Source organism: Enterobacter cloacae complex sp. S2 (genome assembly GCF_015159675.1).
Lineage (GTDB): Bacteria > Pseudomonadota > Gammaproteobacteria > Enterobacterales > Enterobacteriaceae > Enterobacter > Enterobacter intestinihominis.
In genome coordinates this window covers 1-84,160 of record NZ_JADDTS010000044.1, presented here as the reverse complement: position 1 = coordinate 84,160, position 84,160 = coordinate 1, and the positions used below count along the sequence as shown (strand labels likewise).

Here is an 84,160-nt window from a genome sequence, read left to right as displayed (position 1 = left end):
GGATTGAAGATGAAGTTTATAAAGATGGAATTAAATTTCCGACGTCAAGTATTGATGTTAAATATCAATGTAATAAAAATATTAAAGCTAAAGCCATCACATATACTAATGAGTCAAATGGGAAAAAGGAGGTGGTGAAAAATGAACAATAATTATGAACCTGTTCGGGTACTTGAATGTAAGTTTGATGATAATGGGCATCCTTCCTGGCGTTCATTTCCCTCTCATAAAAATTGCCAAATCAGAGGTGGGTGTGATTTACCTCCACATTTGCCTGGAATTATTATTCTTGTACATGGTGTTAACTCGACAGGAGAATGGTTTTCAATTGCTGAGGACAAAATTTGTGATGGCCTGAATAAGAGACTTGGATTAAAAGGGACTGATTATAAACTGGTGGCTAATAAATATTTTTCTGATGAAAAAATAGAGATTGAACCTCTTATAGAAAGAGATTTGCCTGCGCCTAAGAAGGAAACCTCTCCAGTCATTCGCTTTTACTGGGGGTATGCTTCACCTAAAGGTAATGAAGATAAATATGTTATACCGTTAGCCAATAGGAAAGACGTTGATTACCATCACTTAAAAAGGCAAGGCATGCCTCATGAAAATATTATTGCTCAGGGGCCATTTTTCTGGGGCGGCGGGCCATTCCAGAACGGTACAAATAATCTGCACTCTTTATGGAGTGAGACAGGGTTTAAAGAGAGAGTAGCAGGTATCAAAGTCCAGTGGTTTAATGAAGACAAAGATCGCCTGTTAACCAATGCGCCACCGCGAAAATACTACGCGCATGCTGCAAAACGCCTTGCAGACCTGGTTGACAGTATTCGTAATAAATATCCCAAAGATACAGTAACCATTATTTCTCACAGCCAGGGAACCATGGTTGCAATGGCTGCGGTAGCGATAGCCAGGAATGTACCTGATGCATTATTTGTACTTAATTCTCCTTATGCACTGGATCATAACGATCTTAATGGGGCGTCACTTCCGGCAGATGAGTGCATTTCGCCAGAAGGGCGGCAGAATACGTTATCTGCCATCATTGATAAGGTGGCTTCCAGAAAAAATCATTTATCATCACTGGGCTATGAAGGGCTTTGTGTCGGACAGACGGTAGATAAAAAGAACTGGCGACCAGATGTCGCTCTTGCCAGTGAAAGTGGCAGCAGTCTTGCCGAACGAGATAACCACGGACGCACTTATATTTACTTCTGTCCTCATGATCGAGTTATGGGGTCACGTCCGCTACGCTCAATTGGCTGGCAGGGATTACCCAATAATTCTCAGGGGCAGCCTCATCCTCTGCTGAAAAAGCATCAGGGAAATTTATTTCAGCGCATGCTGGCTCGCAGTACTCCATGTGGCGAAGCGCCAAATCCCGCAACACCTTTTGCAAAATTGCCGGATGGTAAACCGTTCTGGGATGATAAAGGCGACAAGTATCAAAGCAGTAGTTTCACCTATCCAGATCCTCCGGAATGGCAAACGGTTTTTATTAATGCCGAAAAGGTACCTGAACCTATAGATGCTGCAAAATTAGCTAATTTTGATGTATCACGTGTTGGAGCTGAACACGATGACAGACAGATAGATGGCTGGGGGGAAATTAATCCGGATAAAAATCTAAAAAACGACAATACCTATGACAATTACATCAATTTATACCCCAATCAGGATATTGTGATTGGATTTAAAAATGTGGGAACTGAATCTGAGCCCCGAATGGTGCCTGTGACCCGTAAGGAGACATTTGAAGAAAAGGATCTTCGTATAAGAACCTATGTTTCTCAGCCCACGGATCATAGTACTCTTCCTATGCGTGCTGATTTCATGTCTCAGGTGGTGGCATATGATTTACCGATTGGGTATTGCGATGCAACCTGGGATAAAGAATTTATGGCAGATTTACGGCGAAAAGCGGACTGGACGCAGGGAGAGGATCCTTATCTCTCCAGTGGAGAGCCAGACAAAGTACCTGAACCTGATTTAATTAGTCAGGACACTGTTGTTGATGAATTTTATAAAGAGCAAAGTAAGCTGCCAGCATATAGAGCTGTAAATAAAGCATAAACACACTTCGGTAGGTTGTTGTTCAGTGGGTTTGCTAAAATTCAACGCTATATAGTCAGTTGTTTTCTTCGAATTAAAGGATTAGCAAATGGGGAAATTTGTCGTCGTTTTAGGGGATGCCACTACGCATGGTGGCAAAGTCACATCAGCCTCATCCAGTTTCGATATATCCGGTAAAAATGCCGCACTTTTGAATGATACCGTCAGTTGCCCGGAACACGGTATGAATAAAATTATTGAATGCGATGTTTCTGCGTATGAAGAAAACGGGCGTGGAATTGTATTGCATGGCTGCAAGACGCAGTGTGGTTCGAGTGTCATCGCAAGTATGCCGGATATGGAGGTTGGCTGATGGGATGGTCTCTTCCGGAAGTGCCTGAAAAAGAGCAGGCACCATCCTGGTCACCGTGGAACTGTCTGTTGATTATTATTCTCGGACTTTTCACCGGGCTGCTTGTTGCTGTACTGAAATCTCCGGCGACAGGGTTACTTTCATTGAGCAGTGGGGCCTGGTTGCCACTGACGGCCTGGACATTTGCGGGCATTTCGGCAGCCATCGCGGTTTACACTTTCAGGCAGGAAATGCTGGCAGTTCGTGTCTGGAACTGGAATGAGTGGTGCCGGAACATGCGTCTGAAGTGGCGCTTACGTGCACAACAGCATCTTGTCATTCTCAGCCATGTTTTCATTACTGCCGATACGGGACTGTTAGATCGTCTCGCACATACGCAGGAAGAGGAAAGTGCAGACACATCGCCTCTCACGATGTTGCCAGACGAACCGCTTACACCCGGTATTTCACGTTTTGAGCAGCTGCTTCGTCATCTCATTGCTCAGATAATGCCCTCGATTCGGCGGCGATATTCTTCCGGCCCACTCCAGATTATTGTTCAGACCAACGGTAGCGACAAAGACCGTGAATCTCAGTCTTTCTATCGTATCTGGTCAGCAGGTTCCCCTCCCTGGAAAGCTGAGATTCATTTTCAGGACGTAGACTCATCCTTTGATGACTGGAATCAGTTTGTGGCGTCAACAAAGCGGCCCGTACTGGTATTGGCAATGCACTATCGTTTGCCCAATGATGTTCTGCCGGAATTTGCCAGCGCGTTATTTTTGATGCCACCATCGATGCTGAATCCGGGTGAGCAAAAAAATGCATTACGGCTTTTCCGGGCGATGCCGCTCAACACCCGTATGCTTGCAACGGAACTCACTGAATTACGGGATATGGCCCTCACGTCTGCCAGCAAGAAACACCTTGTCTGGCACAGTGGGCTCACAGATGCGCCAAGACAGTCAGTGAGCATGGTGCTGAATGATCTGTCGGTTCCTTTGTACGATAGCATTGGCACTGGCGGTGTCATTGACTATGACACCGCCAGTGTCCGGTATGGCGGTCTTGCTGGCTGGGCAATGACTGGCGCTGCGGCTGAGATGGCTGCTTATGGCCCCACCAGCCAGTGGCTTCTTCTCGAAGGTGAAGACGATGCCTGGGCTGTGTCGCTCGGAAACGCCGCTCCTGCAGTCGGGCATGATCATTTCGTGATTCAGCCTCCCTTTCCCGGGGGATCTGTTCTTATGGCATTACTGCTTAATGCTGGGCTGTACAGTCTGATGATCCGCTATTTCCCTTCAACTGCATTCTCCTGGGCAGGGATCTCTCTTCTTCTGCTGTCAATGATTGTGACATTGCCTGGGCTGGCCATTTTGCTGAGACGAATTACAGCCCGTCTTCAGCGCCCGGAATTTATCAGGGTTGCACGACACTCCGGAAAGGAATAACCGGCATGAAAAAGGTTTCAAAGCCACTGGGAGCAGGACTACTTATCGTGGCAGTTCTGCTGATGATACTCTTTATTTTTGCACAGACAGCGCAGTTACCGTCCGGTAGCGGTGACGATAATTTCTGGTATGTGCTGGCAGGTTGCATCATTCTGACCGCCACATTATGCACCCTGGTGTTCTTTACGTTGTCCAGGCAACAAAATCCCTCTCCCGTTACGCCTGATGGTGAAAACAATCCCAACGAAGAAAGCGCGTCGGATCAATATGATTTTTCAGCACTGAGCAGGAATCTCAGAAGGCGGCACTCGTTCTTCTGGCGGCGTAAAGTCCGCCTGCTGCTGATCACCGGCGATGAAGGCGCGATTGAGCAACTGGTACCCGGCCTGCAACAGCAGCAGTGGCTTGAAGGCAACCGCACCGTGCTGATTTACGGCGGCAGCCTGGCATCGGAGCCTGACCGCGAAAAATACACCGCGCTGCGTAAACTACGCCGTGGACGCCCGCTGGACGGGATTATCCGTGTACTGCCCGAGTCGCTTAATCTTACCCCACATATCAGCGATAGCGATTTACGCGGCCTGGAAAAAATCAGCGAACTGCTGCGTTATTCCGCTCCGGTCTGGCTGTGGCAACTGTGCAGCAGTCACTGGTCGCAGGGTACGCGTCCTGAGCAGGCGGTAGGCGCAAGCTTTCCACCACGCGCAAAAGAAGACGATGTGATCCGCCAGCTGGAACTGATGCTGCCGGCCCTGCGGACGCAGGGGATGAGTCAGGTCGCGGAAAACAGCAGCCACGACTTCCTGCTGCGCCTGAGCCAGCACCTGAACGACGGTGCTATTGCCCGCTGGGCTCAGCAGTTGCAGCCATGGCTCTTTGTTTCTCAGCAGCGCGTCCCGCTGCGTTGTCTGATGTTCAGCCTGTCGGAGAAGAAACCTGCCGGAATGTCAGCGGAAACAGCCGACGCTGAGAATTATGGATCACAGCGTCATGCCCTGACTCTGCCAGCAACCTGGCAGGGTATTGTTGACGACTGCACCCGCATACGTGGCCGTCGTGTCGGTATGCCGTGGGAACGAGCGCTGGCCTGGGCACTGATGGCCATCATCAGTGTCTGGGGGGTAGGGACGCTGCTGTCGTTTGCGGTCAACCGGTCACAAATCGTTTCTGTTGCACAGCAGGCTCATGCTCTGGTGGACCACCCTTCTGTATCGGATTACCAACTGACTGCCCTGCATGCTTTGCGTAATGATGCCGGTCGCCTGCTGCACCATATTCAGGACGGCACGCCATGGTATCAGCGCTTTGGTCTGAACCATGATCAGCAGTTGCTTGACGCAATGCTGCCCTGGTACGGGGTGGCGAACAACCGTCTGATACGTGACCCGGCAAATGAAGCGCTTAAGCAGAAGCTCATTGCGCTGGTCAATTCGGCACCCAACAGCGACCAGCGGACACAGATGGCGAAACCGGGTTATGACCAGCTGAAAGCCTGGCTGATGATGACCCGGCCGGATAAAGCTGATGGTGCATTCTACGCGCAAACCATGAAAACCGTGCAGCCGACGCGTTTAGGCATCTCAGCTGGCCTGTGGCAAAGCCTGTCACCGGATTTGTGGGCTTTCTACATCAACGAACTGCCAGCGCAGTCACAGTGGAAAACCACACCGGATGAGCAACTGGTCAGCCAGAGCCGCCAGGTGCTGTTGCAGCAAATTGGACGGCGCAACGCGGAAAGTACGCTGTACGAGAACATGCTCAAATCCGTGCGTCGTAACTTCGCCGATGTGTCTCTGGAGGACATGACCGGCGGTACCGATGCCCGTCGCCTGTTTACCACTGATGAGGTGGTGCCGGGCATGTTCACCCGTCAGGCCTGGGAGGGAGGTATCCAGCAGGCCATTGAGAAAGCGGCAAACTCCCGCCGCGATGAAATTGACTGGGTGCTGAGCGACAGCCGGAAAGCCGTCTCCTCAGACCTGTCGCCGGAAGCACTGAAAGCACGTCTGACGGAACGCTACTTCACCGACTTTGCCGGTAGCTGGCTGAGCTTCCTCAACAGCCTGCAACTTAATCCGGCAAACAATATTGCAGACGTCACCGACCAGCTGACGCTGATGAGTGATGTTCGCCAGTCACCGCTGATTGCCCTGATGAACACCCTCGCCTGGCAGGGGCAGACCGGCCAGAAGAGTGAAGACCTGTCGGATTCCATCATCAAATCGGCTAAAGACCTGGTAGGCGGGAAGGACAAACCGGTAATTGACCAGTCAGCCTCAGGCCCGCAGGGCCCACTGGATGAAACCTTTGGACCGTTGCTGGCACTTATGGGTAAAAACAAAGGCAGCAACGTTATGTCGGCTGACAACTCACTGAGCCTGCAAACGTATCTTACCCGTATCACCCGTGTGCGTCTGCGTCTGCAACAGGTCGCCAGCGCCTCTGACCCTCAGGAAATGATGCAGAGCCTGGCGCAGACCGTGTTCCAGGGTAAAAGCGTGGATCTGACCGACACCCAGCAGTACGGCAGCCTGATTGCTGCAAGCCTGGGCGAAGAGTGGAGTGGTTTTGGCAGCACCATGTTTGTGCAGCCACTGACCCAGGCCTGGGAAACTGTGCTTCAGCCATCGGCAGCGAGCCTGAATGACAAATGGAGTCGCTCCGTGGTGGCGAACTGGCATACGGCATTTGACGGACGTTTCCCATTCGCGATCAGCAAGAGTGATTCCTCTCTGCCAATGCTGGCTGAGTTTGTGCGTAAGGACAGCGGACGCATTGAGCGCTTCCTGACCGCGGAACTCGGCGGTGTGCTGCATAAGGAGGGCAGCCAGTGGGTGCCAGATAAGGTTAATAGCCAGGGGCTGAGCTTTAATCCAGCCTTCCTGCGGGCGATTAATCAGCTCAGCCAGCTATCGGATATCTTATTTACCGACGGCAGTCAGGGCATCAGCTTTGAGCTACAGGCGCGTCCGGTACCGCAGGTGGTAGAAACGCAACTGACTATTGATGGACAAAAGCTGCACTACTTCAACCAGATGGCAGACTGGCAGAGCTTCCGCTGGCCTGGTGACACCTACAAGCCCGGAACCATGCTGACATGGACCACCGTCAATGCGGGTGCACGTCTGTTTGGTGATTACAGCGGAACCTGGGGCTTTATTCGCTGGCTGGATGAAAGTAAGAGAGAGCAGCTTGACCGCAGTCAGTGGATGATGAGTTTTACCACCCCGGATGGTCGTACCCTACAGTGGGTACTGCGTTCACAACTGGGCAGTGGGCCGCTGGCGTTACTGGCACTCCGGGGTTTTACGCTGCCAGATCAAATATTCAGCGTCGACAGCGCGGCTATGGCGCAGGCGCTGATGACCAACACAGAAAACAGTGACATGGACGGAGTCGAATAATGGACGCTTTGCAGAATCTGGTTGTTGCCTGCCAGGCGGATGAAACCTTGCTGCGACAGCAGGCGCAGTCACGTATGGAAAGCTGGCAGAGCTGGCTTACCCCTATCAGTGAGATCAATCCTACAGGAGAAGACCCGGGTTATGACGATGATTTCCAGCGTATCCGGGAGGAGGTCAATAAACTTTCCGGCATTGATACCGGGCTGATTTGCCAGCTGGCTGAAAAGGTGCTGACCACAGAGGCCAAAGATGTCCGGGTTGCTGCTTACTATTGTTGGGCGCGCTTGCACCAGGACGGTGAAACCGGGTTTGCTGAAGGGCTTGAGTTACTGGCGGGATTACTAACCCAGTATGGAACACAGCTCCATCCTCAGCGCGAGCGAAGCCGTAAACCGGCGCTGGAGTGGCTCGCAGGCTCTCGTCTACTTGACAGCCTGTTACTCTGGCCAGAAGTGGTACGCGACGATGCCCAGCGTACGACCGGTGCGTTGCTGCTCATCCGAGACAGTCTTGAAACTGAGTCGGAAGCGTCACGTCCAGATCTGAGTGCCCTGTACAGCGCGCTGGGAGCCCGCCTGATGAAAGCCGGTGGCGTGGATGCGGTAATGCCCCAGAACGCCAGCAGTCAGACACGCCCGCAGTCGGCATCTCATACGTCAGAACAGGATGCGCCAGTGCTGAGCCGCATCACATCCGGTCAGGATTTGCTGGCTCAGGCCCGAACCCTGACGGGATATTTGCGTGAGCAACCTGATGGCTGGCTTGCCGCACACCGGCTGATGAAAAGTCTGCGTCACGACACGCTAAGAGCAATCCCGGCACCGGATGCCGAAGGGAAAACGCGCATCGAACCGCCGCGGGCTGACCAGCGTGCAATGCTTAAACGGCTGTATTTGCAACAGAGCTGGCTGGAGATACTGGAACAAGCGGACAGCACTTTCTCGCGTGGCGCCAATCATCTCTGGCTGGATTTGCAGTGGTATATCCATCAGGCCCTGATTAAATCAGGCCAGGATGTGCTGGCCGATATCATTACCGCTGACCTGAAAGGGCTGCTGCGGCGCCTTCCTGGACTTGAAACGCTGGCCTTCAATGACGGCACACCCTTTGCTGATGAGGTCACGCTGAACTGGATAAACCAGAGCGTGCTCGACGAGATGTCCAACTGGCGGGATGAGTCTGTCAGTGCCTTGAGTGAAACTGGCAACGATATTCTGGCCCTTGAACCGGAAGCACTGGAGAAAGCTGACACGGATGGTCTGGATGCCACACTCCACTGGCTGCAAACGCGCCCGGGCACCGACACCACAAAAGACAAATGGTTGGTGCGTCTGCTGATGGCACGTGTGGCTGAGCAGAAGGGTAAGAATGAACTGGCGCTGCATCTGCTGGGTGAGCTTGACGCTGCAGCACAGGCCATCACCCTCACTCAGTGGACGCCAGCGCTGTTGTTTGAAGTGAAATCGCGCCGCCTCAGGCTGCTGCGTATGAAAGCCGCCCGCAGTGAAACCGATAAGTCACGGCTTCAGCCAGAGATGGACCAGCTTCTGGCGGGCCTGATTGCCCTTGACCCGGCAGGCTGTGCGGTACTTTGCGGGTAAAGCGACTGACATACCTTTAAAACACACATATTCAGGTTCTTATGGACGACTTAACCCTGCGTTATTACGACGCTGAAATGCGCTACCTGCTGGAAGCCGGCGAAGAATTTGCCCGCGCTCACCCTGAACAGGCGGCAATGCTCAATCTCGATAAAGCGGGCGCGCGCGACCCGTACGTGGAGCGACTGTTCGAGGGCTTTGCCTTTCTGATGGGCCGCCTGCGTGAGAAGCTTGATGACGACCTGCCTGAACTAACTGAAGGGCTGGTCAGTCTGCTATGGCCGCATTACCTGCGCACTATTCCCTCGATGTCGGTGGTGGAGTTCACTCCTGTCTGGCGTGAGATGAAAGAACCGATGCGTATTGCCAGAGGTTTCGAGGTCAATTCGCGGCCGATCGGTGAAAAAGGCACGCGTTGTCGCTACACCACAACTAAAGAGATAACCCTTCAGCCACTGGCGTTGGAGCATGCCCGCCTGTCGACTGATCCTGACGGGCGCTCTGTCATCAGCCTGCGCTTCAGTTGTAGCCATCTTGCTGACTGGAGCCGTGTCGATCTCAGCCAGATCCCGTTCTATTTCAATGCTGACGCACCGCTGGCCTGCGCTATGCATGAAGCTTTTACCATGAATACTGCGCGTCTGTGGCTGCGCATGCCGGGCGACATGGACAGAAGGCCGATGGACGGGTATTTCACCGCACTGGGGTTTGGTGATGATGACAGGCTGTGGCCGAAGGGGGACAGCAGTTTCAGCGGTTACCAGTTGCTGCTGGAGTACTTCACCTTTCGCGAGAAATTCATGTTTACGGGGCTGCGCGGGCTGGAGAGCGTGGTCTTTCCGGCTGAGATCCCGTGGTTTGAAATCGACGTGGTGCTGGCGGAACGCTGGGAGCATGACTTCAGCTTTACCGAAAAGCACCTGCGCCTGAATTGTGTGCCGGTCATTAACCTGTTCCCGCTGGAATCCGATCCGCTGACGCTCAATTCTCTGCAAACCGAATACATGCTGCGCCCGATGCGCGTGCAGGATGGCCATACCGAGATCTATACCGTGGATTCGGTGATGTCATCGAGCCAGCATACCTACGTGCCGTTTTCGAGCTTCCGTCATAAGGGAGGAATGATGCGTCATGAAGCACCGGAATATTACTACCACACCCGCGTGCGCCGCGGTCCGTCCGGCCTGCATAACACCTGGCTCATCCTTGGCGGCGAAGCATTTGATAATCATACCGTCCCGGAAGACGAAAGCCTGTCGCTGACGCTAACTGGCACCAATGGTCAACTTCCACGACGTGCGCTGCAAAGCACCGTGCTTGATACGGTGATGAAAACCACTTCGGTCAGCATTGCCGTGCGCAACCTGTGTGCGCCGACGCTGCCTTGTTACCCACCTGCGCAGGACCGTTTTCACTGGCGCGTACTGAGTCACCTTGGCAGCGGATTTCTGTCGATGATGGATAATGCCGACGTGCTGCGCGGTACCCTGGCGCTGTATGAATGGACCGACAGCGAGATGAACCGTCGCCGCCTGGAAGCCATCCTCGAGGTGAAGCACAGTGAAACGGAGCGCTTTGAACAGGGCTACCTGGTCCGTGGCGTGCAGATTGAAGTCACGCTGGACAGCAATGGCTTTGCCGGACGCGGCGACATCTGCTTATTTGGCGAGATGATGAGCCGATTCTTTGCGCTATACACTGACATCTACTTGTTTAACCGCCTGATTATCATTCTGCAACCGACCGGAGAACGCCTGGAATGGGAAGAGAAGCACAACCGCCGCATTCCCGGCTGAGCCCACGGCTGGAAGCCGACCTGCATCGTATTAACTTTTACCGTTTATGCCAGTTGCTGGAGAAGCGTAACCCGGGCAGGCCGCTGATGGGCTCGACCAGTCACCCGGGCGATGACCCGGTACGCTTTGCCCCGCATCCGGGCATGGGATTTCCGGCCAGTGAGCTGAAAGCCGTGGAGTATGATGAGGATGATGACAGCCGGCCACCACGTATCCGCACGACCTTTATGGGAATGTACGGTGTCGACTCACCCCTGCCGATGGCGTATCTCGATGACATCGCTCAGCGTCGGGAAGGGCATGACGCACTACAGGGTTTTCTGGATATTTTCAGCCATCGCATTCTGACGCAGTTTTACCGTATCTGGCGTAAATACTCTTATCCGGCCACCTTTGAACCCGGTGGTACGGACAGCATCTCGCAGTCACTGCTGAGCCTGGTGGGATTGGGTATTCCCGGCACAGCAGACCACATCGCCACACCGGTATCTCGTTTTCTGGCTCTGCTGGGTGTTCTACAGCAACCGGGCAAAACTCAGGAGGGAATGCAGGCGCTGGTGACGTTGCTGGCCCCGGATACCACCGTGAAGGTTAGTCCATACTGCCTGCGGCCGGTGGAAATGGGTCAGCCGCTGGGCTTTTACGGTGATGACGATTTTCTGCTGGACGGCAACACGCCACTGGGTGACGAAGCGATGGATGCGGGTAGCCAACTGCTGGTTGCGCTTACAACGGATAATGAACAGGAGGCACAGGGCTGGAAGCCGGACGGTCTGCTGTATCAGGACTTTCTGGTGATGCTTCGTGTCTGGCTCGGCTGGCGTTTTAAAGCAAAGATCACCCTGACCACACGGACCCGACTGCTGGCCGTTCCGCCGCTTGGCGAAGGCCCTTTCTGGCTCGGGATGAACGGCGTGCTGGGTGCTGATGAGGGGGAACTTAAAGACGATATCCCACCGACCTTTACGACGGAACTGGGCTATTACACTGGCCTGAAGCCGGCAATACCACAACAAGGAAACCGACGTGTTACGTACAAGTTTGATTAAATCCGCAGGCTGGTTGCCTGCACTGCTGGCGTTCAGCCTGACGGGGTGCGGGATGACGCAGGGTATCACCGATGGCACCAAATCGGCATTTAACGCCGTGTTCTACAAAAAAATTAAGATGCTGCACCTGGATTTCACGGCGCGTGAAGCGCTAAACACCGATTCCCGCGAAAGTAACTCACTCTCCGAGCCGGTGGTAGTCCGTGTCTATCAACTGAAAGACCGTAAAATCTTCGATAAAACGGTTTACCAGCAACTATTGAACGATGGCGAAACTATTCTGAAAACCGACCTGATGGCGACCCGCGATGTGGTCGTAAAACCGGGCGGTGATACAAATCTTGATATGCCAATGGAAGAAGAAACGCAGTTTGTCGCGGTAATCGGCCTGTTTCGTCACCCGGACCTGGTAAACAATACCTGGAAGCAGGTTCTAAAACGTGAAGATCTCGATCCGGATAAGCCGCGCATTCTGGAGGCCGGGAATAACCACCTGACGTTACAGCCATTGAAGGATGACTGATGCCTAAGGGACATAATACGCCATCGCTGTATGAAATGCTGAGCGGCAATTTCTCAGGTGGCCTGAGCCTCAACCAGGTCAGCGAACAGAATCAGGTGATTTTATCAGTACTCGATAACATGCAGCGCATCCTCAACTGCCGCGCCGGTACGCTGGCTCACTTGCCGGACTACGGCCTGCCGGATATGACAAAAATCCTCCAGGGAATGCCCGGTACCGCCCATCAGCTGATTACCACACTGTCGGCCATATTGCTGAAATATGAGCCGCGCCTGAGCCGGATTTACGTGGTGATGCAGGAACAGATTCAGCCCGGTGAACTCCGCTACGCCATTGATGCGGAGCTGAAGGGGGTCGGGCTGGTGCGCTACGGCACGGAATTTATGCCCGAGGGCAGGGTATTAATCCGTCATCTGAAACAACAGCAATACCTCGATGCACGAGCCGCCATCTAGTTATTACTCAGGTTAAAACAGTTATGACAATAAATTCTGAACGCCAACTTAAAACCGGCGGGGATCCGCGCACACTTGCGGATTACGCTGCCTTGCGCGACGAAATGAACAAGCTCACCCATCCGGCACGCCCGGATGTTAACTGGCAACACGCGGAAACGCTCTGTCTGTCACTGTTCGAGCATAACGGTGTGGAGCTACAAACGGCTGCCTGGTATACGCTCGCCCGCACGCATCTCGCCGGCCTCTACGGCATGAATGAAGGGCTGGCGGTACTGGCTGCCCTGGTCGTCCGCCAGTGGGGAAGCCTCTGGCCACAGCCTGTTCATGCGCGAGTTGAAATCCTCAGCGCACTGAGCAAACGCCTGCAACAGGTGGTGAGAACGCTGACGTTGACGTATGCCGATTTAGGGCAGCTTTATCAGGCTGAGGAGGATCTGAACGCTCTGAGTGACATGTTGCAGCGCCTCGAACTTAAGCATGCTGCTCAGCTTGATGCTCTGCGCACGATGATGCAGAACGCAGCAGTGCGTCTGGAAAACAGTGAAAATTCGGGCGTAAGTCTGCCGGGTAACGCGGTAGGGGCCGCGGAACTCCACCTCACAGAACCGACAGAGCGTTGCAAATGGGTTTATGTGGTTCAGCCCGAGTCGTTGCCGAATAAAGAGCCTCCTGTACCCGTGAAGCAGTGGAAGCCATTTGCTGCGGGTATGTTGTTCATGCTGGTGGCAGCCAGCATTGTCGCAGTGGGATGGCAGACGATGCATGCGCCAGATTCAGTACAAACTCAGCTGGCCGCGTCCCTGACTCCTTTACCTGAAGGACTCTCTACAGCACAGTTGCAGGCGCTGCAACAAACGTCACCGCCACCTGAACCGGGGATCAGCAAGACACAGCAGCTGTTAGCGCAGCTTTTACGCCTGAAACCAGACTGGGCAGTAAGCTACGGCGACCGTCTGGTGCAGCAGGCGCTGACGCTGTGGCCTAAAGAGGCCAAACCCCTGGTGCAACAGTGGCACAAGCAGATTAGCGTTGCCGGACTTGCAGAATCAGATCTGAATGGCTGGCATCAGGGAATGACGCAGTTACAGCAGTTGACGAACAGGCTAAACGCGCTGGATGAACAGAAGGGGAAGTACATGACGGTCAGCGAACTGAAATCAGCCGTGTTTGCCATGTCGCAGTCCTTCAGCCATACCGTTCCGCTTGAGGAGCGGCTTCGTCTGCTTTCCATTTTACCTGCCGGGCAACCCCTGTCAGCAGCGCAGCTAAACCAGACCGAACAGCATCTTCAGCAGTTGATTGCCAGCTATGCCCTGCTGAAGCACCAAAAAGAATAATGAGACTGGCGAAAAACACGGAGTTGACATGTCAGCAAGAGAGCGTTTTTTTAAGAAAGTGCAACAGAATATCGGGGACAAACCAATCTATGTTAATACGGCTGAGGCCGAAGTCAGGGCGTTTTGTGAGCGGATGGAGGATCTTGCGCAGCAAATCATTACATGGTTTGAAGGTTCTGGTATTGAAATATTTTTATCTAAAAAACATATCACCGATTTAAGTACGGTTGGCTACAGCCTCAGTAGCGGTATATGTCGTTATGCCATTACGACGATCATTTTGCAAAATGGGGATCGCAGCGTCACCATTATGCCAGAACAGGTGATCAGGGGGCCGGAGAAGGGGTGTGTGACGATGAGTATTAATGTCCCCGATAGTCTGTCGGGGGCGAGGATATTCCATTTAAGCATGGCGCCTGATACAGGCTGGTATATTCGTCGCGGGCATCAAAGTGCAAAAGAGAATATTCTCATGAATGAGGACTGTTTTTTCCAGACTATCGACTATCTGGCCTGAACGTAAGCCACTCTAACGGGAGGGGCGCGTATTAACTACGTTAACTTATTAAGCACCACTAAACAACGGCGCCCTACAGTACCCCTCCTTAAATATATAATTGCCATTTTTGAAGGGGTATCAGCAACCAAACGACAAGCCAGACATTTAGCGTAAAACATGCTTTTTATCCGCCTTAAGTAAAACTGCGCAAATCAAACTGCAAAACAACAAACCAGCGACGAACGTGAGGACAAATTTGTATGGCAATGCTATAACCCTTAATGCCAACCAAAATATAATGTCCCAGGAAAACGTATGCTAAGAAATATTAGTGTCAGAACGTTCATTGTCTATTTCCTTTTATGTGTATTTTTGGTAAGTGATGGAGTTATAGCGCTATTTTCACGAAATTCTTCGCTTTTTATTGCAGTCATAATTGTACAATTCATCGCCTTATTTTTGCTTTGGGCGTACATGACAAAATATCTTGTGACGCCCATCAATACTGTGAAAAAAAGTATTGAAGAAGTGACGTCAGGCAAACTTGGCGTGTCGATACCTGAATTTGGTAACAACTGTGCGGGACGACTGATCCCGGGGATTAATAGTCTCTCCAGCAACATTGCAACGCTGGTCCGTGAGATTCGCGCCTCCTCGCAAACCGCGATGACCCTTTCAGATCAACTCTCTTCACGCAGCGCGCAGCTTTCCGTCAAAACAGAACAGCAGTCAGCTTCGCTGGTGCAAACGGCAGCCAGCATGGAAGAGATGGCTGCAAGTACAAAAAATAATGCCGACAATACCCGTTTAGCCAGCGAACAGGCGAATCTCGCGACGTTGCAGGCGCGTAAAGGCGGAGAATTAATGGGGCAGGTCGCGAACAATATGCAGTCGATTACCGACTGCGCCCAGCAAATGACAGAGATTATCTCGCTGATTGACGGTATCGCTTTTCAGACCAATATTCTGGCGCTTAACGCCGCCGTTGAAGCGGCAAGAGCGGGCGACCATGGTAAAGGGTTTTCTGTGGTCGCGGGTGAGGTGAGAAGCCTGGCGCATCGTAGCGCCGAAGCGGCAAAAAATATTAAGTCACTGATTGAAGTTACCAGCCATAACGTGACGCAGGGCGTTAACGTGGTCTCTGAAGCCGAAAAAAACATGCATGACATTGTTACCGGTTCGGGCAATGTCAGCAGACTGATGGATGAAATATCCGCCTCAACATCAGAACAGGAAAAAGGTATTTCACAAATTACGCAGGCATTGTCAGAGCTTGAACGCGTAACGCAGAGCAACGTGTCAATGGTTGAAGAACTCAATGGATCGTCAGATGTGCTGCGCAATCAGGTGATTGAGCTCCAGACACGAACACGTAATTTCCGTCTGGAAAATGAGTTCCAGACTGATAATGCATTAAAAAGCCGCGAATGGGCGGTGAATTCCTGAACGTATTCAGGACGATGCCTCACATAATTATTGCTTAACCCTCGGCGAAAGCTAGACTGACACCGAAAGAGATAAAACGGTGGAGGCGCTGTGGAGAGCATTAAAGGGTCTGAGGTTAACGTACCTGACGCAGTTTTTGCATGGGTGTTTGATGGACAAGGCGGCGCAAGGCCGCTTGAAGATCAGGATCACATCGACAGCGAACATCCATGCTGGCTGCACCTCAACTACACGCACCCGGACAGCGCCGAGTGGCTCGCGTCCACGCCGCTATTGCCCAACAACGTTCGGGATGCGCTGGCGGGAGAAAGTCTCAGACCCCGCGTCAGCCGGATGGGTGAGGGGACGTTAATTACGCTGCGTTGTATAAACGGCAGTACGGATGAGCGTCCGGATCAGCTGGTGGCAATGCGTGTTTATATGGATGAACGGCTGATTGTTTCCACCCGCCAGCGAAAAGTGCTGGCGCTGGATGACGTCATTAACGATCTGAAAGAGGGCACGGGGCCTACGGATTGCGGCAGCTGGCTGGTGGATGTGTGTGATGCGCTGACCGATCATGCCAGCGAGTTTATAGAAGAACTTCACGATAAAATCATCGATCTGGAAGATAACCTGCTCGATCAGCAAATCCCCCCACGTGGTTTTCTGGCGCTGCTGCGTAAGCAGCTCATCGTGATGCGCCGCTATATGACCCCTCAGCGCGACGTTTATGCGCGGCTGGCCAGCGAACGCATGAGCTGGATGAACGACGATCAGCGCCGCAGAATGCAGGATATCGCTGACCGGCTCGGACGTGGACTGGACGAGATTGACTCATGTATTGCCAGAACGGCAGTCATGGCGGATGAGATAGCCCAGGTGATGCAGGAGTCGTTAGCCAGGAGAACGTACACCATGTCGCTGATGGCGATGGTCTTTTTACCGAGTACCTTCCTGACGGGGTTGTTTGGCGTAAACCTCGGAGGGATCCCCGGCGGTGAATATCACTATGGCTTCACCACGTTTTGCGTCATGTTAGTGGTTTTGATTGGGGGTGTTGCATGGTGGTTGCATCGTAGTAAATGGCTGTAAATTTACGCTTTTCTGAGGCAGAGTCGGCTTCAAAACGACATTTTAATTGAGCGAAGTCAATAAACTCCGACCATGTTAGGTGCAATATTACTCCCGCAGGTGAATGCAACGTCAAGCGATGGGCGTTGCGCTCCATATTGTCTTACTTCCTTTTTTTGAATTACTGCATAGCACAATTGATTCGTACGACGCCGACTTCATAGTCGGCTTTTTTTTTGCCTCCTGTTTATCTGCGTCTACCCTTTAGGGGTCAGCACCCTAATCTGGAGGAAAAGATGAGTATGCTACTTGCCCTGCAACGCCTCAACACCTGGCAGTCCGATCCGGTGCCCACCGATCCGACGCCGATACCCGATCCTGTCCCACGTCCGCAGCCGATGCCGGATCCGCCGCCGGATGAAGAACCGATTAAATTGTCGCATCGTTAGCGCAGATCTGCGAGGATACGCGCCATCTGACTGCAATCATTACCACGAGAGTATATTGTGACCGCTTTTTCCACGCTGAACGTTCTGCCTGAAGCCCAACTGACTAACCTGAATGAGTTGGGCTACCTCACTATGACCCCTGTCCAGGCCGCCGCGCTGCCGGCTATCCTTGAAGGCCGTGACGTGCGCGTGCAGGCGAAAACCGGCAGTGGTAAAACGGCTGCATTTGGGCTAGGCCTGTTACAATACATTGATGCAACCCTGTTTCAGACTCAGTCCCTGATACTCTGCCCGACGCGCGAGCTGGCCGACCAGGTCGCGGGTGAGCTGCGTCGTCTGGCGCGTTTTTTGCCTAACACTAAAATTTTAACGCTCTGCGGCGGGCAACCGTTCGGTGCGCAGCGCGATTCCCTTCAGCACGCGCCGCATATCATTGTGGCAACGCCGGGCCGTCTGCTCGATCACCTGCAAAAAGGCACTGTTTCACTCGATGCACTGCAAACGCTGGTGATGGATGAAGCTGACCGCATGCTGGATATGGGCTTCAGCGATGCGATTGACGAAGTGATCCGCTTTGCCCCAGCCACACGCCAGACGCTGCTCTTTTCTGCCACCTGGCCCGAGGCGATTGCAGCGATCAGCGGGCGCGTGCAGAAGAACCCGCTGACCATTGAAATCGATACTGTCGATGCGTTACCGGCGATTGAGCAGCAGTTCTTCGAGACATCGCAGCAGGGCAAAATTCCACTGCTACAAAAATTGCTGAGCCAACACCAGCCAGCGTCCTGCGTGGTGTTCTGTAATACCAAAAAAGATTGTCAGGCGGTGTGCGATGCCCTGAATGATGCCGGACAGAGCGCATTATCGCTGCATGGCGATCTGGAACAGCGCGATCGCGATCAGACGCTGGTGCGTTTCGCTAACGGCAGCGCTCGCGTGCTGGTTGCAACGGATGTGGCGGCCCGTGGCCTGGATATTAAATCGCTTGAGCTGGTGGTGAATTTCGAACTGGCATGGGATCCGGAAGTGCATGTCCACCGCATCGGGCGTACCGCGCGTGCAGGTAACAGTGGTCTCGCCATCAGCTTCTGCGCACCTGAAGAGGCGCAGCGCGCCAATATTCTTGCGGAAATGCTGCAACTGAAACTCAACTGGGTGAATACCCCTGGTAATATCAGCATCGCTCCGCTGGCGGCGGAGATGGCCACCCTGTGCATCGACGGCGGTAAAAAGGCCAAAATGCGTCCCGGTGACGTTCTGGGGGCGTTAACTGGGGATATCGGTCTCGACGGGGCAGATATTGGCAAGATCACGGTCCATCCTGCGCATGTCTACGTAGCGGTTCGCCAGTCGGTTGCGCATAAGGCCTGGAAGCAGTTGCAGGGCGGGAAGATTAAAGGGAAGACCTGCCGCGTTCGACTGCTGAAATAAGCTTAAAACGCGTCTCAGAAACGATATCTGAGACGCTGCCAGGTTACTTGACTTCTACCACGTTCAGGCGCAGTTCATCGAATTGCGCATCCTCTTCCTCTGGCTGCCAGCCAGCAGGCTGCATCGGGATCTCTTCGCGGTCAAACGCCAGATCCCCGCCATTCACCACCTCTGAACCGTGGTTAATCCCTTTGAAATCGAACAGTTCAACGTCGGCCAGGTGCGAAGGCACCACGTTCTGCATGGCGCTGAACATGGTTTCGATGCGGCCCGGATAGCGTTTATCCCAGTCACGCAGCATGTCGCCAATGACCTGACGTTGCAGGTTCGGCTGTGAGCCGCACAGATTGCACGGAATGATAGGGAAGGCTTTGGCCTGGGAGAAACGCTCAATGTCTTTCTCGCGGCAGTAGGCGAGTGGGCGGATCACGATGTGTTTGCCGTCGTCGCTTATCAGCTTCGGTGGCATTCCCTTCATTTTGCCGCCATAGAACATATTCAGAAACAGCGTTTGCAGAATGTCGTCCCGGTGATGACCAAGCGCAATCTTGGTGGCGCCCAGTTCGGTTGCGGTGCGGTACAGAATGCCGCGACGCAAACGTGAGCAGAGCGAGCAGGTCGTTTTGCCCTCTGGGATCTTCTCTTTAACAATGCCGTAGGTATTCTCTTCTACGATTTTGTACTCAACGCCCAGGTTCTCAAGGTACTCCGGCAGGATATGCTCCGGGAAGCCCGGCTGTTTCTGATCGAGGTTAACCGCGACCAGGGAAAAGTTCACCGGTGCGCTTTGCTGTAGATTGCGCAGGATCTCCAGCATGGTGTAGCTGTCTTTACCGCCCGACAGGCAGACCATGATGCGATCGCCTTCTTCAATCATGTTGAAGTCTGCAATGGCTTCGCCCACGTTACGGCGCAGTCGCTTTTGCAGTTTATTCAGGTTGTACTGTTCTTTCTTGTTAATTTCTTGATTTTGTTGCATCTATTCGTTACTCAGATCTCAAATGGGGCACAGGGTGAGGAAAACGATTTCAAAGCGTCAGCTTCGTGTTCATCTCTTCTATCCATGTAGCATAGATTTCATACACCATCTGCGCATTTACGTGCCCCATCTGGTTAGCGATAAAAGACGGGTTTGCGGCTACCGGTAAAAACCAGCATGCGAAAGTGTGTCGTGTATGGTACGGATTGCAGCGCCGAATGCCAGCACGATTTACAAATGAGCTCCACAGGAGAAGTTTGGTTAAGACTGAAGGGTTGTCTACACTTACAGCTTACGCAGTAAAAACGGAGGTGAAAATGACTGACCGTCCCGTTAATGGTGACCATCCTGATTATAATCCCAGCCCGGATAACCCGGATAAGGATGGAAAAAAACCGAAAGATGATCCTGGCTCAGCGCCTGAATCAGGCGATAAAGATCCAGAGTAATGACCTGCCGCCTTTTCGAAGGCGGTTTTAACACCCATTCGGCCTCTCTATGCGCACCGCTATTCATGTTGTCCTCTTCAACGTTGTCTGATAACCGCTCAGAACCCCTACTGTTTTGCCTGGCGAACAGCTGAGATAAAGCACGGATCTCATTCCCGCGTACCAGCGCGTTTTACATTTCTCCTGCTACGCTTTTGAGGGGGACAAGGGAGCGCTTCTATGAAAAATAAAGACGAGCAGACAGGATTAGTTGGGCTGGCGATTGGTGCCGCCGTTATCGGGCTGGTTTCATCCCAGAAGATCATCAACCGTGAAAGTATTGTCGCTGAGCTGGTAAGGCTCGGCAGGCAGAAGGGGGATGGTGTCGAAGATGAGGTCTTTTTAAAAGCGGCTGAGTTAGTGAGAAAAGGAGTATAACAATGGCTGATATTCGTCATGCACAGTGTCATTGTGGGGCGGTGAAATTTACGGTTGAGCTGACGGACGGCCTGAATACCGCACGTCGATGTAGCTGCTCGTTTTGCAGGATGCGTGGGGCGGTAGTGGTTTCAGCGCCTTTGACGGGCATTAAGGTGACGCAGGGCGCGGACACGCTCACAGAGTACCGTTTCAACACCGGCACGGCGCGCCATTTCTTCTGTTCGATTTGCGGTATTTACACGTTCCATCAACGACGTTCCAATCCCAATGAATATGGTGTGAATGTCGCCTGTCTGGAAAATGTCACGCCATTCGACTTCCCGGAAGTGGCGGTAATGGATGGAGTAAATCACCCTATGGATGGCGACAGCGGGGTAATTGGTTATCTCTCTTTTCGCAAAGAACAGGCGAAACAGCGATAAAATTAGCCCGCAGATCGCTGCGGGCTAACGGGATTAGAACTGGTAAACCAGACCTAACGCTACAATGTCATCCGTACCGATGCCATTGTTTTTGTAGAACGAATCATCTTCATCCAGCAGGTTGATTTTATAATCAACATAGGTGGACATGTTTTTGTTGAAATAGTAGGTAGCACCGACGTCAGCGTATTTCACCAGATCTTTATCGTCCTGGCCATTGCCCAGGTCTTTACCTTTGGACTGTAAATAGGAAATAGCCGGACGCAGACCGAAATCGAACTGATATTGTGCGGTGACTTCGAAGTTCTGGGTTTTGTTTGCCACCGCATCTGCATTGTCGCCGTACGGCGTCATATTGCGGGTTTCGGAATACATTGCTGCCAGATAAATGTTGTTGGCATCGTATTTCAGACCTGCGGTCCATGCATCCGCAGTATCGCCGCCCGCAGTAGTGTAATTTACCTGATCGTTGGTACGGTCAGATGAAGTATATGCCGCACCTGCGCTGAAGCCCATGCCGAAATCGTAGGTTGCGGATATACCGTAACCGTCACCATTTTCATGACGTGTATCACGACCGTTGTTGGTCCCTTCATTGGTAGAGCAGAAATTCTCGTCGCAGTTATTACCTTCATTATTACCCTGATACTGCACCGCGAAGTTCAGACCCTGCACCAGACCAAAGAAGTCGGTATTACGGTAGGTCGCCACGCCGTTTGCACGACCGGTCATAAAGTTATCGGCATAAGTATAAGAGTCGCCACCAAATTCTGGCAGCATATCGGTCCAGCCTTCAACGTCGTACAGGACGCCATAGTTACGGCCGTAATCGAAGGAGCCGTAATCGCCCACCTTCACACCCGCGAAGGCCAGACGCGTCCAGGACTGATTGTCAGAACCTTCGGTGTTGTTTGCCTGAATGTTGTATTCCCATTGTGCGAAGCCGGTCATCATGTCGTTGATTTGGGTTTCACCTTTGAAGCCCAGTCGCATATAGGTTTGATCGCCATCTTTAGACGCGTCGTCAGAGAAATAATGCAGACCATCTACTTTGCCATACAGATCCAGTTTATTGCCGTCTTTATTATAAATTTCAGCTGCGTGAGCGGCGCCAGCCATTAACAAAGCGGGGATCATCAGTGCCAGTACTTTTCTTTGCATTTTGATTATTCCTTTGCAGTTATTTTTTTATTACTTCGTGAACTTTCCGGGCTGGAAAGCTGTCCCATGCTAAATCACTCTGACGGCGGATGAATAAAATATAATTGTTACGGGTTAAGTAAAATCTAAACTAAATGATGCGGTTGAAATAACGATAGATGTCATGAATGAATTATGATAATCAATACAAAATAAAAATTATTAATTACGTGGAAAACAAGGTAACCTCCACGCCGTTATATGCCTTTAAGATTTTTTCATCCATAATTCACGTGAATATTGTTCAGAACATTGAGGCAATTTTCACCGATCTTCTGGATTCGCCCGGTGCACGTGCATCGGGCTTTTTTTGGCAAAAAAATGCCCGGACAAGCCGGGCATAAAGTTATTCACTGGTCGATTTTTCGGCTTTCCCCGCCAGTTGCGCCAGGAAGTCATAACGCTTCTGTAGATCCGCTGCCGCATCCTTCCATAGCTGCTCTGCCACTTCTGGCTGTTGAGCGTTCAGCCTGCGGAAACGCTGCTCCTGAAGTAAGGTTTCGGCAAGGGCGTCTGACGGCGGACGCGAATCCAGCGCCAGCGGCAATTTCCCTTCATCGGCACGGCGCGGGTCGAAGCGGTACAGTGGCCAGAAGCCGGTTGCGGTGAGCTGACGCATCTGGTCGTGGCTGAGCGCCAGATCGTAGCCATGCTCCTCACACGGACTGTAGGCGATAATCAGCGACGGCCCTGGATACGCTTCCGCTTCCTGAATGGCTTTCACCGTCTGGTTGAGCTGCGCCCCCAGCGAAATCTGCGCGACGTAGACGTGTCCATACATCATCATGCTGACGCCCAAATCTTTACGCGCCTTGCGCTTGCCGTGCTCACCAAATTTCGTGACCGCCCCCAATGGCGTTGCTTTCGAGGCCTGTCCGCCGGTGTTGGAATAGCACTGAGTATCGAGCACCAAAATATTGACGTTTTCGGTCAGGCTCAGGACATGGTCAAGACCACCGAAACCAATATCGTAGGCCCACCCGTCGCCGCCGATCAGCCAGACAGATTTTTCAACCAGCGCGTCAGCATCAGTGAGGAGTTGTTCAGCCCCTTCAACACCCTGAAGCGCGTTGCGCAGTTCAGCAACCTGCGCGCGACGAACGTCAGGTGTGGCCTCCGCATGCAGGGCATCATTCAGTTCTGCCGGGATCTTATCGGCAAACTGTGCCAGCAGACGCATTACGCGGGCGCGGTGCTGATCGACCGTCAGACGGAATCCCAGACCAAATTCTGCGTTGTCCTCGAAAAGCGAGTTTGCCCACGCCGGGCCGCGACCGTTCGCGTCGGTGGTGTATGGCGTGGACGGCAGGTTACCCCCGTAGATCGACGAGCAGCCCGTCGCGTTGGCAATCAGCATTCGGTCACCGTAAAGCTGAGTGAGCAGTTTGATATACGGTGTTTCGCCGCAGCCGGAGCACGCCCCGGAGTACTCGAAGAGCGGGGTGATGAGCTGCGAGGTACGAATGTCAATGCGTTCCAGCTTGTTGCGATCGATTTCGGGCAGGTCGAGGAAGAAATCATAATTCACTTTCTCTTCTTCAACATGTTCAAGACGCGACATCATATTGATGGCTTTGATTGACGGGTCCTGACGATCTTTCGCCGGGCACACCTCGACGCACAGGTTACAGCCGGTACAGTCTTCCGGCGCCACCTGTAGGACATATTTCTGACCACGCATATCGCGGGATTTTACATCCAGCGAGTGCAAACTTTCCGGCGCGCCATCTAACGCTTCTGGCGACACCACTTTGGCGCGAATGGCCGAGTGCGGGCAGGCCGCCACGCAGTGGTTGCACTGGGTGCACAGCTCTTCTTTCCAGATGGGAATCGCTTCGGCAATGTTGCGTTTTTCCCAGCGGGTCGTGCCCATCGGCCAGGTTCCGTCAGGCGGAAGCGCAGAGACGGGAAGGGTGTCGCCCAGTCCGGCAAGCATCGCCGCCGTGACGGTTTTGACGAAATCCGGGGCGGCGTCAGACACCACTGGCGGCCGGTTCGGACTGCTGGCATTGACCGGCTGCAACGGCACCGCGAACAGCGATTCGCGGGCCAGCGCCAGCGCCTGCCAGTTGCGCTCAACCAGTTCCTGACCTTTGCTGCTGTAGCTTTTGGCGATTGCACCCTGAAGCTCCATCAGCGCGCTGTCGCCCGGCAGAATATTGGTCAGGTGGAAGAACGCCATCTGCATAACCGTATTGATGCGCGCCGCCAGGCCGCATTCGCGGGCGATCTTCGCGGCGTTAATGACATACAGGCGCGCCTGTTTCTGGTTAAGCACCGCCTGCACTTCCTGGGGCAGGCGTGCCCAGACCTCGTCGGCGCTGTAAGGGGTGTTGATCAGGAAAATACCGCCGGGCTTCAGGCGCTCGGCCATCTGATATTTATCAATGAACTGGAGCTGGTGACAGCCAACAAAATCCGCCTGAGAAATCAGGTATGCCGAGCGGATCGGGTGTTCGCTGACGCGCAGATGGGAGACGGTCAGTCCGCCCGCTTTTTTGGAGTCGTAGACGAAATATCCTTGCGCATACCACGGCGTAGAGTTGCCGATAATTTTGATGTTGTTCTTGGTCGCCGAGACGCTGCCGTCGCTACCCAGACCGTAGAACAGCGCTTCCAGTTTCGCATTCGAGGGCAGGGTGTTTTCCGGCAAGGGGAGAGAAAGGTTAGTCACGTCATCATAAATGCCGACCGTAAAGCGCGGCTTCGGTTTTGCCTCGCGGAGTTCAGCAAATACCGCCAGGACGCACTCCGGCCCGAACTCTTTGGAAGACAATCCATAACGCCCGCCAATGACGCGCGGCAGCGTTTCGCGCTCACCGCGGTTAAACGCCTCAGCCAGAGCGGTCATCACATCCAGATAAAGTGGCTCAGCCTGTGCGCCAGGCTCTTTGGTGCGGTCCAGTACCGCCACTGCACGCGCGCTGTCCGGCAGGGCTGCGAGCAGGTGTTTCGCTGAGAAGGGACGGTAGAGGCGAACTTTGAGCACGCCAACTTTTTCACCACGCGTCAATAGCTCATCAACCACCTCTTCACAGGTGCCAATGGCGGAGCCCATCAGGACGATCACGCGCTCGGCCTGCGGATGACCGTAATATTCAAACGGCTTATATTCGCGGCCCGTCGCAGCGGCAAAATCGTCCATCGCCTGTTCAACGTGTTCATAGACCGCGTTGTACCACGGGTTTGTCGCCTCGCGGGACTGGAAATAGGTATCCGGGTTCGCAGAGGTACCCCGGATCACCGGATGTTCCGGATTGAGGGCGCGAGCGCGATGCGCATCGATGTCAGCCTGCGGCAGCAGATTAAGAATAGTGTCGTCCGGTAGCGGAACGATTTTATTGATCTCGTGGGACGTACGGAAACCATCGAAGAAATGAATAAATGGCACTCGGCTTTTCAGCGTGGCGATATGCGAAATCAGCGCGAAGTCCTGCGCTTCCTGCACGCTGCTGGCGCAGAGCATAGCGCAGCCGGTCTGACGCACGGCCATCACATCTGAGTGGTCGCCAAAAATAGAGAGAGCGTGAGTGGCTACGGTGCGTGCGGCAACGTGCAACACAAACGGCGTTAATTGCCCTGCCAGCTTGTAAAGCGTGGGGATCATCAACAGCAGCCCCTGAGACGACGTGAACGAGGTCGACAGGGCACCGGTCTGCAACGCACCATGCACGGTGGCAATGGCACCGGCTTCGGACTGCATCTCTACAACTCGCGGGACATCGCCCCAGACGTTTTTTATCCCATTACCAGCCCAGGCGTCAGCCTGTTCAGCCATCGTGGAGCTGGGAGTGATGGGGTAGATGGCGATCACTTCGCTGGTACGAAACGCAACAGACGCGACTGCACCATTGCCGTCAATAGTTTGCATAGGACAACACCCTTACATTGCGCAAAAAGAGGGGCCTGAAAAACGACGACAGACCCTGAATATTATCTGTGTATTTTAGCAAAGCTCAGGTTTTACGATTTTCGCTTTTGTGTCCTTGGTATGCGCTGTATCAATGACTCGATGGCTACTCGCGTTAAAAAATTGCGAGAAATTGTTACCAGGGCGCATAAATACGCACATCCGCTCTCGACGATGCGGCGCGTGATGCCTATTATGCATAGGTTTCGCGTTAATTATGGGGAGGAAGGTATGCGTTCAGCATTTTGGGTCGGATGTGCCGCGTTACTGTTGTCGGCATGCAGCAATGAACCTGTACAGCAGGCGACAGCGGCACACGTTACGCCAGGTATGCGGGCGGCGATGTCCAGTTCAGGTCAGGCCAACTGCGCAATGATCGGCGGTTCACTCTCCGTTGCCCGTCAGCTCGATGGCTCCGCCATCGGCATGTGCGCATTGCCAAATGGCAAACGCTGTAGTGAGCAGTCGCTTGCCGTAGGTTCGTGCGGAAGCTACTGAGTTATTCAACTCGCTTAAACATCAATGTTTTATTGGCTGTCGCCAGGGTTAACTGGTCTTCGGTCAGGTCTACCTGTGCGCCTGTGCGTAGCATATCGGCGATGGTCTGATCCAGTTCATTTAGCTGCGGCTCGGTGCAGAGTTTCCGCGTCATTGCCAGCGTTTTGACCGTCAACTCTCCTTCGGACAGTTTCCCCTGGCCGTTGAAGCCGTTGCACATTGTGCCGGAGACGACAATGTTGTTAATCAGGCTGATATTGGGTTGCGCACTGAAGCGAATTTCAGGCTGGGTTTTCCCGCCTTTAACCGCTTTGCCATCCACATTTTCCAGAACGAAACGATGATTCTCTAGCTGTTCGGTCTGAACGGAGGCTTTACCAGGATTAACGCATCCAGCCAGTGCGAGGCTGATTAAACTTACTGCCGCGAGCTTTTTCATTTTTTTTCTCAAACTATCAATACCGTAAATATTTTTTCAGTGTAACCATACCCTCCTGGGTGTTAATGGGGTTTATCTGAAAGTGCGGGAAGGGACCGGGCGGCGGCGCACCCGGTCAGTGAGTTAGTGCGATTTAAATCCGGCTGCGGCCATCAGCATTTTAAAGAGCATACTTACGCAGGCCAGCGCCAGAACGCTGCCGCCCCAGATGATGGCAAGCCACATCAAACGTTTCCATACAGGTTGTTGCATCAGTGATAACCCTCCCCATGCTGTACTTTTCCGCGAAAAACGTAATAACTCCAGAAGGTGTAGACCAGAATCACGGGAATGATCAACAGTGCACCCACTAACATAAAGCCCTGGCTTTGGACTGGCGCAGCGGCCTGCCACAGGGTAATGTCCGGCGGGATAATATGCGGCCAGATGCTGATCCCAAGCCCGCTAAAGCCAAGAAAAACCAGCCCTAATGTCATAATAAACGGCAGAGTATGGCTCGCAGGATCGTTCAGGCAGCGCCACTGGCACAGACTCAGGATCGCAACCAGCGCAGGAACGGGCAGCAGATAAAACAGATTCGGCAGCGTAAACCAGCGCGCAGCAATAGCTGGTTGGGCGAGAGGGGTCCAGATACTGATTACTGCAATGAATACCAGAAGCAGGAGCAGAAGCACTTTCGATACCTGACGCATCCGCTGTTGCAGGGCATTTTCGCTTTTCATTACCAGCCACGTTGAACCTAGCAGCGCGTAAGCCACTACAAGACCCGCACCGCAGAAAAAATTGAACGCGGTAAACCAGTCAAACGGACCACCGCTGTAAGCGCGACCAGTGACGCTGAACCCATGGATGACCGCGCCGACGGTGATGCCCTGGCTAAAGGTCGCCACAATTGATCCACCAATAAAGGCCTTATCCCAGAACGGGCGGTGCGCCGGAGTGGCCTTGAAGCGAAATTCGAAGGCGACGCCACGAAATATAAGCCCGATCAGCATTATTGTCAGTGGAATGGTTAGCGCGTCGATGATAACCGCATAGGCGAGAGGAAAGGCGCCAAACAGGGCCGCACCGCCAAGCACCAGCCAGGTTTCATTGCCATCCCAGACGGGAGCCACGCTATTGACCATCACGTCGCGGTCGTCCGCATTCGGCGTTGCCGGAAACAGGATGCCTATCCCCAAATCAAAACCGTCCATCACGATATACATCAACGTGGCGAAAACGATAATCACGAACCAGATAATGGAAAGATCGATACCCATTACGGTTACTCCTTAAATTCAGTGGTGACGGCAGAAAGCGGACGAGCAGGGCGGCCATCGGATTCAGTCGCGAAGGATTCATGGGGCTGCGGCCCTTTTTTAATCAGACGCACCATATAGCTGTAACCCACGCCGAATACCGCGGTATAAACCACGAAGAAGGCCAGCAAACTGACGCTCATGTGCAGATCGCCATGCGCGGAAACCGCATCCTTTGTACGCTGTAGACCATAGACGACCCAGGGCTGGCGGCCGACCTCCGTTGTTACCCATCCGGCGAGGATCGCGATCAGCCCGGACGGCCCCATCAGCAGGGCAAACCACAGGAAGGAACGTGAGGTATAAAGTCGCTGTTTATAACGCAGCCAGATTGCCGTCACGCCCAGGAGCAGCATCAACATTCCCAGGCCGGCCATGATGCGGAAAGACCAGAAGACAATGGTGGCGTTCGGACGATCTTCTTTTTGGAACTCCTTCAATGCCGGAACCTGTTTATCGAGACTGTGGGTCAGGATCAGGCTGCCGAGAGCGGGAATTTCCAGGCCAAAACGGGTCCGTTCCTGCTCCATATCCGGCCAGCCAAATAGCAGCAGTGGGGTAGGCTCACCCGGCGGATTCTCCCAGTGGCCTTCTATGGCGGCTATTTTCGCTGGCTGGTATTTTAAGGTGTTAAGCCCGTGCATATCCCCCACCAGCGCCTGGACTGGGGCCACGATCAACGTCATCCACAACGCCATGGAAAACATGGTGCGAATAGCGGGCGTATTGTTTCCGCGCAGCAAATGCCAGGCCGCGGAAGCACCGACAAACAGCGCGCTGCTGAGAAATGCCGCTATTGACATGTGCAGCAGGCGGTAAGGGAAGGAGGGGTTAAACACCACGGCAAACCAGTCCACCGGAACGACCTGACCGTTGATGATTTCATACCCTTGCGGTGTCTGCATCCAGCTGTTTGACGAGAGGATCCAGAACGTAGACATGAGGGTCCCCAGTGCGACCATGCAGGTCGAAAAGAAGTGCAGCCCCGGCCCGACCTTATTCCAGCCAAACAACATTACCCCGAGGAACCCCGCCTCAAGGAAGAACGCGGTAAGCACTTCATAGGTCAGCAGGGGGCCGGTAATACTGCCCGCGAACTGGGAAAACCCACTCCAGTTAGTGCCAAACTGATAAGCCATCACCAGGCCGGAGACCACGCCCATCCCAAAGTTGACGGCGAAGATCTTCGACCAGAAATGGTACAGCGAGCGCCAGACGGGATTTTTTGTTTTCAACCACAGCCCTTCCAGCACGGCGAGATAGCTCGCCAGGCCAATGGTTATCGCCGGAAAAATAATATGAAAGGATACGGTAAAGGCGAACTGTATTCGCGCAAGATGAAACGCATCTAAACCAAACATGCACTGCCTCAATGTTAAACGGTGTACTGTTATGATAGAGAGGCGGCAAATGAGATATCAGAAGCAGAAATCGATAATTTATCTATAACAGTTGTGGGAAAAGCTGAACTTTATCTGGCTGATATAGGTAACAAGGAAGAATAAAAAATTTCTTTTTATGATTTTTACGCATTAAACAGCTTGCTATGTCGCCAGCAACATGCGTTAATGGATTTCTGGTTTTGAATCCAAATAAATATCTGACGTAGTTTTATAAAGCAGTTCTCATCACGTTGTGCCTCTCCGCAGCCTCTCTTGGGTCTTTATCTACATTCCGATTAGTTTTGTATCGAACCATTTATTGCCTGATCGGCTCATGAGTAATTTACGTTTTTACGTTTACAGGAGAATCCTATGACTTCTTATATCCATTTCCGCTGCCCATGCTGTCATGGCTCGCAGTACCGCACCTCAGCTTTTGATGTGTCTGACAAAAATCCGTTCGGCGCGAAATGCATTTTCTGCAAATCGTCGATGATCACGCTCGACCACCTGGCCGCAGCGCGTTCTGCTCAGAATCACATTACAGAGTACCGCAAGTAATCTGCCGCGTTTCCTATAACAGTTAGCAAAATCTTCTCTTTTTCTCCTGCTGATATACACTGTCAGCAATAAGGAGAATCTGATGAAAAAATACCAGCGTCTGGCGCAACAAATTATCTCGCAGATTGAGCTTGGCGTATGGTTGCCGGGCGATAAGCTGCCTTCTCTGCGAGAGCAGGTGGCAAGCAGCGGCATGAGTTTTATGACCGTGGGCCACGCGTATCAGATGCTGGAAAGTCAGGGGCGCATTGTTGCCAGACCGCAGTCAGGCTATTACGTTGCCGCCCGCCCGACCACACACCAGCCAGCACCGCCCGCGCAGGTGATGCGCGATGAAGTAGTTGACATCAACACCTATATCTTCGACGTGCTACAGGCCAGCCGCGACCCCTCCGTTGTCCCTTTTGCCTCGGCATTTCCCGATCCGCGCCTATTCCCGCTTCAGCAACTCAACCGCTCGCTGGCTAATGTCAGTAAAACGGCCACGGCCATGAGTGTGATTGAAAACCTGCCGCCGGGTAACGTCGACTTACGTCATGCCATTGCCCGTCGCTACGCTCAGCAGGGGATGAATATCTCCCCGGACGAAATTGTGATCACCGCGGGCGCGCTCGAAGCACTCAACCTTAGTTTGCAGGCTGTCACTGAACCAGGTGACTGGGTTATCGTTGAAAACCCCTGTTTTTATGGCGCACTCCAGGCACTTGAACGTCTGAAACTGAAAGCGCTGTCGGTTGCTACTGACGTGCGTGAGGGCATCGATTTCAGTGCCCTTGAGCAGGCGTTAAATGATTATCCGGTGAAAGCCTGCTGGCTGATGACCAACAGTCAGAACCCGCTCGGCTTCACGCTGAGTGCAGAGAAGAAAGCTCAGCTGGTGGCCTTATTAACCCGGCATAACGTCACGCTGATTGAAGACGATGTTTACAGCGAACTCTACTTTGGCCGCGAAAAGCCGCTTCCGGCAAAGGCCTGGGATAAGCAGGATATGACGTTGCACTGCTCCTCATTCTCTAAGTGTCTGGTGGCCGGTTTCCGTATTGGCTGGGTGGCGGCGGGAAAACATGCGCGCCGTATTCAGCAGTTACAGCTGATGAGTACGTTATCCACCAGCTCCCCCATGCAGCTGGCGCTGGTGGATTACCTGGCGACCAAACGTTACGACGCCCACCTTCGTCGCCTGCGGCGCACGCTTGCTGAACGCAAACAGCAGGCCTGGCAATCGCTTTTGCGCCATATGCCTGCTGGCGTCAAAATCCATCATAACGACAGCGGCTACTTTTTATGGCTGGAACTGCCTGAACAGCTGGATGCGGGGCAGTTGAGTGAAAAGGCATTAATTCATCAAATCAGCATTGCGCCCGGCAAAATGTTTTCCACCTCCAATATCTGGACACCGTTTTTCCGTTTCAATACCTCATGGGGATGGGGCGAGCGGGAGGAGCAGGCGGTCGTCCAGCTGGCGGCGTTAATTCGCGAAATGATGCTGCCCCCAGTCACACCTTGATGAAAATTCCTGAAGCGACATGATGCGCGGTCTACCTTTAGTAAGGGAGTGCGGATTGGTGACGTGACGTTGTCACTCATCGACCCGCCAGAACGTGTGCTGACAGCGAAAACTATGTCGATTTCAACAGGACGATGCTATGCAAAATCAACTGCTGATTAATGGTGAACTGGTGACCGGCGAGGGTGAGAAGCAGGCGGTTTACAATCCTGCCACGGGTGAAGTATTGCTGGAGATTGCTGAAGCGTCGGCAGCACAGGTGGACGCTGCCGTCCAGGCTGCCGATCGCGCGTTCACTGAGTGGGGGCAAACGACGCCCAAAACGCGCGCCGAAAGTTTGTTGAAACTGGCTGATGTGATAGAAGCCAACGCTGACGCGTTCGCACAACTGGAGTCGCTAAATTGCGGGAAACCGCTGCACTGTGTCCAGGGAGATGAGATCCCGGCCGTGGTCGATGTGTTTCGCTTCTTTGCCGGGGCCGCCCGCTGCCTGAATGGGCTGGCTGCCGGAGAATACCTCGAAGGACATACCTCAATGATTCGCCGCGACCCGGTTGGCGTTGTCGTCTCTATCGCGCCCTGGAACTATCCTCTGATGATGGCGGCGTGGAAGCTGGCGCCCGCGCTGGCGGCGGGAAACTGTGTCGTCATCAAGCCGTCTGAAATCACCCCGTTGACGGCGCTGAAGCTGGCGGAACTGGCGAAAGATATCTTCCCGCCAGGCGTGCTCAACGTGCTGTTTGGTCGCGGCAAAACCGTAGGAGATCCGCTGACCGGTCACGAAAAAGTCCGTATGGTTTCTCTCACCGGCTCTATTGCTACCGGAGAACATATTATCGGGCATACCGCATCTTCAGTTAAACGTACCCATATGGAATTGGGCGGAAAAGCCCCGGTCATTGTCTTTGACGATGCAGATTTGGATGCCGTGGTTGAAGGCGTGCGTACGTTTGGTTTCTACAATGCTGGTCAGGATTGTACCGCAGCCTGTCGTATCTATGCCCAGAAGGGGATTTACTCCGCGCTGGTCGAAAAGCTGGGCGCAGCTGTTACCAGCCTGAAAATGGGCGCGCCGGACGATACATCAACGGAGCTGGGCCCGCTCAGCTCCGCCGCGCATCTTTCCCGCGTTTGTGCTGCCGTGGACGAAGCCAAAACCCTTGGACATATCCGCGTCGTCACCGGTGGCAGTAAAAAAGAGGGGGCAGGATATTACTTCCAGCCAACGCTGCTGGCCGGGGCGAAGCATGAAGATGCGATCGTCCAGCGCGAAGTGTTTGGCCCGGTGGTCAGCGTGACAGAATTTGAGGATGAAGCGCAGGTGCTGAACTGGGCTAACGATTCGCAATACGGCCTGGCCTCGTCCGTCTGGACAAAAGACGTCGGACGCGCCCATCGCCTCAGCGCACGGTTGCAGTATGGCTGCACCTGGGTCAATACCCATTTTATGCTGGTGAGCGAAATGCCGCACGGCGGGATGAAGTTATCCGGTTACGGAAAAGATATGTCGGTCTACGGACTTGAGGATTACACGGTAGTCCGACATGTCATGTTTAAACACTAAACCCTCATGCCCGGCGCAGTGCCGGGCGATTCAGCTTACCAGCCACATACCTCGTGTTCATTTTCCGTATCGTAGGCGCGAACGGTGTTCACCAGATCCTTCACGACATCTGCCGCGACGTCCGGGATCAACAGCTCCATTGGCGCTTGTGTTTCATAATCCACCGACACGCCGTTGCTGTTGTTGGTGACGGTCACGGTATAGGTAGCCTTACCCATTATTTACTCCTTATGCGTGTTGACCACTTTACCGATGCCCGCACCGCTGAGCGTGACGGCAGGATCCGCGAAAAAGTCGATATTAAAATAGGTGTCGTCGGTCAGTAGCTCAATGCGGTGCCATTTTTGTGGTGGGGAGATGCCAAAAGAACCGGCCTCAATGACCACTTCCAGATCGGGTTCGGTGGCGTCGCCATCGGCAAAGCCAAAGTAACGCACTGCACCCTGCATGACGGATAACCGACCGTACACGCCGGCTTTGGTGTTGTGATGGGTAAAAAGCGCTTTTGGGGCGGTCTCTTTATTCCAGAACGGCGTCGAGCGGGTATGAACAAAGTTTTCAGGAATACGTAACATCATAGTTTCCTTCATGTTGGCGGGCGCTTAAAGGGACTTAAGCACCTCAGGTTCAACAAAGAATTCAATATTGAACAGGGTGTCGTCGGTCATCACCTCAATGTGGTGCCATCTCTCTGGCGGGAAAACGCCGAAACGACCCGCTTCAATGACGAGCTCGCTGTCAGGCTCAGGTGTAAATTCATCAGCATAGCCCAGATAACGCACCGCGCCGCGCATCACCGACAGGCGAGGGTAAACGCCCGGGCGCGTGCCCGTATCAAGGTGACGTTTAAAAATGCCGGCGGGGGCCGTTTCTTTGTTCCAGAAAGGCGTGGAACGGGTGTGAATGCAACTCTGCGGAATGCGTAGCATGTTTCCTCCCTTAAAAGCCTGCTGTTATTAAACTGCTTTCTGCGGGGATGAATTTATCAATAAGTGCATTTAATATGCATCTTATCAATAATAACCGTTTTGCTTTACCCGGCGTTGTTACACAAGGTACTCAGTTGTTATTATCCTTAGTATTTAAGTGGTTATGATGTAACGAAAAAACTTGATCTGTGTCAACATATGACGCATATTGCGTGCGGTTATTTTTCGGCTCAGGTAAACAGAATGACGTTGTATCAAAAGATGTTGGTGTTCTACGCAATCATGGCCTCCATCTGCGCATTAATCACCTGGTTCCTGTCTAAAGATCGTAAACGTATTCGCCTGTTGAGCGCATTCCTGGTGGGTTCCACCTGGCCGATGAGCTTTCCTGTTGCCCTGTTGATCTCTCTTTTCTGAAGCACGCTTCCAGAATCGGCATCCAGCCATAGCATTCCATACATTGAGGCTGTATAAATATACAGTCCGTCATACATGGAGTGCTTATGAACAGTTTCTATTCGCAGCAAGCAGGCTGCACGGTGCGCTGGCAGGATCTTCCCGGTTTCGGTGACCCGGTTGTGTTTATCCACGGGTTGGGCTGTGCATCGTCGTATGAATATCCTCGTATTGTCTGTGATACCCGTTTCGGGGGGCGCAGAGCCATTCTGATCGATCTTCCCGGTAGCGGTTACAGTGACAAACCTGACAACTACCGTTATCGCACGAGCGAACAGGCGCAGGTGGTGGTTGAACTGTTAAACCATCTCGGCCTGGATAGTCTATGGCTGTATGGTCATAGCATGGGGGGGAGTATCGCGATCGAAACGGCAGCACTGTTAACGTCGCGCGTTAAGGGCCTGATAGTATCTGAACCCAATTTTCATGCGGGTGGCGGGATGTTCAGCCGGGCAATTGCGGCCCAAACGGAACAACATTTTCTGGAACAGGGCTATGATGACATGCTGCGGGCGGAAACGACGGCGTGGTCTGGAAGCCTTCAAAGCAATGCCCCCTGGGCCGTCTGGCGCGGCGCAACGAGCCTGGTCAAGGGCGTTAAACCCGACTGGGAACACCTGTTTTTGTCATTGAGCTGCCCGGTCATGTTAGTTTTTGGTGAGTGGTCCCTGCCTGATGAAGATTTTAATCGCCTGCAACAAAACGGCGTTGCTGTAAAAATTATCCCTGATGCGGGCCATTCAATGTCCTGGGAAAACCCGTCAGCGTTGGCTCAGGCTTTGTCTGGCTTCATAAACGGATCATGAAGGGGTAGCCCGCATTGCTGCGGGCTGCAATGATTAAGACAGCAAGGCAGACAAGGCTTTCCGCGCATCAGGCTTAATGTCATACGGGCACTGATAATCCACATTCTCAATCGCGCGGGTGTAGAGCGCAACCAGCCAGTCATAAACATAGGCTGTCGCCGCATGAACAGGCTGCTCGCCAAGTCGGGTAAGACGGGGTGAAGCGTTGCTCACAACTGGCGTCACAAAAATTGGCTGACCTTTGCGGATCCGGCTTGCAGGCCGTTCAGAAACGGGCGTCAGTTCATAGCCAAGCCAGCTAATGAAATTGCCTGTCGCGGCATGCAGCTGCGCAGCACTGCTTTTATCTGTTTCTGCAATGCGTTGCAGTTGCAGCGGCAGATCCAGCCGGTAGCTGGTAACGATCAGCACATCCGCAATCTGCTGCAATACCTCTGGGTCCAGGCCCAGACGGGCGGCGGCCGCGTCGTTGCGACTCCACTGACGAAGATGGTTAACCCACACGTTATGGGCCAGTCGCGCCTTGTCTTTGGTCTGCAACGCGCCTGGATATTCCGGCGTCTCTTCCGCAAACAGATCGATAACGTCGTTAAACAGGCCGTTGACCTTTTCCTCACGGGGCTGGTGAACCGTCAGCAGCGTCTCAAACGCGTTTAACGGCGGCAGAAGCCCCTCAAGCAGTTCACCATGACGAGCGGCGCTGCCTTGCAGCGTTCGGACCATTTTTTCGGCCTCTGCCCGCCCTGCGCCTGGCTCCTGAGTGAGTGGGGCGACGTATGCGCGCATCAGCGTCGAAAGAGACTGTTGCAACAGCCTTTTCAGCGCGTGGAGACGCTTCTGGCGCTGTGCTGGAAGGGTAGCCTGCGACAGCCATTCAATTACCCGCTGCATGCTGTGGGTTTCGAGCGCCTGGAGCGTGCCCCAGCGCAGACCCGGCTGGCCCAGCAACTGTTGCACCGCTTCGTCCAGATTCTGCTTTGTGGTAAACCGCGCATCGTGAGGGGTAATGGCCCAGACCAGGCCCGGCAACGCGGACTCTTCCACCGGCTGCGTCTCTTTGACCCAGTTTTGCAGGAGCCTGGCCGTTTTTGCCGTCTGCTGGTGGTGGGCCGTCGCATTGCAGATAACCAGGACATCAGGCTGTATGTGCTGACGATAATGCTCCAGCAACCACAGGCATTTTGCCTGCGTCATCAGCGGCGTGTTTTCCTCAGAAATGGCCGGAATATCAATAATATCTACGTTATCCAGAACGCAGTTTTCAACGGGCAGCACCACTTCGCGGGTCAGGCAGGCCAGCACATCGACGGGCAGGCTAATGGCATTAAGCAACTCGCCGTTATTTACCGGATGAAGCAATGTTTCCTGCGCTTCCGGCACGGTAAAGGCCCCGTGAGTAAGGAAACCTTCACACGGCAGACCAAAACTGTCCACCAGCAGACTCAACGGCGCCGCAAGCGCGCTGGCATGGCTGGTTTGATGCAGCACCTGGGCGAGTTTAAGCCACTGCTGGGTTAACTCCTGCTGCTCACCCCACAGCAGAGACCAGACGCTGGCGCGGGTGCTGAGATCAAGCGACGGAACCAGCAGGGCAAACTGGTGCCACAGGGCATCATCAATATGCTGCTTAGCGCCGGGTACTACGGTTTGCCAGAACCGGGCAACGGTCGCGACTTCCTGCGCCGTTATTCCCGGCACGCTGTGCGGCTGACGCAGCGTACGCCACTTCTCAAGCCGGGCTTCAATCACCGATTTATCCACCGCACGGATCTGCGGATCCAACGTGGTGCGGGCGATAAACAGCTGTACCAGCTCGGCCTCCGTTACCAGGCTCAGGCGCAGGGGAAACGCGTCGTCTGCGACCTCGCTGGTCGCTCTGGTGAAACGCACGGCCATATTGGTCGGCGCATGCCCGGGGTTAATATGCGAGAAGTAATCAAACGTGCGTTGACCCGGCGTAACGTTCAGCCGTTCGTCGCCGCTGCCGCACAGGGAGGCCAGCAGATGCGCTTTCGCGGCCTGCGAGTGGCCGTATAAGCCGATGCTGCCCTGGCAGACAAGGGCACGTTCGAGGGCCTCTTCACGCGCGCGCGCGGCGTTAAGGCGGGCAAGCAGGGCGTCGGCTTCGTTATCCAGCATCGGGGCGTGCTGTCGCGTCTCGTTGATCCACCCGATTAAGGCCTGAGTGGTGGCAGTCGTCGCAGTCATTTAAGGTATACGCTCCCGCTGTCGATCCAGTAGTGGCTGCCGCTGTGTCGGCGATCGGCCAGAGTATTCAGTTTAAAGGTCAGGGCGTCCGGCGGCACTGGCGTGCCGTCCTGTAGCCAGGCATCACTCAGCTCGAAAGATTCCGGGCCCTCCTGCTTACTGCCGCCACACAGCTTCAGGCGCACGTTCAGTACGCCGTCGCCCGCAATGGCTTTCGCCAGCTCGGCAGAGTTGATGCTCAGGGTATAGAGCGGCGTCGCGGGCCAGCGGGCATTGGCCAGTTGCCGGAAGCCGAGCGTAACGTTGCCGCGCAGCGGGAAGTGCAGACGGGCGTCCAGTTTCGCGCCGGGTTTATCGAGGTCGATATCGTGATACCAGACGTTCTCGTCCCGCAGGGTATTGATGGTGTTATCCAGCACGCCCAGATAGCGCACCGTAGAGTACGCGCCGATATCTGCTGCTTTAAAGTTAAAGCGCGGCAGACGAAGATCCAGCGCCAGACTGCAGAGCATCGCACCCACGGCGGCGGTGGATTTCGGGTTGCCGATCCGTCCCTGCTGGCTGAACGGATACCATTCATGAACCTGGTATTTATCCAGCCAGACGATGCGGTTGACGGGCACCGGTTGCAGGTGGCGAATCAAGGCCTGAACGCCTGGCAGACAGCCTGGCCGTCCCGTGATCAGCAGAATATCGCAGCTGTAGTGAGAGATCGCCTCACATACCGCATGCAGCGGGGCGGCAAGCGTGAACTGACCCGCCAGCATCGCGTCCTGCATCTCGCGGAAACTGACGTGCAGCGGGACGCTGAACAGATCAAAGTGTTCTGAGCCGGCAGGCAACGCATGGTCGATCGCCTGCTGGAGATAGTTCATCACGTTGCGGGTCGGTTTTTGCGCAAGCAGATCGCCAAAGGTGGCATGCAGCCCGGCCAGCGGATCGTCAACATCGCTCGATTCCCACGCCGCCAGGATCGCGTGACCGATCGGCATAAAGAGCTGAAGTGCCGTCTGCTGGCGCAGGACCGCCTGGGTATCGATCCGCCCGGAGTCACCGAACAGGGATGCCATCAGCTGGGAGGCATCGGCTATGCCGGATTTCTGAAGCTGGGTTTGCAGTGCGGGCAAAACGTAGCGCTGGATCACATCCAGCAGCGTGTCGTCGCCAGCGACCTTGAACCCTTCGCGGAACAGCAGTTGCGGGGTGATTTTGACGTTATTACCGGTACCATCGTCTAGCTGATAGTGCGTGATGGCCATATCCGTCGTGCCGCCGCCGATATCAATCGAGGCCACGCGCAGAGCGCGCCCCGGCTGGACGCCAGGCTCAGGCGCGCGATCCGGACGGGCAAGGGAGGCGAAAAAGGCCTCGGTCTGGCCACCGAAGTGGGAAATGGCTTCGTTATACAGCCACACCAGCTGGCCGCAGCTGGCCTCGTCCCACTCCATCTGGATCTCAGGGACCGGCACCACGCTTTTTTCCTGCTGTTTACGGCTGGCAAAATCTTCATCCTGCGGGTGCCAGCCCATCGCTTTCCAGACGATGGCGATGGCTTCGAACATGCGGCGCCGGAAAATCTCGCGCTCCTGTTTCGGCATCGCCGAAGGCAGGGTGAGGATCAGCGTCCGCAGCTGGCGGGGAGAGGCCGGGAAGCCGAGCCGCAAGCGGGTGGCTACGCTGTTAATCTGGCCAAGCGCCTGAGCCAGCAGCTCGCAGAGCATGTGCGTCATCAGGGTGCTGCGGCTGTACTGCGGAGAGAACACCGGCAGACGCTCATCCTGCGGCAGCGTAAAGAGTGGTTCCCCGTCGTCGTTCATCAGGTTCATCAGCGGAAACGCAGTTGCCAGCGGTTCGCGCTGGGTTTTGCTGTTCATCTGGCTAAAGCGCCAGTCCTGCACCACCGGCGTCTCGTCCCACAGATAGCGACGCGGGCTGGAAATTCCACTGTTGCCTTCCGTGCCCAGACGCTGCATTGCCAGCTTACGCGCTTCATCACCCACGCGGACAATGGACGGCCAGACGAATGCATCCTCCCGGCCGCTTTCCACCGAGAAGTGCTGCTTGCCAAAACGCGCTTCGGAAAATTCAAGACGGCTGGTAAACAGCGGCTCATTCAGGAACTGTGGCTCACTCAGAGATCGTACCTGAAGTTCAGCCGTCTGGCGCAGGCCGTCGTTGGCATCACCATGATCTTCAATAATCACGCCGCAGGTGTGGGTGTTGCCTACGTCAAGGATCAAATCGACAGGAATAGCAGGGGTGCTCAGGGTATGGGTGACAAACTTCACTTCCGGCACGGTGAGTTGTTCACCGAGCATGGAGAGCAGGTTGAGCCAGTGCGCCTGATATTCAAAGCTGCGCATGGCCTGATGCAGCTCGCGCTCGGCGCGTTTTTCAACACCGTCAGCATATTGTGTGAAGGCTTCACGCAGCCAGCCGTCAATCCAGGTCTGGTCGAGGAAACTCTCAACCTCACTGTCGCGCCAGGCGAGGGCGAAACGCGTGCCGTTAAGAATGTCGTTTTCAACCGGCGACAGGGCAGACGTCGCATGCTCAGCAATCTGGCTGTCGAGCGCGACGGTGACCCGGTGCGTATTGCCAGCCGCGTCGGGCGTGGACAACTTCCGTACCTGGACGCGCGACCAGTTATCCGGGCCATCAACAAACGTCCGCGGCGGGTTAAAGCGCAGGAAAGGGAGCGGCAGCCATACACCGTCCAGCACGGTCAGGGAGTCATGCAGTGGAATGGTGCTTTCAGGCTTGACCACTTCCGGCTTCCCGCCATCGGTGGCAGGCAGCGTGTACCGGCCGTTGACCAGGTCAAAATCCAGGCGCAGCAGCGGGCCATTTGCCGTTTTACGCACGAAACGCCCGTTGCTGGCGGTGTCCTGCGGAGTCAGGCCAAAATCGAGAAACTGTACGCCGCTGTTAGCAATCAACGTCACGCTCTGTTTATAGTCGCAAAGATTAACCAGCATAGGATCAGACACCTGCTTTCTTGAACGTCAGAGTAACGACGGTGTTGGCATCGTACCGTGCGGTGCATTCCGCCACGTCGCTGGCACCTGCCTTACAGGTCACTTCCGGCATCGGATAGCGTGAACCGTCGGTGCAACGAGCGTTTCCGCGCGTTTTGATCAACAGCTCGCCGTTGCTGTGTAATCCGGAAAAGACGTCTACCCGGCAGACAATGTTGTCGCCATGCACGACCCGGGCGAAACCTTTATTGTTCTGGATCTGGTAGCGCAGAGACGGCGGTTTGCCGGTGAGCGGATCCTGCACATCGAGAAACGCGCGCCAGGTGCCGTTCAGGAAGCGCGTTAACCCCGCTTTGACCTGGTTTGCCTCCATCACCATCGCATCTTTCGGGATAGCGGTAATGACCACCGGTTCGGCTGCCGGGGCAGGCGTCTTCACCTTCGGCTCTACCACTTCTGCCTGGTGCAGCGGGAGTTTCAGCTCAAGCGGCTCAACCGTCTTCACGGGGGCCGGAGCAATGGCGACATGTGCTGGCGCTGCGGTCGGAGCCTGTTTTGGCCAGAGCAGCGGCGTGGCAATGGCTGCAATAATGACGGCGGCAACCGGCAGCAACCACAGGGGGGAGCGACGTTTTTTCTGCACCACCGCTGGTGCGGGCTCTGACGGCACGGTGTTCATGCGCACCGGCTCTGGCGTATACAGCTCATCTTCGGTGATACGCACGGTAGCTACAGGCGTGATAAGCGGCGCGTCGGCCTGCTCGAAGGTCACCACCGGGGCCGGTTCTGGCTCAGGCTCAGGTTCAGGTTCGTTAATCATCACGGGTTCAGGTTCAGGGACCAACGATTCGCGCAGGCAGTCCAGCACGTCGTCGCGCGCGTTTTCGTTAAGATTGACGAAACCCCAGAAGCAGATCACCGGTTTGCCATCCACCAGGAAAACAAAGTTTTCACCGGGAAACTGGAAAGCTTTAGAGAGCAGAGATCCAAACAGTTGCTGCGCCGTTTTCGGTGACTGAAGGCATTTTTTACTCAGCGACTCCATGCTGGCGAGCGTGTTTTCCAGATAGCGCAGGGCGCGAAAACGATCGTCTTCATCCGCCGCCTTCCAGCTGGAGACGGTTCCCTCAACCGGGGAGTACCAGTCAACGCGATCGCCGCCGTCATTGACCTGTGGAATGGCCAGGCAATCGACGATAGCCTGCTGTTTGCGCAACCGAAGCGCTTCGCGGATTTGCAGCGCTGATTCAAAAACGGCCTGTCCGCCGCCGCCAACGGCCTGAAAATCATCCAGATTACCGCTGCGTAAAAGTGTTTTTGCCACGATTTGGTCCTGTAGACTTCTTCACGCCATTACTTTAGCGAATCAGGTAAGCAAGCAAACGGCGGAGGAGACGACAAAAGGGACGATTTCTTGCGGCATTGATCGTAACGGTTGTGCTTGACGAATAATGGACCTTAAGGCAAATCGGTTTCTGCGGGCTGATGCTAAAACCAGCGAAATGTACGGCTTTAGAATAACCTGATAGTGATTCGTTATTTGTCAGGCCAAAACGTCTGTGCTGTTATTACTGTTCACTATAATAAAACCGAAAGGGTAATAACCATGTTTACAGGGAAAACCGTGCTCGCCCTCGCGCTGAGCGCGCTGCTACCGGCAAGCGCCGCATGGGCGGCAAACAAAGACACCATTATCTACTGCTCTGAGGCGTCGCCGGAGTCGTTTAACCCGCAGATCGCCAGCTCTGGCCCCTCGTTTGTTGCCAGCTCGCAAACGCTCTATAACCGTCTGATTAACTTCGACCCGGTAAAAAACACGCCGGTGCCTTCTCTTGCGGAGTCGTGGACCATTTCGCCAGACGGCAAAACATACACGTTTACCCTGCGTAAAGGGGTGAAATTCAACAGCAATAAATACTTCAAACCGACCCGTGATTTTAACGCTGATGACGTTATTTTCTCCGTTATGCGTCAGAAAGACCCTAAGCATCCCTATCACAATGTTTCCCAGGGTAATTACGAATACTTTAATGACGTGGGCCTCGACAAGCTCATTCAGGATGTGAAAAAGATCGACGATTATCACATTCAGTTCACGCTGAGCGAACCCAACGCGGCTTTCCTGGCCGACTGGGGAATGGACTTCGCCTCGATCCTCTCTGCCGAGTACGCGGACGCGATGCTGAAAAAGGGCACGCCTGAAAATGTGGACACCTGGCCAATCGGCACCGGGCCGTATGTGCTTCAGCAGTACAAGGTGGATTCGCTTATCCGCTACGTCGCCAACCCGAACTACTGGGAGGGAGAGGTGCCGACCAAACACCTGATCTTCTCCATCACGCCAAACGTTGAGACGCGTCTGGCTAAGCTGCAAACGAACGAGTGTCAGATCATTCCTGCGCCGTCGCCGGTGCAGTTTGAAGCGATCAAGAAAAACAAAGACCTGACCCTGCACTCGGTGGATGCGCTGAACGTGGGGTACCTGGCGTTCAACACGGAGAAAAAACCGTTTGATAACGTGCTGGTGCGCCAGGCTCTGAATTACGCAACGGACAAAAAGGCCATTGTTAACGCGGTCTTTATGGGGTCTGGTACGGTCGCTAAATCGCCGATCCCGCCGAACATGCTCGGCTTTAACAAAGACCTGAAGGATTACGGCTACGATCCGGAAAAAGCGAAAGCGCTGCTGAAGCAGGCGGGTCTGGATAAGGGCGCGGAAGTGACCCTCTGGTCCATGCCGGTTCAGCGTCCGTACAACCCGAACTCGCGACGCATTGCGGAGATGATCCAGGCTGACTGGGCGAAAGTGGGCGTGAAGGCGAAAATCGTCTCATACGAGTGGGGGGAGTATCTCTCCGGCATGCGTAAAGGCGAGCATGATTCCGCGCTGTTCGGCTGGATGTCTGATAACGGCGATCCGGACAACTTCGCCGATGTGCTGCTGGGTTGTAACAGCATCAAAACCGGATCTAACGCCGCGCGCTGGTGTGATAAGGGGTATGATGAGCTGGTGCAAAAGGCCAAACTGACCAGCAACCCGGACGAACGTGCGAAGCTGTATGGCCAGGCACAGGAGATTTTCTACCAGCAGGCACCGTGGATTGCGTTAGCTAACGGCAAAACGTTCTACGCGACCCGCAGCAATGTGACCGGGTACAGCGTAAGCCTGATGGGCAGCGATTTCTCGAAAGCGAAGCTGAACTGATCGTATTTTGCCGGGTGGCGGCTATGCCTTACCCGGCCTCGGGTGTCAAATGTAGGCCCGGTAAGCGTAGCGCCACCGGGCACGTGAAAAGGAGTGACAATGTCACATTTAAATGATGTTATCGCCCGCGTCGATGCCACCATCGAAGAGAGCGTAATTACTCACATGAACGAACTGCTGATCGAATTAAGCGATGATGCAGAGCTCAGCCGTGAAGATCGCTATACCCAGCAGCAGCGCCTGCGCACCGCGATTGCGCATCATGGTAAGCAGCATAAAGAAGAGGCGGAGGCACGCCATGCCCACCTTACGCAGGGTGGGACTATTCTGTAAGGGTTAAAACTGGCGCCGCGCCACCAGCCAGGCGCCGACCACCAGCATCACTGCGCCGCAGACCGGGCCAACCAGCGCGCGCAGGGGAACGCCGTTGCTCTTGAGGATGTCCATCACCAGGCCGCCAATCAGCTGGCTTGCCACCAGGACGGCAATGGTCGTTGCCGCGCCCACATTCTGATAGCCGCTAATACTGGCAAAGACAAAAAAAGACCCCAGCAGGCCGGGGATCAACGTCCACCAGCGCACCGTTGACGCCAGTTCGTTAAACCCCGCCAGGCCATTTTTCACCAGCAAAATGCTGACAAACAGCACAATCCCCACCAGCGAGTTCAGCAGCATGGCGATAAGAATGGTGGAGGAAGATTGCGTAATGCGCACCATCAGGGTGTTTTGCACCACCAGCCCAATCCCGGCGGCTACCAGAAACGCTAACGTCAACGATTGATTCATGGCAGAGCATCCGGATCGCTGCGCTCATCAAGCTGGAGCTGCATAAAGGTTAAGTCCAGCCAGCGACCGAATTTGGTTCCCACCTGCGGCATATTGCCGGTGGTAATAAAGCCCAGGGTTTCGTGCAGATGAATTGACGCCTGGTTCTGCGCCTCAATACCGGCAACCATCACGTGTTTACCGATCTGGCGGGCTTCCTTGATTAACTCCGTCATTAGCAGCCGGCCAATGCCTTTGCCCTGATGTTCGGGATGAACGTACACCGAGTGCTCCACCGTGTGGCGAAATCCGTCGAACGCTCTCCAATCGCCAAATGAGGCGTATCCCGTCACCACTCCGTCTTCTTCACTGACCAGCACTGGATAACCCGACAGAGTACGCGCCTCAAACCATGCGATACGGTTATCGATGTCGACAGTTTTATCATTCCAGATGGCGGCGGTGTGCAGCACCGCATGGTTATAAATTTCACCGATAGCGGCACAATCTTCTTTGCAGGCATGACGAACAATCATGGGTAACCTCTGGCTGTGTTGTTCACTATAGTAGTACGATTTACTCACAATATTACACAGTTCTTATATTGCATCGCTACGACAAAATCCCTATTTTTTTGTCACAAAACTGCCCCGAAAAACCATCCGTACACTATAGTATGACGTCATGAATACAATGACAGACAATATGAATCAACGCATTAGCGCCCGCATACGCCTTGAACGCGAGTCGCGGGGCTGGTCATTAAGCGAACTGGCCGAACGGGCAGGTATCTCACGCGCCATGATCCATAAGATTGAACGGGGTGACAGTAGCCCAACGGCGACGCTGCTTGCGCGGTTATCCGGTGCCTTCGGTATTAGCATGTCTACGCTTATTGCGCGCGCGGAAATGCAGGAGGGCAAACTGTTACGTCTGGCGAACCAGCCCGTCTGGCGCGATCCGCAAACCCACTATTTGCGTCGCCATGTGTCGCCGCGCAGCGATATGCCTATCGACCTCGTCCAGGTGGAGCTACCCGCAGGCAGCGATGTGCCGATGCCCGCCTCCTCTTATGCGCTGGCACGACAGCTGATTTGGTTGCAGGCAGGTGAACTGGTCTTTCTGGAGGGGGATACTCGCCATGAAATGAAGGCCGGAGATTGTCTGGAACTCGGGCCGCCAAACGACTGCCGGTTTATCAACGAAACGGATGAATCGTGCCTTTATCTGGTCGTGCGGCTTAATCAGTCCGGCTCATAATGCACAGGCGATCCGCAGGATAACGTGCCAGACTTGAATGACATTTTCAGCAGTAAGGAGCGATGAATGAGTCAATCTACTACGCAAAACCGACGCTGGGTACTGGCTTCCCGTCCACACGGCGCGCCGGTTGCCGATAATTTCCGCCTGGAAGAGCAGCCGATCCCCGCGCCCGCAGAGGGGCAGGTGTTATTACGCACCGTATGGCTCTCGCTTGATCCGTACATGCGAGGCCGTATGAGCGATGCGCCATCCTATTCACCTCCGGTCGAGATTGGCGCGGTGATGGTGGGCGGCACGGTAAGCCGCGTCGAGACCTCCCGTCATCCGGATTATAAAGAGGGTGAATGGGTTCTGGGTTACAGCGGCTGGCAGGAGTATGAACTATCCGACGGGCAGGGGCTGGTGAAGCTGGGTGAAAACCCGTCGCATCCTTCATGGGCACTCGGCGTGCTAGGGATGCCGGGCTTCACCGCGTATATGGGGCTGCTCGATATCGGCCAGCCTCAGGCAGGGGAAACCCTTGTCGTGGCGGCGGCCACGGGGCCGGTCGGCGCAACGGTGGGGCAGATCGGTAAAATCAAAGGATGCCGGGTCATCGGGGTGGCTGGCGGGGACGAAAAATGCCGTCATGCGGTCGACGTGCTCGGTTTCGACGCCTGTCTGGATCACCATGCGGATGATTTTGACGAACAACTGGCAAAAGCCTGCCCGCAGGGCATTGATGTGTATTACGAAAACGTCGGCGGTAAAGTCTTTGACGCCGTGCTGCCGCTCTTGAATACCTCCGCGCGCGTGCCGGTTTGCGGACTGGTCAGCGGCTACAATGCGACCAACCTGCCGGAGGGTCCGGACCGCTTACCGCTACTGATGGGGACCATCCTGAAAAAACGCATCCGTATGCAGGGTTTTATTATCGCGCAGGACTATGGTCATCGTATTGACGAGTTCCAGCAGGAAATGGGCCGCTGGGTGCAGGAAGGCAAAATTCACTATCGCGAGCAGGTAACGGAAGGGCTGGACGCGGCGCCGGACGCCCTGATTGGCCTGCTTGAGGGGAAAAACTTCGGCAAGGTTGTGATCCGCGTGGCGGCCGACTAAACAGAGCATCGGTTATGGCGGGCAGTGTCCGCCATAATTATTTGTGAAGATACGATATATTGTCTTTAATTAATCCATAAGCTTTGCGCGCCTCGGCCCAGCTGAGCCAGAAGTAAAAAATGCAATATTATTTGAACGATTTTAATATTACGCGCGCCCCTCATACCAGGCATGACGATACAGGATATATCTTACCGGCGATGTTTTTTTAAACAGACGCTGAAAATGGCATTTTGTTTGGCTACGGGAATTAAACATGCTTGATTTGGAACATATGGAAAAAGCACAAAGAATCAGTCTGACTTTGCAAGTAGAGAACAGTTTAAAGGGAGCATTAATTACGGGCTCATTAAAACCTGGGGCTCGACTCGTTACAAAAGAGATTGCGGATAAATTGGGCACCAGTATCACACCGGTGCGCGAAGCCCTGCTGCGCCTGGTGTCGGCGGGGGCATTACAGGCCACGCCAGCGCAGGCGTTTTTGGTGCCAGAAGTGACGCTGAAACGCTATAACGAAATTAACGCCATCAGAAAGCAGCTTGAACCCATGGCCGTTGCGGCGGCGTGCCAGAATATGACCGAGACCAAACTGGATGCGTTACGCGCGCTGTCAGATAACTTCAGTGCCGCCATGCATCAGGGCGATGTACAGAAAGCGATCCATGCCAACCGCGTGTTCCGGTTCACGCTCTATCAGTATGCCGAGATGCCGACCCTTCACTCGCTGATTGAGCAGCTCTGGGTACGGATTGGTCCGTGCATTCACTATCTGCATGAAGAGTTAAGCGAGGTTCCCGCAGCGACCTATCATTATGACGATCTGCTTTCTGCGCTTGAGCAAAGGGATGTGACGGCCAGCCGGGAAGCGATCGACAAAGCCATTGATGAAGCCAATATTCTTCTGCAACGGCAATACTACAGTTAAGGATCCCTCTGGCGCACTTATTTGTTTATTTGTATCAAACGTCCTTGATTATATTCCCGGCGCATCAGGCAACCGGGAATGATGTTATTTTGCCTATTTTTTTACCGGCAACGTGCGCTGCCGGAGAATGGTTTACTCAAAACGATAAGAGACCGACAGGCCCACGCCATAGTTACGACCAGGGGCAGGTTCGTAATAGCGGTTGTAGCCAGCGTTAACAATCTCTGAACCGGCGTACTCTTTATCGAACAGGTTATCGACGCGACCAAAGACGTCCATTCCCCATTTGCCGTAGTTGAGTTTATACCCGGTATTCAGGCCCACTACGGTATAAGAGGGCGCTTTAGCGGTGTTGGTATCGTTGGCCATGACATCGCTCATGTAGCGGGCATCTGCCCCCGCGTACCAGCCTTCCTCAGGCTCCCAGCCAAACGACGCATAACCCATGTTACGGGCGATCCCCGGCATCCGGTTGCCGCTACAGTCTGCATTGCTACAGACGTTGGTGCGGTAGGTGGCATCAAGATAGGTCCACGCCATCTTCAGCTTCCAGTTCTCGGCAAACTGCTGGTCGAGCGCAATTTCCACACCCTGACGGCGCGTTTTTCCCGCGTTTTTATAAGTCGTGCGACCATCCTTGCTTTCGTCCACCACGATCTCATTGTCGGTATCCGTGCGGAACAGCGCCGCCGTCAGGATGCCATTGCCGATGCGGGTTTTGCTGCCAATCTCATAGGTGTTGTTGGTGGACGGTTGCAGGTTCATATTGAGGCCACCTTTGCCATCAGAACGGTAGGAAAGTTCGTTGATGGTCGGCGTCTCAAATCCCCGTCCTGCCGCGGCATACAGGTTCCATGCGTCGGTCACGGCGTATTTCACCGCACCTGCCGGGAGCCATTTGTGGTAGCTGGCGTCACCGCTGTCATCGCCGTTTTGCGGGGTAATGTAACGATCGTTGGAGTCAAACCAGACGGAGCTATAACGTACGCCCGCCTCTAAGGACAGTTTTTGCGTTAGCTGCCACTGGGTTTGCAGGTAGGGATCCAGGTTCCACATCAGATTGCGTTCGTCACGGCGTTTATTACCCTTCACGCCATAATCCGGCACGCCGTTGTCCATCACGAAGTTCTCATACCCGCGACGATTTTCACTCATATTTTCGTAGTTCAGCCCGGTGGTGAATGTCACCGGAACCAGCAGCTCACCGCGGTGGGTCCAGCGCGTATCAATACCCTGATAGTGACGCTGCATATCAATCACACCGCCCGAATGCGCAGGATTCTCGCGCTGAGTGGACGCCGGAATGGACTGGTACTGAGTCATTTCACGCTCACCGGCATACATCATCACGCTGAGGTCGTCCTGTTCGCTCAGCTGACGGTCGTAGCGGATCCCGGCCTGGGTCTGCTTAATGGTCTTACGCGTGTTGTACTGATCGCCACGTGGTGACTGGCGCGGGTTATTCTGCCACTCCTGATAGCTCAGTCCGCCCGGATCGTTGGCTTTCATGTCCACGCTGTTAAAAATCAGCGTCAGCTTGCTGACATCATCAATACGCACGCCCAGTTTCGCGTTGGCGAGGTTTTTGCGCGCGCCGCTGTGGTCGCGATAGCCATGGGTGGTGAAACGGGTAGTGGATACGGCGTAATCCACATCGCCCGCCTGAGTACCATCACCCACCGCCCCGGTGGCCTTCATGCCGTAACGCCAGGTGCCGTAGCTGCCGTAATAGCTGCTGGCTTCAATGGTGGCTGGCTGTTGTCCAGTCTGGGTGTTGATGTTGATCACGCCGCCGGAGGCATTACCGTACAGGGCCGAGAAGGGGCCGCGCAGCACGTCGACGCTCTCTATGCTGTTGAGGTCAATGTTTGATGTCTGCCCCTGGCCATCGGGCATGGTTGCCGGAATGCCGTCCACGTACATGCGGATCCCGCGTACGCCGAAGGTTGAGCGCGCGCCGAATCCGCGAACGGAAAGTTGCAGATCCTGAGCATAGTTCTGGCGGTTCTGGATTTGCAGGCCAGGTACGCTCCCAAGGGATTCAGAAAGGTTGATGCGCGGTGTGGCATGTCGCATATCCTCGCCGCTCACCACGCTGACGGCGGCCGGGGTGTCCAGTTCTGAGACGGTTTGCGGCGTGGCGCTGACGATCAGGGTCTGTTCATCCGCGGCCATCGCACTCAGCGGGCCAAAAATGACGGGAACGAACAACAGGGGTAGTGATGCCTTATGGGCAGTAATAATTCTCATGGAGTAAGCCGGTTAAGAAAAAATTCGAACCAAATCAACTGGAACCTGTGTATATATGTTAAATCCTTTGTAAATGTTATGAAAACTATAACCGCACATTTCGTGAATGTAAGGTTTTGCAGGAAAGAAAGACTCCACATTCAACTCATTAATGATTACTATTCTCATTAAAATAACGGCAAAGCGATGACTTTGCCCGCCGGAAGCGATGTCAGCGGTAAATATCCTCATTTAAAAAGGAATTGTTATGTCTTTACGTCATCTGTGCTCGCCGCGCCTGCGTGGGTCTCTGCTGTTGGGTTCTTTACTGTTTGCCGGTACGTTCCAGGTTCATGCCGCTGAAGAGATGCTGCGCAAAGCGGTCGGCAAGGGCGCGTATGAAATGGCCGTCAGCCAGCAGGAAAACGCGCTGTGGGTTGCGACGTCACAAAGCCGCAAAACCGATAAGGGCGGCGTGGTCTATCGTCTGGATCCGGTCACGCTGGAAGTGACGCAGGCGATTCATAACGATCTCAAGCCGTTTGGCGCCACGATCGATAACGCCACCCAGACGCTGTGGTTCGGTAACACCGTCAACAGTGCCGTGACGGCGATTGACGCCAAAACGAGCGAGGTGAAAGGGCGCCTGGTGCTGGACGATCGCAAACGTAGCGACACGGTGAAGCCGCTTCAGCCGCGCCAGCTGGTGGCCGATGACACGACCAATACGGTATACATTACCGGCATCGGCAAGGAGAGCGTGATCTGGGTTGTTGATGGCGCAACGCTGAAGCTGAAGGACACCATCACGAACACCGGCACGTTCAGCACCGGACTGGCGCTGGATGCGAAGGCAAAACGCCTGTATACCACCAATGCGGACGGTGAGCTGGTGACCATTGATACCGCGACCAACAAAATCCTCAGCCGTAAGAAAGTACAGGAAGACGGAAAAGAGCACTTCTACCTGAACCTGAGCCTGGACACTGCCGGCCAGCGTGCGTTTGTGACGGATTCAAAACAGCCTGAAGTGCTGGTGGTGAATTTGAAAGATGGCAGCGTAATGCAGAAAATCGCCGCGCCAGAATCGCTGGCCGTACTGTTTAACCCGGCGCGTAACGAAGCCTATGTTACGCACCGCGAGGCGGGCAAGGTGAGCGTGATTGACGCCAAAACTTACAAAGTGACCAAAACCTTCGATACGCCGGTTTACCCGAACAGCCTGGCGCTGTCTGCGGACGGTAAAACGCTGTACGTGACGGTGAAACAGAAGTCTACCCGTCAGCAGGAAGCCACTCAGCCTGACGATGTGATTCGTATCGCGCTTTAAGGTGGGAATTGCCCGGTGGCGCTGCGCTTACCGGGCCTGGAAAACAATGAAATGCAGGCCGGGTAAGGCGTAGCCGCCACCCGGCTTTTTTATTAACGCGACGTCTCTTCCACCAGCGGACCATCCTGATTGTCATCTCCAGGATGAACCGGGGCGGTACTGTGGATTTCATTCACGCGTTTACGCACGCCAAACCAGCCAGCAATCAACAGCACCGCCAGCAGCGGGATTGTGGCGATGGTGTAAGTACCGTTCGGGTAGTCGAAGGCCATCAGCACCAGTACACTCAACAAGAACAGCAGGGTAAGCCAGGAGGTCACCGGCGCGCCCGGCAGCTTGAAGCTGACGTCAGCCGCTTTCCCTTCTTTAATTGCTTTGCGCAGACGCATCTGACACACCACGATAAAGGCCCAGGAGGCGATGATGCCCAGCGCAGCGACGTTCAGCACGATCTCAAACACCTGAGACGGCACGAGATAGTTCAGGAACACGCCAAAGATATACACCACCAGCGTAGCCAGAATACCCGCGTAAGGCACCTGCTGCTTGCTCATCTTCGACATAAACTTCGGCGCAGAGCCCCCCATCGACATGGAGCGCAGGATACGGCCCGTCGAATAGAGCCCGGAGTTCAGGCTGGAGAGCGCGGCAGTCAGTACCACGATGTTCATGATGCTGCCCACGTACGGCACGCCCAGCTTAGAGAAGAAGGTCACAAACGGACTTTGCCCCGCCTGGTATGCATTCCACGGCAGCAGCAGTACCAGCAATACCACGGAGCCCACATAGAACAGACCGATACGCCAGATCACGCTGTTGATGGCTTTTGGCACCATCGTCTGCGGATCTTTACATTCACCTGCCGCCGTACCGACCAGTTCGATGGAGGCAAAGGCGAATACCACGCCCTGGACCAGAACCAGCGCTGGCAGCAGGCCGTGCGGGAAGAAACCACCGTTATCGGTAATCAGGTGGAAGCCGGTGGCGTTGCCGTCCAGCGGTTTACCGGTGCCGAGGAATACGGTCCCGACCACCAGGAAGATCACAATGGCCAGCACCTTCACCAGCGCGAACCAGAACTCCATCTCGGCGAACCATTTCACGCCGATCATGTTCATGGTCCCGACGATTGCCAGCGCCCCGAGGGCGAACACCCACTGCGGCACATCGCCAAACGCGCCCCAGTAGTGCATGTACAGCGCAACGGCGGTGATATCGACGATACCGGTCATTGCCCAGTTAACGAAGTACATCCAGCCCGCGACATACGCGGCCTTTTCACCGAGAAATTCACGGGCGTAAGAGACAAAGCTACCGCTGGAAGGGCGGTGGAGCACCAGCTCGCCGAGGGCGCGAAGAATGAAGAAAGAGAAGATCCCGCACACCAGATAGACCAGGGCGAGAGCGGGGCCAGCCATTTGCAGACGTGCGCCTGCACCTAAAAAAAGACCTGTACCGATAGCGCCGCCGATGGCGATCATCTGCACCTGACGGTTGCCCATCGCCTTGTGATAGCCCTCTTCATGAGAGTTCAACCAGCGACGTTTAGCAGCATGATGATCGGCTGCGCTTTTATTGCTTGTTTTCATTGAGTTACCTGTTTGCCTGTCTGAACCATTAACGTGATAGTCCTGCCTGGCAGAAGCCGAAACAAACGATTGCTTCTGCGCAGACACATGCTGCCTTTCCAGTCATTCTGTGTATGGATAAGGCAAAACATGGCGAGGCATCCTACCCGCAATTGATAAGCGACGCAAAATATAACCGTGCCGAAAGTGATGCTCGTCGAAGGAAATCGTGTGGTCAGAGCAGACTGCGATCACAACGCGCTGAATCGTGACGTTTTTTTAGGCAAAAAGGTCGGCGAATGCTGATTTAATCATCAGGTTTACTTAATAGTTACCTATAGGTAGAACTTATGGATGCCGCAGAGCTGCGATAAGTAATGTAAACGCGGAAGTGTGCTGGCGGCGGCTCGGATAATAGAGATGATAACCGGCAAAAGCCGGACACCAGGCTTCAAGCACACGCACTAACCGGCCCTCAGCAAGGGCGTCCTGAACCGCATCTTCCGGGACGTACGCCAGCCCCAGACCGTTTTCGGCGGCATCAATGCGTTGCGGCAGGCTGTTGAGGATCAATTGGCCGTCAACCCGCACGCGCAGCTCACGTCCGTCCCGTTCAAATTCCCAGGCATATAATCCGCCGCGTGTGGGCAGGCGCATATTAATGCAGCGGTGCTGATCAAGCTGCTCCGGCGTTTCCGGTACCCCGAAACGATGCAAATAGTCTGCCGACCCGACGACCGCCATGCGCATGTCCGGCGCAATACGTATCGCAATCATATCTTTCGCCACCTGCTCACCCAGACGCACCCCCGCGTCAAAGCGGCCATCGACAATATCTGTCAGCCCATCGTCCACCGTGACTTCAACGTTGATGTCAGGATACTGCGCCATAAAGGGTTTAAGCACAGGCCACAGCACGGCAGACATGGCGTGCTCCCCGGCGGTTAGGCGAATATTCCCGGCAGGTCTGTCGCGGGTATCACGCAGCGCGGTAAGTTCCTGCTCGATCTCCAGCAGATGGGGGCTTAAGCGCATGAAGAGTTGCTCGCCGGCCTCGGTAGGGGCCACGCTGCGGGTGGTGCGGGTTAACAGACGGACTTCCAGCCTCGCTTCCAGATTGCGCATCGCGTGACTGAGCGCCGACTGAGATACCCCAAGCTGCGCCGCGGCGCGGGTAAAGCTGCGCTCCCGGGCGACGACCATAAAGGAAAGCAGATCGTTGAAGTTGTCTTTTAACATGGCGGTTTACTCGATTTATGAATTGAATTCATGGTTCCTTTCTGATTATGCACTCTAATGCTCCCCATGGCTTTACGCTACTGTTAACGCAACAGCAAACGAGGAGTTAATCATGAAAATTATCCGTAGCGGTTCGTTACCTTCCGTTCAGGGGCCAGAGGCCTGGTTTACCGGCTGCGTGCGTATTGACGCGCCTTTCCAGGCGACTGAACCGGCAAAAGTCGGCGGCGCGACCGTCACCTTCGAACCCGGCGCACGTACCGCCTGGCATACGCATCCTCTTGGACAAACGCTGATCGTGACGCAGGGGCGCGGCTGGTTACAGGAGTGGGGGAAAGAGGCGGAACCGCTGAATCAGGGTGATATCGCCTGGATCCCACCCGGCGTGAAGCACTGGCACGGTGCAAGCGTGCAGACGGCCATGACCCATATCGCCATCGCAGAAGCTGTCGACGGGAGCCCGGTGGCATGGCTGGAGAAGGTCACCGACGAGCAGTATCCGAACGAGTAGCGGTAAGCTATAGCTGATTTCCGGCAATCCAAATGTAAATTAATTGTTTCTCAGAGGTGAAATCCGCCTTTAATAATGACGACATGTTAAGTCAAACGAGAACGCAACATGTCATGGCGAATCAGCATTCTGGATAAAAGCCCCGTCGCAGAACACGAAACAGCCGCCGATGCGCTGGCGCGAACCTTAGCACTGGCGCAACAGGCAGAAACGCTGGGTTATCACCGCTTCTGGATTGCCGAACACCACAATACCCCGCAGCTTGCCAGCCCCTCGCCGGAGCTGCTGATTGCCTGGATCCTCGGGCAAACAAAACGTATTCGCGTGGGCTCAGGCGGCGTCATGCTGCAACATTACAGCCCCTATAAAGTCGCCGAAAATTTTAACGTACTGGCCGCCATTGCGCCGGGCCGGGTTGATCTGGGCGTTGGCAAAGCGCCCGGCGGTCTGCCGCTTTCTACCCGCGCCTTGCAGTACGGCCTAAATCCGCAGGAAAAAGGCAGCTTTACTGAACAACTGACGCAGCTTGATCGCTGGATCCGCCCTGAAAATCAGTCAGCGGAGGAGGACGTTCGCGCCACGCCGCTGCCGCCGGTGCCTGCCCGAGGATTTCTGCTGGGCGCCAGTACCGAAAGCGCGCTACTGGCGGCCTCCCTCGACTGGCATTTTGTCTTTGCCGCCCATCTGAACGGTGATCCTGAGCTGCTGCGCGAGGTCGTCACAGCGTGGCGTCAACACAGCGTCCGGGAGGTGATTGTGGCCGTGCAGGTCATTGTTGCCCCAACCCAGGCTGAGGCCGATGCGCTGGCGCAGAAGGTTGAAGTGTGGGGCGTGGAGCTGGTAAACGGACAGCGCGTCACCGTGGCCAGCGAAGAACAGGCCTACGCCTTTGCGCGGCAGGCGGGGAGTGACCCGGTGCGCATCGCACGTCGGGCGCAGTCTCTGCTGGCCGGAACGGCGGATTCGGTGCTTGAACAGCTCAACGCGCTGCATCAGCAGTGGGGAATTGACGAATTTATCATCGACACGCCGGTCGCTGATGGCGCAACGCGCGCGCAGTCACTGCGACTGCTGGCCGAGGCGCGATTTAACAGGGAGGTGACCGTATGAGCTTTAGCGAACAACTGATTGCCTGGCGCCGTGAGCTGCACCAGAACCCTGAACTCTCCGGTCAGGAGGTCGAAACAACGGCGCGCCTGCGCGAGTGGCTGACGGCGGCCGGGATTGCACCACTGCCTTACGATCTCCAGACCGGGCTGGTTGCGGAGATCGGCACGGGCAACGCACTGGTTGCGCTGCGCGCCGATATCGACGCGTTACCCATCGACGAGCGCAGTGGGGTGCCGTTTAGCTCCCGGCGTGCGGGGGTGATGCATGCCTGTGGCCATGACATCCACACCAGCGTGATCCTCGGCGCTGCGTTAAAGCTAAAGGAGCGGGAAGCCTCGCTCAACGGTCGCGTGCGGATCCTGTTCCAGCCTGCGGAAGAGAATTTCGGCGGAGCAAAAAGTATGGTGCGGGCCGGGGCGTTACGTGACGTACGCGCGATTTTCGGAATGCATAACGAGCCTTCACTGCCGGTCGGCGAGTTTGCTACGCGCGGCGGCCCATTCTATGCGAACGTCGATCGCTTCGTTATTCATGTTACCGGCAAAGGCGCGCATGCCGCACGTCCCCATGAAGGCAACGACGCCATCGTGCTGGCAAGCCAGCTGGTGACCGCGCTGCAAAGCGTAGCCAGCCGTAACGTTAACACGCTGGATTCGGTCGTTCTGAGCGTGACGCGCATCGCCGGGGGGAATACCTGGAACGTGCTGCCGGAAAGCGTTGAGCTGGAGGGCACGCTGCGCACGCACCGTACGGAAGTGCAGCAGAAAGTGAAAGCGCGCGTCGGTGAAATCGCCGCCGGATTTGCCAGCGCCTTTAGCGCGCAGATCAACATCACCTGGTACGCCGGGCCCACCGCGCTGGTGAACGATGAACACTGGGCCGGGTTTGCCACCTCGGTCGCGCGCGAAGCGGGATATGAAACCCGGCATGCGGAACTGCACATGGGCGGGGAGGATTTCGCGGTCTATCTGCAAAACATACCCGGCGCGTTTGTCAGCATTGGCAGCAACAGTCCGTTTGGGTTACATCACCCGGCATTTAACCCGGACGAAGCATTAATCGAACCCGCTGCCCGCTATTTTGCTCAGCTCGCGGAAAAAGCCCTGCAACACGTTTAATTAATTTGAGGTGAATATGTCTGCACATCGTCAATTGCGGCTGGGGACCATTTTGCATGGTGCATCCGGAAATATGTCTGCCTGGCGCCACCCGGCGGCGGTCGCGGATGCCAGCATTAATTTTGATTTCGTCAAAGAAACGGCTTTAAAAGCAGAAGAGGGCAAGCTCGACTTTATATTTGTGGCCGACGGTCTTTATATTAACGAGAAATCCATTCCGCATTTTTTAAACCGCTTTGAGCCGCTGACGCTGTTGTCCGCGCTGGCGAGTATCACCTCGCGCCTGGGGCTGGTCGGCACGTTATCCACCTCGTACAGCGAGCCTTTCACCGCTGCACGCCAGTTCGCCAGCCTCGATCACCTGAGCAACGGACGCGCGGGCTGGAACGTGGTGACGTCGCCGCTGGAAGGGTCAGCGAAGAACTTCTCCCGCGAAAAACACCCGGAGCATGCGCTGCGCTACCGCATTGCCGATGAGTATCTCGACGTGGTGAAAGGGCTGTGGGACTCCTGGGAAGGGGATGCCTTTATCCGCAATAAAGAGAGCGGACAGTTCTTTGATGCGTCGAAACTGCATACTCTGGATCACCACGGTGATTTCTTCCAGGTTTCCGGCCCGCTGAATATTGGCCGCACCCCGCAGGGACGTCCGATTGTCTTTCAGGCTGGTGCGTCCGACGACGGTAAAAAGCTGGCGGCAAAACATGCTGACGCGATTTTTACCCACCATGACACGCTGGAAGAAGCCCAGGCTTTTTACCGCGATGTTAAACAGCAGCTGGAAAGTCACGGCCGCCGCGCAGGGGATTTACATATATTCCAGGGCGTCAGCGTGATTGTTGGAAACGACGCCGATGACGTAGAAAACCAGTATCAAACCACGGCGGCACTGGTCTCCATTAATGATGCGCTGAATTACCTTGGACGTTATTTCGAGCATCACGACTTCAGCCAGTATTCCCTCGACGCGCCGTTCCCGGATATTGGCGATTTGGGCAAAAACAGCTTCCGCAGCACCACCGATGAAATCAAGCGTAACGCACGTGAGCGCAACTTAACTCTGCGTCAGGTCGCGCTGGAAGCCGCATCGCCGCGCCCGCGTTTTTCCGGCACACCGGAGCAGGTGGCCGATGGTTTACAGGCCTGGTTCGAGGAGAAGGCGGCGGATGGCTTCATCATTCAGGGCGGTACGCCGGACACCTTCCCGCGCTTTGTCGACCAGGTGGTCCCCCTTTTACAGGCGCGCGGCCTGTTCCGCACCGACTATCCCGGCACCACGCTGCGCGAAAGTCTGGGCTTAGACGAGCCCAAAAATCAGTTCACACAACAATAAAAGAGAAAAACGCTATGCAGAAATCATCGCTTATTCTGGCGCTTGCGCTGGCTTTTACCCCTGCCGTCTGGGCAGAGAACGTCAATATTAACGGCACCGGGGTGAGCATTGAGGCCAATAAAACGCCGATCAATACCGCCAAAAACAGCGATGCGATCGCGCAACTGCCGAAAGACTATCGCTTTGCCGTGCCGGGGAAATTTACCGTGGCGGTAGCGGGACTGAATCAACCGCCGCTGACGGTCTTTTCCGACGACAACAAGACCCTGCTGGGAAGTGAGGTCGACATTGCGCGTCTGGTGGCGGACAGCCTTGGGCTGGAGCTGAACGTGGTTCCCACCTCCTGGGAGGACTGGCCGCTGGGGGTGGCCTCCGGGAAATACGATGCGGCTATCAGCAACATCACCGTCACCAAAGCGCGCAAAGAGAAGTTCGACTTCGCCACCTATCGCAAGGATTCACTTGGCTTCTACGTGAAATCCACCAGTCCCATCAACTCGCTTGTGAAGGCAGAGGATATCGCCGGGCTGCGCATCATCGTGGGTTCCGGCACCAACCAGGAAGCCATTCTGCTGGCATGGAACGAAGAGAACCTCAAAAAAGGGCTGAAACCCTTTACGCCGATCTACACCAAAGACGACGCGGCCCAAACGCTGGCACTTCAGTCGGGACGCGCGGACGCCTACTTTGGCCCGAACGTGATCGGCGCCTGGAAAGCGGCGCTCAACGGTAAAACCAAACTTGTCGGCAGCGTCGACGGCGGCTGGCCGAAGGCGGCGCATATCGCGGTGACGCTGAAAAAAGGCAGCGGCCTGGTCGAACCGGTACAAACCGCGCTGAACGGCGCAATCAAGAACGGAGATTACGACAAGGTGCTAAACCGCTGGGGGGAAGGCGTGGAGCGTATCTCCAGTTCCGAAGTTAACCCGGCGGGTCTGGGCGATTAAGGAGGCGCTATGCAGGAACAATTTCGTGACGTTTCGCCGGAAGATGCCGATCTTCAGCCCATTATCGCGGGGCTTTTCGGTGAGTACGCCGCTCGTTACGGCGACTACTTTTCAAAGGATGCGGAAGTCGAGCTGACAGAGTGGTACCTGGCGCCGCAGGGGCTGTTTATCGTCCTGGAGCGCGATGGCGAGATCATCGCCACCGGGGCGTACAAGCCCTTCGACGAACATACCGCAGAGATCAAACGTATCTGGACGAATAAAACGCTGCGCCAGCAGGGACTGGCCGCGCGCGTGGTACGGGAGCTGGAGCGCCGGGCGGTGCTGGCGGGCTACAGCCACATCTACCTGACTACGGGGTTTCGTCAGCCGGAGGCGGTGCGGCTCTATCTCAGTCAGGGGTATCAGCCGCAGTTCGATCTCAACCGCGACCCGGAAGAGTATAGCCAGCCGCCGTTCGACGGTCGGCTGCGTTTCACCAAGACGCTGATCCGCGAAGCGCTCAGCAAAACCGCATAAGGAGCGACGATGAGCAACGTTGAAACCATAAAAGTGGTCCCGGCACGTTATCCGCTGCGCGCTGCTGGCGCCGTGGTGGCGCTGTTTGTGCTGGCGGTCGTGATCCAGTCCGTGGCCTTTAATCCGCGCTGGGAATGGGCGGTATTTGCCCGCTGGTTCTTTGACCCGGTGATCCTCGAAGGCGTCGGACAGACGCTGCTGCTGACGTTGATAAGCACCGTACTGAGCGTGGTGATTGGCGGCATGCTGGCTCTGGCGCGGCTCTCGTCATCATGGCTGTTGAGCAGCCTGGCGTGGGGTTACATCTGGCTGTTCCGATCGCTGCCGCTGATCGTGGTACTGATTATCCTCTATAACTTCTCCTATCTCTACGACACGCTCTCTCTCGGCGTGCCTTTTACCGGCATTACCTGGGGCAGCTTTGAAACCATCAACGTTCTCGGGCAGTTTTCTACCGCCATCGTGGGGCTGACGCTGGTGCAGAGCGCCTATACTGCGGAGATCATTCGCGGGGGCTTCCTTGGGGTCGACCACGGTCAGTATGAGGCGGCCGCTGCGCTGGGTCTGCCGGCGTGGCGTCGCACCGTGCGCATAATTCTCCCCCAGGCGCTGCGCACCATCCTGCCGTCCGGGTTTAACGAAATCATCAGCCTCGCCAAAGGGACGGCGATGGTTTACGTGCTGGCGATGCCGGAACTGTTCTACACGATCCAGATGATCTACAACCGCACCCAGGAGGTGATCCCGCTGTTGATGGTGGGGGCCGTCTGGTATCTGGTGATCACCACCGTACTGTCTGCCATCCAGCATGTTATTGAGCGTGGACTCGCCCGCAGCGAGCGCCGCTCCGCCGTAAACCAGAGCCGGGCGACCAGCCGCGCGCGTTCCGTCACCACTTCGTCAGCACAGGAGCCCGTTCATGCAAGCCTCTCCTGAAGGACACATTTCCATAACCGGCGTCAGTAAGTTTTTTGGCCGACATAAAGCGCTCGATAACGTCACGCTTGAGATCCCACCGGGCTCCGTGACGGTGATCCTCGGACCCTCTGGATCGGGAAAATCGACGCTGCTGCGCACTATTAACCATCTGGAGCGCGTAGACGAAGGCTTTATCCAGATTGACGGGAATTACATCGGCTATCGCCGTCAGGGTGACAAACTCTACGAGCTCAAAGAGAAAGAGATCCTCAAACAGCGCGTCAACGTTGGGTACGTGTTTCAGAACTTCAATCTTTTTCCGCATCTCACGGTGCTGGAAAACCTGATTGAAGCACCCATCGCGCATAAAAAGTTCAGTAAAAAAGAGGCTGTTGAAAACGCCTACAGCCTTCTGGATGTGGTAGGTCTGCGCGATAAAGCCGATGCCTGGTCGCGTCACCTCTCCGGCGGCCAACAGCAGCGCATTGCCATTGCCCGCGCGCTGGCGCTGCGCCCGCGCGTGATGCTGTTTGATGAACCAACCTCGGCGCTGGATCCGGAACTGGTTGGCGAAGTGCTGGACGTGATTAAAAAGCTCGCCCGCTCCGGCACTACGCTGGTGGTGGTCACCCATGAGATCGGCTTTGCCCGGGAAGTGGCGGACCAGGTGGTATTTATGGTCGACGGTAAAATTGTGGAGCAGGGCAGCAGCGACGACGTGTTAAACCGACCGTCGCATCCGCGAACGCGCCAGTTCCTCTCAAAAGTGCTGTAAGGAGCGCAGATGAAATATGGACTCCTGGCGGGGCTGGTCTTCACGACGGCGAGTCACGCCAGCATTGATTTAAAGGCCAACGAACAGCCGCTGCCGGTGACGGTTGATCAACAGGCAGTGGGGAAAATCCCGGCGAACTATAAATTTGTTGAGCCGGGTACCCTCACGGTGGCAATTTCAGCCCTGAATTCTCCGCCGCTGGCGCTGCTGGCCAGTGATAACCGCACCCGTATTGGCAGCGACCCGGATATCGCCCGGTTGCTGGCGGGCAGTCTGGGGCTGAAGCTGAAGCTGGTGCCAACGGCGTGGGAAGACTGGCCGCTGGGGATCACTTCCGGGCGCTATGACGTGGCGTTGGTGAATATCGCCGTCACCGAGCAACGTAAGGAGAAGTTCGATTTTGCAACCTATCGCGTCGATTCCCTGGCCTTCTCGGTGAAATCCACCAGCAACGTACAGTCGATCACCAGTGCGAAAGATCTGGCCGGTAAAAAGGTGATTGTCGGGTCAGGCACCAATCAGGAACGTATTCTGCTGGGCTGGAACGAAGGGAATAAAAAGGCCGGACGCGAGCCTGCGTTGCCGGTTTATCTGACCGACGACGCCTCAGGCAATCTCTATATTCAGTCCGGCAGGGCGGATGTCTTCTTTGGACCGCAGTCCGTTTCGGCCTACAAAGCCGCGTTAACCGGCAAAACCCGCGTCGTGGGATTAGGCCCGAAGAAAGCCTATGTCGCCACCACAACCAAAAAAGGCAATGGGCTGGTGTATGCGTTGCAGGCTGCGCTGGACGGTGCGATTAAGCGCGGGGATTATCAAAAGGTGCTGGCGCGCTGGGGGGAAGCGGGCGAAGCGGTGACGTCTTCAGACGTTAATCCGCCCGGGATAACCTACTAATGGTGCTCTATACCCTAAATAATTCGAGTTGCAGGAAGGCGGCAAGGGAACGAATCCCCGGGAGCGTACATAAGTACGTGACTGGGGTGAGTGAATGCAGCCAACGCACCTGCAACTTGAAGTATGACGGGTATACACTTAGGGTTTTCATCCCTGAGGAGGCAACATGATCAAACTCTATGGCGTACCCGGCTGGGGATCGGCAATCAGTGAAGTGATGCTGACTCTGGCAGACATCCCGTATCAGTTCGTCAACGTGGATGGGTTTGACCAGCCCGGCCCGCAGCGCGAATTGCTGTTGAAACTGAACCCGCTGTGCCAGGTGCCGACGCTGGAGCTGGAAAACGGGGCGATCGTGACGGAAACCGCGGCGATCGCCCTGATGGTGCTCGACAGACGACCCGACCTCGCGCCGCCCGTTGGGCAGGCCGAGCGCCAGCAGTTTCAGCGCCTGCTCATCTGGTTTGTGGCGAACGTCTATCCCACCTTTACGTATGCAGATTACCCGGAACGCTGGGTGCCTGATGCCCCGGAACAGCTGAAGAAAAACTGTATTGAGTACCGGAAATCCCTCTATCTGTGGTTTGACAGCCAGCTCAGCGCCTCGCCTTATGCCTTTGGCCAACAGCTTACGCTGCTTGACGTCTATATTGCCGTCGTGCGTACCTGGGGTCCAGGTCATGAGTGGTTTACCACCAACGCACCTAATATCACCGCCATCGCGGATGCCGTCTGCGCGTTGCCAGAACTGCACAAGGTGCTAAAAGCTAACGACATAATCTGATAACGTGGAACGCTAACCTATAAAAGGAGCCCTGCCCATGCCTCACGTTGATATCAAATGTTTTCCACGCGATCTGACTGACGAACAAAAAACGGCCCTGGCGGCGGATATCGCCGAAACGATAGTCCGTCATCTGAACAGCAAAGATCGCTCAATCTCCGTGGCGCTTCACGAAGTCCAGGAAGCTGACTGGAAGGCGCAGGTCTGGGATACCGAGATTGGACCTAAACTGGATGAACTGATTAAGAAGCCCGGCTATTCGATGTAACTCGCCTGCCGGGTGGTGCAGTATCACCCGGCGATCCCCGCCTTTCATTCCTTTCGCAAAAATCGATAATAAACAGCACAACGTTTCCGCTACAATTCACTCCTCCGAACAATATTCGTTAAATCAGCAGGTAAGCACTACAACTGCACCAGATTAAGTACAGATAATAAAAGGATAATTTTTTCATGACAAAATTACCTCGGTTTTCACTCGCCTATATTCATCCTCGTTACTGGCTCAGTTGGGCAGGCATCGCCGCACTCTGGTGTACGGTCCAGCTCCCATATTCGCTTCTGTTAAAAGCAGGGCACGGACTCGGGCGTCTGGCCATGCGTCTGCTTCCACGCCGCGTGGAAATCGCCAGACGAAATCTTGAGCTTTGCTTTCCGGAGATGAAAGAGGGTGAGCGCGAGCGTTTGCTTGAGCGTAATTTTGAATCGGTTGGAATGGGCGTCATCGAAACGGGCATCGCGTGGTTCTGGCCTGACTGGCGCGTGCGCAAACACTTCAGCGTGACCGGCTACGAACATATGGAACAGGCACGGGCGCAAGGAAGGGGCGTGGTGCTCATTGGCATGCATTTTCTCACGCTGGAATTAGGCGCACGCATCTTTGGCATGCTCAACGCGGGTATTGGCGTCTATCGTCCCAACAACAATGCGTTGCTCGACTGGCTACAGACGCGCGGTCGTCTGCGTTCCAATAAAACCATGCTCGACCGCTACGATTTGAAGGGCATGATCCGCGCGCTTAAGCAAAATGAGATCCTGTGGTATGCCCCGGATCACGACTATGGAAAAACGAATAGCGTGTTTGTGCCGTTTTTTGCCGTCCCGGACGCCGCGACAACTGCCGGGAGCTATATGCTGGTGAAAAGTGCCAGACCGGCCGTGATCCCGTTTGTACCACGCAGAAAAGCAGACGGCACAGGGTATGAGCTGATTATCCTGGACGATATTAGCGATACCTTGCAGGGAGGCGATAAAGTGGCCGTGGCTACGCAGATGAACAGGGCGATTGAGCGTGCGGTGATGATGGCACCCGAGCAATATATGTGGCTGCATCGTCGCTTCAAAACGCGTCCTGAAGGGCAACCGGACCGGTATGCGCGAAAAAAACAGGTCCAGTCCTCAGTCAGAACTTTCTCTGCCAGCGATATGTCGGATCGGTCGAGTATCCAGCAGTAACACAGGGGGCGGATGCCGTTGCGCTCCGCCCTTTATAAAATCTGCGCCGCTGGTTAGAATTACCGCATCCACCTTGTCGGGATGCAAAATATGACCGGAAGAGTCGACTATCACCTTGAAAAATATCTCCTCACCGAAGTCGCCGAGCCAGAACGTCTGACCCGCCAGTGGGCAGAAGTGATGCGCGAGTGTCGCGAGCAAAAATCCGGTGCGGAAGAGCGTTTGCGTCTCGCGCTGCTGAATGTGGATTATGTGACCAGCTTTGAGCTTCCCTTCCGGTTACTCCTCACCCGCGCCCCGCAGTTGATTGATGGGATCAGAAATGAGTTCCAGCTCAGTCAAAAAAATGTCCTGTTCAACGGCAAGCGGTTTGGCTGCGTTTACAGCCTTAAACAGGACCTGGAAGGCGTTCCTGACGAATTTACCTATCACCTGAAAACGCGGATCCAGCGAAGCGACAGCACTGGCGGAAGTGAAGTACCTTACCGGCAAATTGCACAGCAGGTGAAAGCGCCCAGGGAACGACTCAAACTGGCACTCGAAAATGGACTATCTGTAACGGCGCTCGACGGGCTTTTCTGGTTTGGCATTCAGCGCATCGCGGCCGATGTGCAGAGGCTAAGAAAAACGGGCACGAGGATTGTGACGTCAGAGACTGAGGTATTTGATACGCTAACGATGACAACCCGGCGGATCCCTGTCTACAGCCTGACGCAGCCGGAATGAGCCTCGGTCGCTGAATCGTCGAGCGTCTCAGAGAAAACAAAAAAAGACGGTAAGCTCTTTCTCAGATATATCGTGCTTCAGCAACGCTTTCATTGACATTATGCCCCTTAGAAAGAGGGGCATTTCACGCGATGGCATTGCTACTCAGCAAATGCCCGCAATGCCTCGCCATCAAGACGATAGCGTACCCATTCGGACTGCGGTACCGCGCCGATGCTCAGATAAAAATCAATTGCAGACTGGTTCCAGTCAAGCACGCTCCATTCCAGCCGGCCGCAGTGACGTTCCACTGCGCATTGCGCGATATTTTTAAGCAGTGCTTTTCCCGCACCCTTGCTGCGGTATTCCGGGGAGACATACAAATCTTCCATATAGATGCCGTTGCGACCAAGCCAGGTGGAATAGCTGGTGAAAAAAACGGCATACCCCACAGCATGGCCTGCATATTCGGCAACCAGCGCTTCGGTTTTACTGTCTGCACCAAACAGCGTTTTACGGATTTCGTCCGGCGTGGTGACCACTTCTTCTGGCGCTTTTTCATAGACTGCGAGTTCGTAAATCATATCGTATATTGCCGCTGCATCTTCAGGTCGCGCCTGACGAATCGTAATGCTCATTCCTTTCCCTTTATCTTTGTTTGTAGTTGATGGGGATAAGCATAAAGGCTAATGTCAGAAGAATTAAGTGCAATGAAATCAATACATGATGAATATTATGCATCCAGCCTTAAGGCGCCTTGATTTAAACCTTCTGCCGGTTTTTGACGCGATTTATCGCCACAGTTCCGTTCGACTTGCGGCAGATGAGCTGGCGATGAGCACCTCGGCGCTCAGCCATGCCCTGTCACGGCTGCGTGTTTCGCTCAACGACCCGCTGTTCTACCGGGAAGGACATCGAATGTGTCCCAGCGTCTATGCCACCCAGCTTGCGCCAGTTATTGCATCGGCCCTGAAATATCTCGACCAGGAGCTGTCGCCGCAGCCGGAATTTGATCCTGCTGTCAGTACAGCGTGTTTGCAGATCGCGATAACGGACTTTACCGCGTTCTGCATATTCCCTGCGCTCATGAATACGCTTCAACATGCGGCGCCTGGTTTGCGTCTGGAATTACGATATTTGCCGCACAGCCCGGCGTTGACGGAATTACTGGCAGGAGAGGTGGATCTGGCCCTGGGATTCAGCACCATTGAGGATCGCCGGTACCCGGAGCTGGAAGAGATCAGCTGGTTCGAAGATGAATATGTGGTGATTAGCAATGCGAGCCGGAGCGCGCTCACGCTGGAGGATTATCTTGCCGCCCGGCATCTTGTGGTTACGCCGTGGAATGAGAAGCAGGGCGTGCTGGATTTGCAGCTGGAACGCATGGGTTATACCCGACACATTGCGATCAAAACCCCGTCTATGCTCAGCGCCCCGTTTGTTATTGCAGAAAGCGATCTGCTGATGACGTTACCTCGATTCGCCGCTGAAAAGCTGCTGCCAGCTACCCGTATTAAAATTTTTGATTTACCGTTCCACATCAGTCCGTTTGAAGTAAAAATTTATTCGCACAAGCGCAGCGGGAAACGAGGCGTCACGAACTGGCTCAAAGCTACGCTGCGCGCGCTGGCCGAAGGGCAACAGTCAGAGCGCTTATGATTTCGACTGTAACAGGATTGCCATCAGCCCCGGAAAGCGGGCGTCCAGATCTTCTCTTCTCAGTGAAATCATATTCTCGCGCCCCTGCGGGCGCTGCCAGATCACGCCGCTGTCGCGCAGTACACGCCAGTGGTGAGTCATGGTTGATTTCACCACCTCGTCCGGGCGCAGCGCGTTGCAGCTCAGCTCACTGCCGTCGGCCAGCCGTCGAATAATCGCCAGCCGCAGCGGATTGCCGAGGGCGAACAGCACATTTTCCAGCAGTATTTGTTCAGGTTCCGGGTGGTTTGGGATCATCGTTTTCCTGCGTCTCGCGTGAGATTGAGCTATATCAACAATAGGTCAACCGTTAAAAAATAGTTCGATAATACTCGTACAATAGGACTATTATAACAAACGAACAAACACGCGACTATCCTGGTCGTCACAAACCCGTCATGAAGACGTAAGGAAATATCATGCCCCGACCCATTCCACTCGAACGTTATCGCAACATCGGTATCTCCGCGCATATCGATGCGGGCAAAACAACCACCACTGAGCGCATCCTGTTTTACACCGGGATGAGCCACAAGCTGGGTGAAGTACACGATGGCGCGGCAACCACCGACTGGATGGCGCAGGAGCAGGAGCGCGGGATCACCATTACGTCGGCGGCGGTGAGCTGTTTTTGGCCCGGCATGGACAGAGGCTTTGAACCGCACCACATCAATATTATCGACACCCCCGGGCATGTGGATTTCACCATTGAGGTGGAACGTTCCATGCGTGTGCTCGACGGCGCGGTGATGGTTTATGACTCCGTCGGCGGCGTGCAGCCGCAGTCGGAAACCGTCTGGCGTCAGGCGAATAAATATCACGTCCCGCGTCTGGCATTCGTCAACAAAATGGACCGCCCGGGTGCGGATTTCTTCCGCGTGGTGCGGATGATGCAGGAGCGGCTGAAAGCTAATCCGGTCCCGATTGTGATCCCCGTGGGCGCAGAGGAACACTTCACCGGCGTGGTTGATCTCATCAAGATGCGCACCATTCTTTGGGATGATGCGACCCAGGGCATGGCGTTCACCTACGCGCCGGTGCCCGACGATCTGCTGAGCACCGCCCAGACGTGGCGAGAAAAAATGGTCTCGTCTGCGGCAGAAGCCAGCGATGAGCTTATGGATAAGTACCTTGAGACGGGTGAACTGGATGAAGCGGAAATCATCAAAGGGTTACGGATCCGGACGATCTCCGGTGAAATACAGCCCATGCTGTGCGGCAGCGCTTTCAAGAACAAGGGTGTGCAGCGCATGCTCGACGCGGTGATTGAATTGATGCCGTCTCCACTGGACGTGCCCGCTATCGATGGGGTAGACGAAGATGGACAGCACGCCGAGCGCCACCCAAGCGATGATGAACCATTCTCTGCGCTGGCCTTCAAGCTGATGAGCGATCCGTACGTCGGACAGTTGACCTTTATTCGCGTCTATTCCGGCATACTGCGCAAAGGCGACGCGGTTTATAACCCGGTGAAGGGCAAAAAAGAGCGAATCGGGCGCATCGTGCTGATGCATGCCAACGACCGCCATGAGGTGGACGAGTTGCGCACAGGGGATATCGCAGCCTGTGTCGGGCTGAAAGACGTCACCACCGGTGACACGCTGACCGACCCGAATGCGGTGATCACCCTTGAACGGATGGAGTTCCCGGACCCGGTTATTTCGCTGGCGATTGAGCCGAAAACCAAGGCCGATCAGGAGAAAATGGGGATTGCCCTACAGCGCCTGGCGGCGGAGGATCCGTCTTTCCGTCTGCACACGGACGAAGAGTCCGGTCAGACCATTATCTCCGGGATGGGCGAACTGCATCTCGAAATCATCGTTGACCGCATGAAGCGTGAGTTTGGCGTTGAGGCAAACATTGGTCGTCCGCAGGTCACCTACCGTGAAACCCTGCGTAAAGCGGTGAAGGATATTGAAGGTAAATTTGTCCGACAGTCCGGCGGGAAAGGGCAGTACGGTCATGTGGTCCTGAGTCTGGAGCCGTTAGCAGCCGGAAGTGGTTTTGTGTTTGAAGATGCCACCAAAGGCGGGGTAGTGCCGCGGGAGTACATCCCGTCGGTGGAAAAAGGCTTGAGAGAAGCCATGAATACGGGGGTGCTGGCGGGCTATCCGGTTGTCGATGTGAAAGCGACCCTGACGTTTGGTTCCTACCATGACGTTGACTCCTCGGAGATGGCCTTCCGCATGGCGGCGATCCTCGGCTTCAAAGAGGGCGCGCGGCGGGCGGACCCGGTTATTCTTGAGCCGGTGATGCACGTTGAGGTGGAAACGCCGGAAGAGTATGCCGGGAACATTATGGGCGATCTCTCCTCCCGTCGCGGCATGGTGCAGGGGATGGCAGAGCAGTACGGCAGCCAGATTATTCGCGCTGACGTCCCGCTGGCTGAAATGTTTGGCTACGCCACCACGCTGCGCTCGATGTCCCAGGGGCGCGCGACGTATACGATGGAGTTCCATCATTTTGCGGAAGCTCCGCGGAATGTGGCGGATGAGATTATTGCGAAGCGCGTGAAGAGTTAATTAATTGCACATGGTAGTCATTTGGCTACCATGTGCCTTTATTATTACGACAGGGAGTTTATGCCTGTTACTTAATTAGCGTCGCCGAGCGCACTTTCCATTTTCCTTGCTCTTCAACGAGACAATCTGCAATAACATGATCTTGCTTCTTACCAAATGCGACATAGACGTTTGTGCAAACGGCGTCAAAATCAGAATGTAAGACGGTTATCTGATTCCAGTCATCATCCCAGTCCTGCGCTTTGATAAACATATCCGCATCGGGCATATCTTTGTCGTTACTGTCGCCAGAGTACATTTCTTTAATTGCTGCAATGGTCCCTGAGGCTACGTACTCGTTCATAATGTCTGGATTGAGTACGGGCGGTTTGTTCTGATCTAACTGCGCTATATACCATTGATTGAATTTAAGCGCCGCCTGACCCGGTGCATAAATGTTTTCTGCGGCCGCGAGCGGAGAAAGGGCGAAAAGTAAAAAGTAGAGTGGTTTCATTAATCATGCCTGAACAGTTCGTAATGAGGTTGTATGTTGCGGTAAGCCTGCATTGACTAATGTGCGCCCCATATCTTTTGCCAGACGCGTGTTGGGGATTTTTAATCGACCACCCGCTCTGATCGCTTCTGTTACGTAACGAGCACAATAACCCGTGCTGCTGGGTTGCGCGTGTGATTTCGCATATGATATTGCGCCATCTTTGTTCCATGACATGGATAGTTCCTTTACGAAAGATTGTTTATGCAACAGCTTCTGAAATATCCTCCGTTTAACATCGTTATGATAAACATAAAATGCCATAGAAATTTTATATAATTCAGATGGGTATAATTAAAAAATCAATCCAGCGCCTTCACCATCTTCCCACTCGTCACAAACGTCCCGGCCCCCAGATGATGCAGCGTATTCAGCTTATCCCCGTCAAACTGCCAGCGTCCGGCGACAAATGCGCGTTCATCTGCCGCGGCGGAAACCACTTCGCCAAACAGGGTGTCATATTTCTCGGCCGCAGAAGTGACAGGTAATAACCGACACTCCATCCACGCCAGACATTTCTCTTCTATAACCGGCAGACCAAGCTCAGGGCCATGAATAACCGGGATCCCGTAGCAGTTAAATTTATCCTCGTCGCGCCCGCTGACGCTGCCGACCGCCCAGGTCCAGTTGGCTGCCGCCACGCCGGGGATCACAATACCGAATTTCCCGCTGCGTTCGATCAACTCCCGTGACCACGCGCTTTTGTCTACCACAATCGCGATACGCGGGGGTTCAAATTCCACCGGCATAGACCATGCGGCGGCCATGACGTTGCGACGATCGATGGTCTCATCCCGGCTGGTGATGAGCACGGTTGGACCGTGATTCAGAAGACGGCTGGCATGACGTAATTCAACAGGACGAAAGTGGCTCATAGGATCTCCTCATGTACACGATGAGTATGCCGAAAAAGCACTTTTGCGCATATGCATAAGGGAAAATAGTTTATAAACAGGGGATATCACATCATGGAGCAAATCATGTCCCCATTTCTGAGTGCTTATTTTGCCCGCACGGGCTGGCAGCAGCCCGTACAGGTTAATATCGATACCCTGCGGGGGCTCCATTTACACCATAACTGCGCGATCCCTTTTGAAAATATTGACGTCGTTTTGCCGCGGGAAATCCATTTGGACGACGGGTGTCTGGTGGATAAACTGGTCACCGCGCGTCGGGGGGGATATTGCTTCGAGCAAAATGGCCTGTTTGAACGGGTGTTGCGCGAAGTTGGGTTTACGGTACGCAGCGTGCTGGGGCGGGTTGTGCTGGCGAATCCGTCGCAGATGCCGCCGCGTACGCACCGGTTGCTGCTGGTTGAGCTGAACGGCGAGCGCTGGATCGCTGATGTAGGATTTGGCGGACAAACGCTGACGGCGCCGATTCGTTTGATCGCCAACGAGGAGCAGGAAACCCCGCACGGGTGCTATCGTTTGCTGAGCGAGGGTAACGACTGGGTACTGCAATTCCGCCATCACGAGCACTGGCAGTCAATGTACCAATTTGACCTGGGGACGCAGTACTTCAACGATTACGTGATGGGTAACTTCTGGTCGGCGCACTGGCCTCAGTCCCATTTTCGTCATCACCTGCTGATGTGTCGCCACCTGCCGGACGGGGGCAAGCTGACGCTGACCAACTTTAATTTTACCCACTGGCAGAACGGTCATGTGGAGGAGCAGATCCATTTGCCGGATGCGGAGGCGCTATATAAGCTGATGCAGGACCGGTTTGGCCTGGGCGTTGATGACCCGAAGCACGGCTTTACACTGGCAGAGCTGACGGCAGTAATGGCAGGGTTTGATACGCATCCGCAGGCAGGGAAATAGCCCGGTGGCGGCTACGCCTTACCGGGCCTACGGGAGTATACGTAGGTCGGGTAAGGCGTAGCCGCCACCCGACAAATCAACGGCGCGATCTCACCACCTGATACCGACGCGTGAAGTACTCAAACGGCGCGCTCCACACGTGCACCAGGCGGGTGAACGGGAAGATGAGGAAGATCGTCATCCCCAGCACCAGATGCACGCGGAAGATCGGCGCGACGCCGCTCAGCATTTCCGACGAGCCGCCCTTAAACGTGACGATCCCCTGTGCCCAGCCGACCAGCTTCATCATCTCGCTTCCGTCAGGGTACTGAGCGGAGAAAGGAATGGTCGACAGCCCAAGGATGCACTGAAGCAGCAGGATACTCATGATGATAATATCCGGCGTGGTGGACGTGGCGCGCACCCGCTGGTTGAACAGGCGTCGGATCAAAAGCATCGACCCACCGATCAGCGTCAGCACCCCGCAAATACCTCCCGCAATCATGGCTAACTGCTGTTTAACCGCGACGGGTAAAAACCAGGCGTACATCCAGTGCGGGGTTAACATGCCGAACAGGTGCCCGAAGAAGATCCCCAGAATCCCAATATGAAACAGGTTCGAAGCCCAGTTCATCCCGCGCTTGCTGAGCATCTGGCTTGATGACGCCCGCCAGGTGTACTGCCCATAGTCGTAGCGCAACCAACTGCCGAGGAAGAAGACGGTGGCGCAGATGTACGGATAAATGTCATAGAAAAACACGTTCAGGTAATGAGTCATTTTGGGCCTCCGGCGCTGACGTCCACGTACTGCGGCGCGACGTCCTGGCTAAAGCGTCGTTGATATTGCTGCATCGGCGAACTGTCGCACGATGTGGCGTTGTCTTCGATAAACTTGACCTGTTCCTCTTCCCACACGGCGTCCAGCGCCTGACGGGTATCATCACGTTTTTCACCGGATACCTGTTTCGCCACGCTGTCGCTGGAAAGCCGTGTTTCCGCCAGCGACAGCAGGGCGTCAAACAGCTGGTAATGCGCTACCTCGCGCTGTTTCAGGCGGCCTCCAATCAGCGCCAGTATAGGCGCGACGTTTTGCAGCCCTTCACGCGCCTCGTCGTCGCTGACGATACTGAGATATTCCAGATAGAGCGGCAGATAGTCCGGCAGCTCGCGGCAATCCAGCTCCAGCCCGGCTTTCTCATACTGGCTCATCAGGTCGACCATCGCCTGACCGCGATCGCGGGACTCGGCGTGAACGTGCTCGAACAGCAGTAGTGAAGTCGCGCGCCCCCGCTCGAAAACTTCACACCATTCGGCCTGCTTATCCAGCAGCGGGGCGCTCAGGTGCTGCTGCGCAAACGGCAGTAGCATGGGCGCATCCTGTTCCACCAGGGAAAGCGCTTCTTCACGGTTATCCCAAAGCAGCTCATCGGGATACTCAATCAGTAGCGCGATGATTTTAAGGATCTGCATTATTCTCCCTCCCCGTGATCGCGCACCTCGGTAATGTTGATCGCGTCGATGCGGCTGCTGTTGAAGAGGTTGAACCTGGTGTCGGAGCCGTGACAGCCGTCACCGAAGGTGAAGCCGCAGCCGTTTTTCTCCGGGAAGGCGTCGCGCGCCATTTCGCGGTGGCTGGTCGGGATCACGAAGCGGTCTTCGTAGTTAGCGATGGCCAGATAGCGGTACATCTCCTCAACCTGCGCTTCGGTCAGGCCCACTTCCTCAATGGCGCGGGTATCGGTCACGCCTTCCACGGTCTGGGAGCGTTTGTAGTGGCGCATCGCCATCATGCGCTTCAGAGCGCGCAGCACCGGGCCGGTATCGCCCGCGCTGAGCATATTTGCCAGGTATTGCACCGGGATGCGCAGGCTTTCGACCGCAGGCAGTACACCGTCGCTCTGCGGCAGACCACCCGCGTCCGCGTAGGACTGAATCGGTGACAGCGGCGGCACATACCAGACCATCGGCAGGGTGCGGTATTCCGGATGCAGCGGCAGGGCGAGCTTCCAGTCCATCGCCATTTTGTAAACCGGGGAACGCTGCGCTGCGTCGATGACGTTCTGCGGGATGCCCTGCTTCAGGGCTTCTTCAATCACCGCCGGATCGTTCGGGTTAAGGAACACGTCGCACTGGCGCTCATACAGATCGGTTTCATGCTCGGTGCTGGCCGCCTCTTCAATACGGTCCGCGTCATACAACAGCACACCAAGGTAGCGGATGCGTCCAACGCAGGTTTCTGAGCAGACGGTCGGCTGGCCGGACTCGATGCGCGGATAGCAGAAGATGCACTTCTCTGACTTGCCGCTTTTCCAGTTGAAGTAGATTTTCTTGTACGGGCAGCCGCTGATGCACAGTCGCCAGCCGCGGCATTTGTCCTGGTCGATCAGCACAATGCCGTCCTCTTCGCGTTTGTAAATCGCACCGCTCGGGCAGGTGGCGACGCAGCTCGGGTTGAGGCAATGCTCGCACAGGCGCGGCAGGTACATCATGAAGGTGTTTTCGAACTGACCGTACATCTCTTTCTGGATCTTCTGAAAGTTTCGGTCGCGGGCGCGTTTTTCGAACTCGCCACCCAGCAGCTCCTCCCAGTTTGGTCCCCAGACGATCTTATCCATCCGCTTACCGTCAATCAGCGAGCGGGGGCGGGCGGTAGGGAGGTGATCCCCCTCCGGGGCGCGGTGCAGATCCTGGTAATCGAAGGTGAAAGGTTCATAGTAATCGTCAATCTGCGGCAACACGGGGTTGGCGAAAATTTTCGACAGGACGCCCATTTTTCCGCCGAGGCGCGGGGTCAGCTTGCCGTGAATACTGCGGATCCATCCGCCTTGCCACTCATCCTGATCTTCCCAGTTTTTCGGATAGCCGATACCCGGTTTGGTTTCGACGTTATTAAACCACGCATACTCCATCCCTTCGCGCCCGGTCCAGACGTTCTTACAGGTGACCGAGCAGGTGTGGCAGCCAATGCATTTATCGAGATTCAGTACCATGCCAACCTGTGAGCGTATTTTCATTTTTTCGCCTCCTGAACCTGATCCCGACCTTCGCCGTCCAGCCAGTTAATGTTTTTCATTTTGCGGATCATAATGAACTCGTCGCGATTCGAGCCGACGGTGCCGTAATAGTTAAAGCTGTACGCCAGCTGCGCGTAGCCGCCAATCATATGGGTCGGTTTCGGACAGACGCGGGTGACCGAGTTGTGGATCCCGCCGCGCCGTCCGGTCACTTCTGACCCCGGAATGTTCAGAATGCGCTCCTGAGCGTGGTACATCATGGTCATGCCCGGCGGCACGCGCTGGCTGACCACCGCGCGGGCGGTGAGGGCGCCGTTGGCGTTGAAGGCTTCGATCCAGTCGTTGTCCTCAATCCCCAGCTCGCGCGCGTCGGTTTCGCTGATCCAGACGATTGGCCCCCCGCGTGACAGGGTCTGCATCAGCAGGTTTTCGCTGTAGGTGGAGTGAATGCCCCATTTCTGGTGCGGCGTCAGGAAGTTAAGCGCTTTTTCCGGGAAGCCGTTCGGCGGGATCTCGCGCATATGGGTGACGCTGCGGGTATCAATCGGTGGACGATAGGCCACCAGACTTTCACCGAAGGCGCGCATCCAGGCGTGATCCTGATACAGCTGCTGGCGGCCGGAAATCGTGCGCCACGGGATCAGCTCGTGAACGTTGGTATAGCCTGCGTTATACGAGACATGCTCGCTCTCAAGGCCGGACCACGTTGGGCTGGAGATAATTTTGCGCGGCTGCGCCTGAATATCGCGGAAGCGGATTTTCTCGTCTTCTTTGTTCAGCGCCAGATGGGTGTGATCGCGCCCGGTCAGTTCGCCGAGGGCTTCCCAGGCTTTGACCGCGACCTGACCGTTGGTTTCCGGGGCAAGAGCGAGGATCACCTCTGAAGCGTCAATGGCGGTTTCAATGCGCGGTCGGCCTTTGGCCGGGCCGTCGAGCTTGACGTAATTGAGCTTGCCGAGGAAATCGACTTCGTTTTGCGTGTTCCACGATATGCCTTTTCCGCCGTTGCCGAGCTTGTCCAGCAGCGGACCGAGAGAAGTGAAGCGCTCGTAGGTTTCCGGATAGTTGCGCTCGACGACCGCAATGTTTGGCGCGGTTTTACCGGGGATGAGATCGCACTCGCCTTTGCGCCAGTCCAGAATATCAAAAGGCTGCGACAGTTCCCCCGGGGAGTCATGCTGAAGCGGCTGTAGCACCACGTCAGTTTCGGTGCCGAGATGCCCGACGCACACTTCAGAGAAGACTTTGGCGATGCCTTTGTAGATCTCCCAGTCGCTGCGGGACTCCCACGCGGGGTCAACGGCGGCAGAGAGCGGGTGAATAAACGGATGCATGTCCGAGGTATTCATATCGTCTTTTTCATACCATGTGGCGGTCGGCAGGACGATATCGGAGAACAGGCAGGTGCTGGACATACGGAAATCGAGCGTCACCAGCAGATCCAGCTTGCCCTCAATGGCGGCGGTTTGCCATTCCACCTCTTCAGGTTTGACATCATCCGTTGAGCCTAAATCCTCGCCCTGAATCCCGCTCTCGGTGCCAAGCAGGTATTTGAGCATGTACTCATGGCCTTTTCCGGACGAGCCAAGCAGGTTAGAACGCCAGACAAACAGGTTGCGCGGGTGGTTCATGCCGTTGTCCGGCTGTTCGCAGGCGAAGCGAATATCGCCCGATTTTAACGCCTGCACGGTGTAATCCTGCGGCGACATTCCGGCGGCGTCGGCACGGGCCTTAACGTGCAGCGGGTTGAGGTTAAGCTGCGGCGCGGAAGGGAGCCAGCCCATGCGCTCGGCGCGGACGTTGAAATCAATCAGATGTCCGGTGAATTTCGACGCGTCTGCAAGAGGAGAAAGCAGCTCCTGTGCGGTGAGCTTCTCATAGCGCCACTGGCTGGCGTGGTTGTAGAAGTAAGAGGTGCTGTTCATCTGGCGCGGCGGACGGTTCCAGTCCAGCGCGAAGGCCAGCGGCAGCCAGCCGGTTTGCGGACGCAGTTTCTCCTGGCCGACATAGTGCGACCAGCCGCCGCCGCTTTGCCCGACGCAGCCGCAGAAGACCAGCATGTTGATCATCCCGCGGTAGTTCATGTCCATGTGGTACCAGTGGTTCACACCGGCCCCGAGGATGATCATCGAACGACCATGGGTTTTGTGCGCCGTGTCGGCAAATTCACGGGCGATTTTTTCTATCAGGTAAGCGGGTACGCCGGTAATTTGTTCGCCCCAGGCCGGGGTGTAGGCTTTGATCTCGGCGTAGTTTGCCGCCGCGTTACTGTCTTCCAGACCGCGATCGAGGCCGTAGTTTGCGAGCACCAGATCGTACACGCTGACCACGCGTCTCTGGCTGCCGTCGGCCAGCGTCAGGGTTTTACTCGGTACGCGGCGCGTCAGCACCGGCTCCTGCTTCACGCTGCGGAAATGCGGGTTCTCGTTGCCCCCGAAGTAAGGGAAGGCCACGTCTGCCACACTGTCGTGGGTGATGAGCAGGGAAAGCGTCAGCTCGGTCTCCTGTCCCGCGGCCAGCGACTCCAGGTTCCATTTGCCTTTTTCGCCCCAGCGGAAACCGATAGAGCCGTTCGGCGCCACCAGATTTCCGGCGACGTCAAAGGCGATGGTTTTCCACTCCGGATTATTGGTTTCACCCAGCCCGTCGGCCAGATCCGACGCGCGCAGCATGCGGCCCGGCACCACGCGACCGTCAGCCTGTTCATCCAGCAGGACCAGCATCGGCATGTCGGTGTAGCGGCGGCAATAGTTGAGGAAGTAATCGCTCGGGTTATCAAGGTGGAACTCTTTGAGGATCACATGCCCCATCGCCATGGCGAGGGCGCTGTCGGTACCCTGTTTGGGGGCCAGCCACTGGTCGCTGAGCTTCGCCACCTCCGAGAAGTCCGGCGTAATGGCGACGGTCTTGGTGCCTTTGTAACGTACTTCGGTAAAGAAGTGGGCGTCCGGGGTACGCGTCTGCGGCACGTTCGAGCCCCAGGCAATGATATAGCTGGAGTTGTACCAGTCCGCCGATTCCGGCACGTCGGTCTGCTCGCCCCAGGTCATCGGCGATGCCGGAGGCAAATCGCAGTACCAGTCATAGAAGCTCAGGCAGGTGCCGCCGAGCAGGGAGAGATAGCGCGTACCGGCGGCATAAGAGACCATCGACATGGCCGGGATAGGCGAAAAACCGGCCACCCGATCCGGGCCGTAATTTTTGATGGTCCAGACGTTGGCGGCAGCAATCAGCTGGTTAAGCTCTTTCCAGTTTGAGCGGATAAACCCGCCTTTACCGCGCGCCTTTCTGTAGCTTTGCGCTTTCTGTGGATCGTTCTGAATGGCATCCCAGGCCAGTACTGGATCGGTATGCTGCGCCAGCGCCTCGCGCCAGAGTTCGATCAGCCTGCGGCGTACCAGCGGGTACTTGAGACGGTTGGCGCTGTAGAGATACCAGGAGTAGCTTGCGCCACGCGGGCAGCCGCGCGGTTCGTGGTTAGGCAGGTCGGGGCGGGTACGCGGGTAGTCGGTCTGCTGGGTTTCCCATGTCACCAGGCCATTTTTGACATAAATCTTCCAGCTACAGGAGCCGGTGCAGTTAACGCCGTGGGTGGATCGCACAATCTTGTCGAACTGCCAGCGCTGACGGTAGCTGTCCTCCCAGTCGCGGTTGGTGTGGTACACCTGGCCGTGCCCATCGGCGAAACTGTCGCCTTTTGTTTTGAAGTAACGGAAGCGGTCCAACAGTTTGCTCATGACATTTCTCCTGCTTCGATAACATGGCCGGAGGGTGAGGCATCACGCTCCGGCGAAGAGGTAGTTATTATTTTTGTGAGGATTTGCGGCCGTACACCAGCCAGGTGACGAGCACGCAGACGATGTAAAACACGAGGAAGACTTTCATGGCGCCCACCGGGGAACCGGTCATCGCCAGGGAGGTGCCAAAGGCTTTGGGAATAAAGAACCCGCCCACCGCACCGATGGCAGAGATAAAGCCCAGCGCCGCAGCCGTTTCGGTCACCGCTTCATGCTGTGCCTGTTCATCGCTCCCGCCCTGTTTTTTCACGCGGTCGAGGGTGATTTGGCGAAAGATAATCGCGATCATCTGGAAGGTCGAGCCGCTACCCAAGCCTGCGGTCAGAAACAGGCCCATAAAGACCAGATAGAAGGCGATAAAGCTGCCTGAACCAGACCCGGGGAGCGTCAGGAAAATCAGGGCGCTAAAGATGGCCATAAAGACGAAGTTGATCAGCGTCACCCTTACGCCGCCCAGTCTGTCCGAAATCATTCCGCCAGCCGAACGCGCCAGGGCGCCGATCAGTGGGCCAAAGAAGGCGAGGTGGAGGATATTAACGTCCGGAAACTGGGTTTTCGACAGCATGGCAAAGCCTGCCGAGAAACCGATAAACGAGCCGAAGGTTGCCAGATAAAGCAGGCTCAGCAGCCAGAGATGAAAGCGCTTAAGCACCGGAAGCTGGCTGGCAATGGACGCTTTCGAGCTGGCGATGTCATTCATGCCAAAAAACGCCGCAATGGTGGCCAGAATCAGCAGCGGCGCCCAGATCCACGCCGCGTTCGCCAGCCACATCGTCGAGCCATCCTCCTGCGGTACGCCGTGCACGCCGAGGAAGGTAAACATCGGCAGGAAAATCACCAGCGGCGCAACCAGCTGCATCACACTCACGCCCAGGTTACCCAGCCCGCCGTTAATGCCCAGTGCGCTGCCCTGTCTGGCTTTCGGGAAGAAGAAGCTGATGTTTCCCATACTGGAAGCGAAGTTGGCACCGGCAAAACCGCAAAGCAGCGCGATGATGATGAAGATCCAATAGGGCGTGGCGGTATTCTGGATGGCGATCCCAAGCCAGACACAGGGTACGACCAGGATAACGGTGCTTAACACGGTCCAGTAACGCCCGCCAAATATCGGCACCATAAAAGAGTAGGGGACACGCAATATCGCGCCGGAGAGAGAAGGTAATGCCGTTAGCATAAAAAGCTGATCGGTGCTGAAATTAAATCCGACCTTATTAAGATTTACCGCAATAGCGCTAAACAACATCCAGACGCAAAACGCCAGAAGCAAACATGCCACGGAAATCCACAGGTTTCTTCGTGCGATATGTTTCCCTTTATTCTCCCAAAATTGCGCGTTTTCCGGTTTCCAGTTACTCAACAGATGCTGATTACTCTTCTCGCTTTGATGTGACATATCACCCTCTTGCTTACCGAAGTGGAGAGAAAAAAGAAGGAAAAACAGAAAGATACCTGTCAGTGGTTTATGAAATTTATAGGATGTTATGGGATACATCTGAAAGGATAGATAAAAAAGCGAATCCCTGAGTTTGGAATGGGAATCAGGGTTCGCTTTATGTGTTACTAATTGTAACTCTTTGCGGAAATTAATACTCCGATGGGAGTATTAAAACAATTCGAGGGAGATAAGTTTATCCAGATGCTTATTAAATGCCGCGTCGTCCATTTCAGGCATATTTAAGACGTATATGCCATCCAGGCCACATACCAGACCAATTAAACGCCAGGCGATATTTTCCGGCTGATCAGCAAGCGTAAAGGCGTTGGCCTCCGTACCGGCGCGGATAATTGCGACCGTTTCCTGGTGCCACATCTCCATGGTCAAAACGTAGGCGCTTTTGATATCGCTATCCCGGCTGGCGAGAATTTGCGCCTCCCGCCACAGCCGAATGTAGGGCTCAAACCCGCCGTCATCGCTGCCGAGCATGGCATGCAGGCGCTCGCGCCAGCCTGCGTTTTCGCCAACGATTTCAGCATCCAGCAAATCGCGGATCAGCCTGACAAACGCCAGCGATTTAAGCTCGCCCGCCGACGCAAAGTGGTGATGCACCTGCCCGGTGGCGACGCCCGCTTCGGTAGCGATTCGGCGCACGGTCATCGCAGCGAATCCTTCGGTCAGCGCCACGCGCATTGCGGCCTGTAGGATCTCTTCCCGCCGCTCGTCCTTGCTCAGATAACGCATAATTTCTCACTCTCAATGGCAACGAAACGAGTGTAACAAAGAGCTGGACAAGTGTTCAACTTTACGTAGGATCGCAATCTGGACATGTGTCCAGTTTTTAACTGAAAAGGAAATTTATGTTTCGTCAGTGGTTAGCGTTAGTGATTATCGTGCTGGTGTATATCCCGGTGGCGATTGACGCGACGGTGCTGCACGTGGCGGCGCCAACATTGAGCATGACGCTGGGTGCCAGCGGCAACGAATTGTTGTGGATTATTGATATTTACTCGCTGGTGATGGCGGGGATGGTGCTGCCGATGGGCGCGCTGGGCGATCGCATAGGTTTTAAGCGCCTGCTGATGATCGGCAGCGTGCTGTTTGGCCTGTCATCGTTAGCGGCGGCTTTTGCGCCGTCCGCGGGCTGGCTGATTGCCGCCCGCGCGTCGCTGGCGATTGGCGCGGCGATGATCATTCCGGCTACGCTTGCAGGGATCCGCACGCTGTTTATTGACGTGCGGCACCGTAACATCGCCCTTGGCGTCTGGGCTGCCGTTGGGTCGGGCGGCGCGGCGTTTGGCCCGCTGATTGGCGGCATGCTGCTGGAGCACTTTTACTGGGGTTCGGTCTTCCTGATTAACGTGCCGATCGTGCTGATCGTGGTTTCGCTTGCTGCGCACTTTGTGCCTGCTCAGCAGGGTCGGCCCGAGCAGCCGCTCAATATCAGCCATGCCATTATGCTGATTGTCGCCATTTTACTGCTGGTCTACAGCGCCAAAACCGCCCTGAAAGGGGTGCTGTCGCCGTGGATGGTGGCCTCTACGCTGCTTACCGGGGCGGTGATGCTGTTTATTTTCGTCCGTATCCAGCTGCGCGCGCGCGTGCCAATGATCGACATGCGTCTGTTTTGCCATCGCATTATTTTAAGCGGCGTGGTCATGGCGATGACCGCCATGATTGCGCTGGTGGGCTTTGAACTGCTGATGGCGCAGGAGTTGCAGTTCGTGCATGGTTTTACGCCGTTTGAAGCAGGGATATTTATGCTGCCGGTGATGGTGGCGAGCGGATTTAGCGGGCCGATCGCGGGTGTGCTGGTCGGGCGTCTGGGGCTGCGCATTGTCGCGGCCGGAGGCATGGGGCTAAGCGCGATCAGTTTTATCGGCCTGTCGACGCTCGATTTCAGCACCCAACAGTGGCAGGCGTGGAGCCTGATGGTGCTGCTGGGCTTCAGTGCCGCCAGCGCACTGCTGGCATCGACGTCAGCGATCATGGCTGCCGCGCCGAAAGAGAAAGCGGCCGCGGCAGGCGCGATCGAAACCATGTCCTACGAGCTGGGCGCTGGTCTCGGGATCGCCATTTTCGGTCTGCTGTTAACCCGCAGCTTTTCGGCGTCAATTGTACTGCCGCAGGGGCTGAGCGCGTCGCTGACCGATAAAGCGTCGTCGTCCATCGGTGAAGCGATGAAGGTCGCGCAGGAGCTGACGCCGTCACTGGCCGAGCCGGTGATGACGGCGGCGAAAACCGCGTTCATCACCTCGCACAGCGTGGCCCTGGGCAGTGCGGGAGCCATGCTGATGATTCTGGCGATCGGGATCTGGTTTAGTCTGGCGAAGGTCGGAGGGCAGCAGTAAAAAAAAGGCCAGCCGCGAGGGCTGGCCTTTTGAACTAACACATCTTAGAACTGGTAGGTCAGACCTACAGCCACGATGTTGTCGGTAGCCACTTTGGCATCTTTGGTGAACTGGCTGTCATCCACGAGGTTGATTTTGTAATCAACGTAGGTGGACATGTTTTTGTTGAAGTAGTAGCTCGCGCCAACGTCAACGTATTCAACCAGGTCCTGGTCGCCATAAGAACCGATGTCTTTACCTTTGGATTTCAGGTAAGCGATGGATGGACGCAGACCGAAGTCAAACTGGTACTGAGCCACAACTTCGAAGTTCTGTGCTTTGTTGGCAACGTGACCGCTACCGAACGCCGTCATGTTGCGGGTTTCAGAGTAGGTGGTTGCCAGGTAGATGTTGTTCGCATCGTACTTCAGGCCAGCAGCCCAGACTTCTGCGTTTTCGCCACCGGCGTTCAGGTTGCTTGCAGCACGAACCTGACGGTCAGTACGGTCAGATTTCGCGTAGGTCGCACCCACACCGAAGCCGTCGAATTCATAGGTAGAAGACAGACCCCAGCCGTCACCGTTGGATTCGGTGATCTCTGAACGGTCGTTTTTACCCTGGTACTGGGCAGCCACGTTCAGGCCGTCAACCAGACCAAAGAAGTCGGTGTTACGGTAGGTGGCAACGCCAGTGGTACGACCGGTCATGAAGCCGTCAGTCTGCGTCCAGGTATCGCCACCGAACTCTGGCAGAACGTCAGTCCATGCGCCGATGTCATAAGCAACACCGTAGTTACGACCGTAGTCGAAGGAACCGAATTCATCGAATTTCAGACCAGCGAAGGCCAGACGGGTTTTGTTGCCGTCGGAACCCTGAGCTTCAGAGCGGTTGCCCTTGAACTCATATTCCCACTGGCCGTATCCGGTCAGCTGATCGTTGATCTGAGTTTCACCTTTGAAGCCCAGACGAACGTATGTTTTGTCGCCGTCGCTACCAGCATCATCAGAAAAATAGTGCAGACCAGTAACTTTGCCGTACAGATCCAGTTTGTTACCGTCTTTGTTAAAAACTTCAGCCGCGTTAACAACGCCAGCCGCCAACATGGAAGTCACTGCCACTGCAACTAATTTAAGTTTCATCTTAACTAACCCTTATAATTTTATTTAGGTATTTCCTAAGCCACCTGAGCGATTTTTAAACGAGGCTTATCGTCAATGGCAGACTATTTTTAAAATTCCGTAGACTGCTTTCAATAATAAGTTTCAAAATATTAAAGATAATTTCAATTAGTGTGATCCTGATCCGATAAATTTCCCTTAAATCGCTTAATAAGGTTAATTTATATACATAAATTGATTATTTACAAAACACGATAATAAGGCTGGAAATAGTTGCCATGCGTTTTTGTTTTTAGAGGGAG

General features: G+C 55.0%; 75 protein-coding genes and 2 pseudogenes. 46 read left to right on the top strand and 31 right to left on the bottom strand.

Annotated features, from left to right (window positions below; all coding sequences use genetic code 11):
• Positions 1-141: 141 nt before the first annotated feature.
• The 15 genes from IPZ49_RS19920 (at position 142) to dbpA (ending at position 18,904) form a co-directional block, all read left to right on the top strand.
• A complete protein-coding gene (locus IPZ49_RS19920) occupies positions 142-2,076 on the top strand; it encodes a DUF3274 domain-containing protein (protein WP_063932761.1) in 1,935 nt (644 codons plus the stop codon).
• An 88-nt stretch (positions 2,077-2,164) separates the two neighbouring features.
• Entirely contained in the window at positions 2,165-2,428 is a 264-nt protein-coding gene (locus IPZ49_RS19915) for a PAAR domain-containing protein (protein WP_032648447.1), read from the top strand.
• Positions 2,428-3,858, top strand: a complete 1,431-nt coding sequence (locus IPZ49_RS19910) for a hypothetical protein (protein ID WP_058688795.1) — start codon at positions 2,428-2,430, stop codon at positions 3,856-3,858. The genes IPZ49_RS19915 and IPZ49_RS19910 overlap by 1 nt, the downstream gene beginning before the upstream one ends.
• 5 nt (positions 3,859-3,863) lie before the next feature.
• Positions 3,864-7,262 carry an ImcF-related family protein gene (locus IPZ49_RS19905; protein WP_063932762.1) on the top strand — a complete coding sequence of 1,133 codons (3,399 nt, stop codon included), beginning with the start codon at positions 3,864-3,866 and terminating at the stop codon, positions 7,260-7,262.
• A complete protein-coding gene (tssA, locus tag IPZ49_RS19900) occupies positions 7,262-8,863 on the top strand; it encodes a type VI secretion system protein TssA (RefSeq protein ID WP_033486887.1) in 1,602 nt (533 codons plus the stop codon). Before IPZ49_RS19905 ends, tssA begins: the two co-directional genes overlap by 1 nt.
• 41 nt (positions 8,864-8,904) lie before the next feature.
• Positions 8,905-10,659: a type VI secretion system baseplate subunit TssF gene (tssF, locus tag IPZ49_RS19895; RefSeq protein ID WP_015570425.1), complete on the top strand. Its 1,755-nt coding sequence runs from the start codon at positions 8,905-8,907 to the stop codon at positions 10,657-10,659.
• Positions 10,623-11,708: a type VI secretion system baseplate subunit TssG gene (tssG, locus tag IPZ49_RS19890; RefSeq protein ID WP_033486889.1), complete on the top strand. Its 1,086-nt coding sequence runs from the start codon at positions 10,623-10,625 to the stop codon at positions 11,706-11,708. The genes tssF and tssG overlap by 37 nt, the downstream gene beginning before the upstream one ends.
• Positions 11,686-12,231: a type VI secretion system lipoprotein TssJ gene (gene tssJ / locus IPZ49_RS19885; protein WP_033486890.1), complete on the top strand. Its 546-nt coding sequence runs from the start codon at positions 11,686-11,688 to the stop codon at positions 12,229-12,231. Before tssG ends, tssJ begins: the two co-directional genes overlap by 23 nt.
• A complete protein-coding gene (gene tssE / locus IPZ49_RS19880; protein WP_033486891.1) occupies positions 12,231-12,686 on the top strand; it encodes a type VI secretion system baseplate subunit TssE in 456 nt (151 codons plus the stop codon). The genes tssJ and tssE overlap by 1 nt, the downstream gene beginning before the upstream one ends.
• 23 nt (positions 12,687-12,709) lie before the next feature.
• Entirely contained in the window at positions 12,710-14,026 is a 1,317-nt protein-coding gene (locus IPZ49_RS19875; protein ID WP_063932763.1) for a VasL domain-containing protein, read from the top strand.
• A gap of 28 nt (positions 14,027-14,054) precedes the next feature.
• A complete protein-coding gene (locus IPZ49_RS19870; protein WP_033486893.1) occupies positions 14,055-14,543 on the top strand; it encodes a hypothetical protein in 489 nt (162 codons plus the stop codon).
• Between the two features lie 297 nt (positions 14,544-14,840).
• Complete coding sequence (locus tag IPZ49_RS19865; RefSeq protein ID WP_080296605.1) at positions 14,841-15,971, top strand: methyl-accepting chemotaxis protein; 1,131 nt, start codon at positions 14,841-14,843, stop codon at positions 15,969-15,971.
• A 90-nt stretch (positions 15,972-16,061) separates the two neighbouring features.
• Positions 16,062-17,045 carry a zinc transporter ZntB gene (gene zntB, locus IPZ49_RS19860; protein ID WP_017382256.1) on the top strand — a complete coding sequence of 328 codons (984 nt, stop codon included), beginning with the start codon at positions 16,062-16,064 and terminating at the stop codon, positions 17,043-17,045.
• Between the two features lie 281 nt (positions 17,046-17,326).
• Positions 17,327-17,473 carry a hypothetical protein gene (locus IPZ49_RS19855; RefSeq protein ID WP_275427718.1) on the top strand — a complete coding sequence of 49 codons (147 nt, stop codon included), beginning with the start codon at positions 17,327-17,329 and terminating at the stop codon, positions 17,471-17,473.
• Between the two features lie 57 nt (positions 17,474-17,530).
• Entirely contained in the window at positions 17,531-18,904 is a 1,374-nt protein-coding gene (dbpA, locus tag IPZ49_RS19850; RefSeq protein ID WP_033486895.1) for an ATP-dependent RNA helicase DbpA, read from the top strand.
• A 43-nt stretch (positions 18,905-18,947) separates the two neighbouring features.
• Here dbpA and ttcA read toward each other — a convergent pair whose 3' ends face one another.
• Together ttcA and IPZ49_RS19840 are read right to left on the bottom strand one after the other, a co-directional pair.
• Positions 18,948-19,883, bottom strand: coding sequence for a tRNA 2-thiocytidine(32) synthetase TtcA (gene ttcA, locus IPZ49_RS19845; RefSeq protein WP_045907293.1), 936 nt, complete (start codon positions 19,881-19,883; stop codon positions 18,948-18,950).
• 49 nt (positions 19,884-19,932) lie between these two features.
• Positions 19,933-20,130 (bottom strand): annotated as a pseudogene (locus IPZ49_RS19840) (tyrosine-type recombinase/integrase); the annotation flags it as partial.
• Between the two features lie 70 nt (positions 20,131-20,200).
• Between IPZ49_RS19840 and IPZ49_RS23370 the strand changes: the two are divergent.
• The 3 genes from IPZ49_RS23370 (at position 20,201) to IPZ49_RS19825 (ending at position 21,174) form a co-directional block, all read left to right on the top strand.
• On the top strand, positions 20,201-20,332 hold the full coding sequence (locus IPZ49_RS23370) for a hypothetical protein (RefSeq protein WP_017693355.1): 132 nt from the start codon (positions 20,201-20,203) through the stop codon (positions 20,330-20,332).
• A 219-nt stretch (positions 20,333-20,551) separates the two neighbouring features.
• The gene (locus tag IPZ49_RS19830) at positions 20,552-20,749 is read left to right on the top strand and encodes a hypothetical protein (RefSeq protein ID WP_000790642.1); all 198 of its coding nucleotides are present in this window, start codon (positions 20,552-20,554) and stop codon (positions 20,747-20,749) included.
• Positions 20,750-20,751: 2 nt separating this feature from the next.
• Positions 20,752-21,174 (top strand): GFA family protein, encoded by a 423-nt coding sequence (locus IPZ49_RS19825; RefSeq protein ID WP_032653714.1) that lies wholly within the window; start codon positions 20,752-20,754, stop codon positions 21,172-21,174.
• A 33-nt stretch (positions 21,175-21,207) separates the two neighbouring features.
• Here the strand turns inward: IPZ49_RS19825 and ompC (IPZ49_RS19820) are convergent, their stop codons facing one another.
• Together ompC (IPZ49_RS19820) and nifJ are read right to left on the bottom strand one after the other, a co-directional pair.
• The gene (gene ompC, locus IPZ49_RS19820) at positions 21,208-22,335 is read right to left on the bottom strand and encodes a porin OmpC (protein WP_017382260.1); all 1,128 of its coding nucleotides are present in this window, start codon (positions 22,333-22,335) and stop codon (positions 21,208-21,210) included.
• A 385-nt stretch (positions 22,336-22,720) separates the two neighbouring features.
• Complete coding sequence (gene nifJ / locus IPZ49_RS19815; RefSeq protein WP_063932764.1) at positions 22,721-26,245, bottom strand: pyruvate:ferredoxin (flavodoxin) oxidoreductase; 3,525 nt, start codon at positions 26,243-26,245, stop codon at positions 22,721-22,723.
• A gap of 270 nt (positions 26,246-26,515) precedes the next feature.
• On the opposite strand from nifJ, the gene IPZ49_RS19810 reads away from it, so the two are divergent.
• Positions 26,516-26,782 carry a DUF333 domain-containing protein gene (locus tag IPZ49_RS19810; RefSeq protein WP_003856935.1) on the top strand — a complete coding sequence of 89 codons (267 nt, stop codon included), beginning with the start codon at positions 26,516-26,518 and terminating at the stop codon, positions 26,780-26,782.
• 1 nt (position 26,783) lies between these two features.
• Here IPZ49_RS19810 and hslJ read toward each other — a convergent pair whose 3' ends face one another.
• The 4 genes from hslJ to IPZ49_RS19790 form a co-directional block, all read right to left on the bottom strand.
• Entirely contained in the window at positions 26,784-27,221 is a 438-nt protein-coding gene (hslJ, locus tag IPZ49_RS19805) for a heat shock protein HslJ (RefSeq protein ID WP_015570436.1), read from the bottom strand.
• Between the two features lie 123 nt (positions 27,222-27,344).
• On the bottom strand, positions 27,345-27,473 hold the full coding sequence (locus IPZ49_RS19800; protein WP_017693358.1) for a DUF2474 domain-containing protein: 129 nt from the start codon (positions 27,471-27,473) through the stop codon (positions 27,345-27,347).
• A complete protein-coding gene (gene cydB, locus IPZ49_RS19795; protein ID WP_015570437.1) occupies positions 27,473-28,483 on the bottom strand; it encodes a cytochrome d ubiquinol oxidase subunit II in 1,011 nt (336 codons plus the stop codon). The genes IPZ49_RS19800 and cydB overlap by 1 nt, the downstream gene beginning before the upstream one ends.
• 5 nt (positions 28,484-28,488) lie before the next feature.
• Positions 28,489-29,883 (bottom strand): cytochrome ubiquinol oxidase subunit I, encoded by a 1,395-nt coding sequence (locus tag IPZ49_RS19790; protein ID WP_063932765.1) that lies wholly within the window; start codon positions 29,881-29,883, stop codon positions 28,489-28,491.
• 393 nt (positions 29,884-30,276) lie between these two features.
• On the opposite strand from IPZ49_RS19790, the gene IPZ49_RS19785 reads away from it, so the two are divergent.
• From IPZ49_RS19785 to patD, 3 genes are all read left to right on the top strand, one after another.
• Complete coding sequence (locus tag IPZ49_RS19785; protein ID WP_017693360.1) at positions 30,277-30,465, top strand: hypothetical protein; 189 nt, start codon at positions 30,277-30,279, stop codon at positions 30,463-30,465.
• Between the two features lie 82 nt (positions 30,466-30,547).
• Complete coding sequence (locus IPZ49_RS19780; RefSeq protein WP_063145844.1) at positions 30,548-31,972, top strand: PLP-dependent aminotransferase family protein; 1,425 nt, start codon at positions 30,548-30,550, stop codon at positions 31,970-31,972.
• 139 nt (positions 31,973-32,111) lie between these two features.
• Positions 32,112-33,536: an aminobutyraldehyde dehydrogenase gene (gene patD, locus IPZ49_RS19775; protein WP_063145845.1), complete on the top strand. Its 1,425-nt coding sequence runs from the start codon at positions 32,112-32,114 to the stop codon at positions 33,534-33,536.
• A 35-nt stretch (positions 33,537-33,571) separates the two neighbouring features.
• Here patD and IPZ49_RS19770 read toward each other — a convergent pair whose 3' ends face one another.
• From IPZ49_RS19770 to IPZ49_RS19760, 3 genes are read right to left on the bottom strand one after another with little or no spacing between them, the layout of a single operon-like run.
• Complete coding sequence (locus IPZ49_RS19770) at positions 33,572-33,754, bottom strand: DUF1869 domain-containing protein (RefSeq protein ID WP_014070439.1); 183 nt, start codon at positions 33,752-33,754, stop codon at positions 33,572-33,574.
• Between the two features lie 3 nt (positions 33,755-33,757).
• Entirely contained in the window at positions 33,758-34,111 is a 354-nt protein-coding gene (locus IPZ49_RS19765) for a DUF1971 domain-containing protein (protein WP_003856958.1), read from the bottom strand.
• Positions 34,112-34,138: 27 nt separating this feature from the next.
• Positions 34,139-34,465, bottom strand: a complete 327-nt coding sequence (locus tag IPZ49_RS19760) for a DUF1971 domain-containing protein (RefSeq protein ID WP_015570441.1) — start codon at positions 34,463-34,465, stop codon at positions 34,139-34,141.
• Positions 34,466-34,708: 243 nt separating this feature from the next.
• On the opposite strand from IPZ49_RS19760, the gene IPZ49_RS19755 reads away from it, so the two are divergent.
• Together IPZ49_RS19755 and IPZ49_RS19750 are read left to right on the top strand one after the other, a co-directional pair.
• Positions 34,709-34,882: a GhoT/OrtT family toxin gene (locus IPZ49_RS19755; RefSeq protein ID WP_003856960.1), complete on the top strand. Its 174-nt coding sequence runs from the start codon at positions 34,709-34,711 to the stop codon at positions 34,880-34,882.
• 86 nt (positions 34,883-34,968) lie between these two features.
• Entirely contained in the window at positions 34,969-35,727 is a 759-nt protein-coding gene (locus IPZ49_RS19750) for an alpha/beta fold hydrolase (RefSeq protein ID WP_063932766.1), read from the top strand.
• A gap of 33 nt (positions 35,728-35,760) precedes the next feature.
• Here IPZ49_RS19750 and IPZ49_RS19745 read toward each other — a convergent pair whose 3' ends face one another.
• From IPZ49_RS19745 to IPZ49_RS19735, 3 genes are read right to left on the bottom strand one after another with little or no spacing between them, the layout of a single operon-like run.
• Positions 35,761-37,935 carry a virulence factor SrfC family protein gene (locus tag IPZ49_RS19745; RefSeq protein WP_063145848.1) on the bottom strand — a complete coding sequence of 725 codons (2,175 nt, stop codon included), beginning with the start codon at positions 37,933-37,935 and terminating at the stop codon, positions 35,761-35,763.
• On the bottom strand, positions 37,932-40,913 hold the full coding sequence (locus IPZ49_RS19740) for a virulence factor SrfB (protein WP_063928894.1): 2,982 nt from the start codon (positions 40,911-40,913) through the stop codon (positions 37,932-37,934). Before IPZ49_RS19740 ends, IPZ49_RS19745 begins: the two co-directional genes overlap by 4 nt.
• Before the next feature lie 4 nt (positions 40,914-40,917).
• Entirely contained in the window at positions 40,918-42,237 is a 1,320-nt protein-coding gene (locus IPZ49_RS19735) for an SrfA family protein (RefSeq protein WP_063145850.1), read from the bottom strand.
• 282 nt (positions 42,238-42,519) lie between these two features.
• Between IPZ49_RS19735 and IPZ49_RS19730 the strand changes: the two genes are divergently transcribed.
• Both IPZ49_RS19730 and IPZ49_RS19725 read left to right on the top strand, forming a co-directional pair.
• Positions 42,520-44,118 (top strand): ABC transporter substrate-binding protein, encoded by a 1,599-nt coding sequence (locus IPZ49_RS19730; protein ID WP_063145851.1) that lies wholly within the window; start codon positions 42,520-42,522, stop codon positions 44,116-44,118.
• Positions 44,119-44,217: 99 nt separating this feature from the next.
• Positions 44,218-44,451: a YdcY family protein gene (locus tag IPZ49_RS19725; protein WP_022648243.1), complete on the top strand. Its 234-nt coding sequence runs from the start codon at positions 44,218-44,220 to the stop codon at positions 44,449-44,451.
• Between the two features lie 3 nt (positions 44,452-44,454).
• On the opposite strand, the gene IPZ49_RS19720 is transcribed toward IPZ49_RS19725, so the two are convergent.
• On the bottom strand, positions 44,455-44,904 hold the full coding sequence (locus IPZ49_RS19720) for a DMT family transporter (RefSeq protein WP_022648242.1): 450 nt from the start codon (positions 44,902-44,904) through the stop codon (positions 44,455-44,457).
• A complete protein-coding gene (locus tag IPZ49_RS19715) occupies positions 44,901-45,419 on the bottom strand; it encodes a GNAT family N-acetyltransferase (RefSeq protein WP_063145852.1) in 519 nt (172 codons plus the stop codon). The genes IPZ49_RS19720 and IPZ49_RS19715 overlap by 4 nt, the downstream gene beginning before the upstream one ends.
• Positions 45,420-45,567: 148 nt before the next feature.
• On the opposite strand from IPZ49_RS19715, the gene IPZ49_RS19710 reads away from it, so the two are divergent.
• The 3 genes from IPZ49_RS19710 (at position 45,568) to IPZ49_RS19700 (ending at position 48,169) form a co-directional block, all read left to right on the top strand.
• Positions 45,568-46,143, top strand: coding sequence for a helix-turn-helix domain-containing protein (locus tag IPZ49_RS19710; protein WP_017382277.1), 576 nt, complete (start codon positions 45,568-45,570; stop codon positions 46,141-46,143).
• Between the two features lie 66 nt (positions 46,144-46,209).
• Positions 46,210-47,244, top strand: coding sequence for an NADP-dependent oxidoreductase (locus IPZ49_RS19705; protein ID WP_063145853.1), 1,035 nt, complete (start codon positions 46,210-46,212; stop codon positions 47,242-47,244).
• A gap of 256 nt (positions 47,245-47,500) precedes the next feature.
• Positions 47,501-48,169, top strand: a complete 669-nt coding sequence (locus IPZ49_RS19700; protein WP_063145854.1) for a GntR family transcriptional regulator — start codon at positions 47,501-47,503, stop codon at positions 48,167-48,169.
• 132 nt (positions 48,170-48,301) lie between these two features.
• On the opposite strand, the gene pqqU is transcribed toward IPZ49_RS19700, so the two are convergent.
• Positions 48,302-50,419, bottom strand: a complete 2,118-nt coding sequence (gene pqqU / locus IPZ49_RS19695) for a TonB-dependent receptor PqqU (protein ID WP_063145855.1) — start codon at positions 50,417-50,419, stop codon at positions 48,302-48,304.
• Between the two features lie 247 nt (positions 50,420-50,666).
• Between pqqU and IPZ49_RS19690 the strand changes: the two genes are divergently transcribed.
• Positions 50,667-51,728 carry a YncE family protein gene (locus IPZ49_RS19690; RefSeq protein WP_022648236.1) on the top strand — a complete coding sequence of 354 codons (1,062 nt, stop codon included), beginning with the start codon at positions 50,667-50,669 and terminating at the stop codon, positions 51,726-51,728.
• A 92-nt stretch (positions 51,729-51,820) separates the two neighbouring features.
• Here IPZ49_RS19690 and ansP read toward each other — a convergent pair whose 3' ends face one another.
• Both ansP and IPZ49_RS19680 read right to left on the bottom strand, forming a co-directional pair.
• Positions 51,821-53,317, bottom strand: a complete 1,497-nt coding sequence (gene ansP / locus IPZ49_RS19685; protein WP_038416116.1) for an L-asparagine permease — start codon at positions 53,315-53,317, stop codon at positions 51,821-51,823.
• 327 nt (positions 53,318-53,644) lie between these two features.
• Positions 53,645-54,535 carry a LysR family transcriptional regulator gene (locus IPZ49_RS19680; RefSeq protein WP_063145856.1) on the bottom strand — a complete coding sequence of 297 codons (891 nt, stop codon included), beginning with the start codon at positions 54,533-54,535 and terminating at the stop codon, positions 53,645-53,647.
• Between the two features lie 112 nt (positions 54,536-54,647).
• Between IPZ49_RS19680 and IPZ49_RS19675 the strand changes: the two genes are divergently transcribed.
• From IPZ49_RS19675 to IPZ49_RS19615, 12 genes and pseudogenes are all read left to right on the top strand, one after another.
• Positions 54,648-55,046, top strand: a complete 399-nt coding sequence (locus tag IPZ49_RS19675) for a cupin domain-containing protein (RefSeq protein WP_063145857.1) — start codon at positions 54,648-54,650, stop codon at positions 55,044-55,046.
• Between the two features lie 108 nt (positions 55,047-55,154).
• A complete protein-coding gene (locus IPZ49_RS19670) occupies positions 55,155-56,156 on the top strand; it encodes an MsnO8 family LLM class oxidoreductase (protein WP_063145858.1) in 1,002 nt (333 codons plus the stop codon).
• Positions 56,153-57,274, top strand: coding sequence for an amidohydrolase (locus IPZ49_RS19665; protein ID WP_063928893.1), 1,122 nt, complete (start codon positions 56,153-56,155; stop codon positions 57,272-57,274). The genes IPZ49_RS19670 and IPZ49_RS19665 overlap by 4 nt, the downstream gene beginning before the upstream one ends.
• A gap of 16 nt (positions 57,275-57,290) precedes the next feature.
• Positions 57,291-59,554: pseudogene (locus tag IPZ49_RS23235) on the top strand (NtaA/DmoA family FMN-dependent monooxygenase).
• A 9-nt stretch (positions 59,555-59,563) separates the two neighbouring features.
• Entirely contained in the window at positions 59,564-60,073 is a 510-nt protein-coding gene (locus IPZ49_RS19650; RefSeq protein WP_063145861.1) for a GNAT family N-acetyltransferase, read from the top strand.
• 9 nt (positions 60,074-60,082) lie between these two features.
• A complete protein-coding gene (locus tag IPZ49_RS19645) occupies positions 60,083-61,009 on the top strand; it encodes an amino acid ABC transporter permease (protein ID WP_022648227.1) in 927 nt (308 codons plus the stop codon).
• On the top strand, positions 60,993-61,766 hold the full coding sequence (locus tag IPZ49_RS19640) for an amino acid ABC transporter ATP-binding protein (RefSeq protein WP_063145862.1): 774 nt from the start codon (positions 60,993-60,995) through the stop codon (positions 61,764-61,766). The genes IPZ49_RS19645 and IPZ49_RS19640 overlap by 17 nt, the downstream gene beginning before the upstream one ends.
• A gap of 9 nt (positions 61,767-61,775) precedes the next feature.
• Complete coding sequence (locus IPZ49_RS19635) at positions 61,776-62,663, top strand: transporter substrate-binding domain-containing protein (RefSeq protein ID WP_063145863.1); 888 nt, start codon at positions 61,776-61,778, stop codon at positions 62,661-62,663.
• A 166-nt stretch (positions 62,664-62,829) separates the two neighbouring features.
• Positions 62,830-63,447 carry a glutathione S-transferase family protein gene (locus IPZ49_RS19630; RefSeq protein ID WP_022648224.1) on the top strand — a complete coding sequence of 206 codons (618 nt, stop codon included), beginning with the start codon at positions 62,830-62,832 and terminating at the stop codon, positions 63,445-63,447.
• Positions 63,448-63,484: 37 nt separating this feature from the next.
• Positions 63,485-63,715 (top strand): tautomerase PptA, encoded by a 231-nt coding sequence (gene pptA / locus IPZ49_RS19625; RefSeq protein ID WP_022648223.1) that lies wholly within the window; start codon positions 63,485-63,487, stop codon positions 63,713-63,715.
• 185 nt (positions 63,716-63,900) lie between these two features.
• A complete protein-coding gene (locus tag IPZ49_RS19620; protein ID WP_063145864.1) occupies positions 63,901-64,902 on the top strand; it encodes a Kdo(2)-lipid IV(A) acyltransferase in 1,002 nt (333 codons plus the stop codon).
• A gap of 90 nt (positions 64,903-64,992) precedes the next feature.
• Positions 64,993-65,628, top strand: coding sequence for a helix-turn-helix domain-containing protein (locus tag IPZ49_RS19615; RefSeq protein WP_022648221.1), 636 nt, complete (start codon positions 64,993-64,995; stop codon positions 65,626-65,628).
• Positions 65,629-65,768: 140 nt separating this feature from the next.
• On the opposite strand, the gene IPZ49_RS19610 is transcribed toward IPZ49_RS19615, so the two are convergent.
• Entirely contained in the window at positions 65,769-66,245 is a 477-nt protein-coding gene (locus tag IPZ49_RS19610; protein WP_022648220.1) for a GNAT family N-acetyltransferase, read from the bottom strand.
• An 85-nt stretch (positions 66,246-66,330) separates the two neighbouring features.
• Between IPZ49_RS19610 and IPZ49_RS19605 the strand changes: the two genes are divergently transcribed.
• On the top strand, positions 66,331-67,266 hold the full coding sequence (locus tag IPZ49_RS19605; protein WP_063145865.1) for a LysR family transcriptional regulator: 936 nt from the start codon (positions 66,331-66,333) through the stop codon (positions 67,264-67,266).
• Here IPZ49_RS19605 and IPZ49_RS19600 read toward each other — a convergent pair.
• Positions 67,261-67,563 carry a helix-turn-helix transcriptional regulator gene (locus tag IPZ49_RS19600; protein WP_022648218.1) on the bottom strand — a complete coding sequence of 101 codons (303 nt, stop codon included), beginning with the start codon at positions 67,561-67,563 and terminating at the stop codon, positions 67,261-67,263. The two genes, IPZ49_RS19605 and IPZ49_RS19600, sit on opposite strands and share 6 nt — an antisense overlap.
• Before the next feature lie 161 nt (positions 67,564-67,724).
• On the opposite strand from IPZ49_RS19600, the gene fusA reads away from it, so the two are divergent.
• Positions 67,725-69,827, top strand: coding sequence for an elongation factor G (gene fusA / locus IPZ49_RS19595; protein ID WP_063145866.1), 2,103 nt, complete (start codon positions 67,725-67,727; stop codon positions 69,825-69,827).
• Positions 69,828-69,894: 67 nt separating this feature from the next.
• Here the strand turns inward: fusA and IPZ49_RS19590 are convergent, their stop codons facing one another.
• The 3 genes from IPZ49_RS19590 to IPZ49_RS19580 all read right to left on the bottom strand — a co-directional run bounded on the left by IPZ49_RS19590 (position 69,895) and on the right by IPZ49_RS19580 (position 71,234).
• Positions 69,895-70,320, bottom strand: a complete 426-nt coding sequence (locus tag IPZ49_RS19590; RefSeq protein ID WP_003857021.1) for a DUF3828 domain-containing protein — start codon at positions 70,318-70,320, stop codon at positions 69,895-69,897.
• Between the two features lie 3 nt (positions 70,321-70,323).
• Positions 70,324-70,536, bottom strand: coding sequence for a hypothetical protein (locus tag IPZ49_RS19585; protein WP_223862043.1), 213 nt, complete (start codon positions 70,534-70,536; stop codon positions 70,324-70,326).
• 125 nt (positions 70,537-70,661) lie between these two features.
• Positions 70,662-71,234: a flavin reductase family protein gene (locus IPZ49_RS19580; RefSeq protein WP_023300182.1), complete on the bottom strand. Its 573-nt coding sequence runs from the start codon at positions 71,232-71,234 to the stop codon at positions 70,662-70,664.
• A 105-nt stretch (positions 71,235-71,339) separates the two neighbouring features.
• On the opposite strand from IPZ49_RS19580, the gene nhoA reads away from it, so the two are divergent.
• The gene (gene nhoA / locus IPZ49_RS19575) at positions 71,340-72,185 is read left to right on the top strand and encodes an N-hydroxyarylamine O-acetyltransferase (RefSeq protein ID WP_058677829.1); all 846 of its coding nucleotides are present in this window, start codon (positions 71,340-71,342) and stop codon (positions 72,183-72,185) included.
• Between the two features lie 76 nt (positions 72,186-72,261).
• On the opposite strand, the gene narI is transcribed toward nhoA, so the two are convergent.
• The 6 genes from narI to IPZ49_RS19545 all read right to left on the bottom strand — a co-directional run bounded on the left by narI (position 72,262) and on the right by IPZ49_RS19545 (position 81,154).
• Positions 72,262-72,942, bottom strand: coding sequence for a respiratory nitrate reductase subunit gamma (gene narI / locus IPZ49_RS19570; protein WP_022648214.1), 681 nt, complete (start codon positions 72,940-72,942; stop codon positions 72,262-72,264).
• Positions 72,939-73,634, bottom strand: coding sequence for a nitrate reductase molybdenum cofactor assembly chaperone (gene narW / locus IPZ49_RS19565; RefSeq protein WP_022648213.1), 696 nt, complete (start codon positions 73,632-73,634; stop codon positions 72,939-72,941). Before narW ends, narI begins: the two co-directional genes overlap by 4 nt.
• Entirely contained in the window at positions 73,634-75,178 is a 1,545-nt protein-coding gene (narH, locus tag IPZ49_RS19560) for a nitrate reductase subunit beta (protein ID WP_023306263.1), read from the bottom strand. Before narH ends, narW begins: the two co-directional genes overlap by 1 nt.
• Positions 75,175-78,915 carry a nitrate reductase subunit alpha gene (locus IPZ49_RS19555; protein ID WP_063145867.1) on the bottom strand — a complete coding sequence of 1,247 codons (3,741 nt, stop codon included), beginning with the start codon at positions 78,913-78,915 and terminating at the stop codon, positions 75,175-75,177. The genes narH and IPZ49_RS19555 overlap by 4 nt, the downstream gene beginning before the upstream one ends.
• Positions 78,916-78,982: 67 nt before the next feature.
• Complete coding sequence (locus IPZ49_RS19550; RefSeq protein ID WP_058646716.1) at positions 78,983-80,368, bottom strand: NarK family nitrate/nitrite MFS transporter; 1,386 nt, start codon at positions 80,366-80,368, stop codon at positions 78,983-78,985.
• Between the two features lie 210 nt (positions 80,369-80,578).
• Positions 80,579-81,154, bottom strand: coding sequence for a TetR family transcriptional regulator (locus tag IPZ49_RS19545; protein WP_032624204.1), 576 nt, complete (start codon positions 81,152-81,154; stop codon positions 80,579-80,581).
• A gap of 116 nt (positions 81,155-81,270) precedes the next feature.
• Between IPZ49_RS19545 and IPZ49_RS19540 the strand changes: the two genes are divergently transcribed.
• On the top strand, positions 81,271-82,761 hold the full coding sequence (locus tag IPZ49_RS19540) for an MFS transporter (protein WP_038416102.1): 1,491 nt from the start codon (positions 81,271-81,273) through the stop codon (positions 82,759-82,761).
• Between the two features lie 44 nt (positions 82,762-82,805).
• Here IPZ49_RS19540 and ompC (IPZ49_RS19535) read toward each other — a convergent pair whose 3' ends face one another.
• Complete coding sequence (ompC, locus tag IPZ49_RS19535; RefSeq protein WP_022648207.1) at positions 82,806-83,879, bottom strand: porin OmpC; 1,074 nt, start codon at positions 83,877-83,879, stop codon at positions 82,806-82,808.
• Between the last annotated feature and the right edge of the window lie 281 nt (positions 83,880-84,160).

What these genes read in the sequence shown, in the direction of transcription:
- IPZ49_RS19825 (WP_032653714.1), top strand. Translation starts at nt 20,752, where the DNA reads ATGGCTGATATTCGTCATGCACAGTGTCATTGTGGGGCGGTGAAATTT.
- IPZ49_RS19920 (WP_063932761.1), top strand. Translation starts at nt 142, where the DNA reads ATGAACAATAATTATGAACCTGTTCGGGTACTTGAATGTAAGTTTGAT.
- IPZ49_RS19670 (WP_063145858.1), top strand. Translation starts at nt 55,155, where the DNA reads ATGTCATGGCGAATCAGCATTCTGGATAAAAGCCCCGTCGCAGAACAC.
- nifJ (WP_063932764.1), bottom strand. Translation starts at nt 26,245, where the DNA reads ATGCAAACTATTGACGGCAATGGTGCAGTCGCGTCTGTTGCGTTTCGT.
- IPZ49_RS19545 (WP_032624204.1), bottom strand. Translation starts at nt 81,154, where the DNA reads ATGCGTTATCTGAGCAAGGACGAGCGGCGGGAAGAGATCCTACAGGCC.
- IPZ49_RS19905 (WP_063932762.1), top strand. Translation starts at nt 3,864, where the DNA reads ATGAAAAAGGTTTCAAAGCCACTGGGAGCAGGACTACTTATCGTGGCA.
- ompC (WP_022648207.1), bottom strand. Translation starts at nt 83,879, where the DNA reads ATGAAACTTAAATTAGTTGCAGTGGCAGTGACTTCCATGTTGGCGGCT.
- patD (WP_063145845.1), top strand. Translation starts at nt 32,112, where the DNA reads ATGCAAAATCAACTGCTGATTAATGGTGAACTGGTGACCGGCGAGGGT.
- IPZ49_RS19810 (WP_003856935.1), top strand. Translation starts at nt 26,516, where the DNA reads ATGCGTTCAGCATTTTGGGTCGGATGTGCCGCGTTACTGTTGTCGGCA.
- IPZ49_RS19725 (WP_022648243.1), top strand. Translation starts at nt 44,218, where the DNA reads ATGTCACATTTAAATGATGTTATCGCCCGCGTCGATGCCACCATCGAA.
- IPZ49_RS19755 (WP_003856960.1), top strand. Translation starts at nt 34,709, where the DNA reads ATGACGTTGTATCAAAAGATGTTGGTGTTCTACGCAATCATGGCCTCC.
- IPZ49_RS19750 (WP_063932766.1), top strand. Translation starts at nt 34,969, where the DNA reads ATGAACAGTTTCTATTCGCAGCAAGCAGGCTGCACGGTGCGCTGGCAG.
- IPZ49_RS19675 (WP_063145857.1), top strand. Translation starts at nt 54,648, where the DNA reads ATGAAAATTATCCGTAGCGGTTCGTTACCTTCCGTTCAGGGGCCAGAG.
- IPZ49_RS19785 (WP_017693360.1), top strand. Translation starts at nt 30,277, where the DNA reads ATGACTTCTTATATCCATTTCCGCTGCCCATGCTGTCATGGCTCGCAG.
- IPZ49_RS19790 (WP_063932765.1), bottom strand. Translation starts at nt 29,883, where the DNA reads ATGTTTGGTTTAGATGCGTTTCATCTTGCGCGAATACAGTTCGCCTTT.
- IPZ49_RS19555 (WP_063145867.1), bottom strand. Translation starts at nt 78,915, where the DNA reads ATGAGCAAACTGTTGGACCGCTTCCGTTACTTCAAAACAAAAGGCGAC.
- IPZ49_RS19875 (WP_063932763.1), top strand. Translation starts at nt 12,710, where the DNA reads ATGACAATAAATTCTGAACGCCAACTTAAAACCGGCGGGGATCCGCGC.
- IPZ49_RS19745 (WP_063145848.1), bottom strand. Translation starts at nt 37,935, where the DNA reads ATGACTGCGACGACTGCCACCACTCAGGCCTTAATCGGGTGGATCAAC.
- IPZ49_RS19710 (WP_017382277.1), top strand. Translation starts at nt 45,568, where the DNA reads ATGAATACAATGACAGACAATATGAATCAACGCATTAGCGCCCGCATA.
- IPZ49_RS19590 (WP_003857021.1), bottom strand. Translation starts at nt 70,320, where the DNA reads ATGAAACCACTCTACTTTTTACTTTTCGCCCTTTCTCCGCTCGCGGCC.
- IPZ49_RS19800 (WP_017693358.1), bottom strand. Translation starts at nt 27,473, where the DNA reads ATGCAACAACCTGTATGGAAACGTTTGATGTGGCTTGCCATCATCTGG.
- cydB (WP_015570437.1), bottom strand. Translation starts at nt 28,483, where the DNA reads ATGGGTATCGATCTTTCCATTATCTGGTTCGTGATTATCGTTTTCGCC.
- IPZ49_RS19680 (WP_063145856.1), bottom strand. Translation starts at nt 54,535, where the DNA reads ATGTTAAAAGACAACTTCAACGATCTGCTTTCCTTTATGGTCGTCGCC.
- narW (WP_022648213.1), bottom strand. Translation starts at nt 73,634, where the DNA reads ATGCAGATCCTTAAAATCATCGCGCTACTGATTGAGTATCCCGATGAG.
- narI (WP_022648214.1), bottom strand. Translation starts at nt 72,942, where the DNA reads ATGACTCATTACCTGAACGTGTTTTTCTATGACATTTATCCGTACATC.
- fusA (WP_063145866.1), top strand. Translation starts at nt 67,725, where the DNA reads ATGCCCCGACCCATTCCACTCGAACGTTATCGCAACATCGGTATCTCC.
- ansP (WP_038416116.1), bottom strand. Translation starts at nt 53,317, where the DNA reads ATGAAAACAAGCAATAAAAGCGCAGCCGATCATCATGCTGCTAAACGT.
- IPZ49_RS19630 (WP_022648224.1), top strand. Translation starts at nt 62,830, where the DNA reads ATGATCAAACTCTATGGCGTACCCGGCTGGGGATCGGCAATCAGTGAA.
- IPZ49_RS19615 (WP_022648221.1), top strand. Translation starts at nt 64,993, where the DNA reads ATGACCGGAAGAGTCGACTATCACCTTGAAAAATATCTCCTCACCGAA.
- hslJ (WP_015570436.1), bottom strand. Translation starts at nt 27,221, where the DNA reads ATGAAAAAGCTCGCGGCAGTAAGTTTAATCAGCCTCGCACTGGCTGGA.
- IPZ49_RS23370 (WP_017693355.1), top strand. Translation starts at nt 20,201, where the DNA reads ATGACTGACCGTCCCGTTAATGGTGACCATCCTGATTATAATCCCAGC.
- pqqU (WP_063145855.1), bottom strand. Translation starts at nt 50,419, where the DNA reads ATGAGAATTATTACTGCCCATAAGGCATCACTACCCCTGTTGTTCGTT.
- IPZ49_RS19620 (WP_063145864.1), top strand. Translation starts at nt 63,901, where the DNA reads ATGACAAAATTACCTCGGTTTTCACTCGCCTATATTCATCCTCGTTAC.
- IPZ49_RS19635 (WP_063145863.1), top strand. Translation starts at nt 61,776, where the DNA reads ATGAAATATGGACTCCTGGCGGGGCTGGTCTTCACGACGGCGAGTCAC.
- IPZ49_RS19690 (WP_022648236.1), top strand. Translation starts at nt 50,667, where the DNA reads ATGTCTTTACGTCATCTGTGCTCGCCGCGCCTGCGTGGGTCTCTGCTG.
- IPZ49_RS19600 (WP_022648218.1), bottom strand. Translation starts at nt 67,563, where the DNA reads ATGATCCCAAACCACCCGGAACCTGAACAAATACTGCTGGAAAATGTG.
- IPZ49_RS19780 (WP_063145844.1), top strand. Translation starts at nt 30,548, where the DNA reads ATGAAAAAATACCAGCGTCTGGCGCAACAAATTATCTCGCAGATTGAG.
- IPZ49_RS19740 (WP_063928894.1), bottom strand. Translation starts at nt 40,913, where the DNA reads ATGCTGGTTAATCTTTGCGACTATAAACAGAGCGTGACGTTGATTGCT.
- IPZ49_RS19865 (WP_080296605.1), top strand. Translation starts at nt 14,841, where the DNA reads ATGCTAAGAAATATTAGTGTCAGAACGTTCATTGTCTATTTCCTTTTA.
- IPZ49_RS19580 (WP_023300182.1), bottom strand. Translation starts at nt 71,234, where the DNA reads ATGAGCCACTTTCGTCCTGTTGAATTACGTCATGCCAGCCGTCTTCTG.
- nhoA (WP_058677829.1), top strand. Translation starts at nt 71,340, where the DNA reads ATGTCCCCATTTCTGAGTGCTTATTTTGCCCGCACGGGCTGGCAGCAG.
- IPZ49_RS19610 (WP_022648220.1), bottom strand. Translation starts at nt 66,245, where the DNA reads ATGAGCATTACGATTCGTCAGGCGCGACCTGAAGATGCAGCGGCAATA.
- IPZ49_RS19830 (WP_000790642.1), top strand. Translation starts at nt 20,552, where the DNA reads ATGAAAAATAAAGACGAGCAGACAGGATTAGTTGGGCTGGCGATTGGT.
- IPZ49_RS19705 (WP_063145853.1), top strand. Translation starts at nt 46,210, where the DNA reads ATGAGTCAATCTACTACGCAAAACCGACGCTGGGTACTGGCTTCCCGT.
- IPZ49_RS19770 (WP_014070439.1), bottom strand. Translation starts at nt 33,754, where the DNA reads ATGGGTAAGGCTACCTATACCGTGACCGTCACCAACAACAGCAACGGC.
- tssG (WP_033486889.1), top strand. Translation starts at nt 10,623, where the DNA reads ATGGGAAGAGAAGCACAACCGCCGCATTCCCGGCTGAGCCCACGGCTG.
- IPZ49_RS19765 (WP_003856958.1), bottom strand. Translation starts at nt 34,111, where the DNA reads ATGTTACGTATTCCTGAAAACTTTGTTCATACCCGCTCGACGCCGTTC.
- IPZ49_RS19915 (WP_032648447.1), top strand. Translation starts at nt 2,165, where the DNA reads ATGGGGAAATTTGTCGTCGTTTTAGGGGATGCCACTACGCATGGTGGC.
- IPZ49_RS19665 (WP_063928893.1), top strand. Translation starts at nt 56,153, where the DNA reads ATGAGCTTTAGCGAACAACTGATTGCCTGGCGCCGTGAGCTGCACCAG.
- IPZ49_RS19640 (WP_063145862.1), top strand. Translation starts at nt 60,993, where the DNA reads ATGCAAGCCTCTCCTGAAGGACACATTTCCATAACCGGCGTCAGTAAG.
- IPZ49_RS19910 (WP_058688795.1), top strand. Translation starts at nt 2,428, where the DNA reads ATGGGATGGTCTCTTCCGGAAGTGCCTGAAAAAGAGCAGGCACCATCC.
- tssF (WP_015570425.1), top strand. Translation starts at nt 8,905, where the DNA reads ATGGACGACTTAACCCTGCGTTATTACGACGCTGAAATGCGCTACCTG.
- IPZ49_RS19605 (WP_063145865.1), top strand. Translation starts at nt 66,331, where the DNA reads ATGATGAATATTATGCATCCAGCCTTAAGGCGCCTTGATTTAAACCTT.
- IPZ49_RS19730 (WP_063145851.1), top strand. Translation starts at nt 42,520, where the DNA reads ATGTTTACAGGGAAAACCGTGCTCGCCCTCGCGCTGAGCGCGCTGCTA.
- IPZ49_RS19550 (WP_058646716.1), bottom strand. Translation starts at nt 80,368, where the DNA reads ATGTCACATCAAAGCGAGAAGAGTAATCAGCATCTGTTGAGTAACTGG.
- IPZ49_RS19870 (WP_033486893.1), top strand. Translation starts at nt 14,055, where the DNA reads ATGTCAGCAAGAGAGCGTTTTTTTAAGAAAGTGCAACAGAATATCGGG.
- IPZ49_RS19715 (WP_063145852.1), bottom strand. Translation starts at nt 45,419, where the DNA reads ATGATTGTTCGTCATGCCTGCAAAGAAGATTGTGCCGCTATCGGTGAA.
- ompC (WP_017382260.1), bottom strand. Translation starts at nt 22,335, where the DNA reads ATGCAAAGAAAAGTACTGGCACTGATGATCCCCGCTTTGTTAATGGCT.
- IPZ49_RS19760 (WP_015570441.1), bottom strand. Translation starts at nt 34,465, where the DNA reads ATGCTACGCATTCCGCAGAGTTGCATTCACACCCGTTCCACGCCTTTC.
- pptA (WP_022648223.1), top strand. Translation starts at nt 63,485, where the DNA reads ATGCCTCACGTTGATATCAAATGTTTTCCACGCGATCTGACTGACGAA.
- IPZ49_RS19585 (WP_223862043.1), bottom strand. Translation starts at nt 70,536, where the DNA reads ATGTCATGGAACAAAGATGGCGCAATATCATATGCGAAATCACACGCG.
- tssA (WP_033486887.1), top strand. Translation starts at nt 7,262, where the DNA reads ATGGACGCTTTGCAGAATCTGGTTGTTGCCTGCCAGGCGGATGAAACC.
- ttcA (WP_045907293.1), bottom strand. Translation starts at nt 19,883, where the DNA reads ATGCAACAAAATCAAGAAATTAACAAGAAAGAACAGTACAACCTGAAT.
- IPZ49_RS19700 (WP_063145854.1), top strand. Translation starts at nt 47,501, where the DNA reads ATGCTTGATTTGGAACATATGGAAAAAGCACAAAGAATCAGTCTGACT.
- IPZ49_RS19645 (WP_022648227.1), top strand. Translation starts at nt 60,083, where the DNA reads ATGAGCAACGTTGAAACCATAAAAGTGGTCCCGGCACGTTATCCGCTG.
- IPZ49_RS19720 (WP_022648242.1), bottom strand. Translation starts at nt 44,904, where the DNA reads ATGAATCAATCGTTGACGTTAGCGTTTCTGGTAGCCGCCGGGATTGGG.
- IPZ49_RS19540 (WP_038416102.1), top strand. Translation starts at nt 81,271, where the DNA reads ATGTTTCGTCAGTGGTTAGCGTTAGTGATTATCGTGCTGGTGTATATC.
- narH (WP_023306263.1), bottom strand. Translation starts at nt 75,178, where the DNA reads ATGAAAATACGCTCACAGGTTGGCATGGTACTGAATCTCGATAAATGC.
- tssE (WP_033486891.1), top strand. Translation starts at nt 12,231, where the DNA reads ATGCCTAAGGGACATAATACGCCATCGCTGTATGAAATGCTGAGCGGC.
- IPZ49_RS19650 (WP_063145861.1), top strand. Translation starts at nt 59,564, where the DNA reads ATGCAGGAACAATTTCGTGACGTTTCGCCGGAAGATGCCGATCTTCAG.
- IPZ49_RS19855 (WP_275427718.1), top strand. Translation starts at nt 17,327, where the DNA reads ATGCTACTTGCCCTGCAACGCCTCAACACCTGGCAGTCCGATCCGGTG.